115 protein-coding genes, 1 tRNA gene, 1 other RNA gene and 4 other annotated features (2 of these 121 cut by a window edge) are annotated in these 115,343 nt (G+C 27.3%); of the genes, 14 read left to right on the top strand and 103 right to left on the bottom strand.

The features are described from left to right. From D3Z33_RS01130 to infC, 4 genes are all read right to left on the bottom strand, one after another. A protein-coding gene (locus D3Z33_RS01130; protein WP_160195954.1) for a TrkH family potassium uptake protein crosses the window boundary here: on the bottom strand, positions 1-54 show its start. The gene continues 1,314 nt to the left of window position 1, outside the view; only the first 54 of its 1,368 coding nucleotides appear in the window; it begins with the start codon at positions 52-54; its stop codon lies beyond the left edge, outside the window. Positions 55-180: 126 nt separating this feature from the next. Next, positions 181-534: a 50S ribosomal protein L20 gene (gene rplT / locus D3Z33_RS01125; RefSeq protein WP_130807422.1), complete on the bottom strand. Its 354-nt coding sequence runs from the start codon at positions 532-534 to the stop codon at positions 181-183. Positions 535-563: 29 nt separating this feature from the next. Further along, positions 564-761, bottom strand: coding sequence for a 50S ribosomal protein L35 (gene rpmI, locus D3Z33_RS01120; RefSeq protein ID WP_160195953.1), 198 nt, complete (start codon positions 759-761; stop codon positions 564-566). Positions 762-779: 18 nt separating this feature from the next. After that, positions 780-1,319 carry a translation initiation factor IF-3 gene (gene infC, locus D3Z33_RS01115; protein ID WP_160195952.1) on the bottom strand — a complete coding sequence of 180 codons (540 nt, stop codon included), beginning with the start codon at positions 1,317-1,319 and terminating at the stop codon, positions 780-782. Then, positions 1,315-1,455, bottom strand: a sequence feature (ribosomal protein L20 leader region). Its footprint overlaps the gene before it by 5 nt. 296 nt (positions 1,456-1,751) lie before the next feature. Between infC and D3Z33_RS01110 the strand changes: the two genes are divergently transcribed. Beyond that, entirely contained in the window at positions 1,752-3,164 is a 1,413-nt protein-coding gene (locus tag D3Z33_RS01110; RefSeq protein WP_201750379.1) for an ATP-dependent metallopeptidase FtsH/Yme1/Tma family protein, read from the top strand. Between the two features lie 28 nt (positions 3,165-3,192). Here D3Z33_RS01110 and thrS read toward each other — a convergent pair whose 3' ends face one another. The 5 genes from thrS to D3Z33_RS01085 all read right to left on the bottom strand — a co-directional run bounded on the left by thrS (position 3,193) and on the right by D3Z33_RS01085 (position 7,802). Then, the gene (thrS, locus tag D3Z33_RS01105; protein WP_160195950.1) at positions 3,193-5,100 is read right to left on the bottom strand and encodes a threonine--tRNA ligase; all 1,908 of its coding nucleotides are present in this window, start codon (positions 5,098-5,100) and stop codon (positions 3,193-3,195) included. Between the two features lie 57 nt (positions 5,101-5,157). Beyond that, positions 5,158-5,356 (bottom strand) — a binding site (T-box leader). A gap of 54 nt (positions 5,357-5,410) precedes the next feature. After that, the gene (locus tag D3Z33_RS01100; RefSeq protein WP_160195949.1) at positions 5,411-6,016 is read right to left on the bottom strand and encodes a DUF445 domain-containing protein; all 606 of its coding nucleotides are present in this window, start codon (positions 6,014-6,016) and stop codon (positions 5,411-5,413) included. 89 nt (positions 6,017-6,105) lie between these two features. After that, the gene (gene ytxC / locus D3Z33_RS01095) at positions 6,106-7,002 is read right to left on the bottom strand and encodes a putative sporulation protein YtxC (RefSeq protein WP_160195948.1); all 897 of its coding nucleotides are present in this window, start codon (positions 7,000-7,002) and stop codon (positions 6,106-6,108) included. A gap of 176 nt (positions 7,003-7,178) precedes the next feature. Beyond that, positions 7,179-7,252 (bottom strand) — tRNA-Cys (locus D3Z33_RS01090). A gap of 67 nt (positions 7,253-7,319) precedes the next feature. Beyond that, the gene (locus D3Z33_RS01085; RefSeq protein ID WP_160195947.1) at positions 7,320-7,802 is read right to left on the bottom strand and encodes an LURP-one-related family protein; all 483 of its coding nucleotides are present in this window, start codon (positions 7,800-7,802) and stop codon (positions 7,320-7,322) included. A gap of 71 nt (positions 7,803-7,873) precedes the next feature. Between D3Z33_RS01085 and D3Z33_RS01080 the strand changes: the two genes are divergently transcribed. After that, positions 7,874-8,041: a CDIF630_02480 family spore surface protein gene (locus D3Z33_RS01080; RefSeq protein ID WP_160195946.1), complete on the top strand. Its 168-nt coding sequence runs from the start codon at positions 7,874-7,876 to the stop codon at positions 8,039-8,041. Between the two features lie 25 nt (positions 8,042-8,066). On the opposite strand, the gene D3Z33_RS01075 is transcribed toward D3Z33_RS01080, so the two are convergent. The 12 genes from D3Z33_RS01075 to D3Z33_RS01020 form a co-directional block, all read right to left on the bottom strand. Next, complete coding sequence (locus tag D3Z33_RS01075; RefSeq protein WP_160195945.1) at positions 8,067-8,585, bottom strand: ferritin family protein; 519 nt, start codon at positions 8,583-8,585, stop codon at positions 8,067-8,069. A gap of 74 nt (positions 8,586-8,659) precedes the next feature. Continuing rightward, the gene (gene hslO / locus D3Z33_RS01070) at positions 8,660-9,538 is read right to left on the bottom strand and encodes an Hsp33 family molecular chaperone HslO (RefSeq protein WP_160195944.1); all 879 of its coding nucleotides are present in this window, start codon (positions 9,536-9,538) and stop codon (positions 8,660-8,662) included. Between the two features lie 134 nt (positions 9,539-9,672). Further along, on the bottom strand, positions 9,673-9,873 hold the full coding sequence (locus D3Z33_RS01065; protein WP_130807433.1) for a cold-shock protein: 201 nt from the start codon (positions 9,871-9,873) through the stop codon (positions 9,673-9,675). 108 nt (positions 9,874-9,981) lie between these two features. Then, a complete protein-coding gene (locus D3Z33_RS01060) occupies positions 9,982-10,713 on the bottom strand; it encodes a class I SAM-dependent DNA methyltransferase (protein WP_160195943.1) in 732 nt (243 codons plus the stop codon). Positions 10,714-10,746: 33 nt separating this feature from the next. Next, a complete protein-coding gene (locus tag D3Z33_RS01055) occupies positions 10,747-10,968 on the bottom strand; it encodes a small, acid-soluble spore protein, alpha/beta type (protein WP_243153385.1) in 222 nt (73 codons plus the stop codon). A gap of 153 nt (positions 10,969-11,121) precedes the next feature. Continuing rightward, complete coding sequence (locus tag D3Z33_RS01050) at positions 11,122-12,042, bottom strand: type II CAAX endopeptidase family protein (protein ID WP_160195941.1); 921 nt, start codon at positions 12,040-12,042, stop codon at positions 11,122-11,124. 47 nt (positions 12,043-12,089) lie between these two features. Continuing rightward, positions 12,090-12,614: a hypoxanthine phosphoribosyltransferase gene (hpt, locus tag D3Z33_RS01045; protein ID WP_160195940.1), complete on the bottom strand. Its 525-nt coding sequence runs from the start codon at positions 12,612-12,614 to the stop codon at positions 12,090-12,092. Positions 12,615-12,706: 92 nt separating this feature from the next. After that, complete coding sequence (locus D3Z33_RS01040; RefSeq protein ID WP_160195939.1) at positions 12,707-12,847, bottom strand: hypothetical protein; 141 nt, start codon at positions 12,845-12,847, stop codon at positions 12,707-12,709. 55 nt (positions 12,848-12,902) lie between these two features. Next, a complete protein-coding gene (locus D3Z33_RS01035; RefSeq protein ID WP_160195938.1) occupies positions 12,903-13,607 on the bottom strand; it encodes a single-stranded DNA-binding protein in 705 nt (234 codons plus the stop codon). A gap of 195 nt (positions 13,608-13,802) precedes the next feature. Then, positions 13,803-15,236, bottom strand: coding sequence for a Mur ligase family protein (locus D3Z33_RS01030; RefSeq protein ID WP_160195937.1), 1,434 nt, complete (start codon positions 15,234-15,236; stop codon positions 13,803-13,805). 69 nt (positions 15,237-15,305) lie between these two features. Then, positions 15,306-16,067 (bottom strand): polysaccharide deacetylase family sporulation protein PdaB, encoded by a 762-nt coding sequence (pdaB, locus tag D3Z33_RS01025; RefSeq protein ID WP_160195936.1) that lies wholly within the window; start codon positions 16,065-16,067, stop codon positions 15,306-15,308. Positions 16,068-16,138: 71 nt separating this feature from the next. After that, positions 16,139-17,278: a YibE/F family protein gene (locus tag D3Z33_RS01020; protein WP_160195935.1), complete on the bottom strand. Its 1,140-nt coding sequence runs from the start codon at positions 17,276-17,278 to the stop codon at positions 16,139-16,141. 147 nt (positions 17,279-17,425) lie between these two features. Between D3Z33_RS01020 and D3Z33_RS01015 the strand changes: the two genes are divergently transcribed. Continuing rightward, positions 17,426-18,379, top strand: a complete 954-nt coding sequence (locus tag D3Z33_RS01015) for a Na/Pi symporter (protein ID WP_160195934.1) — start codon at positions 17,426-17,428, stop codon at positions 18,377-18,379. A 4-nt stretch (positions 18,380-18,383) separates the two neighbouring features. Here the strand turns inward: D3Z33_RS01015 and D3Z33_RS01010 are convergent, their stop codons facing one another. Then, positions 18,384-19,490, bottom strand: a complete 1,107-nt coding sequence (locus tag D3Z33_RS01010) for a polysaccharide deacetylase family protein (protein WP_160195933.1) — start codon at positions 19,488-19,490, stop codon at positions 18,384-18,386. Positions 19,491-19,707: 217 nt separating this feature from the next. Between D3Z33_RS01010 and D3Z33_RS01005 the strand changes: the two genes are divergently transcribed. After that, positions 19,708-19,914, top strand: a complete 207-nt coding sequence (locus D3Z33_RS01005) for an alpha/beta-type small acid-soluble spore protein (RefSeq protein ID WP_130807444.1) — start codon at positions 19,708-19,710, stop codon at positions 19,912-19,914. Positions 19,915-20,001: 87 nt separating this feature from the next. Further along, positions 20,002-20,538: a DUF4364 family protein gene (locus D3Z33_RS01000; RefSeq protein ID WP_160195932.1), complete on the top strand. Its 537-nt coding sequence runs from the start codon at positions 20,002-20,004 to the stop codon at positions 20,536-20,538. Positions 20,539-20,549: 11 nt separating this feature from the next. Here the strand turns inward: D3Z33_RS01000 and D3Z33_RS00995 are convergent, their stop codons facing one another. The 3 genes from D3Z33_RS00995 to D3Z33_RS00985 all read right to left on the bottom strand — a co-directional run bounded on the left by D3Z33_RS00995 (position 20,550) and on the right by D3Z33_RS00985 (position 25,540). Next, complete coding sequence (locus D3Z33_RS00995) at positions 20,550-21,485, bottom strand: YncE family protein (protein WP_160195931.1); 936 nt, start codon at positions 21,483-21,485, stop codon at positions 20,550-20,552. 92 nt (positions 21,486-21,577) lie between these two features. Beyond that, on the bottom strand, positions 21,578-22,873 hold the full coding sequence (locus tag D3Z33_RS00990; RefSeq protein ID WP_160195930.1) for a bifunctional folylpolyglutamate synthase/dihydrofolate synthase: 1,296 nt from the start codon (positions 22,871-22,873) through the stop codon (positions 21,578-21,580). Between the two features lie 15 nt (positions 22,874-22,888). Continuing rightward, the gene (locus D3Z33_RS00985) at positions 22,889-25,540 is read right to left on the bottom strand and encodes a valine--tRNA ligase (RefSeq protein WP_160195929.1); all 2,652 of its coding nucleotides are present in this window, start codon (positions 25,538-25,540) and stop codon (positions 22,889-22,891) included. Between the two features lie 226 nt (positions 25,541-25,766). Continuing rightward, positions 25,767-25,979 (bottom strand) — a binding site (T-box leader). A gap of 132 nt (positions 25,980-26,111) precedes the next feature. Here D3Z33_RS00985 and D3Z33_RS00980 point away from each other — a divergent pair. Continuing rightward, the gene (locus tag D3Z33_RS00980) at positions 26,112-27,110 is read left to right on the top strand and encodes an ABC transporter substrate-binding protein (RefSeq protein WP_160195928.1); all 999 of its coding nucleotides are present in this window, start codon (positions 26,112-26,114) and stop codon (positions 27,108-27,110) included. A 42-nt stretch (positions 27,111-27,152) separates the two neighbouring features. Here D3Z33_RS00980 and D3Z33_RS00975 read toward each other — a convergent pair whose 3' ends face one another. The 31 genes from D3Z33_RS00975 to D3Z33_RS00825 form a co-directional block, all read right to left on the bottom strand. Further along, positions 27,153-27,596: a GNAT family N-acetyltransferase gene (locus tag D3Z33_RS00975; protein ID WP_130807450.1), complete on the bottom strand. Its 444-nt coding sequence runs from the start codon at positions 27,594-27,596 to the stop codon at positions 27,153-27,155. A 105-nt stretch (positions 27,597-27,701) separates the two neighbouring features. Continuing rightward, a complete protein-coding gene (locus D3Z33_RS00970) occupies positions 27,702-28,142 on the bottom strand; it encodes an NUDIX domain-containing protein (RefSeq protein ID WP_160195927.1) in 441 nt (146 codons plus the stop codon). Between the two features lie 109 nt (positions 28,143-28,251). After that, positions 28,252-28,779 (bottom strand): 2'-5' RNA ligase family protein, encoded by a 528-nt coding sequence (locus D3Z33_RS00965; protein WP_160195926.1) that lies wholly within the window; start codon positions 28,777-28,779, stop codon positions 28,252-28,254. 199 nt (positions 28,780-28,978) lie between these two features. Further along, positions 28,979-29,227, bottom strand: a complete 249-nt coding sequence (locus D3Z33_RS00960; protein ID WP_160195925.1) for a hypothetical protein — start codon at positions 29,225-29,227, stop codon at positions 28,979-28,981. A 45-nt stretch (positions 29,228-29,272) separates the two neighbouring features. After that, positions 29,273-29,434 (bottom strand): hypothetical protein, encoded by a 162-nt coding sequence (locus D3Z33_RS00955; RefSeq protein ID WP_431768822.1) that lies wholly within the window; start codon positions 29,432-29,434, stop codon positions 29,273-29,275. Between the two features lie 171 nt (positions 29,435-29,605). Beyond that, positions 29,606-30,112 carry a GNAT family N-acetyltransferase gene (locus tag D3Z33_RS00950; protein ID WP_160195924.1) on the bottom strand — a complete coding sequence of 169 codons (507 nt, stop codon included), beginning with the start codon at positions 30,110-30,112 and terminating at the stop codon, positions 29,606-29,608. A 76-nt stretch (positions 30,113-30,188) separates the two neighbouring features. Beyond that, complete coding sequence (locus tag D3Z33_RS00945) at positions 30,189-30,836, bottom strand: class I SAM-dependent methyltransferase (protein ID WP_160195923.1); 648 nt, start codon at positions 30,834-30,836, stop codon at positions 30,189-30,191. A 119-nt stretch (positions 30,837-30,955) separates the two neighbouring features. Continuing rightward, a complete protein-coding gene (locus D3Z33_RS00940; RefSeq protein ID WP_160195922.1) occupies positions 30,956-31,696 on the bottom strand; it encodes a class I SAM-dependent methyltransferase in 741 nt (246 codons plus the stop codon). Then, complete coding sequence (locus D3Z33_RS00935; RefSeq protein ID WP_160195921.1) at positions 31,696-31,893, bottom strand: hypothetical protein; 198 nt, start codon at positions 31,891-31,893, stop codon at positions 31,696-31,698. The genes D3Z33_RS00940 and D3Z33_RS00935 overlap by 1 nt, the downstream gene beginning before the upstream one ends. Beyond that, complete coding sequence (locus D3Z33_RS00930) at positions 31,883-32,500, bottom strand: GNAT family N-acetyltransferase (protein WP_160195920.1); 618 nt, start codon at positions 32,498-32,500, stop codon at positions 31,883-31,885. Before D3Z33_RS00930 ends, D3Z33_RS00935 begins: the two co-directional genes overlap by 11 nt. 168 nt (positions 32,501-32,668) lie before the next feature. Further along, complete coding sequence (locus D3Z33_RS00925) at positions 32,669-33,580, bottom strand: TPR end-of-group domain-containing protein (RefSeq protein WP_160195919.1); 912 nt, start codon at positions 33,578-33,580, stop codon at positions 32,669-32,671. A 116-nt stretch (positions 33,581-33,696) separates the two neighbouring features. Further along, positions 33,697-34,203 (bottom strand): DNA topology modulation protein FlaR, encoded by a 507-nt coding sequence (locus D3Z33_RS00920; RefSeq protein WP_160195918.1) that lies wholly within the window; start codon positions 34,201-34,203, stop codon positions 33,697-33,699. 28 nt (positions 34,204-34,231) lie between these two features. Further along, on the bottom strand, positions 34,232-35,227 hold the full coding sequence (locus D3Z33_RS00915; protein WP_160195917.1) for a DUF5700 domain-containing putative Zn-dependent protease: 996 nt from the start codon (positions 35,225-35,227) through the stop codon (positions 34,232-34,234). A 221-nt stretch (positions 35,228-35,448) separates the two neighbouring features. Then, positions 35,449-35,622 carry a hypothetical protein gene (locus D3Z33_RS00910; protein ID WP_160195916.1) on the bottom strand — a complete coding sequence of 58 codons (174 nt, stop codon included), beginning with the start codon at positions 35,620-35,622 and terminating at the stop codon, positions 35,449-35,451. Between the two features lie 60 nt (positions 35,623-35,682). Beyond that, positions 35,683-36,675 carry a S66 family peptidase gene (locus tag D3Z33_RS00905; protein WP_160195915.1) on the bottom strand — a complete coding sequence of 331 codons (993 nt, stop codon included), beginning with the start codon at positions 36,673-36,675 and terminating at the stop codon, positions 35,683-35,685. A 208-nt stretch (positions 36,676-36,883) separates the two neighbouring features. Continuing rightward, the gene (locus D3Z33_RS00900) at positions 36,884-37,813 is read right to left on the bottom strand and encodes a DegV family protein (RefSeq protein WP_160195914.1); all 930 of its coding nucleotides are present in this window, start codon (positions 37,811-37,813) and stop codon (positions 36,884-36,886) included. 174 nt (positions 37,814-37,987) lie between these two features. Further along, positions 37,988-38,743 carry a class I SAM-dependent methyltransferase gene (locus D3Z33_RS00895; RefSeq protein ID WP_160195913.1) on the bottom strand — a complete coding sequence of 252 codons (756 nt, stop codon included), beginning with the start codon at positions 38,741-38,743 and terminating at the stop codon, positions 37,988-37,990. Between the two features lie 129 nt (positions 38,744-38,872). Continuing rightward, positions 38,873-39,640, bottom strand: a complete 768-nt coding sequence (locus D3Z33_RS00890) for an alpha/beta hydrolase (RefSeq protein ID WP_160195912.1) — start codon at positions 39,638-39,640, stop codon at positions 38,873-38,875. Continuing rightward, positions 39,603-40,073 carry an NUDIX hydrolase gene (locus tag D3Z33_RS00885; RefSeq protein WP_130807470.1) on the bottom strand — a complete coding sequence of 157 codons (471 nt, stop codon included), beginning with the start codon at positions 40,071-40,073 and terminating at the stop codon, positions 39,603-39,605. Before D3Z33_RS00885 ends, D3Z33_RS00890 begins: the two co-directional genes overlap by 38 nt. Before the next feature lie 188 nt (positions 40,074-40,261). Then, a complete protein-coding gene (locus tag D3Z33_RS00880; RefSeq protein ID WP_160195911.1) occupies positions 40,262-42,271 on the bottom strand; it encodes a methyl-accepting chemotaxis protein in 2,010 nt (669 codons plus the stop codon). 130 nt (positions 42,272-42,401) lie between these two features. Further along, a complete protein-coding gene (gene deoD, locus D3Z33_RS00875; RefSeq protein ID WP_201750377.1) occupies positions 42,402-43,115 on the bottom strand; it encodes a purine-nucleoside phosphorylase in 714 nt (237 codons plus the stop codon). Positions 43,116-43,386: 271 nt separating this feature from the next. Next, positions 43,387-44,460: a serine hydrolase domain-containing protein gene (locus D3Z33_RS00870; protein WP_160195910.1), complete on the bottom strand. Its 1,074-nt coding sequence runs from the start codon at positions 44,458-44,460 to the stop codon at positions 43,387-43,389. A gap of 265 nt (positions 44,461-44,725) precedes the next feature. Continuing rightward, complete coding sequence (locus D3Z33_RS00865; protein WP_160195909.1) at positions 44,726-45,784, bottom strand: DUF5700 domain-containing putative Zn-dependent protease; 1,059 nt, start codon at positions 45,782-45,784, stop codon at positions 44,726-44,728. 28 nt (positions 45,785-45,812) lie between these two features. Continuing rightward, positions 45,813-46,130: a hypothetical protein gene (locus D3Z33_RS00860; protein WP_160195908.1), complete on the bottom strand. Its 318-nt coding sequence runs from the start codon at positions 46,128-46,130 to the stop codon at positions 45,813-45,815. Positions 46,131-46,180: 50 nt separating this feature from the next. Continuing rightward, positions 46,181-47,056, bottom strand: coding sequence for a hypothetical protein (locus D3Z33_RS00855; protein ID WP_160195907.1), 876 nt, complete (start codon positions 47,054-47,056; stop codon positions 46,181-46,183). Between the two features lie 51 nt (positions 47,057-47,107). After that, positions 47,108-47,590, bottom strand: a complete 483-nt coding sequence (locus D3Z33_RS00850) for a hypothetical protein (protein WP_201750376.1) — start codon at positions 47,588-47,590, stop codon at positions 47,108-47,110. Positions 47,591-47,791: 201 nt separating this feature from the next. Beyond that, positions 47,792-48,298: a hypothetical protein gene (locus D3Z33_RS00845; protein ID WP_160195906.1), complete on the bottom strand. Its 507-nt coding sequence runs from the start codon at positions 48,296-48,298 to the stop codon at positions 47,792-47,794. 207 nt (positions 48,299-48,505) lie between these two features. Further along, positions 48,506-48,664, bottom strand: coding sequence for a hypothetical protein (locus D3Z33_RS00840; protein WP_160195905.1), 159 nt, complete (start codon positions 48,662-48,664; stop codon positions 48,506-48,508). A gap of 196 nt (positions 48,665-48,860) precedes the next feature. Next, entirely contained in the window at positions 48,861-49,667 is an 807-nt protein-coding gene (locus D3Z33_RS00835; RefSeq protein WP_160195904.1) for a DUF2785 domain-containing protein, read from the bottom strand. Between the two features lie 89 nt (positions 49,668-49,756). Beyond that, on the bottom strand, positions 49,757-50,485 hold the full coding sequence (locus D3Z33_RS00830) for a creatininase family protein (RefSeq protein WP_160195903.1): 729 nt from the start codon (positions 50,483-50,485) through the stop codon (positions 49,757-49,759). A gap of 111 nt (positions 50,486-50,596) precedes the next feature. Then, a complete protein-coding gene (locus tag D3Z33_RS00825) occupies positions 50,597-51,451 on the bottom strand; it encodes a VOC family protein (RefSeq protein ID WP_160195902.1) in 855 nt (284 codons plus the stop codon). Positions 51,452-51,842: 391 nt separating this feature from the next. Here D3Z33_RS00825 and D3Z33_RS00820 point away from each other — a divergent pair, with 391 nt between their 5' ends. From D3Z33_RS00820 to D3Z33_RS00810, 3 genes are read left to right on the top strand one after another with little or no spacing between them, the layout of a single operon-like run. Further along, on the top strand, positions 51,843-56,717 hold the full coding sequence (locus D3Z33_RS00820) for a cytidyltransferase (protein ID WP_160195901.1): 4,875 nt from the start codon (positions 51,843-51,845) through the stop codon (positions 56,715-56,717). Positions 56,718-56,727: 10 nt separating this feature from the next. Continuing rightward, positions 56,728-57,963, top strand: coding sequence for a lactate/malate family dehydrogenase (locus D3Z33_RS00815; protein ID WP_160195900.1), 1,236 nt, complete (start codon positions 56,728-56,730; stop codon positions 57,961-57,963). Continuing rightward, on the top strand, positions 57,960-59,012 hold the full coding sequence (locus D3Z33_RS00810) for a flavodoxin family protein (RefSeq protein WP_160195899.1): 1,053 nt from the start codon (positions 57,960-57,962) through the stop codon (positions 59,010-59,012). The genes D3Z33_RS00815 and D3Z33_RS00810 overlap by 4 nt, the downstream gene beginning before the upstream one ends. 103 nt (positions 59,013-59,115) lie before the next feature. Here the strand turns inward: D3Z33_RS00810 and D3Z33_RS00805 are convergent, their stop codons facing one another. From D3Z33_RS00805 to asnS, 4 genes are all read right to left on the bottom strand, one after another. Then, entirely contained in the window at positions 59,116-59,808 is a 693-nt protein-coding gene (locus D3Z33_RS00805) for an ABC transporter ATP-binding protein (RefSeq protein WP_160195898.1), read from the bottom strand. Positions 59,809-59,879: 71 nt separating this feature from the next. After that, entirely contained in the window at positions 59,880-62,342 is a 2,463-nt protein-coding gene (locus D3Z33_RS00800) for an ABC transporter permease (RefSeq protein WP_160195897.1), read from the bottom strand. A 232-nt stretch (positions 62,343-62,574) separates the two neighbouring features. Further along, positions 62,575-63,384 carry a GTP pyrophosphokinase gene (locus D3Z33_RS00795; protein WP_160195896.1) on the bottom strand — a complete coding sequence of 270 codons (810 nt, stop codon included), beginning with the start codon at positions 63,382-63,384 and terminating at the stop codon, positions 62,575-62,577. A gap of 76 nt (positions 63,385-63,460) precedes the next feature. Further along, a complete protein-coding gene (gene asnS / locus D3Z33_RS00790; RefSeq protein ID WP_160195895.1) occupies positions 63,461-64,852 on the bottom strand; it encodes an asparagine--tRNA ligase in 1,392 nt (463 codons plus the stop codon). Between the two features lie 48 nt (positions 64,853-64,900). Next, positions 64,901-65,112, bottom strand: a binding site (T-box leader). An 89-nt stretch (positions 65,113-65,201) separates the two neighbouring features. On the opposite strand from asnS, the gene D3Z33_RS00785 reads away from it, so the two are divergent. Then, positions 65,202-66,194, top strand: coding sequence for a lipoate--protein ligase (locus D3Z33_RS00785; RefSeq protein WP_160195894.1), 993 nt, complete (start codon positions 65,202-65,204; stop codon positions 66,192-66,194). 36 nt (positions 66,195-66,230) lie between these two features. Here the strand turns inward: D3Z33_RS00785 and lpdA are convergent, their stop codons facing one another. The 11 genes from lpdA to D3Z33_RS00735 all read right to left on the bottom strand — a co-directional run bounded on the left by lpdA (position 66,231) and on the right by D3Z33_RS00735 (position 77,954). Next, positions 66,231-67,613 (bottom strand): dihydrolipoyl dehydrogenase, encoded by a 1,383-nt coding sequence (lpdA, locus tag D3Z33_RS00780; protein WP_160195893.1) that lies wholly within the window; start codon positions 67,611-67,613, stop codon positions 66,231-66,233. 11 nt (positions 67,614-67,624) lie between these two features. After that, entirely contained in the window at positions 67,625-68,944 is a 1,320-nt protein-coding gene (locus D3Z33_RS00775; protein WP_160195892.1) for a dihydrolipoamide acetyltransferase family protein, read from the bottom strand. Positions 68,945-68,958: 14 nt separating this feature from the next. Next, entirely contained in the window at positions 68,959-69,939 is a 981-nt protein-coding gene (locus tag D3Z33_RS00770) for an alpha-ketoacid dehydrogenase subunit beta (RefSeq protein WP_160195891.1), read from the bottom strand. Next, positions 69,939-71,027, bottom strand: a complete 1,089-nt coding sequence (pdhA, locus tag D3Z33_RS00765) for a pyruvate dehydrogenase (acetyl-transferring) E1 component subunit alpha (RefSeq protein WP_160195890.1) — start codon at positions 71,025-71,027, stop codon at positions 69,939-69,941. Before pdhA ends, D3Z33_RS00770 begins: the two co-directional genes overlap by 1 nt. 133 nt (positions 71,028-71,160) lie before the next feature. Further along, complete coding sequence (locus D3Z33_RS00760; RefSeq protein ID WP_160195889.1) at positions 71,161-72,885, bottom strand: phospho-sugar mutase; 1,725 nt, start codon at positions 72,883-72,885, stop codon at positions 71,161-71,163. Positions 72,886-72,970: 85 nt separating this feature from the next. Continuing rightward, positions 72,971-73,483, bottom strand: coding sequence for a DUF5698 domain-containing protein (locus tag D3Z33_RS00755; RefSeq protein ID WP_160195985.1), 513 nt, complete (start codon positions 73,481-73,483; stop codon positions 72,971-72,973). 15 nt (positions 73,484-73,498) lie between these two features. Beyond that, entirely contained in the window at positions 73,499-73,627 is a 129-nt protein-coding gene (locus D3Z33_RS16850; protein WP_279279048.1) for a hypothetical protein, read from the bottom strand. A 133-nt stretch (positions 73,628-73,760) separates the two neighbouring features. Continuing rightward, a complete protein-coding gene (locus tag D3Z33_RS00750; protein WP_160195888.1) occupies positions 73,761-74,342 on the bottom strand; it encodes an ANTAR domain-containing response regulator in 582 nt (193 codons plus the stop codon). A gap of 64 nt (positions 74,343-74,406) precedes the next feature. Beyond that, positions 74,407-75,738: a type I glutamate--ammonia ligase gene (glnA, locus tag D3Z33_RS00745; RefSeq protein WP_160195887.1), complete on the bottom strand. Its 1,332-nt coding sequence runs from the start codon at positions 75,736-75,738 to the stop codon at positions 74,407-74,409. 165 nt (positions 75,739-75,903) lie between these two features. Continuing rightward, positions 75,904-76,662: a DUF975 family protein gene (locus D3Z33_RS00740; protein WP_160195886.1), complete on the bottom strand. Its 759-nt coding sequence runs from the start codon at positions 76,660-76,662 to the stop codon at positions 75,904-75,906. Between the two features lie 116 nt (positions 76,663-76,778). Then, the gene (locus tag D3Z33_RS00735; protein ID WP_160195885.1) at positions 76,779-77,954 is read right to left on the bottom strand and encodes a dicarboxylate/amino acid:cation symporter; all 1,176 of its coding nucleotides are present in this window, start codon (positions 77,952-77,954) and stop codon (positions 76,779-76,781) included. 195 nt (positions 77,955-78,149) lie between these two features. Here D3Z33_RS00735 and D3Z33_RS00730 point away from each other — a divergent pair, with 195 nt between their 5' ends. Continuing rightward, entirely contained in the window at positions 78,150-78,758 is a 609-nt protein-coding gene (locus tag D3Z33_RS00730) for a cell wall hydrolase (protein WP_207708345.1), read from the top strand. A gap of 37 nt (positions 78,759-78,795) precedes the next feature. Here the strand turns inward: D3Z33_RS00730 and D3Z33_RS00725 are convergent, their stop codons facing one another. From D3Z33_RS00725 to D3Z33_RS00680, 10 genes are all read right to left on the bottom strand, one after another. Further along, positions 78,796-80,259 (bottom strand): 4Fe-4S dicluster domain-containing protein, encoded by a 1,464-nt coding sequence (locus D3Z33_RS00725; RefSeq protein ID WP_160195883.1) that lies wholly within the window; start codon positions 80,257-80,259, stop codon positions 78,796-78,798. A gap of 16 nt (positions 80,260-80,275) precedes the next feature. Then, positions 80,276-81,448, bottom strand: coding sequence for a SpoIIE family protein phosphatase (locus tag D3Z33_RS00720; protein WP_160195882.1), 1,173 nt, complete (start codon positions 81,446-81,448; stop codon positions 80,276-80,278). Then, positions 81,448-83,184: a [Fe-Fe] hydrogenase large subunit C-terminal domain-containing protein gene (locus tag D3Z33_RS00715; RefSeq protein ID WP_160195881.1), complete on the bottom strand. Its 1,737-nt coding sequence runs from the start codon at positions 83,182-83,184 to the stop codon at positions 81,448-81,450. The genes D3Z33_RS00720 and D3Z33_RS00715 overlap by 1 nt, the downstream gene beginning before the upstream one ends. A 2-nt stretch (positions 83,185-83,186) precedes the next feature. Continuing rightward, positions 83,187-83,432, bottom strand: a complete 246-nt coding sequence (locus D3Z33_RS00710) for a (2Fe-2S) ferredoxin domain-containing protein (RefSeq protein WP_160195880.1) — start codon at positions 83,430-83,432, stop codon at positions 83,187-83,189. Between the two features lie 562 nt (positions 83,433-83,994). After that, complete coding sequence (locus D3Z33_RS00705; protein WP_160195879.1) at positions 83,995-84,387, bottom strand: hypothetical protein; 393 nt, start codon at positions 84,385-84,387, stop codon at positions 83,995-83,997. A gap of 371 nt (positions 84,388-84,758) precedes the next feature. Continuing rightward, positions 84,759-85,136, bottom strand: coding sequence for a hypothetical protein (locus D3Z33_RS00700; RefSeq protein WP_160195878.1), 378 nt, complete (start codon positions 85,134-85,136; stop codon positions 84,759-84,761). A gap of 155 nt (positions 85,137-85,291) precedes the next feature. Further along, positions 85,292-86,275, bottom strand: a complete 984-nt coding sequence (locus D3Z33_RS00695; protein WP_160195877.1) for an aromatic acid exporter family protein — start codon at positions 86,273-86,275, stop codon at positions 85,292-85,294. Positions 86,276-86,354: 79 nt separating this feature from the next. Next, positions 86,355-86,504: a hypothetical protein gene (locus D3Z33_RS00690; protein ID WP_160195876.1), complete on the bottom strand. Its 150-nt coding sequence runs from the start codon at positions 86,502-86,504 to the stop codon at positions 86,355-86,357. Between the two features lie 250 nt (positions 86,505-86,754). After that, the gene (locus tag D3Z33_RS00685; RefSeq protein ID WP_160195875.1) at positions 86,755-87,525 is read right to left on the bottom strand and encodes a membrane lipoprotein lipid attachment site-containing protein; all 771 of its coding nucleotides are present in this window, start codon (positions 87,523-87,525) and stop codon (positions 86,755-86,757) included. 235 nt (positions 87,526-87,760) lie between these two features. Beyond that, positions 87,761-87,901: a hypothetical protein gene (locus D3Z33_RS00680; protein ID WP_160195874.1), complete on the bottom strand. Its 141-nt coding sequence runs from the start codon at positions 87,899-87,901 to the stop codon at positions 87,761-87,763. Between the two features lie 427 nt (positions 87,902-88,328). Between D3Z33_RS00680 and D3Z33_RS00675 the strand changes: the two genes are divergently transcribed. The 3 genes from D3Z33_RS00675 to D3Z33_RS00665 are packed head-to-tail and all read left to right on the top strand — an operon-like array spanning position 88,329 to position 89,028. Then, positions 88,329-88,544, top strand: coding sequence for a hypothetical protein (locus D3Z33_RS00675; RefSeq protein ID WP_160195873.1), 216 nt, complete (start codon positions 88,329-88,331; stop codon positions 88,542-88,544). Then, positions 88,534-88,728: a helix-turn-helix transcriptional regulator gene (locus D3Z33_RS00670; protein ID WP_160195872.1), complete on the top strand. Its 195-nt coding sequence runs from the start codon at positions 88,534-88,536 to the stop codon at positions 88,726-88,728. The genes D3Z33_RS00675 and D3Z33_RS00670 overlap by 11 nt, the downstream gene beginning before the upstream one ends. Positions 88,729-88,731: 3 nt before the next feature. Further along, the gene (locus tag D3Z33_RS00665; protein ID WP_160195871.1) at positions 88,732-89,028 is read left to right on the top strand and encodes a hypothetical protein; all 297 of its coding nucleotides are present in this window, start codon (positions 88,732-88,734) and stop codon (positions 89,026-89,028) included. Between the two features lie 326 nt (positions 89,029-89,354). On the opposite strand, the gene ssrA is transcribed toward D3Z33_RS00665, so the two are convergent. From ssrA to D3Z33_RS00555, 22 genes are all read right to left on the bottom strand, one after another. Further along, positions 89,355-89,683: a transfer-messenger RNA gene (gene ssrA, locus D3Z33_RS00660) on the bottom strand. Positions 89,684-89,696: 13 nt separating this feature from the next. Next, positions 89,697-90,161 (bottom strand): SsrA-binding protein SmpB, encoded by a 465-nt coding sequence (gene smpB, locus D3Z33_RS00655; protein ID WP_160195870.1) that lies wholly within the window; start codon positions 90,159-90,161, stop codon positions 89,697-89,699. A gap of 65 nt (positions 90,162-90,226) precedes the next feature. Continuing rightward, a complete protein-coding gene (locus tag D3Z33_RS00650) occupies positions 90,227-91,294 on the bottom strand; it encodes a UvrB/UvrC motif-containing protein (protein ID WP_160195869.1) in 1,068 nt (355 codons plus the stop codon). Between the two features lie 72 nt (positions 91,295-91,366). After that, on the bottom strand, positions 91,367-93,493 hold the full coding sequence (gene rnr, locus D3Z33_RS00645) for a ribonuclease R (protein ID WP_160195868.1): 2,127 nt from the start codon (positions 93,491-93,493) through the stop codon (positions 91,367-91,369). 132 nt (positions 93,494-93,625) lie between these two features. Next, complete coding sequence (locus D3Z33_RS00640; protein ID WP_160195867.1) at positions 93,626-95,635, bottom strand: sodium-translocating pyrophosphatase; 2,010 nt, start codon at positions 95,633-95,635, stop codon at positions 93,626-93,628. Positions 95,636-95,674: 39 nt separating this feature from the next. Then, positions 95,675-95,914, bottom strand: a complete 240-nt coding sequence (gene secG / locus D3Z33_RS00635; RefSeq protein WP_130807515.1) for a preprotein translocase subunit SecG — start codon at positions 95,912-95,914, stop codon at positions 95,675-95,677. A 149-nt stretch (positions 95,915-96,063) separates the two neighbouring features. Next, the gene (eno, locus tag D3Z33_RS00630) at positions 96,064-97,353 is read right to left on the bottom strand and encodes a phosphopyruvate hydratase (RefSeq protein WP_160195866.1); all 1,290 of its coding nucleotides are present in this window, start codon (positions 97,351-97,353) and stop codon (positions 96,064-96,066) included. Positions 97,354-97,380: 27 nt separating this feature from the next. Continuing rightward, on the bottom strand, positions 97,381-98,916 hold the full coding sequence (gpmI, locus tag D3Z33_RS00625) for a 2,3-bisphosphoglycerate-independent phosphoglycerate mutase (RefSeq protein WP_160195865.1): 1,536 nt from the start codon (positions 98,914-98,916) through the stop codon (positions 97,381-97,383). Between the two features lie 12 nt (positions 98,917-98,928). Further along, positions 98,929-99,675 (bottom strand): triose-phosphate isomerase, encoded by a 747-nt coding sequence (gene tpiA, locus D3Z33_RS00620; protein WP_160195864.1) that lies wholly within the window; start codon positions 99,673-99,675, stop codon positions 98,929-98,931. Positions 99,676-99,688: 13 nt separating this feature from the next. Then, the gene (locus tag D3Z33_RS00615) at positions 99,689-100,885 is read right to left on the bottom strand and encodes a phosphoglycerate kinase (protein ID WP_347561141.1); all 1,197 of its coding nucleotides are present in this window, start codon (positions 100,883-100,885) and stop codon (positions 99,689-99,691) included. A gap of 78 nt (positions 100,886-100,963) precedes the next feature. Then, positions 100,964-101,977 carry a type I glyceraldehyde-3-phosphate dehydrogenase gene (gap, locus tag D3Z33_RS00610; protein ID WP_160195862.1) on the bottom strand — a complete coding sequence of 338 codons (1,014 nt, stop codon included), beginning with the start codon at positions 101,975-101,977 and terminating at the stop codon, positions 100,964-100,966. Between the two features lie 40 nt (positions 101,978-102,017). Beyond that, positions 102,018-103,043: a sugar-binding transcriptional regulator gene (locus tag D3Z33_RS00605; protein ID WP_160195861.1), complete on the bottom strand. Its 1,026-nt coding sequence runs from the start codon at positions 103,041-103,043 to the stop codon at positions 102,018-102,020. Between the two features lie 160 nt (positions 103,044-103,203). Next, positions 103,204-104,583 carry an RNA polymerase factor sigma-54 gene (gene rpoN / locus D3Z33_RS00600; protein WP_160195860.1) on the bottom strand — a complete coding sequence of 460 codons (1,380 nt, stop codon included), beginning with the start codon at positions 104,581-104,583 and terminating at the stop codon, positions 103,204-103,206. Positions 104,584-104,722: 139 nt separating this feature from the next. Next, positions 104,723-105,658: an ABC transporter permease gene (locus D3Z33_RS00595; protein ID WP_431768820.1), complete on the bottom strand. Its 936-nt coding sequence runs from the start codon at positions 105,656-105,658 to the stop codon at positions 104,723-104,725. Continuing rightward, positions 105,648-106,805, bottom strand: coding sequence for an ABC transporter permease (locus tag D3Z33_RS00590; RefSeq protein WP_243153383.1), 1,158 nt, complete (start codon positions 106,803-106,805; stop codon positions 105,648-105,650). The genes D3Z33_RS00595 and D3Z33_RS00590 overlap by 11 nt, the downstream gene beginning before the upstream one ends. Then, on the bottom strand, positions 106,795-108,294 hold the full coding sequence (locus D3Z33_RS00585; RefSeq protein WP_160195982.1) for an ABC transporter ATP-binding protein: 1,500 nt from the start codon (positions 108,292-108,294) through the stop codon (positions 106,795-106,797). Before D3Z33_RS00585 ends, D3Z33_RS00590 begins: the two co-directional genes overlap by 11 nt. Positions 108,295-108,413: 119 nt before the next feature. After that, the gene (locus D3Z33_RS00580; protein ID WP_160195859.1) at positions 108,414-109,475 is read right to left on the bottom strand and encodes a BMP family lipoprotein; all 1,062 of its coding nucleotides are present in this window, start codon (positions 109,473-109,475) and stop codon (positions 108,414-108,416) included. Positions 109,476-109,650: 175 nt separating this feature from the next. Beyond that, positions 109,651-110,829: a glycine/sarcosine/betaine reductase complex component C subunit alpha gene (gene grdD, locus D3Z33_RS00575; RefSeq protein ID WP_160195858.1), complete on the bottom strand. Its 1,179-nt coding sequence runs from the start codon at positions 110,827-110,829 to the stop codon at positions 109,651-109,653. A 14-nt stretch (positions 110,830-110,843) separates the two neighbouring features. Further along, positions 110,844-112,379, bottom strand: coding sequence for a glycine/sarcosine/betaine reductase complex component C subunit beta (gene grdC / locus D3Z33_RS00570; RefSeq protein ID WP_160195857.1), 1,536 nt, complete (start codon positions 112,377-112,379; stop codon positions 110,844-110,846). A gap of 65 nt (positions 112,380-112,444) precedes the next feature. Next, a complete protein-coding gene (gene grdB / locus D3Z33_RS00565; protein WP_160195856.1) occupies positions 112,445-113,752 on the bottom strand; it encodes a glycine reductase complex selenoprotein B in 1,308 nt (435 codons plus the stop codon). A gap of 35 nt (positions 113,753-113,787) precedes the next feature. Further along, positions 113,788-114,264: a glycine/sarcosine/betaine reductase complex selenoprotein A gene (gene grdA, locus D3Z33_RS00560; RefSeq protein WP_160195855.1), complete on the bottom strand. Its 477-nt coding sequence runs from the start codon at positions 114,262-114,264 to the stop codon at positions 113,788-113,790. Between the two features lie 38 nt (positions 114,265-114,302). Continuing rightward, on the bottom strand, positions 114,303-115,343 hold the 3' portion of the coding sequence (locus tag D3Z33_RS00555) for a glycine/sarcosine/betaine reductase component B subunit (protein WP_160195854.1). 246 nt of this gene lie beyond the right edge of the window; 1,041 of the gene's 1,287 nt are visible here — the last part of the coding sequence; its start codon lies off the right edge, out of view — the gene reads right to left on this strand; its stop codon occupies positions 114,303-114,305.

Raw genomic sequence — 115,343 nt, 5'->3', positions numbered from 1 at the left:
TGCAGGATTAGATTTTAATTCATTAACTCTATTTTTAAGTTCTATTTTAATCATCCCCTAAAATCATCTATTAACAATTAATTTCCATTATATCATTTTAAGTTTAAGAGTAAAAGTAACAAAATGTATTATAGCCTAAAAAAATCAAAAATAAAAGCTCCGGTAATCGGAACTTTTATCTTATATATTTTCTTTTGCTGTTTCTACTAATGATTTAAATCCTTCTGGATCATAAATTGCCATTTCAGAAAGCATTTTTCTATTTATATCTATATTAGACTTCTTTAATCCATTTATAAATTTACTATAAGATAAACCATTCATTCTTGCAGCAGCATTTATTCTTGTAATCCAAAGTTTTCTAAAATCTCTTTTTCTTAATTTACGTCCAATATATGCTGATCTAAGGGCTCTCATAACTGCTTGATTTGCAGGTTTGAACAATCTACTTTTTGCCCCATAATATCCTTTCGCAAGTTTTAATACTTTTTTATGTTTCTTTTTAGCATTCATTGCTTTTTTAACTCTTGCCATTCTAAAAACCTCCTTTTAACTATCCTCTTCTATTTGTATGGTAATAACTTTTCTATTCTCTTTTGATCACTATTGTCCATTATCTTTTCTTTTCTTAATTGTCTTTTTCTTTTTGAAGATTTTTTACCTAAGATATGACTTGTATAGTTACTCCATCTTTTTATCTTACCTTTACCTGTTTTCTTAAATCTTTTAGCTGCTCCTCTATGAGTTTTCATTTTTGGCATGCTATTTCCTCCTCTCGATTATAACTCTTTTGGAGATAAAAACATTACCATGTTTCTACCTTCCATTTTAGCTTTTTTATCTATAACTCCTACTTCAGAAGTCAATTCAGCAAATTGTCCAAGTACTTCTTTTCCAACTTCTGTATGTCCAAGCTCTCTTCCTCTAAACCTAACTGTAACTTTTACTTTATCTCCGTTTTCAAGAAATTTGATTGCTTTACTACTTTTAACATTAAGGTCATGTTCTTCTATTCTTGGTGTAAGTCTTATTTCTTTTATGTTAATAGTTTTTTGATTTTTCTTAGCTTCTTTTTCTTTTTTAGCTTGTTCATATTTGTACTTACCGTAGTCCATTACTCTGCAAACTGGTGGTTTAGCATTTGGAGCTACTTTTACAAGATCTAGCTTCCTGTCATAAGCAATAGCTTGAGCTTTTTTAACAGGAACAACTCCTACTTGATCACCATTGGAATCAATAAGTCTTACTTCTCTGTCTCTAATTTGCTCGTTAATTTGAAGTTCTTTAATATCAAGGCACCTCCTATTTAATTTAAACACATAAAAAAAGCGAGTTCTTTGAACTCCGCTTTCTCATAAATAGAAAAAAACATAAATATCCCTAAATGTTTTTTGTTCTATTAACCTAATAAGCTTAAAGCCATAAGGTGAGAAGCGGAAACTTCTACTTTGTTTTCTATTACATTATATGTGATTAATTTCGAAATGTCAAGAGATTTATAAAAATATACTTCTATATAATACCATTATCTATAGTTAATTATTTCTAATATTACAATACTAATTGGTTAAACTATTATTACAAAATTATATAAAGGCGGAGATAACTTGAAAAATAAATTATTTAAAATATGCTTAGTCTCTTTAACAATAATTTCTTTCATCTTATTATATGATACACTTTTTAGATCAATAAATATTTCAAACCTCAAAATAGGTGAAAGAATTTTCATATGGCTCGTAACTGGTTCTATGTTTTTCTATTACAAAAAATCAAATGGGGATAGACAATTAGTTATGGCTTCTATAAACTCTGATAAAAAATCAGATGATAATTTTTCTAAGAAAAATAGACCAAATGTTTCTTTTAAAGATGTTGCAGGTTTAGAAGAAGTAAAAGAAGAAATGCAAGAGATTATTGATTTTATAAATGATTCGGAAAAGTTTCATAAAATGGGAGCTAAAATCCCAAATGGAATCTTGTTCCACGGACCTCCAGGAACTGGAAAAACTCTTCTTGCTAAGGCAGTTGCCGGTGAAACAAATTCAACTTTTTTATACTCAAGTGGTTCAGAATTTGTTGAAAAGTACGTAGGGGTAGGAGCAAAAAGAATAAGGGGACTTTTTGAAAAAGCTAGAAAAGATTCTCCTACAATAATATTCATAGATGAAATTGATGCTATAGGGTGTAAAAGGAATATGGATAGTAATAATGAAAAAGACCAAACCCTAAACCAGTTGTTAGTGGAAATGGACGGATTTAGTGATAAATCTACAGTCATAATAATAGGAGCAACAAATAGATTAGATTTATTAGATGAAGCACTACTTAGACCTGGTAGATTTGATAGACATATATATATAGGAAATCCAAATTTGAAGGCAAGAGAAGATATTTTTAATGTTCATATTAAAAATAAACCAATTGATAAGTCTGTAAATATTGGTGATTTATCAAGAAAAACTCATGGATTTACAGGTGCTCAACTTGCGAGTATTGCTAATGAAGCCGCTATAATTGCAGTGAGAAACAAAAAGAAAAAAATAGATAATATCGATTTTAATGCAGCAATAGAAAGAGTAGTAGCTGGACTGGAAGTAAAACATCCTACTGTTTTAAAAAAGGAAAGAAATATAGTAGCACATCATGAAGCTGGCCATGCAATTGTAGGAAAACTATTAAATTCAGATATGATACAAAAAATTTCTATAGTTCCTCGAGGTGAAGCCCTAGGTTATGTTTTAAATTTCCCAGATGAAGAAAGATATTTACTTACTCAACAAGAGTTATATAATAAAATAATAGTATTATTAGCAGGAAGAGCCGCAGAAAAAATTTGTTTCGATGAAGTAACCACAGGTGCTCAAAATGACTTAAAAAAGGCTACTAAATTAGCTAATAATATGGTATGTAATTATGGAATGAGTTCCTTAGGTAATATATCAATTGATGAAACTCACATAAGATACTCTATTGATACGATTAATACTGAGGTTAAAACAATAATGGAAGATTGTTATTCTAAAGCACTAGATATAATAAGAAACAATGAACATATTTTAAAAGAAGTTGCAAATTATCTTTTAGAAAAAGAAACTATGGATAAAGAACAATTAGATATACTTTTAAATAAAAAAGATAATTTAAGTAAAACAGCTAACTAAAGACACCCCAAGGTGCCTTTAATTAGCTTTATTTTTCTTCTACTTCTTTTGTAATCATATCTATAAACTCTTCCACTTTTATAGCTCCAGTATCTCCTTTTTCTCTTGAACGAACTGAAACTTTACCTTCATTTTCTTCCTTTTCACCTATAACAAGCATATAAGGAATTTGTTGTAACTGTGATTCTCTTATCTTATATCCTATCTTTTCTGATCTATCATCTAATTCTACCTTTATACCTTTTCTTCTAAGTTCTTTCATTATCTTATTACCATAATCATTAAATTTATCAGATATAGGAAGTATAGTTGCTTGAACTGGAGCTAACCAAGTAGGGAATTTACCAGCAAAATGTTCTATTAGTATTCCGATAAATCTCTCAATGCTACCAAAAGCAGCAGTATGAATCACTATTGGTCTATGCTTATCTCCATCATCACCTATATATGTTAAATCAAATCTTTGAGGAAGTTGGAAATCTAATTGAATAGTACCACATTGCCATGTTCTTCCTATGGCATCTTCTAAATGAAAATCTATTTTAGGTCCATAAAAAGCTCCATCACCTTCATTTAAAATATAATCTACTTCAAGTTCTTCTAATGCATCTCTTAAAGCAGTCTCAGCCATATTCCAATCTTCTTCAGTTCCCATTGAATTTTCAGGTCTAGTAGATAATTCAATATTATATTTAAAATCAAAAGTAGTATATATTTCATCAATTTTTCTAACTACATTTTTTATTTCCTCTTTTATTTGTGATGGTAACATAAATATATGAGCATCATCTTGAGTAAAGGCACGAACTCTCATAAGTCCATGTAAAACACCTGATAGTTCATGTCTATGAACTCTACCAATTTCAGCTACTCTCATTGGAAAATCTCTATAAGAATGAAGATCATTTTTATAGACAAGCATTCCACCTGGACAGTTCATAGGCTTTATAGCATAGTCTTCCTCATCAATTTTAACTGTATACATATTTTCTCTATAATGATTCCAATGACCAGAAGTCTCCCATAGTTTCCTATTTAGAATAAGAGGAGTTTCTATTTCAACATAGTCTTTTCTCTTATGAAGATCTCTCCAATAATCTAAAAGGGTATTTTTAAGTTCTGTTCCTTTTGGTAAGAAGAATGGAAATCCAGGACCTTCTTCTAATATAGTAAATAGACCCAATTCTTTTCCTAATTTTCTATGGTCTCTTTTCTTAGCTTCTTCCATACGTTCAATATATGCATCTAAATCTTTTTTCTTTTCAAAAGAAGTCCCATATATTCTTTGAAGCATTTTATTCTTTTCATCGCCTCTCCAATATGCACCTGCTATATTTAGTAATTTAAAAGCTTTAACTTTTTTTGTGCTTGGTAAATGTGGACCTCTACATAAATCTACAAAGTCTCCTTGTTTATAAAAAGATATTTCTTCATCTTCTGGTAAATCTTCAACTAACTCTATCTTATAATCTTCACCTTGTTCTCTTAGAAATTCAATAGCTTCTTCTCTTGGTAAAACAAACTTTTCCATAGGTAAATCTTGTTTTACTATTTTTTTCATTTCTTTTTCTATTTTTTCTAAATCTTCTGGAGTGAATTTATGATCAGTATCAAAATCATAATAAAATCCATCTTTTATTGCAGGTCCAATTGCTAGCTTAGTGTCAGGGTATAATTTTTTAACTGCATTTGCTAATATATGAGCACTAGTATGTCTAAATACTTCATCTCCACCCTCATCATTAAATTTTAATAATACTAAATCAGCATCTCTAGTTATTTCTTCATTAAGACCAACTAATTTGTCATTAACCTTTGCACCAGTTACAACTCTTGCAAGTCCTTCACTAATACCTTTTGCAACTTGTAAAGGAGTTACTTTTTCTTCATATTCTTTTATAGAATTATCCGGTAAACTAATTTTTATATTTGCCATATCTATTCCTCCTTATAATTTTGTTTTAAAAAATAAAAAACCTCACTCCTAGAATACTCTAGGGGCGAGGTATATTCGCGGTTCCACCCTTGTTTTTACTTTAAAATCTTAACGTGATTAGCGGAAATCTTTAGCCTAATGGTTCAGATTCAACTCCAGGTTAGTTTTCAATTGAACATATTTAGAAACACTTACAGCTATTGTATTTCCTCTCTTTAAACTGTTTTCAATTTACTCGACCTTTCAAAGTTATTATAAATATATTTATAACATTATACAACATCCTATGTTAATTGTCAATGTTTTTTATTTAAAATACAAAAAATACTAATATTCCTTGTATAGCTCCTATCAATAATCCTAATATCCCTCCTAATATTTCTATATGCTTCAATTCTTTTTTTGCAATTGATATAATTATTTCTTCAACCTTTTGTATTTCATAATTATTTATTTTATCTTCTACAATTTCTGATATTTTTACTTTTTCAATTGTTTTATCAATCATTTCATCAATTAATTCCTTTATTGTTTTATCTCCTTCTTTTGCGATAAAATCATTTACATAACTTAATATCATCTTCTTTACCGTAGAAGGGATAATAGAAGGCATTTTTTTATCTACTATTTCATTCACTTTTTGCATAATTTTAATTTTTATTTTGTATATATCATCTTCTTCTATTACTCTATCAATTATTTCATGAATAGATAAAAGTTCCTCTTCAACTACTAAACCAATACTCTTAGCTACTTCATCTTTTCTTTTTGGTATTAGACCTTGTATTTTAAAGTTAATTATAGGAATATTTATAGGATACAAAGGTCTAAAAAGTAATTTAATTGCTACTATATTGGTAAGCCAACCTATAGTCCCTCCTATTATCATCATTGTTAATATCTCTAATATTGCCATTTAAATTCACCTCATCTTTATGTTAACCATGCTATTATATCATATTTATCTAATTAAAAAAACTTCTAAAGTATACTTTAGAAGTTTTTTTAATGTTGCTTATGAATATCAATTTTTTGATCTATTCTACATAAATTACAACCTTCACATATTAGTACATTATCATCAAATAAACTTTTTATTATTTGTATTACATCATCTTCTTTTCGATTCCCTAAATGTACAATCACCTTCTTAGGAGCAATTGTTATAAGTGAACTTATTAGAAGATCATCATATCCCATTTCATTATATTCCATCTCATCAGCAATTTGCTTAAGGTAATTATTATCAATGATTTTCATATTATTATCATATAATAAATATCCATTTTTCACAAAAAATATATTCACTATTTCAAATTTAGGAGTTTGAATTTCCATAAAATATTTTAACATATTTATAAAATCTTCAAATTCTTTTTCTAATATAAACTCTTGTATTATATCATCAACTGTATTTTTTATAAAACGTCTTAAAAATTTTAATCTAAAATTTATAAAACCTTCAATATTAATACAATTATTTTGACTTAAATAATCCAATAATAATTTATTAATTTTTGACCTTTTGCTTAATCTAGGTTTTATTAAATTATAATCTTTATATTCTTTTTCTATATAATATAAGCTTTTATTACATATATTATCTATATCAGCATCTTTAAAGTAAATATCTTTATTTGCTAATTCTTTTTTAATCATATGAAATTGATAATTTTTTAAAATTAAATCTGATAATTCACTAGCTATATTATCATTTATAATTTTTTTTATATATTCTTCATTTTCTTTTTCATCTATAAAATAACTGATTTTTGATAATTCACCTATTTTATTATATATTTTTTTAACATCAGTTATACTATCTATCATTTTAACTTTATTGTTTAAAATATTAAAAATATCACAAATTCCACTGTTATACTCAATAGTTAAACAGTACATCTTCTCACTCCTTTCTACTGTAATAGTAGTATATGTTTAATGATTACTGTTATTCAATTATTAATATACATTATATTCAATTACAAGGAATTATTACTGTAATAAATTTTCAAATAAAAATAACTCTTGATAGCATTATATGCAATAATGCTATCAAGAGTTTAAAATAGTTAAAATGGAGGCGGCACCCAGATTTGAACTGGGGATAAAGGATTTGCAGTCCTCTGCCTTACCACTTGGCCATGCCGCCATATATAATATTAATTGTCCAACAAGTTAAATTATATCATATTTAAAAACTAAAATCAATATTGATTTTAATTTCCTATATCAAATAAAATAAAATCAATAGTTACAATTACTGAAAAAATAAATAACAATTCATCATTTAATAAAATAGTATCAACTTCATATGCTTCAGATAAAAGTATAGCTCTTTTACTTATATTAGCTATTTTTTTATCATTATTCCAAATTTCAAATTCCATAGAAGAAGGGTCACCTTCTAATGTATATCTTTTATTATCTTTATTGATTATAAAATTATGACTAAATAACATTCTGTCATATAATATATTACCTATTAAATTTTCTTTTTTATAAATATTAAATTTTTGATTATTTACATTATCCTGAATATTAATAGTCAAAATTTCTTTTTCTTTTGGATCAAAAAAAGTGAAAATATTGTTATTAAAATAATTAGCTTTTACTATATCATATAATAGTTCTTGTTCTGAATTCTTAATAGTTATATGAGTAGATTTATTAGGAATATTTTTTTCTATTTTAAATTTCATACTATACCTCCATAATATATATAAAATATTATATCACATATAGGGAAATAATATAATTGAGGTGAAGTATTATGAAAAAACAAATTTCAAGTAAAAAAGAAAAATTTTGTTTTGAAAAACCTAGTTCAAAACAAGCAATTTCAGATATACATCACGAAGAAGGAGAAGCTAAAGTTCCTATTCCTAGTTTAGATCAAGTAATGAAAGCCAAAGAATGGGTAGATAATGTAGAAAAATAAAAGACAAATCATAATGATTTGTCTTTTAAAAATCTTCTAAATGATTAAATCTAGCATCTTCTAACCATCTTTCTGATTTTGTTACATGATCTATCATATTATCTATAGCTTGATAATGTTTCTTTTCTTCAATTATTAATCTTTCAAAAATTTTCTTATCACATTCATTTTTTGCATTATCTACTTGTTTTTGATAGAAATCTATTGTCTCTTTCTCTAACTCTAAAGCATGTTTATAAGCTTTTATTGTCTCAGAAATATTTATTTTAGCATAAAGAAAATCTTCATTAGTTTCATTTTCATAGGAAGTATTCCTGTCTAACCTTTTACTAAAAATTGTATCTACATCTTCCATATTAATCTCACTATTACAGTCAAAAAAATTTTCTTTTATATTTTTTATTATTTCATAATGCTTTTTTTCATCTTCCGCCATCATTTTAAAGATATTCTTTATACCTTTACTTTCAGTTTTCTTCATTTGTTCTTTATAATACTGTTCTCCTTCTTTTTCCATTTTCATAGCTATCTCATAAATATCCATTTAAAAACCTCCTTATATTCATTAATTTAAATATACCCTTAAATATTTAATATTAACAAATAGGACTTATGCTTTTAAATTCTGTCTATTAAATCTTGAAGTTCTTTTTTCTCAAAATTATATTTTTGATTACAAAAATGACAAACTAACTCCGCATTTTCATCTTCATTTATTATACTTTCAAGTTCATCTTTCCCTAAACTGATAAGTGCTCTCTCCATACGATCTTTATTACAATCACATATAAATTCAACTTCTTTTTTCTCTGTTACTTTCATTGAAAACTCACCAAAAACTTGTTCAAGAATATCTTCTGGTTTTGATCCTTCATCTATCAAAGATGAAATAAATGATAATATGGTTATGTTTTTTTCTAATTTAGATAAAACTTCTTCTTCTATATTTGGAAGAACTTGAACAATAACTCCACCTGCTGCTTTTACACTTCTATCTTTATCTATTAATACTCCTAATGCAACTGCAGAAGGTTGCTGTTCTGAAGCTGTGAAATAATTTGCTATATCTTCAGCAATTTCTCCACTAACAATATTAGATTGTCCTACATATGGTTTTTTAAGTCCTAAATCTTTAATTACTATTAATTTACCATTTTTTCCTACAGCTTTACCTACATTTAATTTACCATCTTTTCTATCTTCAACCTCTACTCGAGGATTAGAAATATAACCTTTTACTTGACCTTTACTATTTGATACTGCAAGAATATTATTAATAGGCCCATCTCCCCTAAATTGGAGAGTTAATTTATCTTTATCACCTTTTAACATAGAACCCATCATTGTTGCTCCTGTTAAAGTTCTTCCTAATGCAGCTGTTGCTACTGGAGATGTATGATGAATACTTCTAGCCTTTTCTACCATATTAGTAGAACTAATAATAAATACTCTAAAAGAAGCATTTTCATCACTAGCTCTTATTATATAATCTTTCATAATAAATCCTCCTAATTTTAATCATTTGATACTTATTATACCCACAAAATAATAGTTTTACATAAAAAAATTAAGACCCCTCATTGGAGTCTTAATTGCTACATTAACTATATATTAAATATTATTATATTTTCTTATAGTTTAGTGATATTAGTAGCTTGTGGGCCTTTTTCGCCTTCAACTATTTCGAATTCAACTTCTTGACCTTCTTCTAAAGTTTTGAATCCGTCACCTTGAATTGCTGAATAATGTGCAAATACATCTTCACCATTTTCTCTTGTTATAAATCCATAACCTTTAGTTGCATTGAACCATTTAACTGTTCCCTTTTCCATTAAAAACATTCCTCCTAAAATCTATTACCTGTAGATATGTACTATATACTATCTACTACTTCTATAGTCTATCATAGTATTTTTTTTATGTCAAACAAAATTTTAATTTTATTTAATTGCTACAAAATTAATTCTTGTACTATATTCTTTGGGTCTTTCAAATGATAAACCATCAAAAGTTGATATTTTTTCAAATCCAACTTTCTTTAATAATAACACAATTTCTTCTATATGAAAAGCCCTTTCTCTATGAAATTCATTAAATCTATGATAAACATCATTTTCTTTTATAAAAAATGTAAGATAGAAGTTACTTATATTATCTTTGAATTCATTCTCCCATGTATAAAAAACATCATCTTCATCATGTACAAATGTGTTGTCTCCTATTACTTCAGACAATTTATAATATGAATTAATATCAAATATAAATATTCCTTCATTGTCTAAATGATTATAAACATTTAAAAATGTTTTTTTTAAATCTTCTATATTTATTATATAATTTATACTATCACATATGCTTATTATTGAATCAAATTTTTTATTAAAATTAAAATTTAACATATTCATATTTCTTATTGATACGTTTTTATATTTTCTAAGCTTTTCATATGCTATTGATAACATTTCTTCAGATAGATCAAAGCATTCAATGTTATATCTTTCTTTTGCTAAAATCTCTGTTAAGTTTCCTGTACCGCAAGCCATTTCTAATATATTGTTTGGTTTTTTACCAAATTTATTAAATATATCTTTTATGTAATTATACCAATTCATATAATTAATATCTTTCATCATTAATTTGTCATAAATCAATGAAAACTCATTATATGCCATTAAATATCCCCCTTATTTAAAACTAGTCTTTAGTTATGCTTCTTTTTTATTTGATTCTTGTTTTTTATCTTTATTTTTCTTTTTTCTAACATTTATTAATCCGCCAATTTTGCCAGTTTCTTTTGCAGTTAATCCACCCCATCCAAATTTCTTAACTTTATCTGTCAACCCTAACTCCTCAGCAATTTCATACTTCATCTTATCTTCAAGAGTTTCCCTTTTCTTTTTCTTAGCCATTTTATACCTCCTCATCATTATTATGAGAAAATATAAATCAAAATATACTCTTGATTTTAGTTTAAATAAATGATAAACTATTACTTGTTGGAAAATTACTACTTTTCCCACTCCCCTTTAATAGCGTAAAGCTATTATATATTATGGCCAACTCCCCCAAGTTGGCCTTTTTTATTTATATGCTAATATATTTAATATTATAAATCCTACAAATGTTATTATAATCGGTATATACTGAAAAAATCCTTTTTTCTCTAAATTATTTTCTTCAAAATTTTCAATTTCAACTTTTTTATTTATGGATAATTTCTTATAAAGAAATAAAGCTATTGCACCTGTAAAAAATGAAATACCTAATAACAAAAATGATGATGCTAGAAGAGCTGTTGTTTCTGAAACATTAGGACTAACTCCACCAGCTGATTCAGTAACTGCATCTATATTACCTAAAAGATATGTTAGGCTCCATGCAACTGCATTATTAGTTGTATGAGCTATAATACCAGATACTAATGAATTTGTTCTATATACTATAAATCCAAATACTACTCCTAAAAACATAGGTCCCAATAAATTTTGAATATTAAAATGAAAAACTCCAAAAAGTAAAGCAGATATAAATATAGCTTTTTTATATCCTTTTCCTTCATAAGACTTCATTATGAATCCTCTAAACATAAACTCTTCACAAATTCCTGGAGTTACAGCTATTATAAATAATCCTAATAAATAAAAACTACTAGAAGTTGGTGTGGGTATAGGATTTGGTTTTAATTCACTAAATAAACTTATAATTATTAGCATTATAGAGTTCAAAAATGTTCCTAATGGATATATTAATATAGTTATTAATACTATTAACAATCCATCTTTTAATTTTATTTTGTTTAATCTTAAAACTTCTTTTATATTATACTTTTTAATTTTTAAATATATAATCACAGGTAATAATATCAATATATACTCTGTTATAATAAGTCCTGAAAATAATTCATAAGATTGTGCCATACCACCAATAGTAAGCAATAAAATAGCAATAATTAAATAAAAAATATTAGTTTCTAATATTTTAGGTCTATTTATTTTTTCCATATTATCTCCTTAAAATAAGTATTATAAATAAGCATTAATATTAATGCTTATTTATCTTCAAAAACAAATATATCTTCTACATTTCTATAATAATCTCCATAATTTAAACCATATCCAGCTATAAATAAATCAGGTATCCTAAAACCATAATAATCAGGTTCAATTTCTACTTCTCTTCTTTCAGGTTTATCTAAAAGAACACATGACTTTACAGATTTTGGATTTCTTTTTCTTAAATATTCCATAATAAATTTCATTGTATTACCAGAATCTACAATATCATCTACTATTAATATATCATAATCTTCTATATTTGCATGGAGATCATTGACTACTCTAACTTTTCCCGAAGAATACTCTTGGCTCCCATAGCTAGATGTTGTCATAAATTCCACTCTTACTCTTAAATTTATTTTTCTAACTAAATCTGCTGTAAAAATAAAACTACCTTTCAATAAAGAAACTACCAAGAGATTTTTGTCCTTATAATCATTTGTAATTATTTGTCCTAACTCTTTTACTTTATCAGCTATCTCTTCTTTAGAAATAACTACTTTACATTTTTCATCCATAAAATCAACTCCTAGTATTCTTCTATTAACCTAATCTTTAATCATTTAATGACTATTTTATTTCAATTCATTTATCATGTCAATACTGTTAATTAATCGTCATTGATTCCACTTAAATAATTTCTTATTCTTTTTAACTCAAATAATATTTTATTCAATGTATATTGAATGGAAGCTCCTATTATAAGAATTATCAGTCCAAATATTAATTTAAATTCTATGTTAAAATCCATTCTTACACCTCCTTATATATATTATAACAAAAACAGCCATTAATGGCTGTTTTATTTAATATGCTTCTGATTTTAAATTTGATTTATATGTTTCATCTTCATCTTCTTTGTTTTCTCTATTATTATCATCTTTTATGTATTCTAGTTTTGAAATAGATACTTCAAATGCCATTTTATTTACTACACTTCCGTCTGAAAGTCTTTTTTGATATTCACGACTTTGTATTCTCCCCCAGATTTTTATATGATCACCAATTTCTAAATTTTCACAAAATCTTGCATTTCTTCCCCATGCAATACAAGGAATATAATCTGATTTATTATAAGCTCTATTAACTGCGATTAAAATATCAGTTATCTCTCTTCCAAAAGGAGTTGTTCTGTAAATTGGTTTTTTACATATAAATCCATCCAAATAAATTTCATTTGGCCTTTTAATTTTTTCTTGATATTCTTCTTCACAAGGTATGTATAAATCTCTAGCAAAAATAGTTAATATTAATTTATTATGACCATTATTATACCTATTATAGGACCTTAATTGTCCTTCAACTATAATAGTTTTCCCTACCTCAATATCCAAGTCTATTAACAATCTTTCTGATACAGTTACAGGCAATATATCAGTATGTTCACTTAAACGAGGGATTTCAATATTATAAATATAAAAAGATTCCCCATACATTTCATGACTGAATACTTTGTCTTCAACCACCTTTCCTACAATAGTTACTGAGTTGCTATTTGCAACATTCTCCATAAATGCCCCACTTCCTTTCCTATTCTTATGTGATTTTGGATCCTAAAATAATATTATTCATTTAATGTTATAATTATGAATAATTATTTTAATTTTTATCCTTATCATTAGTAATGAATATTAATCCCCTAAATTTAATATTAGACATAAGTTGTGAAATTCCTTTTTTTATATAAATAAAAATAGTAGAAATTTCTAAGAAATTTCTACTATTTGTTTAAATATTTCTTTTCCTTTATTCATTCCTTGTGACCCTAATAAAAGAATTATATCATCTTCATCTGCATAATTTATTGCCTTTTTAATTGAGAAATAAAGACTATCATAGAGTTCATGTTCAACTTCATAATCCCTAAATATATATTTATATTGATTAATTTCATCCTCATTAACCTTATCATTAATATCCACTACATCATCACTTAAAGTAACAATTATTTTAGGATTATTAAATAATTCATACCAGGAAGCTAAAACATAAGCATTTTCTTTATTTATTTTTATTCCTCTACTACCTCTAATAGCATTTACTATTATTATTTTATTATATTTCAAACTTCTTACTCTATCTAAGACAGCTTGATAGCTTGCTGGATTATGGCAAAAGTCATCTATCACAATAAAGTTACTATCATGTATCTTCTCAAATCTTCTTGAAATATTTTTTATATTTGAAAGTGATTTTCTTATAATATTAATATCAATATCATAATATAAAGCACAAGATATTGCTGCTAAGCTATTATAAACATTATAAATCCCAGATATATTCATAAACACATTAAATTCTTGTGGCTCATATTCATTTCCTTTATCTGAAATTATACTTCGTTGAATACACACAGTAAAACTCAAATTTTCATCCATTTGTATGCTTGATGCGGTTATACTTGACTTTGAATTAAGTCCATAAGCTATGGTTAAAACATGATTGTTTCCTTCCAAAATTTTCTTTGAATTATTATCATCTATATTAATTATTGCTAATTTGTTTTTATCTAATGAATTAAATAATCTTTTTTTACTATTTAAATAATCTTGAAATGAATTATGAAAATCCATATGATCTATATCTATATTTGTTAGAATAGCAACATCAAAATTTATTCCGTGTGTTCTATAAAGCTTCAATGCATGTGATGAAACCTCCATTATAACAACTTCTATATTTTGCTTTCTTAGTCTAAATAATATCTCATATAAGTTTTCAGAATCAGGTGTAGTCATATTAATATCAGTATATTCATCATTTATTTTTAATCCTAATGAACCTATAAGTGCAGTTTTTTTGTTAGCTTTTTTAAAAATATCATCTATTAAATGAGTTGTTGTTGTTTTTCCATTTGTTCCAGTCACTCCTATAATAGTCATATCATCTGTAGGATAATCATAAAACTTATTTAAAAGTTCTGCCAATTTAATTCGTGAATTTTCAACTTTTATTACAGGGATTTCTTTATTTTTAATATCTTTTTCAGTATATATTATAACTGCACCATTGTTTATAGCTTCATCTATATAATCATTTCCATCAAATTTCTGACCACATATAGCTACAAATATAAAACCTTTTTTTACTTTTTTTGAGTTGCATGTTATTCCAAATATCTCCATATTCATTATATACATTTTAAATCTCCTCTATAAATTAAATTGCAATTATTATCTTTAGTTTTCACAATTATTATGCACCAAACATTACTTTTTATATTGTATTCCTCTATGGTCTATATAATAATCTTTTTTATATATAACTTCAGAAATAGGCACTATTTCATACCCTTTTTCTTTTAACTCTTTTAATATAATAGGTAAATATCCTGTTACATATTTTGCATTATTATGAAATAAAATAATTGATCCTGAGTTTATATCTTTTACAACTCTATCTACTACAGGTTGAACTCCCTTTTCCTTCCAATCCAAAGAATCTATGCTCCATTGTATTACATGATAATTATTTTTATTAGAGACTTCAATCAACCTATTATTATAATCTCCATAAGGTGGTCTAAATAATACAGTAGTTTTCCCTGTTAATTTGTGTATTTTTTTTTCTGTTTTTTTTAATTCTTCTACTATCTGTTTTTCACTTAGCTCAGACATATATGGATGACTTGAAGAATGATTCCCAATCTCATGCCCTCTTTTATCAATCTCTTTGACTAATTCAGGATATTTATCTACCCAAAACTCTACTAAAAAAAATGTAGTTTTAATTTTATTTTCATCTAAAATATCTAAAATGTCTTTAGTAAATTCATCACCCCAAGCTGCATCAAAACTTATGGCAACTTTTTTATCATCTCTATCTACTCCATATATTGGTAGCTTTTTATCAGGAGAAAATACTTCTGCTATATTTGGATCTGAACTTTTAATAAATATTATACTCAATACTAATAAAATTATTGAAAATAAAATTATAATATTAATCTTTTTAAATAAATATTTTTTCACATATATCACCCCATATATTATAATTACTATATTATATTAGGTGATATGCTAAATTAGTAATATAAAAAATTTTAATGCTTACTACTTGTCTTCTTATCAATTCTGTTATAAAGATTAGATGCTACTATGGCTGTTATAGGTACTGTAAATATAAGTCCTATACTTCCTGCTAGAGCTCTTAATATTTCAGATGCTATCATATCTCTATTTATAATATCAATTATATTAAAATCATGTGCCATAAACAAAAGCATCAAATGTATAGAACCGCCAGAATAAGCTAATATCAATGTATTAGACATAGTACCCATTATATCTTTACCTACATTCATTCCTGATTTTATTAATTGTTTTGTTGTCATTTCAGGATTAGCTGTTTTAATTTCATTTATTGATGAAGCTATCGACATACTAACATCCATTACAGCTCCCAAAGCTCCTAATATTATTCCAGCAAATAATATACCTTTAAAATTAAATGAATCTCCTTGTTCAACTAAACTTAACATTTGGGCTTCTTCTGTTCCAAGTCCAGTAAGACTTGCTAATTCACCAATAATAAGTGTAATAAGTCCTGCAACTAATACGCCACCAGTTGTTCCAATTATTGCAGCTAAAGCTTTTCTATTGAAGCCTGAAATTATTACAAGAGTAACAGCAATTATACAAATAGAAATTATTATAGATAAATAAATTGGATTATATCCTTTTAATATAAGAGGTAACATTATTTTAAGCACTGCAAAAGCAGTTATTAATAATGTTATTATAGCTTTTAGTCCTTTTAATCCTCCAATAATCAACAGTAATAGAAAGAATACAATTCCTAAATATAAAAGATATTTATCACGTGCAATTTCTGATATGTACCCTTCAATTATTTCTCCACTTTCATCTTTTTCTAAATATACTAATACATCATCATTTTGTTCTACAACTATATTATAAGCAAACATACTATCAACATGATTTTCAACTATTATTTTTTCACCTTTATTTTCACCGCTTGTAATCTCCAACTCAATGGTTTGTATTGTTGTTGTTTCACCTTCTGCATAAGATGTTTCTTGCTCATCTTCAGATAATATTTCAAGCACTTTTGCTCTTACGGGTTCTGGTTTTTCTTCTACATTTTGATCTGCAAATGTAGCATTAACATTGACAAATATTAGTGTAATTAAAATTATAAATACAAATATTTTTTTATCCATAGTATTCTTCTCTCCTTTTAAAAGAATAATAATATACTTAACCATTAAATCATTGATTCATTCATTAGTCAATAAATATCAAATTTAAATTACTAGAATAATTAGTATTAATACATGAATATATTTATTGTATAAGGGGTGAAATAAATGAATATATTACATGAAACAAATATGAAATCTATTATAGAATTCATATTTGGATTAACAATTTTCATATTATCTATAAGACTCTTATCTTCCTACATGGAAAATAATTTAAATAATAAAATCAAAAATATTTTAACTGATTTTACATATAAAAAATTTAATGGATTAATTATAGGTATTATAATAACAGTAATAGTACAAAGTAGTAGTTTAGTTATTGTACTTGTAATTATATTAGCTCATAGTAATGTATTAGATATAAAAAGAGCATTACCAATTGTATTAGGTTCAAATATTGGTACAACATTTACAGGACAAATTACAGCCTTTAATGTTAAAAATATTTTACCTATAATAATACTCTCAGGTTTAATATTATATCTATATAGCATGGATAATAAATATAGATTAGCAGGTAGTTTTATATTATGTATATCTTTGATTTTCATAGGAATAGAACTTATGGGTTCATCATTATATAAAGTTACAAGCTCTAATTATATCTTAAAAAATATAGGATATGTATATGATAGTAAAATTAACTCTATATTATTTGGCTCTTTTTTTAGTTCTTTGATTCATAGTAGCTCAACATCTATTGTACTTCTACAATTAATAAGTGAAAAAGAAATAATTCCACTATTATCTTCTATATATATATTATTTGGATTAAACATAGGTACATCTATTGATGCAATAATAGCAGGCATAAGTACTAATAATTATGGTAGAAGAATAGCTTTATTTCATCTCTTATTTAATATACTTGGTGTCATAATATTTTTTTATTTAGGTGATCTATTAAAAAGCTTAGTAATGATTTTATCCCCTTATAATATTTCAAGACAAATAGCAAATGCACATACTATTTTCAACATAACTATAGTTATGTTAATATTTCCATTTATTGATTATATTTCTGATATTCTTAATCCAAAAAAATTAGGTAGTTAACTACCTAATTTTTTTCATAAATATATAATTCTTTATCTTTTATCTTTGATTTATCAATGTTTTGTTCTTCATCTTTAGGAACAGTTACTATATTAGGAGAACCATCACTAATAAATTTTCTAGATGGATTATTTTCAAATCCTTTCATCCAATCATACATACCTACTCCATCTACTTGTGTTTCACTAGCTCGTACTCTTTGAATACTTAAAGGATCAAACTCTTTATTTATAGGAGACACACTTGGTTTCCATCCTACATTTAAAATAGCAATATTTTTATAACTAGTACTATCAAAGCTACCTTCTTCTAAATATTTTTCTAATGACCCCCTTGGTCTTCCACCATTAGCAAGTGCATAAGTATTAACTTCATAATCTGGTACTATAGAATTTATAAACTCTACTTGTTTTGCAATATATTCTTGTACCTTCTCTTCTGAACTTACATTTGTCATATCATTATGATCTATAGTATGGTTTCCTATATCCATTCCTTTATCTATTATATAATTCAACTTATATTCAATTAATTCTGGTTGTCTAAAAGGATTTGTTCCATTTATAAAAAATGTTGCTTCAAGTGGAAAATCTGGATGTTTTTCATGAAACTCTTCTAATATTCCTACAGCACTATTTGGATTTATTTGTTTTTCTCCATTCTTCTCTATTATATCAAAATTGTTTTGTCTTCCATCATCAAAAGTTAAAACTACCGGAGTATAGCCTGCTTCTGTTGTTATATTATTATTTACTAAATCTTTTAAACTAATAGGTCTGTATCCTTTATCATAAAGTGTCTGTAAATCTCTTCTAAAATTTTCATGTGTTCTATCCCATACATCTTCTTTATCAGTTATTCCATGATACATAAGTACCATTATTTCTCCATTTTCATTAGGCTTTAAAGATAAATCAATATCTTCTTTAGTTATTTTTTCTTCTTTTTCTTTATTATTCTCTTCTTCATCCACTTTTGTATTATCATTATTTTCTTGTTTATCTTGATTTATACCATCATTGTCTGGAGTAGTTTCTTTAGACTCTGATTTGCAACTGCTTAAAGTTAATAAAATAAGTAATATCAAAAAAACACTTAAAATTTTTTTCATATTTTCCCTCTTTTCTTATGTTTTTATTATATAATTTATTATATCAAATATCCATATACTATTAAAATATATATCTTTATTACAAATTTAATAATATGTAATATATCTATTTTTTATATTTTTAATCATTAACTTCCAGTATCTTTTTTTGAGATTCAGGTTATATTAATATTACAACAGAAAAAGTTGTATATAAAAATTTTAGGAGGTCTTTAAAGTGGCTAATAATACAAATAGAATAGTAGTTCCAGAAGCTAGAAAAGCTTTAAATCAAATGAAAACTGAAATAGCAAATGAATTAGGTCTTACAAATTATGATAATATAGATAAAGGAACTTTAACATCTAGACAAAATGGTTATGTTGGTGGATACATGACTAAAAAATTAGTTGAATCTGCACAAAGACAAATGTCAGGTAAATAAGTAATTTTTAAAAAGAGAAATAAGTTTAAACTTATTTCTCTTTTTTATGTTATAATTTATATGATTAATAGTATTAAGGGTGATATAATGTTTATTGAAAATAGTGATGAATTAGCACAAAATAAGTTAATATTATTGTACATTTTTAACAAAATAGATTATCCTACTACAAATTCTGAAATTACTCAATTTGTTTTAGAAAATAATCAAATGAATTATTTTTTAGTACAACAATATTTAAGCGAATTAGTAGCATCAAATTTTATAACCATAAAAACTAAAGATGGTAATGAATATTACAATATAACAGAAGAAGGAAAAAAAGTTCTAGAGTTATTTTACGAAAGAATAGCTACTGAAACAAAAGATTTAGTAGATAGAAAGTGTTCTATAAAAAATGAAGAAAAAGTTAAAGAAAAGCAAATTATAGGCAATTATTATAAAAAAAATGATACTGAATATATTGTTAATTTAAAAGTAGTTGAAAATGACAATACTTTATTTACACTTTCATTAAATGTAGTTTCTAATGAACAAGCAAAGATGATATGTAAAAATTGGAAACAAAATCCTCAAGTTATATATAAAAAATTTATAGATATTCTTGCAACAAAAATGGATTAATCTTTTTATCTTTATAAAAAGATTAATCCATTAGGTTCTTTACCTACATATATTTGATTAACTATAGAATTTTTATTTATATCAAAAACTAAAAGTGAATTTTTAACTAAATCAGTTATATATAATATATTGTCACCATCCCATAATATATCATTAGGCATTCCTCCAAGATATATCTTATCTATACTATCTGTAATATAATTTATCTTATATAAAAATCCATCACCACCATTAGTAGAAAAAATTATATTCTTATCTTTTAATATAACCATATCTAATAATGTTTCTTCTATAAATATCCTCTTTGATACTTTTTGATTTTTCAAATTTAAAAAAGAAATTGAACTCTTCATGTTTTCGCACTCACATGACAATATCAACATATTCTCATCCAATATATGAAAATGTAACGGTAATATATCTATATAGATCTTTTCATCTTTATCTTGATTTAAATCAATTACACTTATAGTATATTCATTACTGTTAGCTATATATAATTTATTATTCTGTTTATCAATTTTTATATCATGAGGTTTTTCACCAACAGATATATTTTTAATCAAATTAAACTCTTCTATATCTACTATAGATATAGAATTAGAATCACTGTTTGTAATATATATATATTCATCAGAAATTGCTATGTGGCTAGGACAACAACCAACATATACTAAATCAATAATTTCTCTTTTAGAAATATCAATTTTTAGTATATTGTTCCCATAATAATTTACTAAATAAATTATATTAGGTTTTGAATTTTTAAAGATAGAATGGGTTCTATAATTGAATACTTTATCATCTATCTTATATTTTATCTTATCAAAACACATATCAGTATAATTTATTTTAGAGATTTTAAAATCTTTATTTGGTTCTATTATATTTAGAGAGTTCTCCCCTGAACTAGAAACTATAATTTTTCTGTTCTCAAACCGATTCATCTTTTCACCTCTTTTATTCTATATAACACTTTATGCTAATAGATAAAATTAGGTGAATACCCCTTATTATTAAAATAATAAGAGGTATAAATTTATCTTTCTTTTATTAACTTTCTAACTTCACCAATTAAATATAAAGAACCTGACGCAACAATCAAATCGCCTTCATTATATTCCTCAAAGGATAAATTAATAGCTTGCTCAATATTTTCTTCTGAAACAACTTTTTGATTAATTTTATTAATTTTTTTTGCTAAGTCTTTAGAACTCATCGCCCTAGGAACTCTCGGTTTAGTAACTATTATATTGTCAGCATGTGGTATTATTATAGATAATATCTTATATACTTCTTTATCTTCTAACATACCTATAAGTAAAATCAACTTATTAAATTCAAATAAATTCTCTATGTTTTCTACTAAGGACTTTGCTCCAGCCTCATTATGAGCACCATCTATAATAACTTTAGGATTATTATTTATTATTTCTAACCTTCCCATCCATATAGTACTTTCAAGTCCTTTTCTAATATCTTCTTCACTAATATTTATTTCATTATTATCATTTAATATTAGTAACGTCTTAACTGCTAAACTTGCATTATATACTTGATATTTTCCTATTAAGTTTATTTTAAAATTTCTATATATTTTATCTTTATGTGAAATATTAAATACTGAACCTTTATCATTACATCTATCTATGCTAATATCATTAAAATCTAAAAACATAATTTCAGATCTTTTTTCTTTGCTAACATTTAAAAGAACATTACGAGCTTCATTTTGTTGAGGATAAGAGATTACTGTAGAGTTTTCTTTTATAATTCCAGCTTTTTCATATGCTATTTTTTCTATAGTATCACCTAATATATCCATATGATCTAAAGATATAGGAGTAATTACAGATATTAAAGGTTTCCCTATAATATTTGTAGAATCATATCTTCCTCCAAGTCCTACTTCTAATACTACAATATCAGTTTTTTCTTCAAGAAAATATACAAATGCTATTGCTGTAACTATTTCAAATTCAGTAGGATGATTGTATCCTTCTTTTAACATTTGTTCTACTTTTCCTTTTACCTTTAAAGTAACTTCACTTAATCTCTTATCACTTATATTTTGGTTATTTACTCTGATTCTTTCATTAAAAACCTCTAGATAGGGCGACGTAAATGACCCTACCTTGTATCCAGATTCAAACAATATACTAGAAATAAAAGAAGTGGTTGAACCTTTACCATTAGTACCTGCTATATGAATAAATTTTAATTTATCGTGTGGATTTCCTAATAACTCTAATAATTTTTTTATATTATCTAATCCCAATTTACTTCCAAATTTTCTAGTACCATGTATAAATTCTAAAGCTCCATTATAATTCATATTTCCACCTCTTTATTAATCTTTTTTATCTATAATGTTGTTTAATCGCTCTACAACTTTATCTAGCATCCCTTCGTATTTTTGTTTCTTCTCTCTCTCCTGATTTACTATAGACTCTGGAGCTTTTTCTACGAATCCTTTATTTGATAACTTTCCATTTACTCTTTTAATTTCATTTTCTAACCTTGATTTTTCTTTTTCTAATCTTTCTATCTCTTTATCAAAATCTACAAGCTCTTCAAGAGGTAAAAATATTTCAGCACCTTCTACAACAGCACTCATTGCATCATCTGATATTCCATCTTTATTTTCCTTTATTTCTACACTAGATGCTGAAGCAAGTGTAGTAAAGAATAATTCATTATTTTCTAATATTTTTCTTTTATTATAATTTTGTGTTACAAATATAGCCTTTGCTTTTTTAGAAGGAATAACATTCATTTCAGCTCTTATATTTCTTATGCTTTTTATTGCATCCATAATAAAATCAATTTGTTCTTCTGCTTCAACAAAATTATATTTATCATCATTTTCCGGCCAATTAGATACCATTATACTTTCATTACTCTCATTTATATAACTATATATTTCTTCTGTTACAAAAGGCATAAAAGGATGAAGTAATTTATTTATATCCCCTAATACATGTATAAGAACATTTTTAACTGTAATTTTATCAGCTTCGTCTTCTCCATATAATCTAGGTTTAACCATTTCTATATACCAATCACAATATTCATTCCATGTAAAATCATATATCTTTTGTGCTGCAAGTCCTAATTCAAACTTATTTAGATTATCATCAATTTCCTTTATAGCACTATTTAATCTAGAAATTATCCACTTATCTTCTACCTTTAGATTTTCATTATCTATCCCTGTAAAATGAAATTCTTCCCCTAAATTCATTATTACAAATCTAGAAGCATTCCATAATTTATTAGCAAAATTTCTGCTTGATTCTACTCTTTCAACATAGAATCTCATATCATTACCTGGAGTATTTCCCGTTATAAGAGAAAATCTTAAAGCATCTGCACCATATTCGTCTATTATTTCTAATGGATCAATTCCATTTCCTAGAGATTTACTCATTTTTCTACCTTCAGAGTCGCGAACAAGTCCTGTAATAAATACATTTTCAAAAGGAACTTCTCCCATTTGTTCAACACCTGAAAATACCATTCTTACAATCCAGAAGAATATAATGTCATATCCAGTTACAAGTACATCTGTAGGGTAAAAATATTCTAATTCTTTAGTGTTTTGTGGCCAACCTAATGTTGAAAAAGGCCAAAGTGCTGATGAAAACCAAGTATCAAGTGTATCTTCATCTTGAATTAAATTTTCTGAGTTGCATTTCGTACATTTTTCTGGTCTTTTTTTAGATACAATTACTTCACCACAATCTTTACAATAATATACTGGAAGTCTATGTCCCCACCATAACTGTCTTGATATGCACCAATCTCTAATATTTTCTAACCAATTTAAATAAATCTTTTCAAACCTTTCTGGTATAAATTTAAATTTACCATTTTTTAAAGCTTCTATTGCAGGTTCTGCTAGAGGCTTCATTTCTACAAACCATTGTTTTGATATAATAGGTTCAACTATAGTATCACATCTTTCACAATGACCTACATTATGATCATGATCTTTTATTTTTACTAAATAATCTTTATCTTCTAAATCAGATACAATTTGTTTTCTAGCTTCATATCTTTCAAGACCTTCGTACTTTCCACCATTACTATTTATTTTAGCATTATCATCTAATATTTTAAGATTTTCCAAGTTATGTCTTAGTCCTATTTCAAAATCATTAGGATCATGTGCTGGAGTTATTTTAACTGCACCAGTTCCAAACTCCATTTCAACGTATTCATCTTTAATTATTGGTATTTCTCTTCCTACTAGTGGTAAAATAAGAGTTTTACCTACTAAATCTTCATACCTTTCATCATTTGGATTTACTGCAACTGCTACATCACCTAGCATTGTTTCAGGTCTTGTAGTTGCTATTTCTATAAATTTATCTTCTCCTTTTACAGGATATTTTACATGCCACAATTTACCTTGTGATTCTTGATGTTCAACTTCTGCATCTGAAATAGCTGTAGCACAACTAGGGCACCAATTTATTATTCTATCTCCTCTATATATTAAACCTTTTTCATATAATCTAATAAAAACTTCTTCTACTGCATCACTTAAACCTTCATCCAGAGTAAATCTTTCTTTTGACCAATCACAAGAAACACCTAGTTTTCTTAATTGATTTTTTATATTTCCACCATATTCTTCTGTCCATTCCCAAGCCTTTTCTAAAAATCCTTCTCTTCCTAAGTCTTCTTTACTGTGACCTTGTTCTTTTATACGGGTAACTACTTTTGATTCAGTAGAAATACTAGCGTGATCAGTTCCAGGAAGCCATAATGCTTCATAACCGTCCATTCTCTTCCATCTTGTTAAAATATCTTGAATAGTACTATTTAATGCATGACCCATGTGAAGATTTCCTGTTACATTAGGAGGTGGCATCATAATAGTAAATGGTTCTTTATTTTCATTTACATCTGCTTTGAAATAACCTTTATTATTCCAATCATTATATAGCCTATCTTCAAACTCTTTAGGATTATACGTTTTTGCTAAATTCTCCATTTAATTCACTCCTCTTTATTTTCCATAAATCATTAATATAACTGAAATAATAGTAAGTAAAAGACCTGATACTTTTATTTTAAGTAAGGATTTCAAATCTTTTATCTTCCCTTTATTATACTGTCTATCAGCACCTAAAACTATTACACTACTAATTAAAAATATTACTATACCTAATTTAAAAATAAGACCACCCCTTATAAACTAAAAAATACCTCCATCCTTATATAAGGACGAAGGTAATCGCGGTACCACCTTAATTTCAATTCTGAAATTGACTCTCTTAGTTTTAACGAACATTGTCCGTTCAGATTTACTACTAGTTCAATCTGAAAGCTCAAAAGCTACCTTCAACAAAAGTTTACTTCTGAATCCTTTCAGCCAAGGGATTCATTCTCTAAAAGTTCTCTTGTCTACTCCTCTTTCTCATTGCCTCTAATTTTTATATTATATATAATTATATATTTATTATACTATTATTGTCAACATTAATGCATAATTAAACTAATAGTAACATATATATTCCTTCAAAATATAATAAAGTATAGTGAATAAATTTTGGAGGTGTATCATGAAATCTAAATTATTAGCAGTAATATTAGTAATTTCTTTATTTATCTTGCCAATTTTATCAGGTTGTAAAGATGAAGCAAAGTTAGAAAAAGTAAGACTTATAGAAGTTACCCACTCTGTTTTCTATGCTCCACAATATGTAGCATTAGAAAAAGGATTTTTTGAAGAAGAAGGCCTTGATATAGAGCTTACAAATGGTAAAGGTGCAGATAAATCAATGACAGCTTTACTATCAGGAGAAGCTGATATAGGATTTATGGGACCTGAGGCAAGTGTGTATGTATATAATAGTGATAAAGATAACTATGCTATTAACTTTGCACAACTAACTCAAAAAGATGGTTCTTTCTTAGTTGGAAGAGAAAAAGATGATAATTTTACATTTGATAAATTAAAAGGTAAAACAATTATAGGAGGAAGAAAAGGTGGTATGCCAGAAATGACTTTAGAATATGTATTAAAATCTAAAGATATCACACCTGGTAAAGATGTAGAAGTTAGAACTGATATACAATTTGCTGCAATGGCTGGAGCATTTTTAGGTAGAGAAGGAGATTATGTAACCCTATTTGAGCCTGTGGCTTCAGAATTAGAAAAAGGAGGTAAAGGACATATTGTAGCATCCATTGGGGAAGAAGCAGGATATGTTCCTTATACATGCTATAGTGCAACCAAAGAATATATAAAAGAAAATCCTGAAATAATTCAAAAATTTACAAATGCTGTTTATCGTGGTATGGTCTGGGTCAATGAAAATTCTTCTGAAGATATTGCTGAAGCTTTAAAAGGACAATTTCCTGATACAGATAAAGATATATTAATATCTCTTGTAGAAAGATATAAAAATCAAGATACTTGGAAACCTGATTTAGTTTTAACTGAAGAAGGTTTAGAGCATATGATGGACATAATGGAACTAGCTGGAGTACTCGATAATAGAGCTCCTTATGAGCAAATAGTAAATACTGAATTTGCTAAAAAAGCTATGGAAAAATAGAAGTAGGGTTAACCCTACTTCTATTTTGTAGATTAAATAATATTAAATTTCATATTTAAATAAAAGCTCGCCATTCTCATCTTTTTCGTTCATATATTTAAAGCCAATACTCTTATATAAATTATACGCTGCTTCATTTCCAGGAACAATACTTAAATATATAGTATTTACTTTGTATTTTTCTAAAACTATGTCTATAAGTTTATTCATTGCAATTCTTCCATAACCCTTACCTTGATACTTTTTATCTATTAATATTCTATCAATCCACGTATCTTTATTAGGACCAAAAGAACCATACATAGCAAATCCAATAATTATATCATTCTTATATATAGCTACTGGATTCCACTCACTATACATACTAGCTTCTTTTAAACATTCATCTACAGTTTCAATAAAATTTTCTTGTGTACCTTTTAATTCTATTTTTCTAACTGCTTCTTCATTGCTTTTATCAATATTTCTAAAGTTTATATTGCTCATTGTATTACCTCATTTTCATCCTAAGTTAATCTATATTTCTACACCATAGATAAAATACCCAAAATTAATAACAATATAGATATTTTTAATGATAGTATTTTTAGATTAGTAACCATAAAAAACCTCAGTTTTATATTTTGACTTTTCTTTCTTTTTAATTTCTTCTAATAAGGATTTAACAAATCCACCTAATTCATAATTATCAATTTCATTTAAATCTACCCATTCGTATTCTTCTGCTTCTTCATTTAAAACTACATTATATGAATCTGTTTTACATATATAATCAATAAATATAAAATGTTTATCTTCATGAAACACTTCATTATAAACACTTTCTTTTATGCTAATCAATTTAATGTCATATATTTCCAATCCAGTCTCTTCTAATATTTCTCTTTTCAATGCTTCCTCCATTTTTTCCCCTAACTCAATATGACCACCAGGAATTATATATTTATTATTCCATTTATGAGATTTGCAAAGAAGTATTTTATTATCAGGATTAAATATAACTGCACCTACTGTTATTTCTGGATATTTCATAATTATTAACTCCCTTCTTATTTTTTGAGTTTTAGTAAATTAAGAAAATACTATTCGATAAAAATACATTTTACTAATAAACTAAAGCTAAGTATACTAAGTACTTTCTCTAGAGTTTTATACATGCTATTTCTTTTGGTGGTTCTCCTTGTATAACACCTACATATTTAACTAAAGAACTGAATACTTTAAATTCTTCTTTAATAGTAGTTATTGAACTAATAACTTCATTTATATCTAACCTTGATGCTACTGTACAATGAGGAACCCACTTTTCTGGTAAATAATAATCTCCATATTTTAAATTATGATTTTTAAAGAAACTATAGAATCTATTATGAATGCCGTATAATTCCATATTCATAACAGGAGATAAATATACCACATTTTCTTTAAATGGAAAAATCCCTATACTATTAAACTCAACCTCAAATGCTTTTTCATATTTTAGAAAAATTTTCAGCTTTTCAATAAAATTAAATATATCTTTAGATTCAAATGATGCTAAAGTTATATGAGGTTTAATCCCTGAATCTATTGTATGTTTATTAACACCATTATTACATATTTTATATCTTAAATCATTTATATAATTATTACTTTTTGTATCAAGATATAAAATAACTCCATAATCCATTAAATCTACCCCTTTTAAAATTCTTATTTAACCTTTTGATTTCTTAGTTTCAAATGTCATCAGCTTTCCATTTTCCCATAAAAAGTTCAAAACGTTTCATTGAAATACTTCTACTTTGTTAATTCATTTTAACTAATTCTCTCTTCATAAAAAATATAATGTATCTTAACTGAATACACATAGGAATAATAGTGATTATCTAAATTTTTAATGTTGGTAGGTTTTTATCATAATCATAAGTCCACAGTTTAAGAATAATTATTTTTTCATCATTATCTATTAGAACAACATCATTTAAATAGCTTATAAATTCTTCCACTCCCCAACAGGCTGAATGCTCATACTTATCGAATTGTATCAAATACTCTTTAAGTTCTTTAATAACCTCTTCAGGACCATCAATTATAGAAGCTCCCTCTTCATATTCATCCATTATCATTGCCTTCATTATATTCCCCTCTTTTTAAAATTCATGGTACTTATTTAGTATATTCTAATTAAATTTTGCAAAAGCAACTAAATCATCTTTATCACATGCTATGAATTTATTTGCTATATAAAAACCTCTAGTTTCTTCACTATCATTTGTTAATAAAACTTTTTGTCGTACATGTTTATACTTATCTAATATTTGATTCAATAAATTCGTACCTATTCCATTCCTTTTGTATTCATCTAAAACTAAAATATCTTGTATGTATATTATTGTTTGACCATCCCTACTACCCTAATTAAAAAAACTAGATATCTCTAAGCTAATAACCAAAGATTTTAAAAAATGAAGACTAACTATTAAATAATGCATACTATATAAATATTTGCTTTCTCAATACTTCTTAAAATCATAACCTAATATTTCAACCTCTTCTTCTTTATTCAATCTTAAATCATAATTCTTTCTTAATTCAATCATATTCAAATGATCAAATCCCATTTCTCTATAAAACTCTATCCCATCAATATTCCGTGGAATTACATCCACAAACAGAGCAGTAATATTCTCCTTAATCATTATATCATCAAGAATATTCATAGCTTTTCTTCCTAACCCTTTTCTTCTATATTTCTCAAGAATAAATAAATCTTCAAGCCATGCAGCGTTATTTCCACCAAACTCTAAATAAAAGAATCCAATATAATCTCCATTATTAACTATTAAATAAATTCTACCTTCTTTTAACCATGAATCAAATGATTTCTCTCCCTCCTCAATTGTACACCAGTATTCCTGTGGTGATTTAGTTAATCTACGATGATAATTCATTAATTCTACAATCATAGGTGCTACAATATTTTTATCATTATCATCACAAACTCTTAATTTCATTTTCATTATCTTCAATCTCCTCTTTATATTTTGTCAGATTGTTCTTTATTAGATTTTTACGATTATTATATTCTCTCCTTAGTTATATAAATTTAGCTAATACGTAGTAATGCCAACTTCTCCAGTCATCCCCTATTTCTTCTACATGTCTTAAACTAATAATTTTAAAATCTTTCATTAATCTTCTAACCTCTTTTTCATCTACATAATAATGGGGAATTCCTTTTTCTTTTCCTTCAGTTTTGATTATTGTATTTTCTCCTATCTTTTCATTACTAGGATTATTAAATGAAGGATTATTTTTCGAATTAAAAGTAAGGTAAATTTCACCATTATCTTTTAAAGTTCTCTTTATTTCAGAAATAACCTTCTCTATACCAACTCTATCTGTATGGTATATAGCATTATAAGCTAATATGCAATTAAAAAAATTAGATTCATAAGGTAATGATACCATATCACCTAAATTAATTTTAATATTTAAGCCTTCTTTACTAGATACTTCATCTAGTTTCCTTAATCCACTTTCAGATAAGTCATGTGCATAAACATCAAAATCATTTTGAGATAAAAAAATAGAATGTCTACCAATACCACAGCCTAAATCTAAAACTTTCATATTATTTTCTTTCTTCCATCTATTACCTAAATAATAAACTTCTTCTGCTGGTTCTCCCCAAAATTTCTCCTTTACTTCATCCCAGTTCCATGATTTAGACTTTATATCCATAATTACCTCCTTGTTTTAAATATCATTATAATGAATTTAACTACTTTTTAAATAAATTTTTCAGTACCTCTAATTATAAATAATCTTAAATCCTAAGTTAAACCAACAAATTTAGAATATTAATCTATTCTTTTCATTATATAGAATACATAGCCATAATAATCTGAATATTTCTCATACATTTCAATTTCTCTTTGTGTATTATCTAATCTATTATTAGCTTCTTTGTTATTTATATATTTTTTTCTTAATTTATTTATCCTATCTATTAATGGATTATAATAATCTTTCCACCATCCACTTTCAGGGATGACAAAATGACCAACTGGTGAATAACCTGACGTTTCTATTATTTTTATATTATCTGCTATTCCTTTAATCTCAGGATAATCAGATTCCCAAAAACTCTTTGGTTCTTCAGGTATATCTTTCCGCAACCAAGAAATCTCTGAAACAACTAAATATCCACCTATTTTTATATAATTTCTCCATTCTTGTATACCTCTTTCAAAACCTATAATAAAAATAGCTCCTTCACACCAAATTACATCAAAGTTATCTTGTTTAAATTCTAATGAGAACATAGACATTTGTTTTGCTTCTATTTTGCGAGATAAGTTATTATTAAAAGAAGTCTCTACTAGTCTATCTAGAAATGTTTTATTTATATCAATTGCAAATACTTTACCATTGATATTTTTAGCTAATTCAATTGTTTGCATACCTGGACCACAACCTATATCAAGTATAGTAGAATTTTCAGGTATATCTTTTAGCATAGTTATTGCTTGTTTTGTTGAATCATTATCTCCTGGTCCTTCTCTCGGTATATCCTTATGTATTTCATAAAATATATCCATTAACAAAACCTCCATTCAATACATTGCTCTATACTACAATAAAGTTTTTTTAGGATTTCAAATTTAAAAGGATCTGTATTAGCAATTAAAAATAGTATTTCTGGTATGTTTTCTTTACCAAATATATAAAATGGGTTTAATTCATCAAATTGACCACAATCCCAAAAATAGAATAATTCTATTTTTCTAACCAACATTTTTACTTTCTTCGTATGATTCAATTTTTTCATTTATAATATTCCATGCAATATTAAAGTCACATTCAAAATCACTACAAACACCTTCTTGTTTCCCTCTTTTCATATCATTAAATGGTTTAAATCCAAATTTTTTATAGATATTAATAGCTTTATAACTCCACGTTTGTGTAGTCAAATATATATTTCTTTTTTCTCCTAACTCCTTATATATGTCTAGAATTTTTGTTATTAACGCTTTACTCAATCCTATACTTTGATAATCTTTTTTTACTCCTACCCAATGTACTCTTGGTAGTTCGAGACCTTGTAATTGTCCTTCCCAAGCCATAGCCGTTGCAACTTTTTGACCATGTTTATCTTTAATAAAAATACATCTTTCTTTTACCTTTTCATATTGATTACCAAACTCTTTTTTGAAATGCACTAAAGCCTTATCTATACCTGTAAATTCTTCAACTGATGTTTCTATCTTAGCCCACTCTAACTCATCACCTTCTTGAAATTTCACAAAATTAAATCCTTCAGGCAATTGATATTTAGGATATCCTAGGTTATTATTTCTAATCATTACTACCCCTAAATGCTTTACTGATTTATCTAACATATTTCCTCCATTCATTTTACATATAATTTAAAATGTGAATTTCATATAATGCTCTCTTAGTTGGAGATTGTACCATATTAACACACCCTTATTCCTTTTTTTACTGCAAATATTATGCTATGTTAAGTCCATCAGCCAATATTTGAAATAACAACTTTAATAATGACTTTAATTATCTTTATTAATAAAATCTAAAACTATTTCATTGAAGTTCTCTGGATAATCATGTCCAAGGCCTTCAATGTATAATGTATTAACATCTAACTCTTCTTCAATTAACTTTAATTCGAATATTTTACATTGTTTCAAACAGTCTTCATCGTCATTTCCACATATTATAAGTACTTCAATATCATTCTTTTTTAATGCTTGAATCAAACTATTTACGTTATTTTTAACAATAGGAATCCAAGGAGATTGCAGTATTATCTTATTACATCTAATATCTTTATCTCTAATTCCTCTTAAAATCACATTACACCCTGCTGAAAATCCACACAAAATCTTATGCTCATAACTATTCCATTCAATCGAATCAATAGTTTCTTTAAGTTGAATTGGTCCAGTTCCATCATCTTCCCATCTAAATAAATTATATGAATCTATTTCCTCTGATTGTAAATATTCAACTTGATATTTCTCACCATAAAGAAATTGCCAAGTCACCTTACTAATATCATTGTTCTGCTGATTACCATGTAAAACAAGTATCAATCCATTACTACTTTTATTTATCCAAGTACACTGAGTCTTTGATATTTTATGAGCTTTAAGGTATCTTTCTTCTGAAATTTTGGAACAAGTTTTAAATCTTATATCATCTTGTAGACTATTTAAATCTTCATCTTCAAAAACTTCTGGCCTATACCATAATTCCTTTAAAATAATTGCCTCTTCTAACCACCTTAGAGCTTCCTCTTTTTTGTCCGATGTAGCAGCTAAGCAGTATAAAAAATTATAAACTTGACTTGACATGGAATTCAATGTATATATATTTGTTACTAAGAAATTATATGCATCTAGTGTTCCAGCTTCATTTATTAATTCAAGTGTTCTATTAAGTAGTTGTGTTTCATTCATTTAAAATCTCCTTTCTCACTATGTTTATTCTACATATCTTTCCATAATCCTTTTTCATTATAAAAAAAGAAACAATTTCTATTTTGAAATGTCTCTGTTTTATATAATATTACTATTTATTTATCAATTTTCATAAAATATTTATACAATTCTTTTGTATTGTGAATAACTATAACTTTATCTCTATAGGGCTCTAAAACTTCAAGTATTTTAGGTATTTTAAACTTTTGATAGTTATTTGTCCATATAATTAAATCTTTTAATGATTTTATATTTTCTTTTTTGCCTTCTTCAAGTCCAAATTTTCTTTTAATAAACCTTTTGATAATTCTAAAATTAAATATCAATGGTGATATATTAAGAACAAATATTTTATCTGAAAGTTTAAAACTATCTAATAACCAACTATAATATACTCCTTCAATTATCCAATCTTCTTTTGATAATATATTACTTAGCTCTTCTGTTCTCTTTTCTACAGGCATTTTTATTCCATAAGTTTTTACTGTGTTATCCCAAAAAATATTGTCTAGATCAAAGTGTTGGATATTATACTTCTTTGATATTTGTTTCGCTATATAAGATTTTCCCGTTCCGCTACCACCTATAATATGTGTTTTCACAATATATCCCCTATACTATATAATAATTTTATATATTCTCATCATAAATTTCCTTTAACTTTTGTATGGTTTCTTGATCAAGTAATTCTTTATGTAGATTTTTCTTTACAGCATCATTGTATTTTAATAGAAAATTTAATGGTTTTCCTGCACAATTTCTAAGCTCATCTATTCCAAATGTGTTCTCAATATATTTTGCTATTGAATAACCTAAAGGATGAACAATTTGATTTGTCATAAGAAAATTATTTAATTTAATATCTTTATTTAAAATCAATTTATCTCGTAACAATTTGATAAATTCTCTCATATACCTATCTGGATTTTCCAAACAATCTTTAAGGATTCCTTTTTCCATAAATCCAAAATATTCATATATGAAGCATATATCTTTAAAGCTACACATATCAGCTATTCCTTCATTTTCTAGAGCAAATAGAGCTTTCCCTACTTCATTATATCCTTTCTTTGGTTTTTGACAATTTTCTTTTAAATAATGATGTAATTCATGTGATAATAGTGCATTTAGCTGATCTTCAGTCAATAAAGTTGCAAATGAAACATCCAATAATACTACACTTTTTTCTACACATGCATTGTACATAAAAACATATAATTCTATGTTTATTTCAATATCAGAATTAATATTAGGTAAATATTTTAATGTCTCTTTTATAAAAGCTTGTCTATTTATTATTTTTTCTATTCTATCTACATTTTTATTTAGATTTTCAATATTATTTAGAGTCCATAACACAGATTGAATAATGCTGCTTTTTACTGGGTTTTCCTCAACATTCTCCTTACTATTATTTAAATAAAGTATATATGCTTTATGAAATAAATTTATCCATTGATCTTTTTCTATAAGGTCAACATTTTTACCAAATAGTTCTAATAACTTTTCATATGAATACTTATCAAAGAGATTTACAATATCTTTCTTTTTTAAAATATTCTTTGTATTAAATATATTATAGAAATCAATAACACCATCCGTTTTAAAATTAATACTTACTTTCATTCCATCCCCCCAAAACTTAATTTAACTTATATACTATCTATCTCTAAAACTTATTTTATCTAAATATTATTAAATTAGTTTTCATGCTCATTACATCATACATATAATTAAAATTTTATTCATATATTTCATTAAGCAATATAAAATTTATAGTTTCATCAATAACTTTATAGTTATATATCAAGTGATTATTTTCAAATTTAGTAATTTTATTATTTTCATCATATTTTTCTTTTATTAGGAAGTTTATTTTCTATTTTCTTAAATAGATTTACAAAAAATTTTCCTATGCCTAATATCTCTCCAATATATCCTGAAATTTTTATAAATATCTTTGTAATTACTATCCATATAAATAATAAGGCTAATAAACGTCCAATTACTTGAAAATCCATAGTTTTCTCCTCTTTATTATTTTAAAAATTAATTAATCTCATATCTAAACTAAATTTATTCTACAAATATTCACTAATTAAATTAATTGACTTACCTGTAGCATCTAATTCAATTATTGATCCTATTGGCATTGTAAACATTGGATGTGTATGACTACAATCTACTTCAGCTAAAAAAGGAAAGTTATATCTGCCTATTACTTCTTCTAATATTTCATATGGCTTCCTTTTACTTCCTCTATCTTCAAAAAGTTCATGCTTTCCTAGTATCAATCCACCTATCTTATCAAATATATTATTGGCTTTTAGCATAGCAAATGAACGCTCTATAGTTTCAGCATCTTTTAAAGAATCTTCTATAAACAATATGTCTCCTTTTTTAATTTCAGGCATGTATTCACTTCCCCATATACCTGCCATTGTATTCAAGTTCCCTATTATTAATCTACCTTTAATCTTTCCTTTATTTATAGTTATCCACTCATTTTTATTTGATTTTTTGCTTCTATTTTGACTTTCCCAATCTATATATTCCTCAGTCCACATTTTTGGCACTTTATAATTATAAGGTATATTAATTTCTTTAACTAAAATATCTTCAAAATATTTAAAATTCAGTTCATTAAAAGGTTCTATTTCTCCAAATGAAGCTACTAATGCTGGCCCATAAAAAGTAGTTATTCCAGTTTTAGCATAAATAGCAAATAATATTGCTGTCATATCAGAATATCCTATAATTATTTTAGGATCTTTTTTTAAAGATTCATAGTCTATATATGGTACTATTGAATTTGAATTCATTCCACCTATTGTAGAAATAATGCATCTTACTTCTGGGTCTCTTATTAACTGATTTAATTCTTCTGCTCTATCTTTTATACTACCAGACCTATAAAAGTCTTTTTTATCTGTTAAATTTCCAGCTTTTAATTTAAATCCTTTATTTTCAAGAAATTTTTTACTTCTGTTAAATCTATTAGGGCACAATGCAGTAATAGGTGTTGATGGTGAGAAAAATCCAATTGTATCTCCTCTTTTTAGTTTTTTTATCATTTATTTTACCCCCGTTACTTAATATCTATTTGTATAAAAACTTTATTTTACTATTAAATATTCAATTAACCTTTATCATAATTTATTCTATATATCTTTACAAAATCCTTTTTTATTACAAAAGGACCAGAGATAGTTTATTATTTATAATATCTCTGGTCCTTTACACATATATCTTTACTAATCTATTTTCTATTTTTATATAAACTTATTTTTGCAATCTTTTTTCTTTTATAGTTCTTATTTTATTTTTTAGCAATCCATCTTTCATTTTTTCTTTTTCTACAAAAAACATAGATAATCCTCCAGATCCTACATGAGTTCCTACCGCTGCCCCCATTTGCATTATATAAATTTCTCCATCAAAATCTGTTTCCTTCTTAATTTTTTCTTGTAAATTACTAGCTATATTTATATCTGTAGTATAACCAATAATAATGAAATCTGTAATATCTTTATCTACTCTTCTTGTAAACTCATCTATATAATAATTTAATGCTTTATTTTTTCCTCTTACTTTAGATACTATTGCTCCTTTACCATTTTTCATGGACATTATAGGTTTAACTCTTAAGACTTTACCAATTAATGCACTGACATTAGTTAATCTACCACTTTTTATTAAATTATCTAAGTCATCTACACAAAGAAAGTGCTTAACTCGGGTTTTATGATTTTCATTGAACTCTATTATTTGGTCAAAACTATAACCTTCTTCAAGTAATTCATCAGATTTTACTATTAACCAACCACTTCCATGACTCATAGATAAAGAGTCTACTACGTGTATTTTAATATTAGAATCTTTATTATTTTCATAATAATAATCTTTTGCTATAACAGCAGACTGATATGAGCCACTTGTTCCACTAGACATACAAATACATAATATTTCAGTATATCCATCTTTAACTGCTCTATCTATAATTTTTAAATATTCTTCTGGGCTAGGCATTGATGTAGTTGGATTTTTATCTAGAGATCTTTGTACTTTATAAAATTCATCTGGCTGAATATCTATCTTATCTTTATAACTCTTTCCTTTAATAATAATATTAAGAGGCGCAACTCCTATATTATAATTATCAATTATCTCTTTAGATAGATCACATGTGGAATCTGCCATAATCTTAATCATATTTATCCCACCTTATATTTTAATATTTTATCATTCGTCAAATTTCTACAATATATTTGTTTTTACTAGTATAGCACATATTTAATCAATTAGGTATATACTATATATAAAAAATCTCTTAAATAATTATTTAAGAGATTTTATGTAACAATATAAGTTACTATTACTATATTTTTATTGTTTTTTTGCAACTATCATAAACCTATGTTCTGTTCCAACAATATAACCTTTTTCATCTAACTCTTTTTTTAGTTTACATAAGTTCTGAAAGCAAGAATCAACTGAAAAATTAGGAAACTCCCACTCAATAATCTTAGCAAAATAAACTAGTGCTCCTATATCATAGAACTTACTTTTTGGAAAATATTCATGAGAGAATAATATTTCAAAACCAGCATCTTTTAATATTTTAATATTATTTTCTAAGTCATGATTTAAGTATTGATGCTCTAAACCATCAATTAATTTATATGATAAATCATTATTATTTTTCCCTCCAACCTGCTGTGTTATAAAAAAACCATCTTTTTTTAATATTCTTTTTACTTCATTCATATCAAAAGCCTCATGTTTATTAATAACAATATCAAAATTATTATCCACATAAGGAATATTACTATCTTCTATTATCTGTTTTACTTCTATTCCTAATGAAGATAATTTCTTTTTACATAATTCTACATTTGGTGGATATGCTTCTGTAACACTTGTTAATTCATAAGGGTGATTTAAAGTTAATAAAAATTCTCCACCACCAGTACCCATATCTAATAATCTATGAGAAGGATTAACATACTTTAATATAATTTCTTTATAATTCCAAGGAAGTTTCTCTTCTTCATATCTTGCATCAATATGGGAAAAGTCCCAGCCCTTAAATGTATATTGTTCTTCTTTTTTCCATTCTTCTTTCAAATTGTTATAGTTCATTATAATCACTCCCTTGACCCTTTTGAAAAAATTACTAAGAATACTAAATCAAATTTCTAGTAAATTAACACTATGTACATATAAATCTTCCTCTAATTATTCCAACTTTACTCTTTAAATCAATAAATCTTAATATATATATTTACTATACCACTTACAAGTAATATCAATAACTTTATCCCAATCTTTTCTCATACCATGTTTTGATCCCTTAACAATTTCAAGTTTTGAGTTATCTATTATTGTATTTATTGCTTTTTGTGACCTTTCTAACAACTGTAACTCTTCTTGATCCTTGATATTGTCTCCATGAATAATTAATATAGGACAGTCAACATTTCTAAATAAATCCTTTTGATTGATTTGCTCAAAATCCATCAAAGTCTGATTAGTAATTTTATGTTTTCTATTTGTGCAAAAATAAAAGAAACCTTGTTTATGTAAATTATCTAACTGTTTTTTGGAAAAATAATCATTCCAATCATATTGCATACTATCTGTTAATGCTCCAACTAAAACCATTGTTATTACTTCTTTTCTATAGTTTTTTAAACATGCCAAAGTTCCAAAGCTATTTCCAAACAATCCTATTTTTTTATATCCTTTCCCTAAAGCAAATTGAATAGCAGAATTTAAGTCATCCACTTGATTTGTTAAAGTTATAGAATTGTCGTCACTTTCTCCACATCCACTAAAATCTATTGCTAAAACATCATACCCAACTTTGTTTAAAGCTTCTGCCAAATCATCAAATCTACCATTTGATGATTTATCATTAGTAAATCCATGAGCCATTATGATTATAATATTTGAATCAGCTCTATATAAATTTGCAACAATTTTCAATCCTCTAGAGTTTTTAAAATTTATCTTTTTGCCATCCATAGTTTGAGACATTATACTCCTCCCTTGATATAAAAAATTCATTAATTTTTTGATATAAATAAGGCTGAATTAATGGATAAGTTAATGTTTTGGGTATAGTATCAAAAGGTTTGACTTCTCCAATTTCAGAATTTGGTAATTTACCAAGAGATTCTACATTTGAGTAAAATAATTGCCCAAAAGATTCAACTTCCTTTCTAGATACTGAATATATACAAACTGGAATAAGATTAAAATCTTTTGCTCCTGTTTCTTCAATCAATTCTCTTGAAGCTGTGTAATTGATATTTTCATTTTCTTCTCTATGACCACCTGGAATTTCCCAACTTAATCTTTCCTTATGTCTTACAAATATCCATTTATCTTTATATCTTGACATAATAACTGCAAATTTAAGTTTGCTATCTTCAACTGTATTTAATTCATAAAAGTTTACCTTTAACACTTTAATTATTCCTTCTTCCTTTTAATTTTTATATAATATAATTTCAAAAAAATTTATTTTCTATATTTCATTATTTTCAGAAAAATACTCTATATTATATTTCTACAAATTTATCTAAATTCCTTCTTTTAGATATTTTAAAGAGGATACCCTAATACTAGGATATCCTCTTTAAAATTTTATTTATTCTATATTTTAAACTTTAAAATATTTTCTTGCATTTCTGTTGCTAATTTTGCTAAAGACTGACTAGCTGTTGCTATTTCCTCTATAGATGCTGTTTGCTCTTCTATTGATGCAGAAGCCTCTTCAGTACCTGCTGCATTTTCCTGTGATATAGCTGATAAATTCTCTATCATTCCTATAATCTCTACTTTCTTTTCTTCCATTTCTCTTCCTGAATAATTAATATTTTTTATTACATATTCCATTCTTTCAATTGCCTCATTAATTCCTTCAAATTTTAAATTAGTAATTTTTACACTTTCTGATTGAGCATTCATTATTTCTCCAGATTCCTTCATTTTACCGACTGCATCTGATGTTTTTCCAATTAATTCCTCAATGATACTAGTGATTTCTTCTGTAAATACAGTTGATTCCTCTGCTAACTTTCTTATTTCATCTGCTACCACTGCAAAGCCTCTCCCTGCTTCCCCTGCTCTAGCTGCTTCTATTGCTGCATTAAGGGCTAAAAGATTAGTCTGGTCAGCTATATTTTTAATCATTTGGCTAGCACTTTCTATTTTACCTGCACTTTCATTAGTTTTTACAATAACTTGATTTACTTCTTTAGATAATAAGTTACTTTGTTCTGTCCTCTTCGTAAGATCCTTTAGACTTTCAATTCCTTCATTTTTTAATGTATGTACTTCCTTAGTAGAATCATTTAAATCACTTATATATACCTGATTCTGTTCTATCAAGTGTCCTAATTTATTAATATTTCCTGCTCCATTATCTGTATTTTTTGCTTGTTCATTAGCTCCATTAGCTATTTCTTCTATAGTTTTCGCCACTTCTTCAGCTGCTACTGATGATTGCTGACTTGTTGCTGTTAATTCTTCAGATGATGATGCAACTTGCTGAGACATATCAGATATATTTCTAATTAAAGTAATAAAATTTCTCTGCATTGTTCCAAGAGCTTTAGATATTGTACCTATCTCATCTTTTCTATTTAAATATTTCTCAGTTTTGCTATCTTTAACAAATGTTAAATCATATTTAGATAATCTTTCAATCATTTCTGATAACTTTGTAATTGGATTTGCAATATTTTTTGCTACTAATAGTGCGATTAAAATAACAATACCAGTTACTATTGAAATTAATATAAGACTATTTAATAATAAACTATTCAGTTCAGAAAAAGCTTGTTGATGTGGTTGTTCTGTAACAACTCCCCATGAAGTTTTTTCTATAAAATTTGTTGAACTAAACATATCCACATTACTTTCATTAGTGTATACTTTTGTATCGTTAATGCCCTTTAATGCATCCTTAACTGCTGGATTTTCTGCTCCACTTTCCCCATTTAAAACTTTTTCTTCAAAATCAGGATGTGCAATATATGTTCCTGATGCATCCACTAGATATCCATATCCTTCATTTCCAATTTTAATACTTGATACAATTTCTTGTAATCCATTTAGATTGATATCTCCTCCAAGTACACCTATAGTTTCACCATTTCTTATAATAGGTACTGCAACCGTTATGCAAGGATTATTAGTTAAACTAGATATGTATGTAGATTCTGAAATATGATTTTCTCCATTTTTTGCATCTATGTACCATTCTCCATCGCTATAGTCATACTCACTATAATCTTCTACAGATACATCACTAGTACTTGCTTTTAACATACCATCTGCATCTGTTACATATATAAATTCATAAGATGGATAATTCTTCTGAAATTCGCCAAAAATTTTTTTAAGTTCTAAAGGATCCATTTCATGAACCCGTTCATCACTAGCTAAGTATTCTAAAAGTTTTGTATTTTCGTTTAAAAAATAATCTATTCTTTCTTTTAGATTTTCATTCACATTTTTACTGTTTTCTGTAATGTTTCCATTAATCATATTTCTTTGCTCATAGTAATTAATCCCCGTTAAAACTAAAGTAGGTATAAGAGCTACTAATACTAACATAATTACTAATCTGCTCTTTAGTTTTAAATTTAATTTCTTCATCTTTTGATACACTCCCCCATATACATATTAATTTATTTTATATAAGCATCTTATTACTTCTTCATCACCCCCTTAAATAAATTTAAAAGGAGAAGAAGTTAATTGATAAACTTCTTCTCCCATGTTTTTTCTATTCTGCCATTTCTAGAGCAATTTTCATCATATTAGTGAATGCATTTTGCCTTTCTTCAGAAGTTGTTTCTTCTTTAGTTTCTAAATTGTCAGATACAGTAAGTAAACATGCTGCTTTTTTTCCAAGTACTTTTGCATTATGGAAAAGAGAAAAAGCTTCCATCTCTACAGCTACACAGCCATACTTATTATAAATCTCTTTATATTCTTCAAAATTTTGTCTATAAAAAACATCAGAAGAATGAATTCTTTCTATATGCATTGGAATTCCTAATTCATTTGCATACTTTACAAGACGCTGGTTTAATTCTGGAGTACCTTCAATAGTGTCACTTTCATAACCACCTTGTACTTTAGCATAACTAGATTCACTCCAAGCATCCTTTGCTAATATTACATCATATAATTTTACATCTGGAGTATAACCTCCACAAGATCCAATTCGAATAATATTTTCTACATCATAAAATTTATAAAGCTCATAGGAGTAAATCCCTATACTAGGCATCCCCATGCCACTTGCCATAACGGAAATTCTTCTTCCTTTGTAAGTACCAGTATATCCCAAAACATTTCGTACTCCATTAAACTGCTTTACATCTTCTAAAAATGTATCTGCTATAAACTTTGCTCTCAAGGGATCCCCTGGCATCAAAACAGTTTTTGCAATTTCATTCTTATTTTTTGCTTCAATATGTGGTGTTGGTATCATAATATTTTCTCCTTTACAATTTAATATACAAACCCTACCATTAAAATTAGCTCTAGGGTTAGAAGATTTAGTAATAGTACTTAAATTCTTCTTATAACTAGAATTGTATCTAACTTTGTTTATATTTTCAAGATTTATCTATTTAATAATTGAAAGTTTACTATTTATGTAATAATTTCACTCATTTTCACAATGATTATTTAAATTTTAACATACAGCATGTATCTTTGCAATACAACGATAATGTTATTGACATGAAATGATAATTGATCTATAGTTTACTTTTTATAATCATGTCATGAATATCCCATCCAAGAGACCCTGCACACCACCCTTGATTTCCTAGTATGACAACATCAATATTAAAGAATGGATAATAATATAATCTACAACTAACTCCATACTCTTCTCCAGTATGTCCACCACGAATTACATTGTTGTCTTTATCCAAAATAAACCAATTTCCATATCCATATTTCCATACATAATCTCTAAATCCATTTGAACCTTCATCTAATACATGTGGCATAAGAATCTTATTAGTCATATCTTCTCCTAGTATTTTTGTAGTTCTTAGAGATTGTACAAAATTTATAAGGTCATATGCAGTTGATGTTGCACCACCATCAGAAGCTGGCACAGGAGTAGCTGTGTAAATATTTTTCTTCCAAAGAACCATGTTATCTTCTTCAATTTCTATAGGCTCATAACCTTCTGCCACATTATCATATACTTCATCTAAGCTTATAAAATCTGTATCATTCATATTTAATTTAGAAAATATATTCTTTCTTACATAATCAAAATATGATACTCCTGATGCTTTTTCTATAATAAGCCCTAACAAAATATATCCTGCTCCATTATATTGAAACTTTTCTCCAACGTTATATATAGGTTCATCATAAGCAAATAATTGAATATAATCAGATAACTTTTTAAAACTATAAATAGGTTTTTCAGACCAAAGTTTCTCCCATTCATAATCACTTCCATTTTCATCGAAGTAGTCAGCTATACCCGATGTATGTGTTAATAAATTATGTATAGTTACTCCTTCAGGTATTTTTGTATCATCTAATTCCAAATATTTAACAACACTTGTATCAAAATTAAGTTTTTCATTTTCTATTAGTTGTATAATTGCTACTGCTGTAAACATCTTTGATATAGAACCTACTCTAAACCTTGTTTCTATTGAATTTTTAATACCCCAGCTTCTATTTGCATATCCATATGATCCAGAAAATATTTCTTTATCTGATTTTTTTATTAAAACAACTCCACTAAATTCATTATTATTACTTTTTTCATTAAGTAATCTAACAAGTTCTTCTTTAAACATATTTGCTTTCTCCTTTTTATTCTTAAAATTTAGTATAACATCACTATAGTTTATTATATTCTACAAATTTTTCTTTCTTAATAAATTTGATGTCATTAATTTCTTCATCTTCAGGATTAAAATTATATCTACCTACTATATATTTAATTAAAAACTTAGTTGTTTATTATTCTTTGTAACTAATCTATTCTCTTATACTTTCAATAAAAGAAAAAGTAATTTATTATCAACTATTTTTAAAATCTTATACTTATAAAAATATAACCTATATAATTAAATCTGTTCTACCTATTTGGTTTAAAGCTTTATTAAACTCCTTTGGAAATTCTTTAGGTTTTTTAAGGACTTCAAATACTTTTTCTTTTCCATATATGTCATGTATTAAACCCCAAATTTCATTTCCAAAATAATAATTTTTAGAATGTTTTAATTTAGGGACCTCTTCTTTTTCTTGTAGTTTTGTACATGAATTTAACCAATATTCTGATATTATTTCTTTAATATCATCTAAATCTTTTATTTTACCTATTCGAATTAACTGTATCTGAGACTTAAATTCATTAAAAATATCATAAAACTCATCTCTCAGATAATTCCATGTAAAAGTGTCCATCCCAACATTTTGTTCTAGATCATTATATATCTTCTTTGTTAAAATTCCTTGTCCATTATTACAGTACTTAACAGCAAGTCCTTCAAATGCTAAAAAATAATAAAGATACTCTTCAGGATTGAATTTACTTATATTTACTTCTTGTGAAAATTTATTATAACCTATATGATGTACTTCATGTCCAATAAACGATTTAAATAGTTTTAAATCGTTTATATTGCATAATTTAAAAAACGATAAAACATCAAAATGAATACAGTTTTTATATGGCCAACCAAAGCTATTGCCTATACTTATCGTAAATATAACATCTAAGCTGTCAAAGTTTATATATGAAGGTAATCCATTGATAGTATATTTAAGTCCTTCCTTAACGATAGATTCATCAATTAATAATAATTTTTTTATTTCTTTTTCATAAAAATCTAAATTATTAAAAAAATATTTATACTGAATATGATGAATTCTAAGTCTTTCATTTTGAATATCTTTAGTGTCAAGTTGTTGTAAATTAATAAAATAATCGACAAACTCTTCTTTTGTAATATTTGTAATTGGAAGTCCTTTAGTATTGTACCTTTCAAATTCAACTTTATAATCATCGTGTTCTAATAAATCTTCCAATTCTTCTCTATATAATTTTCCTTTTTTATGTCTTTTACATAATTCAAGCATCTTAAATACAGTCTTATTTCTAATATTTATATTCAATAATATACTCCTTTCTGACTCTTAAAAATTAAATATTATTTTTAACCATTTTTATTTTTTCATGTATTTCACTAAATACAACATAGAGGAATATTATATTCAGTAAGTTTCCAATGCTTATCTTCCTTTCAACCATAGATGGATATTTTTTATCTGTTGAATAAGGATATTCGTTAAAACTTTCAAGGATCAGTTCATTATTAAAATTACCAATATAATTGAGATCAATTTCTTTAAGTGTAAAATTACCATTTATGAACCTGTCAACATTATAATGTTGTGACTTAACATGACTATCAACTCGTTCGTTCCACTTCTTTTTATTCGTTTCAAAATAATTTTGCATAATTTTCATACCATTCGTATAATAAAATTGAAAAATAAAATATACGTATTCTAATATTTTGTTATCTTTTTAAAAGTTTTTTCTAATTCTCCGTTAAAAACTGCCTTTAAAGATTCCTTAGCCCATTCAGGAAATTTAGATCTTTTATATGCAAGTATTAAAGTAATAAGAATTGAAAGACCATCATCCATTACTTTTTCAGTTTCATTAATATTACCATATTCTTTTATAAATACTTTTCCAGCTTCTTCCGATAATGATGAGCATACATTCCTAATGTCACTATATCTATAACCTATTCCTAATAAATTATAGTCAAACATTATTGCCTTTTTTCTATGATTACTCACCGCAAGATTAGTCCAATAAAAGTCATTATATGTTAGAGTTTTTTCAAGTTCTTCAATTTTATTAAAAATTAAATCATAGTTATCAAGTATTATGTTCCATACTTTGTAACCCCTAGTATTGGATCTGTCTTTTACAAGTTCAACATTTTCTTTTGTAATAATATCAATTTCTCTATAGAAATTATCACAATTCTCATCTATATATTTTTCGCCTTTATTATGTAAGTCTACATACCATTCTGCTAATAACTTTGCTACTTCAATATCTGATAAATCAGACCTTACTCCTAATCTATAATTTTCACTTCTTTCTAAGTCTTCTAGTAAAATACTTCTATCTGTATGGGTAAACACTTTAATCGTTGATATGTTTAGTTCTTTAAAAATAGAGTAATTTTTTATTTCTCTTTTATATTCTTCTTTGAAAAAATACTTGATTATAAAATATTTATTTTTATAATTAACTCTAAATAGATAAATTCCATCTTTATCTCGTATTTTTTGTAAATCAATATGATTGGTTTCAGATAAGCCAAGTTTAAATAGTTCTTTGTATATATCTTCAATAATATTCATATATTTTTCCTTTCTTTGACTTACATTTATGATGAATATATGCTGATTGTTTTAATCAGTAAAAGTCAATGTGACTGCTTGAACTAAGTCCATTTCTTTAAACCTTGAAGGTGAAAAGAAATTTTCTAGAGAATACGCTCTCATCATAGTACCACTGTCATAAATCATAATAGCAAGAGGTAGTTCTTTATTAATTTCAATCCTTTGAAAATCCCTCAAAAAACTTTTCGAAGATGCTGAAATTTCATTCTCCATTTTTAATGCATCAGTTTGATATGAAACTCTTCCTATTGTATTAATATTAAAATTTATTGCATGGTTATCTTTAAGCATCATTGCAAATGTCCCTTCTAATCTAGAATCTGGCTCAGCATATACCTGCCCCCCTCCTATAACATCCCAATTATTGTTACTATTTAAGACATAAACATTTAATTTAAGACTTTTTGCATTTTTAGGAGCTTTAAAAGATATTATATTTATATCATCTTGAATTTCTAATGTCTGAAGAAGATAAATATCACTTTCTGACAATTCATAAGGTTTAATACCTTCCTTCCTGAGTAATTTAGATATACCTGTGTTGTTTGAACAACCAGAAAAAAACACTATTGTAATAGCAATTACAAATATTGTAAAAAATTTTTTTCAACATGATCTCCCCCTCATAATATAAACTTTTCTTGTAACTGTCTAAAGATTCCCAACATCCTTAATGTATTAATTTTATATTTACTAGATAAAAATAACCCATTCTATAGCGACAAACACTATTCCTACTATAACTAAACTAAGTAAAATAGACCAAATTATATATTCTCTATTATATTTACTTTTTTTAAGAATATAATTATCTGTAAGATATACTATAATCCCAATAATTAACATGATTCCAGCTACAATGATAAAATCTCTTATTGTTAATAAATATTCGTTAGGTAAATTACTCTCTATTCCAATTATTCCATTTATAAACATTATAATCGATAAAATATAAAAACTTATGATACTTGTTAATCTATGTTTCTTTCTGAATCTTTCATGCTTTTCATAAATAATTTTATGTTGTTTAGGATTAATAAGCATGAAATACTTATCATAATATTGTTTATTATAAGAAAACAAAGTTGCCATAATAAAAAAAGTAGCTGCTAAAATAAACATTACCTTAGTTACCCCTAATAAATAACTTAATCCTAAGTATAGTATGGTAAGAAAAGACATAGATATAATAGTTCTCATACTAACCCTCCTTTAATTAATGTTTTATAAGATAAATCATCTTATATGATTATATAGTAATAAAGTCCAACCTCACTTCATTAAAATTAACTGATGGTATGCCTAATGTCCTGTTATTGAATTCCCCATGACAATCTGAGCCTGCTGAAACTAACATGTTATTATACTTACAAAAATCTAAATAATAACCTGAATCTTCTAAATTTCTTAAATATGGAGAAAAGCACTCAATTCCATCAATTCCGTAATCTCTCCATTTTCATATGCACTTGGATGAGCTAAAAATGAATATCCTCCTGCATTTTTAATTGTTTTTATTACTTCCTTAGGACTTTTAAAAAGTAATTTTTCTTTACTTAATTCCACCAATTTAAAATATTCATCTAAATTTTTTATTATTCTCTTATCAAGTAAATAATTTAAAGAATCCCATCCACCCCTTTTATTATCATATTCATATGAATAATAATCTTCAATATTTTCTATTTTATTTATGGTTTTTATATATTGAACTATTTTATAATTATGTTTTTTTCGCTGAAATTGATTAAATTCTAATAACTCATTTTAGTACTCGAATTATTACATCTATTAGCTTTTTGTTTTCACCTGTATTTAATAATCTAAAGTATAAACTACGCATAAAATTCTTTATATTTAAATTTTTAAGATAGTTCCTCATGGAATCATCAAGGTCTTCCAATTCTAAGAATGATTCTATCCATGTTATTAATTCATTTTCTATAATAACCTTTCTTGAAATAATACTTATTATAGCTGTTACTAACCTCTCATCTTCTTCATGAACATATACATAAGTTCCTGTGCTCACTTTATATTTAATATTTTCAAGCATATTCTTAAGTTCATCAATTCCAATTTCTTCACACATTGCTAATTCATCAAGTGCATCAGCTGTATGAGCTACGGAGTGTCCCCATCCATACTCTGCTACGTATCCACGCAAATCATTTTCATCTTTAAAGTACTGTGTAACTTTTCTATATATATCTCTAACTTCTTGTTTATTAAATAATTTTTCTTTACGATGAGAATAGATAATTAATGCTACTATCAATATGGAAAAAGACCTTGTAAATACTGCTGTCTCATCCTTTGAATCAATTTTATAAAACAAATGCTTGTCATCAAGAACTACATTTATAATTTTCTTCAACATTTCTTTTTCAATCTTTTGATTTCCTATCCATCTCGCTAATGTAGAATAAATTAGATTATCCCTTAGTTCAGAATCTAAACTTCCTATGTTCTCTAGCATTGATTCAATTAACTTTTCTAAATTTATTTCATCAGGTATAGCATATTCATTCTGTGCTATCATTTGTAATTTTTCTTTTAAATTCTCCATGTATTCTGTTTCTCCTTTCTCTTTTACACTTTCTAATTAAATCTAGTTAATCATAGTGATATTATATTACATTCTAAAATTCATCTATGTTAGACATCCTTTATATTACTTAATTTTGATTTAATTAAACTAATCAGTTGCTCTTTCTCTAACTTAAGACGCTTTTCTCCTAAGTTAACACTTACTTGTTCTTGTAGTGAATCAACTAACCCAAGTTTGATTTCGCAATTTGATTTTCCTAATTCATTAACATCTACAAGATCTGGTGAAATATATAACATTTCACTTGTTTCTTCAACTCCTGCATGCAAATAATCATCTGTTTGAATCTCTTTTGGAAATTTAGCTTTTTCTGAATGCCAAAGTATTATATTAAATTCACTACTTGATTCCTCATGTTCAATTTTTTCAAGGATAGAAAGTTGTTGAGGTGATAAATGACCAGTACATATAACTAATATTTTAAATCCATTTCTTTTTATGTTATTTACCAAGCAAATAACTTTTTGTAAGAAAAGTTGTTCTTCAACTAAAAAGTTTCCTTTTAATTTCTCACCTATTATAGTTTCTAAATACCAATATTTATCATCAACTTTTGTTTTATATCCATCAGTTCCACAATATTCTGTTGGAAACAATACACCACCTATAACTTTCCAAGCTGATTTTATCACCCACTCAGCCCTTATTGCATCAGTTCCAAATGGCAAATGGTTCCCATGCCACTCAATTGGGCTAATAGGAATATATGCAATAGGACATTCTTTTAAAATTTTTTCAAATTTATTTGGTGTTAATTCTATAATTTTTAGGTTCACTGTAATCTCCTTTCAAATGATTCTTCTTCTTTCTTTTATTCTACATATGTTACCAAACTCCTTTTTTCTTACAAAAAAATCAGAAATATTCCAAATGGAATATTTCTGATTTTATACTTCTAATTTTATTAAATTTCCTGAAGTATCTTTTGTATATACTTTTTTATCTTTTTCAATAACTTTATAATTAAGTTTTTTCAATCTATTAATAGTTTCTTTCATCATATCTTCATTAGGAAGTTTAATTGTATAATACTCCATACCAACTGAATTTTGTGGTAAAGGACCTACATCAATTCCATTCCAAATATTTAAACCTATATGATGATGGTAACCACCAGAAGATAAAAATAATGCTGATTTTCCCATCTCCATAACCACATCAAAACCTAAACCATTAACATAGAAATCCTTAGCTTTTTCTAAATTATCTACATGAAGATGAATATGACCTATTATAGCATCTTCAGGCATCCCATTCCATCTACTATTTTCTGATTGTGATAATAAATCTTCATAATCTAAAAGGCTATTAGACATCTGTACTTTTTTATCTTCCCATATCCATTTACTACTATCAATATCTGAATATATTTCAATTCCATTATCATCTGGATCTTGTAAATATATTGCCTCACTAACTTCATGATTTGCTCCTCCAAGAATAGGATATTTTTTTTCTTTGATATTTTTCAAAAATGATCCTAATTGTAATCTATTAGGTAATAATATGGCAAAATGATATAATCCTGTTCTCTTTGGTATCTTTTTTATAACATCTTTAGGTTGTTTTAAAGTTATTACAGGTGTTAAACCATCAATAGTTAATATTAGACTATTTTCTTTTTCTTCTAATACTTTAAATCCCATTATATTTTTATAGAAGTCTAAGGATCTCTTCAAATCCTCTACCTTTAATTCTATTTGAGTTACATATATATTTGATTTGTTATGAAATTTTTTCATTTACATCACCTTTCATTAAACTTAATATTTATATAATTTTATTATACCCTTATAATTCTCTTTAAAATAATTACATAAAACTCAGTAATAAAATTATTTAATTGGGAGAACTATAATTATGACATGAAATAAAAACGATTATCCTGAAGCAATGAAGGATTTAGATGAAAGTTACTCAGAAGATAAAGCAATTCCCATTGCAATATATAAATCAAAAGAATGGATTAAAATCATATTTCCAGTTCAAAAATTCATCATGTAGTCCCTAATGGTATTATAGAAGCTACTCTAACAAATTAGAAGTAGGTTTCATGCTACTTCTTTTTTTAATCTAATTATTATATAATAAATTTAAGTTATGCTATTGAATTGACTTTATAGGAGGTAAAAAATGGAGAGATACTATATGTCAAATATATACAAAAAAATATCTAATAAAATATTAAATAATGAAGATATAAAAAAAGATGATTATTATAAAGAAATAAGAGAATATTTTAAAAGTGATATATTCTTAAAAAAATTAGATAACATTATGAAAAATAAAGATTTTAGTGCTAATAATATTTTCGAATTATTGTCTGAAATATTTAAAAAATACGACAATAAAAATAAAAGTTTTTGGTTGAATTACTTATATAATTATATCTTATATAAATCTTTTCCTCATGCAATAACTATTGAATTAAAAAAAGAATATAATACTCCTGCTCTAATCTTTACAATTATCTTTAAAGTATTTACTGATTACGAAAGAAATAATGAAAATTTACCTGAAGGAAGATATCCTCTTAAGTTAATTTCTAATTCAAACATTAAAAAATTTAATATATTAAATGAATATAAACAGTTTAAAAAATCATTTGAAAATAATTATGTATATGAATTAATGAAATTACATCAAGAGGTAACTGGACACACTACTCTAAATCATGTTACAGGTGTTCATTATGTAGCTATGAATGTTTCTTATCAATTATATAATTTAAACTTACCAGTTGACTTAGGAATAATTTCAGGAGCTGCTGCAGGACATGATATAGGTAAATTTGGATGTAAAGGTAAAGAACTTAAACGTGTTCCATATTTACATTATTATTATACAGAATTATGGTTCAAAAATAATAATATTGATTATATAGGTCATATTGCTACTAACCATTCTACTTGGGATCTAGAGTTAGAAAATTTACCAATAGAATCTCTAATTCTTATATATTCTGACTTCAGGGTGAAAAATAAAAATATAAATGGAAAAAACAAAATGCATATATATTCCCTTAGAGACTCTTTCGATATTATTCTTCAAAAGTTAGATAATGTTGACGTACATAAAGAAAATAGGTATAAAAAAGTTTATGCAAAATTAAAAGATTTTGAAGATTATATGTTAAATTTAGGGGTTAATCTAGAACCTGAAGTTATTAACTCAGAATCTCCTTCTAGTAAACGTTTTTTACTGATGGAAAATGAAGAAATTGTAGATCATTTAAAATATAGAGCTATAGAACACAATATATTTCTTATGAATAGATTAGAAAGTGAATCTTCTTTAAGCTCAATATTAGAAATTGCTCGTAGTGAAAATGATTGGAAGAAATTAAGAGGATATTTAAATATATTTGAAGAATACTCAACATATTTTACTCAAAGACAAAAAGAAATTACTCTTGATTTTCTATATGACCTCTTAATGCATAAAGAAGAAGATATAAGAAAACAAAGTGCTGAATTAATTGGTATTTTAATTGCGCATTATGATGAAGAATATAGAAAAGAAGTTCCAGAAAATATTGAAGTAGAAAATGAAAAAAATACTAGTTATGATTTACTAGACAAATATATTAATCTAGTTATTTCTCCAGATCACAAGATACTGGATACACATAAAATATGGATGGGATTAAGTCTTAAATCAATAATGTCCTCAGTTTTATCTAATTGTAATAAGTATCAAAGAAAAGAATTTAGAAATGTAATATTAAGTTATTATTCTAAAGTTGGATTAAAAAATATAGATACAAAATTCTTCTTGTTACAAACAAGTAGTCATATTCCTTTTAATTCTGATGAAGAAAAAATTATTGGTGATATGCTATCTTTTATAATTGATACATTATCAAGTGAAAATGACATAATTAAGCTTACATCATTACAAAAAGTATATAATATAATTTTTAGAATTGATAAAGATAGTGTTTTTGTCAAAAATGTTAAGAATTATCTAACAAATAGTCTAGATTATTCAAATATACCTTCAGAAAATTATCTTAAGCTTAAAATTTCAAAAAGAATAAAAATGAATAAAAATATTATTGATATATTTTATTCATATTATAAAAAAGATTTTTCTAAAACACCTGATATATTCTTAATGAATTTAAAAACTGCTACCCACTGGGCTATTAAGAAGAATAATATTGAATTACTCTTAGATTATATTATCGATAATCATGATAAAAATATAATTCATACTGCTATGCATTTTACTAATCTAATAAAAGTAAGTGCAAATGAAAATGTAAGGAATCATGCCGGTGATGCATTACTTAAAATATTTCCATTTCTCTCATTAGATAAAAGAAATGATGTAACTGTTGAACTATTAAGAGCACTTGAAATTCAAGGGTATCATTTCACAAAATATATTCCTAATTATTTAGGACAATTAATATTATATCTTCAGCCAACAGAATTGGATGAATTAATTGATGACTTTATTGATAAAATCAAATCTAATAACAGACAAATTCAATTTTTAATACTAAAAACGGTTGGTGTAGCCATACAAAATTATTCAAATTATAATGATATTTTTTCAGAAAGTAAATCATTTTCTAATAAAAGATTTATAAAACTATTAGGTATATTACTAAATGGTCTAGTTAATTATGATATTCAAGTTAGCCAAGAAAGTTTTAGAATAATAGGTTCTGAAATTTTTGGAAGTAATATACTAGATTTAGAAGAAAAAAATATTATATTTAAAAATATAGCAAAAAAAATATTGAATTTGCTCCCTACTAAAGAAGAAAGTGAATTATGGTTTTTAAATAATTCTGCTTCTTTAAATAACATATATAGATTTATTTCTGATTATATATTTATAAATGGAAATATAGATATAAAATATACAAAAAAAGTAGCCTTTTTTCCAGGTACCTTTGACCCATTTTCATCGAGTCATAAAATGATTACCCAGGAAATACGAGATTTAGGCTTTGAAGTGTACTTACAAGTGGATGAATTTTCATGGTCTAAAAGAACACAACCCCATGAAATAAGAAGAGAAATAATTAATATGAGCATAGCTGATCAATTAGATATTTACTTATATCCAGAAGATTTACCCGTTAATATCGCAAATGACAGCGATTTAAAAAAACTTAAGGAAAATTTCAAAGATAAAGATATATATATTGTAGTTGGCAGCGATGTATTATTAAATGCTTCTTCTTATAAAAAAAATAAAACTGAAAATTCAATTCATAATTTCTCCCACATAATATTTGATAGAAAAGGTGGAGATTATAATGAAAATAACCTTAATGATATTGAAAAAGTGTTAAAAAATATAACAAGTGATATTATACAACTTAAATTACCTTCAAAGTACCAAAAAATCAGTTCAACAAGAATAAGAGACTATATAGATGCAAATAGAGATATATCTCAATTAATAGATCCATTAGCTCAAAATTTTATTTATAAAACAGGTGTATATAAAAGAGAGCCTCAATATAAAATTTTACTTCAAACTCAATCAATTAGTATAGAGATAATAGATGATATAACTGATGAATTAATACAAAACTTATCTTCTACCATACTTAAAAAATATGATAGATCTTATGATATGTTGAAATTAATACAAAATAAACTAAATCCTAGAATTATATTATTGAGAGACATCAAAAAAGATACTATTATAGGTTTTTCCATATTTCATTGGATTAGATCTAGTAATCTATTTGAACAGTTTAATAATAATCGCATATCTGAATATATTAGAGAAAATTCTGTAGGACGAATAATATCTATCGATGGAATATATATTAATAATAATTCCAGATTTAATAATTTAGAGCAAATTTTACTTACAGAAACATTATCATTTTGTTTATCTAAAGATTATACTTATGGAGTATTTAGAAATATTATAAAAGATTATCCTACAAAGACATTAAACGAAGTATTAATACTACAAGGATTTACTAAAATAAATTTTAGTAATGAAAGAGATCCAATATATGCTGTTAAAATGACAAATCCTTGTACTTTAAATTTAGACTTAGAATCAATCCTTAAACCTGAGTTTTCAAATAACAAGAATATCAGAAGAGCAATTGTAAGGACAAGAAAAAGAATCCAGAGAGTACTTACATCTCTATACCCTGGTCAACTTATTCTTTCATTTGATAGAAATATACTACATGAAAAAATGATTGAAAAAATTTGTGATTTGAATAATGTTTCTACACAACAAACTACGCCTAAAAAAGTTGGAGAAAAAATGTGTGTACCTTTTGGTAGTATTTTAAATGGCAATATTGTTCCAAATACTGTTACTAAGTCACTTCATACAGAAAAAATGTATTCTCCTGATATTAGTGATTTTGATATTGAACCATTCCCCTATTATATGAGTTTAGATAATCAAATAAAGATGATTAATTCATTTAATAGACCTGTAATTTTAGTAGATGATTTGCTTAATAAAGGGTATAGAGTAAAAGCAATTGATCCTTTACTTAAAAAAGAGGATATAAATGTAGAAAAAATAATAGTTGGTATTTTATCAGGAAGAGGAAAAGAGCTTATGGATATACAGAATAGAAAAGTTGATTCTGCATACTTTATACCAAATCTAAGAGTATGGTTTAATGAAAGTGCTTTCTATCCCTTTATTGGTGGAGATACAGTATGGAGAGGAAATAATCCATTAAGAAATATATTACCTTCTGTAAACTTTATACTTCCTTATACTTCTCCTATTTTTATAAAAGGAACAGAAAATAAAACTCTTTATGAATTATCAAAAGTATCACTATATAATGCTATAGATTTACTTTCTACATTAGAAAATGAATATCAAAAAAAACATGGAAGAAATTTAACTATAAAACAATTATCTGAAGTATTTCTATCATCAAGATATCCTGATAAAGGTAGCGATATTGAATATGATATAAATTTAAAAGCTTCTCATTATTTAAAAAATGATTTAGAACAACTTAAACGCTTAGAAGATATAATAAAAAGATAAGAGGTGTATTATGAACTTATACCAAATAGATAAAAATATTTATGGATTTTCATTTCAAAAATATAATTTTGAAAAAGCTAAAAAAGAAGATTTAATCAATTCTGATAAAATTTATTATTTATTTGAAAATGACCCATTAAAAAGCAGGAGAAGTTACATTGTCTCTTCTCCTTCCCTATTATCATTAAAAAAAGAAAATATAAATATTTTAAATAATAATAAAGATAATATAGTCGTAGATGAATGGCTTAAGGAAAAAATAGATTCCAAGAAAGTTATTGCTCTCAATATAAGTTATCCAAACTGGAAAGACGTTTTACATCAAAAATTAAGAGAAAGTTGGAATGTAAATATTCTGGCTCTAGGAGATGTAGGTACAACTTTACTTACTGGATTAAAACTTTTAGGTGGAAATAAAATCTCAAAAATAGGTATATACGATAGAACATTAGAAAAGCAACAAAGATGGGAAATGGAAATGAACCAAGTATATTCTGCATTTAATTATAATACTCCTGAAGTGAAAATAATAAATAAAGATGAAATATTTGATTGTGATATGTTTGTATTTTGTGCTTCTAAATCAGTTCCAAAAGTAGGTAGTGATATAAAAGATGTAAGAATGGCTCAATTTGAAAGTAATTCTAAGATTATAAAAGAATATGCTATCCAAGCTAGAAAAGAAAATTTTAAAGGAATATTTGCAGTAGTATCTGACCCAGTAGATTTACTTTCTAAAGTAGTTTTTTTAGAAAGTAATAAAGATGAAAATAATAATATGGATTTCTTAGGATTAGCTCCTGAACAAATTAGAGGATACGGACTAGGAGTAATGAATGCTCGTGCAGTATATTATTCAAAAAAAGATTCTAAATTAAATCATTTTCTAAAAGAAGGTAGAGCTTTTGGCCCTCACGGTAAAGGTCTAATAATAGCAGATAGTATAAAAAATTATAATGATAACTTATCCTTGTATTTAACTGATAAAGCTAAAAATGCGAACTTAGAAATGAGAGAGCTTGGTTTCAAACCTTTTATAGCACCAGCTTTATCATCAGGAGCACTTTCTATTATGGATACTATAAATGGAAATTGGCATTATAGTGCTACTTTTATTGGTGGAGTATTTATGGGATCAAAAAATAAACTTAAGTATAATACTATAGAATTAGAACAGTTAAATTTACATGACAATCTATTTAGTCGAATAAAAGAAACATATGAGACTTTAGGAGAAATTATATGAAGAAAATTTATTTAATAATGTCTAAAAATCCTTCAAAGTTTTTATTAAAAATGGTAAATCATATTTTAAATAATAAAGATTATATATTGATTCATGATTATAAAAATATACCTAATTTAAAGAACAAAAAAATACTGTTTGCAGTAGAATTAGATGATTTTGGTGGAAATATATTCATACAAAAGATTTTTAATCAATTATTCATTTTAGGAAAAGATTCTCTTAAAAACTCTATAGGATCAGTTTTAATATACAACAGTAAAAATGATTTATATACTAAAACAATGGCTCAAAATATTATATTTAATGCTAATATATTAGGTTGCACTTTTCCAGGCAGACCTTTGGTAGAAGCTACAGAAAGTCTGCTAAATATGAAAACACTAGCCAATGCTAAAAGTATGACTTTAAAAGAGGCACTTTTTTGTTCTTGTGATACTCTTTGTAATAATTTAGAAAATTTCAATCATAAAAAATTAGAAAAACCAAAGCTATTAGTACTCCATTCTAGCAATTATGAAACATCAAATACATTAAGACTTTGGTCTATGGTTAAAGAAAATTTAAATAATATGGATATAAAAGAAATTCATATTGCAAATGGTACAGTCAGAGATTGTATAGGTTGTCCATATACCACTTGTAAACATTATGGAAAGAATACAAGTTGTTTTTATGGAGGTATAATGGTAGAAGAAGTTTACCCTGCTATTTTAGAAGCTGATTCTATTGTTTGGATTTGTCCTAATTATAATGATTCTATAGCAGCTAATTTAAAAGCTGTTATAAATAGACTTACAGCACTCTTTAGAAAAACAAAATTCTATGATAAATCCATATTCTCTATTATAGTATCTGGTAACTCTGGAAGTGATGCTATAGCAAAGGAACTTATAAGTGCATTAAATATCAATAAAACATTTAAACTTCCTCCTAATTTTGCTATTATGGAAACTGCTAATGATAAGGATGCTATTTTAGAAGTTGAAGACATTGAAAAAAAAGCATCTGAATTTAGTGAAAATATAAATGATTTTTTACAAAAATAGGTACTCCTTTTGGAGTACCTATAAAATTAATTTTTCTTTAATAAACTTTAATACTTCTAATTTGTTCGACAATGAACTTGAATTACCATAATCCTCACATCATTTAATTAGCCACCACTTTATCTTCTACAATAATCCCATCATATAATTCTATTAATCTATTTCCATATAAACTTTTGCTTTTATCATGAGTGACTTGAATAATTGTAATACCATATTCATTATTAATATGTCTAAATAATTCCATAATTCTTTCACCAGATTTACTATCTAAATTACCTATTGGTTCATCGGCAAGTATAATACTAGGATTAGTAATAACTGCCCGTGCTATAGCAACACGCTGCTGTTGTCCCCCTGATAAATGACTTGGAATATATTTACGTTTATCCTTAAGACCTACTATCTCTAAAATCTCATCTAATTTTTTATGATATTTTTTTACACGTTGACCACTCATTGATATAGGTAAAAGTATATTTTCTTCCACGGACAAATTATGTACTAAGTTATAAAATTGAAAAACAAATCCAATATCAGATCTTTGTATTCTGCTGATTTCTCTATCCTTTAATTTTTGAATGTCTCTATCCTTTATTAAAATTTTACCTGATGTTGGAGCATCTAAACCTCCCATTAAATACAACAATGTACTTTTACCACACCCAGAAGGTCCCATAATAGATAGAAATTGGCCGTCCTCTACGTCAAAAGTTATATCATTTAAAACTTTTGTAATATTATTTCCAGACCCAAAATTTTTGCATATATTCTTTACTTCAATAACTTTTTTCATTTTTGCCCCCCAATATTTCTAATTGTTATTACTTTTAATTTTAAATTTAGATTAATAATTTAATATATAAACTATTCATATTTTATTTCTTCAATTACATTCATTTTTAAGATTTTAAATATTGGAATTATTGCTGTTAACATAAGAATTACAAAAATCGATGCTACAACTATAAAAATATCTCCCCATTGAAAATTAAATTCCAAATAAATACCTATAGAACTCAATAATACCCCTAATAATTTACTCATCCAAATACTTAATGCTAAACTAAATATACATCCAATTAAAAAAGAGGTTACTATTTCAAAAAATATCATTATATTTAACTGAGCTTTACTCATAGATACGGAATATAAAATAGCATATTCTCGCTTCCTCTGTATAAATCCTATAACTTGATTATTTACTAATCCAATGGCTGAGAGTAAAATAGAGAGTATTAAAAATACCCATACAGTTGATAATAAACCACTTACTTGTTGTTCTTGATTTTCAATAAATTCATTAAATGTTTCTGCAGTAATATTTTCTCCAGATAATTCTTTATATAAAGTTTTTTTCATTTGTTTTAGATTCTTATCAGTACCTACATATATATTGCTAGGTATATCTAATATTTCTTTTTTAAATTGATTCTCAGAAAATACTAGTGTATTCCTAGATATAGTAAATATAGATGAATCTATAGTTCCCGCTATATTTACTTTAATCTTTTTGCTTTTGAAATCATCTGATTTAATTTCTAATTTATCTCCTATTTCAAATCCATTCTTTATAGCATAAAACTCATCTATCATAACCTCACCATTTTTAAGATTTTCTATTTTTCCATCTTTGTTTTTAATTCCAAGTCTTTCACCTTCAAGCCCAGATAAAATAAGATTCATTTCCTTTCCATTGATCGTCGGATTATTCATATAAGTATAAAGAAACTGAAGGTCTTTTACTCCTTGGACTTTCTTTAATTTTAAATAATCATCTTCCTTTTTTTCCATTCCATATAACTGAATATCTAATTCAAAAACATCTCTTGCTTTTATAAATAGATTTTCAAGAGATAAAGATGTTATAAATATCATTAAAATCATTGAAAGTGAAATGACTACAAGCTTAATATTAGAATTAATAATTTTACTAGTTGAAATATTTTTTGCTCCTAAAGAAGCAGCTTCTCCAAATATCATTTTATTTATCTTAGTCATGAATAAAGATAAATGTTTAGTTATAAAAGGTAATATTAATATTCCTCCAACCATAGCTAATACTAAAGCTAATATGGTAAAAATAATATTGTATAAATTGTTCATCTTATACAATATATAAGAAAACCCTTGGAATACAAAACCTAATACAGTAAGAACAATAGAAACTTTTTGAATAGAACTTAATTCTTCAAATATTAAATTCTTTATAGAATAATTTCCAATCTGATAAATAACATGTATAACACTTATCAATTGAATTATTATAGCAAATATTAATGAAAATATTATGTATGCATAATTAATTGGTGCTGATGTTTCTCCTAATGGAACATTAGATACACTCTGAGCTATTGTCCCTAATATTGTTTCTCTAAAATAAAGTCCACAAACAACACCTAAAGTTCCTCCCAACATACCATATACTAAATTCTCCAAAACAAGTATTACATTAACTTTAATTTTACTTGCTCCTAAGCTTCTAAAAGTCCCTACTACAGGAATTCTTGATAATAAAATAACCTTAGCATTAGAAGAAATAACATAATAATTCATCAATAAAGCTAATATCAAAATTATTAACAATACTTGACTAATCATATCAATATTAGAGTCCATTGTCTCCTTATCAACTAAAGATTCTATTATAAAATCATCATTATTTTCTTGAAGTGCTTTAATACTATTTTTTATGTTAGATTTATCAGTAAGACTAATCATTAATACGTTACTTTTATTTTCTTGTTCTGTTATTTTTTCTACTTCAGAGTTGGTCATAACTACAAGATTTTCATTGTCCACACCAAAAAATAAACCTGTATCTTTAGCAATAGCTCCTATCTCATACTCCTTTACTCCTATTTGAGTTTGAATTGAAATTCTATCGCCTAATTCGTATCCATAATTTTTAACTAATTGAGGACTAATTAAAATCTGATCATCTTTACTAATACCAAAATTATCCTCTTCTGAAATCATAAATAAACTCTCATCTAAATAACTTTTTCTATTACAGCCATATAATTGAAGAGTCAATAAATCATTATTATCAACTACTCCAAACGTAGTTATAGCTGATAATTTATTACTAACATCAATATTATTAGTTTTAAATTCATTCTCATTAAAAAAAGGATCCTCCGTATTTTCATGATTAACGATCATATCGTAACCATGATATGATTCTTCATGTAACTTTTCATACTGATGAATAATATCATCACGAGCTACAAGGTTTAAAAATACAATAAATGTAGAAATCATAAGAGAAAATAAAATCAAGAAACCTCTTAATTTATTTTCCCAAATATTTTTTATAATGTACTTCATAAAAATACCCATATCTTTCCCCTTTATTATAATATTTTCAAAATATATTAACAATATAGCAAAATAAAAACAATTAGAAAAAAATTTTTATCCTATTAAACATTTTATATTTATTAAGTTAGATAATTATGTACTTACTATTTCTAGTATATATTATTTTTTTCAAAAAAATTGTCATTTATTGTTGAAATAAAATAAAATACTACAAAAATAGGTACTCCATTTGGAGTACCTATTTTTGTATTATTTGTATATTATATTTTTCTGCTAACTTATCTAATTTCTTTTTAAAATATCTTAACTCATAGAAGTTTCCTCGTTCTTGAATATCAAAGAATTCTTCTCTATAATCATCTATTTCTTTTACCTTTCCTGAGAAATAAAGGGTTTGTATTTTATTTAGTATCTCTGCTACTAAACTACTTTTCACTTGAAACATTTCTTGAGCTTCAACTATTTCTTCTCTAATTTCAGACATTTGTTCATCTAGATTAGATGCTGAATCTGCTGCATTTTTTAATTTAATTTTTATATGTTCTGGCATATTACCTTCAAATTTATAATTAAGAGAATGTTCAATAGTTGCCCAAAAATTCATAGCAAGTGTTCTTATTTGTATTTCTGCTAATATATCTCTTTGACCAAAGGCAGTATGAACAGGATATCTAATTATTATATGATACGATTTATATCCACTTTCTTTTTGATTTTTTATATAATCTTTTTCATATTCAATTTTTAAATCCTTTCCATCTCTTTCTTTTATCAAATTTACTACTTTGTCAATATCCTCAACCATTTGGCACATTATTCTTATACCAGCTATATCTTCCATTTTCTCAGTTATATCATCTAATGGAATATTAAGACGTTTAGATTTATCTAATATGCTTGATATTTTTTTGACTCTACCTGTAACAAATTCAATTGGAGAGTATTCATCCATTTTTCTATATTCATTTCTTATGCTTTTAAATTTTATTTTTAATTCTTCAACTGCTTGATCATAAGGTATAAGCACTTGATTCCAATTTTGTATCATAAAACCTTAACCTCCCCTGAATAGCATATGATACTAAATAATATTCTACATATAATAATTAAATTACTTTTCTCTTCTAAAACTCTGCAGATTTTGTAGTTCTAGGGAAAGATATTACATCTCTAATATTACTAATTCCTGTAAGATACATTATAATTCTTTCAAACCCAAGACCAAATCCTGCATGTTTTGTAGTACCATATTTTCTTAAATCTAAATACCACCAATAATCTTCTTTTTCAAGTCCAAATTCTTTTATTCTATCTTCTAATTTATCAAGTCGTTCTTCTCTTTGACTTCCTCCAATTATTTCTCCTACACCTGGAACTAATAGATCCATAGCTGCAACAGTTTTATCATCATCATTTAATCTCATATAAAATGCCTTTATATCTTTTGGATAATCTGTCACAAAAACTGGTTTATCAAATACTTTTTCTGTAAGATATCTTTCATGTTCTGTTTGAAGATCTATACCCCATTTAACTTCATATTCAAATTTTTCATTTGATTTTTCAAGTATATCTATTGCTTCTGTGTAAGTGATCCTTTCAAAATCAGAGTTTGCTACATTTGTAAGTCTTTCTAAAAGACCCTTATCTATAAATTTATTAAAGAAATCTAATTCTTCTTTTGCATGTTCCATGATGTATTTTATTATATACTTCATCATATCTTCAGCTAAATCCATATCATCATTTAAGTCTGCAAAAGATATTTCTGGTTCTACCATCCAGAATTCTGCAGCATGTCTTGCAGTATTAGACTTTTCTGCCCTAAAAGTTGGTCCAAAAGTATATACATTTCTAAAGGCTTGAGCATAAGTCTCAGCTGCTAATTGTCCACTTACTGTAAGTGATGTTTCTTTACCAAAAAAATCTAATGTAGAATCAATTTTTCCCTCTTCATTTTTTTCAATATTTTCAAGATCTAATGTTGTTACTCTAAACATTTCTCCTGCACCTTCTGCATCACTTGAAGTAATTATAGGTGTATGAGTATATACAAAATCTCTTTCTTGGAAAAATTTATGAATAGCATAACTTGCTAAAGATCTCACTCTAAATACTGCTGAAAAAGTATTACTACGAGGGCGAAGATGTGCTATTGTTCTTAAGTACTCAAAAGTATGTCTCTTTTTTTGAAGTGGATAGTCACTAGGTGACTCTCCTTCTATAGTTATTTCACTAGCTTGTATTTCAAAAGGTTGTTTTGCATCTGGTGTTAATACTAGTTTTCCTTTTACTATTATAGCACTACTTACTGAAAGTTTTGTAACTTCCTTAAAATTATCTAATTCATTACCTATTACTATTTGAATTCCCTTGAAGAAAGTTCCATCATTTAATTCTATAAACCCAAATTTTTTAGAACTTCTAGATGTTCTAATCCAACCTGAAACTTTTATTTCCTTGTCTTTAAATTCTTCTTTGTCTTTATAAATTTCTCTTACTAAAATATTTTTCATTTTTTTACCTCCTTATTTTTTTGCAAAATAAAAAATCTTCTCTCCCTAAAAAGGGACGAAAAGATTCCGCGGTACCACCCTAGTTGTCTTATGACCAACTCTAATCAAAATAACGGTTTGTATCCGTCTAATCCTACTCTCAAAAGATTTCAGTTAGAAACTCAAGGATGTTCTTCAATATAGTATACATGTTGAACTTTCACCATAATCAACTCGCTAAAATGTTTTTCTATATCTACTCTTCCTATCATAGTCTATTGAATATATTGTAACCTTATTGTATTATAGTTATTATAATATATAAAAAAAAATAAGTAAAGTATATATTAATTTAAAAGGAGTGTGAAATATGATTTATATAGAAAATAATAATTTTGACCCTCATTATAATCTAGCATTAGAGGAATATGCAGTAAAAGGATTAGACTTAGATGAAGATATACTTATATTATGGCAGAATGAACCTTCAGTAATAATTGGAAGAAACCAAAATACTATTGAAGAAATTAATAAAAATTATATTGAAAAAAAAGATATTAATATAGTTAGAAGACTATCTGGTGGTGGAGCTGTTTATCATGACTTTGGAAATTTAAACTTTACTTTTATAACTAAAAACTTTAAATCAAATGTAAACAATTTTGAAACATTTACACAACCTGTAATAGATGCATTACAAAAATTAGGTGTTAATGCTGTTTTTCATGGAAGAAATGATATTGTAGTAGATGGCAAGAAAGTTTCCGGTAATGCACAATATTTCTATAAAAATAAAATGCTTCATCATGGGACAATCCTTTTTGATTCTACATTAGAAGATATTGTAGAAGTTTTAAATGTAGGTGATGAAAAAATCAAATCTAAAGGTATAAAATCTATTAGAAGTAGAGTGACTAATATATTACCTCATTTAGAAAAAAAGGTGTCTATGGATGAATTTAAAGAGATTCTTTTAAAATTTATATTGGATACTGATGATATAGAAGAAAAAGAATATAAGTTAAGTGATAAACAGTTAAGGGAAATTGAGGAACTTAAAAACTCTAGATATGATAAATGGGAATGGAATTTTGGTGAAAGTCCTGAATTTGAAATTCAAAAACAAAAGCGCTTTGAAGGTGGCTCTTTAGATATAAGATTTACTGTTAAAGATGGTAAAATTAAAGACTTAAAAATCTATGGAGACTTCTTTGGGGATAAAGATGTTAGTTCTTTAGAAAATGAATTAATAGGTGAGAAATATAAAATAGAAGATATAAAAAATATACTTGATGATATAGACATTAAAAAATATTTTTATAATATAAATAAAGATGATATTTTAGAATGTCTCTTTAGTTAATTATTCAGATAAAAATAGCAGCCTTGGCTGCTATTTTTATCTGAATATGTGAATTGGTTTGTCTATTATTCCATGAGCTGCTTCCATTACTGTTTCTGATAATGTAGGATGTGGATGTATAGCCTTAGCAAGCTCATAGGCTGTTCCTTCAAGTTCCATAGTAGTTACAGCTTCTGCAATCATATCTGTAGCTGTTGGAGCTAAAATATGAACTCCTAATATCTCTTTATATTTATCATCTGAAACTATCTTTATAAATCCATCAGTTTCACCTTCTGCAAGTGCTTTTCCATTTGCAGCTAATGGGAATGTGCTAGTTATTACATCATATCCCTTTTCTTTGGCTTCTTTTTCAGTTAAACCTGATACTCCAATTTCAGGGAAACTATATATACAAGATGGAACTGTATTATAGTTTATAGTAGATTTCTCACCTAATATATTTTCAACTGCTGAAATTCCTTCAGCACTTGCTACATGAGCTAACATATATTTTCCATTTACATCACCTATAGCGTATATATTGTCAATATTTGTTCTCATATACTCATCTGTAATAATGCCTTTTTTATATTTTTTGATATCAATATTTTCAAGGCCTTTTAAATTTGGTACTCTACCTATACTAGTAAGTATTTTGTCACCTTCAAATACTTTTTCTTTTCCTTTAACTATAGTCATAATTTTGTTATCTTCTATTTTTTGTATATCACAATTATATACTATTTTTACACCATCTTTTTTCAATATTCTATTCATCTTTTTACTTATATCATCATCCAGACTTCTTAGAATCTTTTCAGAGCGATGTAAGATTGTAACTTCAGTTCCTAAGGCATTATATAGTGTAGCAAACTCTACTGATATTACTCCACCACCTAATATTAGTAACTTTTTAGGTAAATTATCTAAATCTATAACACCTTTACTTGTTACAATATATCCTTTTTCCATTGACTCTTTAAAACCAGGTATATCAGGTAATCTAGGAGAAGAACCTGTAGCTATGATTATATTTTTAGTATTAATTTTTTCATTATTTACTTCTATAGTGTTTTTATCAATTATATTAGCAAATCCATTATATATATCAACACTATTTTTCTTTAATAATGTCTCTACTCCTCCTGTTAATTGGCTAACTACTTTATTTTTTCTATCTTTCATATTTTCCCAATTTATTTTTACATTTGATTTATTTTCTAAATCTATACCATATTTTTCTGAGTTCATCATATATTTATATACTTTTGCACTTTTAAGCAATGTTTTAGTAGGTATACAGCCCCAGTTCAAGCACACACCACCAATATTCCCATCTTCTATAATAGCAGTTTTTGCACCCATTTGAGCTGCTTTTATAGCAGCTACATAACCACCAGGACCTCCACCTATAACTGAAATATCATAATTAGTCATTTGTATACCTCCTAACTTAATAACAATAACATAGGGTCTTGTAAATATTCTTTTACTTTATTTAAGAACCTACCTGCATCTGCACCATCTATTATTCTATGATCTATACTTAAAGAAATAGGAACAATATCTCTTATAACTATTTCTCCATCTTTTACTACAGGTTTTTTAGTTATTCTACCTATGCCTAATATTGCTGCTTCTGGATATTTTATAACTGGTACTCCATAAGTAGAACCTACTGCTCCATAATTAGTTATAGAGAATGTTCCACCACGAAGATTTTCTAACCCTATTGTTCTATTTTGTGATTTTTCTATTAAGTCATTCATTTCTTTTGATATTTCTAAAATACCTTTTCTATCGGCATTCTTAACAACTGGTACCATAAGCCCTTCTGGAGTATCTACTGCTATACCAATATTGTAATACTTCTTCAATATTATTTCTTCATTTTCCATATCATAACTTGAATTTAATATTGGATATTCTTTTAATGCAAGAGTTATTGCTTTAATTATAAATGGCATATACGTTAGTTTTATACCTTGTTTATCAGCAATTTCTTTTTGCTCTTTTCTAAACTCAACTAATTCTGATACATCAAAATCATCCATGGATGAAGCATGTGGTATTACTGATTTTGACAATACCATATTTTCTGCAATAGTTTTTCTCATTTTAGAAACTTTAACTCTTTCTACTTCTCCATCTATTTTAATTTTAGGAATATCTATATCTTTAATATAGGATTTTTTGTTATTACCTTTAGAATCATCTTTTTGGTCAGATTTTTCTTTCATTTCACTTGCTTTATATATATCCTCTTTCATTACTCTGCCGTTTGCACCACTGCCACTTATACTATTAATATCTATTCCTAAATCTTTTGCAAGTTTTCTAGCTACTGGTGTTGCTAGTGATTTCTTTTTAGAAGTAATTTCTTCTTTTCCTTCATTTTCGTCACTACTTTCTAATACATCTTCTCCCACTTCTAATTCTCCTACAACTCCAGCCATATCTTTTCCTTCATCTATTGTTTCTTTTCTTGTTTCTCCTTTTTTTTCGCTTTTCTCTTCTAAACTTTCACTTTCTTCACCATCATCTATTTCTACAACCACATCACCTACATGAATAGTATCTCCTTCTTCAGCAAGTAATTTTTTTATTACTCCATCAACTGGTGAAGGGATTTCTGCATTTACTTTATCAGTTTCTACTAAAAATAATGTATCTCCATCTTTTACTTCATCTCCTACATCAAACATCCACTTTAGAAGCTTTCCTTCATGTATTCCTTCTCCTATATCTGCAAATTTAAATTTATACATTTTTTATCACCTCTCTAATACTTTACTAATTCTTTTATTTTATCCATTATTCTTCTTTCATCTACCATAAAGAAATGTTCAGATTTAGGTAGAGGTACTGTAACATCAAGTCCTGTAACTCTAGATGGTGGTGCTTCTAAATAAAGAAACGCTCCTTCATTTACTATAGATATTAATTCTGCACCAGGACCAAATGATTTAACTGCTTCATGAACTACTAAAAATCTACCTGTCTTTTTAACTGATTCTATTATTGTTTCTTTATCTATAGGTGATATTGTACGTAAATCTATTAGTTCTACTGATATTCCTTCTTTTTCTTCTAATGTTTTAATAGCCTTACTTGCTTCTCTAACTAATGCTCCCCAAGCTACAACTGTAATATCTTCTCCTTTTTTTACTACCTTTGCTTTTCCAATAGGTATAGTATAATCTTCTTCAGGAACTTCTTGTTTAAATGCTCTATATATCCTCTTAGGTTCCATAAATATTACAGGATCTTCTTCTCTTATTGCTGAAAGTAATAATCCTTTTGTATCATATGGTGTGGAAGGTATAACTACTTTAAGCCCTGGGATATGTGCAAATAATGTCTCTGGACTTTCTGAATGGTGTTCAGGTGATCTTACTCCTCCACCATAAGGCATTCTAATAACCATAGGTAGTTTATATCTAGAGCGAGATCTATTTCTCATTCTTGCAACATGAGCTACTATTTGATTATATGCAGGTAACATAAATCCTGAGAATTGTATTTCTACTACAGGCTTAAGCCCATTTATTGCCATACCTACAGCTGAACCTACAATTCCAGCTTCAGCTAATGGTGTATCAAACACTCTTTTTTCACCGAATTTTTCTTGTAACCCTTTAGTGGCTCTAAAAACACCACCTTCAAGTCCTGCATCTTCTCCATATACTACTACTGATTTATCTTTTTCCATTTCTTGTTCAAGTGCATAAGTCAGTGCTCCTATATTATTTAATAATGGCATTATTTTTCGCCCCCTTCAAAATATTTCTTTTGACTTTCGTATTGCTCTTCTAAGTTTGGTGTCATTTTACTATAAGTGTGTTGGAATATATCCTTTAGTTCAGTATCTGTACCTATTTTTTCTACTTTTTTAAATGTTTTTGTTACCATATCAGAATATTCTTCTCTTAATTTTTCGTCTTTTTCTGTTGACCATAGTCCTTTGTCTATTAAATATTTTTGAAAACGAGTTAATGGATCTTTAAGTGCCCATTCTTCCACTTCCTCATCTTTTCTATATATAGTTGGGTCATCTGATGTAGTATGAGCACCAAGTCTATATGTCACAGCTTCAATAAGTGTCGGACCTTCACCATTTCTTGCTCTTTCCACAGCTTTTTTAGTTACTGCATACATTGCTAAAATATCATTTCCATCAACTTGAATACCAGGAATTCCATAACTAAGAGCTTTTTGTGCTAAAGTTTTAGAAGCTGTTTGCTTTTGTCTAGGTAATGATATAGCCCAACCATTATTTTGTATTACAAATACATTTGGTGTTTTAAATACGCCAGAGAAGTTTAATGCTTCATGAAATTCTCCTTCACTTGTTCCTCCATCTCCTACATAAGCAAGTGTTACATCTTTTTCACCTTTTATATTTGAAGCCATACCAATTCCTACAGCATGAGGTAATTGGGAAGCTATAGGTACAACCATCGGTAAAACCTTTTCATTTTCACTGAATTCACTTCCTCTTTCATTTCCATACCAATAAAGATAAAATTTTTCAAGTGAAATACCTTTATACAACCAAGCACCTAATTCTCTAAATGCTGGTACAAGCCAATCTTCTTTTTCTATAGCTGCAACTGAACCTATTTGAGCTGCTTCTTGACCTTTGTTTGGTGCATAGGTAAGCATTCTTCCTTGTCTTTGATATTGAAGTGCTTTTGAATCTGCAATTCTTGAAAGTAACATAGTTTTATACATTTCTATTAATTTATCATCTGATATTTCAGGTAAAATATCTTCTCTTACTATTTCACCCTCTTTATTTAATATACTAATCATTTCATCCTCTAAAGGATTAAATTTATCTATTATCATGGATTTTGAAACCTCCTTTATATATTCTATTTTTAAAATACCCCAATCCTTATAAATTTAACAGTATATTTCGTTACATTAATTTATTATATGTAATTATTTAGATAAAAAAACAGAGTAAACCTAAAAAGGTTTACTCTATACTATTTAATTTATTTAATACATTTTCTTTTATATTATTTACTTTTATTTCAGCATCTTTTTTATCTTTGCCTTTAGCATAAATATATATCTTTATTTTAGGTTCTGTTCCTGATGGTCTTATTGCATACCAAGACTCATTATCCAGTTCATATTTTAAAGCATTTGTTTTATTTATCTCTATTTTTTCTTCTCTATTGTTTAATAAATCTTTTCTTATAGAGTTTTCATAATCTGTAATATTAATTAATTTTGCCCCTTCTATATCTGTTAAATATTCATCTTCATAAGTCTTCATCATTCTTGCTATTCTTTCTTGTCCTTCAATTCCTTCTAAAACAAGTGAAAATAAATCTTCACTATAATATCCATATTCTCTATAAATACCCTCTAAAACTTCTAATAAATTTTTGCCATTTTGTTTGTAATATGCAGCTGCCTCGGCTATTAACATTGAAGCTATTACACCATCTTTATCTCTTACAAAAGTATCATATACATAACCTATACTTTCTTCATATCCAAATATAAAAGTTTTTTCTCCTGTTTTTTCAAATTCATTTGCTTTTGCACAAATATTTTTAAAACCTGTAAGTGTATTTATAGTTTCTATACCAAAAGCTTTAGCTATATTTTTACCTAAATCACCTGTAACTATAGATTTAACTATAACCCCATTCTCTGGCAATTCATTTTTATCTTTTAATCCTTCTAATATATATTTTATAAGAATTGCTCCTGTTTGATTTCCATTTATAGATACATATTCATTGTTATTATCTTTTACCATACAAGCCATACGATCACAGTCTGGGTCATTAGCTATAAGTATATCTGCATTCTTTTCTTTTCCTAAATTAATCGCATATTTAAAAGCTTTAGTATCTTCAGGATTTGGATAACCAACTGTAGCAAATGTAGGGTCTGGTTCAGCTTGTTCTTCCACTACATATACATTTTTGAATCCGCTTTCATCTAATACACGAGTCACAGGTATGTAACCTGTACCATTAAGTGGAGTATATACTATTTTTATATCTTTATTAATATTATTTCTTATAGATGACTCTTTAACTTTTGAAAGATACTCATCATCAATATCTGTTCCTATTATCTCCAATAATCCTTTTTCTTTTGCTTCTTTTTCATCCATAGCTTTAATCCCAGCAATATCATTAATTTCAGATATTTTTTCTGTAACTCTTTCAGCTATATCAGATAATATCTGACTACCCTCTTTCCAATATACTTTATACCCATTATATTCTTTAGGATTATGACTTGCTGTTACAACTATGCCAGCTTGTGTTTTAAATCTTCTTACTGCATAAGAAAGTTCAGGGGTAGGTCTTATATCCTCGAATAAATATACTTTAATCCCGTTATTTGCAAGAACAAGTGATGCTATTTTTGCAAATTCATCAGATTTATGTCTTACATCATATGCTATGGCTACTCCTTTATTACATGCTTCTTCTCCCTCTTCTTTTATTACTTCTGCAAGAGCTTGAGTTGTAAGTGATATCACATATTTATTCATTCTATTAGTTCCTGCACCCATTTTACCTCTTAATCCTGCTGTTCCAAAAGCTAGGTCTGTATAAAATCTCTCTTCTATTTCTTCTTTATTATTTTCTATACTTCTTAATTCTTTTTTAGTTTCTTCATCAATATTTTCATTTTCTAACCAATGATTATATTTTTCTAACCATTTCATCTTAGTCACCTTCCTATATGTAATATAGTTTAATTTTACCCTATTTTAAATAATTAATCAAAAAAATAACTACAATTTTTTGTAGTTATTTCCTTATTCCATATCCCCCATATATTACTTTAGTATCATTAACTGATATAACAGCAGGTATGTTTGTATCATCAATAAGTTTTAATATTTCACTTTTTCTTCTTCTCTTTGCATGAATTATAAGTAAATTTCTTGATTTTTCAATACCTTCTGCATCTACTACAGTAACCCCAATTTTTTTATTTCTTAAAATATTTGCAAGTTTTCTACCATTATCTTCTGTAGCAATTATATTTATAGTCATAAGACCTATAGCTAATTTCTCTTCTATAAATGAACCCACATAATTTCCACATGCAAATCCTAATGAGTAAGCTATCATTCTCAATGGATCATCTTGAATCCCATCAAGTACACTCCCAATGAGACCAAGCCAAATTACTACTTCGAAAAACCCTATAATTGAACCGTATACCTTTTCTCCTTTAGTTATAAAAACAACCCTTAAAGTCATAAATGATACTTCAATTATCTTTGCGAAAAAAATAAATAAATAAATCATTAATATCCCCTTATTTTTATATTATTTAAAAATCAAATCAATTAGAATGTCAACCTCATCTTCAGTCATATCTTTTAAATCAGCATCACAATATACTGCATATTCTTCTTTTAAAAGTACTAAGATATTTTCAACTTTTTCCTCTGTCAAATTTTTGTTAAAATTAAACGTTCACTTTTTCGTATCCTTTATTTACATAAATATTTAATAAAATGTATTATGAAATAAATTATAACTATTTAGTTTTAATAAATCAATATAAAAAATATATATTTATAAAAAATTATTTAGTTTTTTTATTAAAATTTGAAATTATTTCAGTAGATAATTTTTCCATACTAATACCTCTATCCATACTTTTTTTTCTGATTCTATTATAAGCTTCATTCTCAGAAATTTTATATTTTTCTATTAATATTATTTTAGCTTTATTAATAATTTTCCTTGATTCTAATTTTAAGTTTAAATCCTCAACTTTTTTTTCTAAATCTTTAATTCTGTTAGAATTAAAGATTGCAAATTCTACCATTTGGTATAAGTTTTCATTTATTATAGGTTTTTTAATATAACTATATACTTTCATAGTTTCTATTTGCTTTAAAAATGCAGAGCTTAAATTGTTAGTCATATAAAGTACAGTAGAGATATTATCTTCTTCTATTATTTTACCTACTTTAAAACTATTCATACCCCATAAATTCACATCTAAAATAACAATATCCGGATATATTGTTCTAGCAAGTCTTAAAGTTTCTAATCCATTTGTAGCTTGATAAACTTTATACCCTCTTTTATATAATAGATTTTTTATGTTTTTCCGAATATACTCACTACTATCACAGATTAAAATTTGTCCTTTAGACATATATAACCACTCCAGAATTTTAAATATATATATTTATTATATTTATATCTATTAAATTATACAACTAAAACTTCATTAAATATCTATCTATTTCCCATTCTGTTACAAATTTAGAGTATTTATTCCACTCATAAAGAGCAGCATCAATAGTTCTTTCATATAAATGATTTCCAAGTGCTTTTTTCATAAACTCATCTTTAGAGAATTCTATAAGTGCTTCTTTTAAATTTGTAGGCAATCTATCAATACCTTGATCTCTCAAATCTTGTTCTTCCATATCATATAAGTTGTTCTTTACACCATTTGTTGGTCTAATATTATTTTTTATCCCATCAATACCTGATTTTAATGTTACAGCAAGAGCCAAATATGGGTTAGCTGATGGATCTGGACTTCTAAGTTCTATTCTAGTTGAAGCTCCTTTTTTAGAAGGTATTCTTATAAGTGGACTTCTATTCCCTTCAGCCCATGCTATCATAACAGGTGCTTCATACCCAGCTACTAATCTTTTATATGAATTTATAGTAGGATTTGTTATGGCTGTAAAAGCTTTTGCATGTGTTAATAACCCACCTAAGAAACTATATGCTACATCTGTAAATTGCATTTTATCATTCTCATCATAAAAAGCATTCTTTCCATCTAAATGAGCAAGTGAAATATTTAAATGCATCCCCGATCCAGCCATGTTGTTTTTAGGCTTAGGCATGAATGTAGCATGTAGTCCATGTCTTTGGGCTACTATCCTTACTACCATTTTGAAAGTCATTATGTTATCAGCTGTAGTTACTGCATCTGCATACTCAAAGTCTATTTCATGTTGTCCAGGAGCATTTTCGTGATGGGAAGCCTCTATATTAAATCCCATTTTTTTAAGTGTTATAATCATATCTTTCCTTGCATTCCCACCTAAATCTGCAGGCGCTAAATCAAAATAGCCAGCATTATCATGTGTATTTAAAGAAGGTTCTCCTTTTTCGTCAGTATGGAATAAAAAGAATTCACATTCAGGTCCTACATTCATAGTGTATCCCATTTCTTTCGCCTCATTAACAGTTCTTTTTAAGGCATTTCTAGGACAACCTTTAAATGGAGTTCCATCTGAATTATATACATCACATATTAACCTTGCTTCTTTATATTCTCCTGACCATGGAAATATTCTAAAGGTATCTAAATCAGGTCTTAAATACATATCAGATTCATCGATTCTAACAAATCCATCTATTGATGAACCATCAAACATTATTTCATTATCAAGAGCTTTTTCAAGTTGTTCACATGTTATAGAAATGTTCTTCATAACCCCCATAATATCTGTAAATTGAAGATGTATAAACTCCACACTTTCTTTTTGCACTAATTCTATTAATTGTTCTTTAGTATATTTTTTCATATTCTCCTCCTATTATTGACAATAAAAAAGGTCCAAAACAAAAAGGTTTATATACCCCTTTATTTTGGACGCCATTGCCCTAAAATTATTTTTTTATAGTATATATTATAAAACTATATAATATATTTTGCAATAGTTTATATACTTTTTTTCATTTAATATATTTTACTGCTCTATTAGGTTATCTATATTTAATTCCATCTCTGTAGTATAATTTTTAGCTATTGCATATTCTCTTAATACTTTATATAGTTCTGCATAAGTAGCATTCACATAAGGAAATACAAAAAATATACCCACTATAAATAATAGTACTCCTAATAAATACCAACCTATAAATGAAAGATCTAAAATAAACATATCAAATTTATGTCCTCTAGTCATATCTTGACTAAGTTCTATTGCTCTTTTAGCTCCTATATTAGGATTGTCACTTAATATATATGGTACCATGCTATAAGAATATCCTTTGATTATTCCAGGTATTATTAATAACAAATACCACAAGAAATTATATACTCCTCTTAAAAGCATAGTTTTAATTGTATCTAAATATATTCCTTTTTCAAATATGTATCCTAAATAATTCATATTAAATTCGTATTCAGTAGAACTTACAAAGTATCTTTTACCTCCTACTTCAAGTGGATATCCAAGAAATATTCTAAAAATCATAACAACAGCAATAACTGATAAAGCTACAAATAATATAATAAATATTATTTCTGGAAAAATTTCACTAGGAATTGAATTTGTATTATTGCTAAATTCATTGCTACCACTAGTAGCTCCTCCAGATCCTCCTCCAGAAAACCAACCGTTTCCTCCAGCTAAAGCAATTACTATACTTACAATAAATGCTTTCCAATAAGATTTTTTAAGTACAGCTTTTGCATTTAACTTTAATTCACTTCTAGACCACATACTATCACCCCTTTTTTACTATTATATTAATATATATCCATAAATAACTATTATACTAAATATTTTATTAAATTAAAAAAGATTTGTCATATCAAGATATGACAAATCTTTTTATATCATACTTTTTCTTTTTTGGTCATTTTTGCAAATTTGTTTATGATTATTGCAATAGCACCATCACCTGTTACATTTGTTGCAGTACCAAAACTATCTTGTGCAAAATGAAGTGCTATCATAAGAGCTTGTTTTTGAGCACCAAACCCAAGCATTGTCTCTAATAATCCAAGTGCAGCCACTACTCCTCCTCCTGGTATTCCTGGAGCTGCAACCATGGTTATACCAAGCATAAGAATAAATGGAAACATTGTAGCAAAGGTAGGAGTATTTCCATTCATTAACATTACACCCATAGAAGCAAGCACTAGAGTAATAGTATCTCCTGCAAGATGAATTGTAGCACCAAGAGGAATTACAAAGTCAATTATATCTTCATCTAAATCATTCTTCTTTGCAGATTGTATAGTTACAGGTATAGTAGCCGCTGATGATTGAGTTCCTAAAGCTGTAAAATATGCTGGTAACATATTCTTTATACTCTTTACAGGACTTTTTCCAGTATAGAAAAAAGCTATAGAATATTGAACAATAATATATATAATTTGAAGTGTTATTAATAATATAAATACTGATGAAAAGGTTTTTATTGTATTAAATATTTCACCAGTAGCTGTTATTTTAGAAAATATACTTGCTATATATGGTGGAATAAGAGGAATTAATACATAGTTTATTACACCTTGAATAATAGATTGAAAATCTTGCATAACTTCTAATAATCTTTGTCTTTTAATATAAGCCATTCCAAGACCTAATACAAAAGCTGTTACAAGTGCAGTCATAACCCCCATCATCGGATCTATTGTTATTTCAAAATATGGAGATACATCTACTTCACTAGCTGATGCTAAATCACCACTTGTTATTACATTTGGAAGTATTGTAGAACCTATAAAAAATGCCATTACACCTGCTATAACTGCTGACACATATGCAAATAAAGCTGTTATACCAAGTAATTTCCCTGCTCCTCTACCAAGTTCAGCAATACCAGGAGCTACAAATCCAATTATTACTAAAGGAATAATAAAGTTTAAAAAATTACTAAATATGTTTCCAAATGTACTAAGAAATCTAACTACAATAAAGTTTCCTAATTGCTTTGAAATAAGACCAATAATAATACCTAAAATGATTCCTATGATTAGTTTAGGCAATAATCCAATTTTTTTCATCTTTTCACTTCCTTCTCTTATATTTTTTGAAAATTCTTATAAATATTATAAGTTATTTTGAAGTTGTATGCAAGAAAATTTTAAAATAATTTTGATTGGGTATACTTTATTGTAGTCAAAAATTAATATTTTTATCTAAAAGAGGTGAGAATAATCAAAAGAAAATTTATGTTAAATGTAGCATTAATTACCTTAATGCTAATATTTATTCTATCTACAAATTTTATATTTGCTGAAAAATTCACTTTATATCCAAATATTAAAAAGAATTTAATTACATTTCCTAAACATTTTCAAAATAAGTCAATACTTTATAAAAATAATAATTTTAATATGAAATATAGAATTATTAATGGAAAAATATATCCTGTAGAGGTTTTAGGAGTTAATACTGATAATTACAATGAAAATAATCTAAATGAATATAAAATTTATTCTTATGATGACTTTTATTGGCTATCTAGAATAATACATGCTGAATCTGAAGGCGAGTCTTATGATGGTAAATTAGCTGTAGGGAGTGTTGTTATAAATAGAGTAAATTCAAATAAATTTCCTGAAAATATTAAAGAAGTAATATTTCAAAAAAATAAAACCACATCACAATTCACTCCAGTTTCAACTGGTTCTATCATTAATAATCCATCAGAAGATAGTATTAAAGCAGCTATAGATGCTTTAGAAGGCAAAAAACCAGTGGGCAATTCATTGTTCTTTCTAAATCCAGATACTGCAAATTCAAATTGGATAATTAACAATAGAGAATTCATACTGGAAATTGATAATCATATGTTCTTTAAATAATTAAAATGCTGCACAAGTCCATGTGCAGCATTTTAATCTATATTTTTTTTCTGTGTAAATCTATATTTTCTTTATTAAAAATTCTAACTGAATCTTTAACTTTTGTTTCAAGTGCTAACTTAGCGTAGTTATCAACTTCTCTTCTATCTTTAGGACCATGTGTTATAGATGCTGCTCCTCCTATACAACCACCTTTACAAGCCATACCTTCAATAAATGTCTTATCCGTTTTTTTGAATTTTGCTAGCTTTAAAGCTTTATCACATTCTTCTATCCCATCACAGCTAATAGGATTGAATCTAACATCTAAATTTTCTTCTTGAATAATATGCTCTATAGATTCAGCTAAACCACCTGTACGAGCAAATATTCTTCCGTAGAAAGATGCATTATTAAGTAATCCCTTTTCACATTCTTCCAATTTAATATTTGCTGCATCAAGCATTGCAGTAAGTTCTTCAAAAGTTATTACATAATCTGTGCTTCCTGCTACATCTGCTCTTTTCATCTCCATCTTCTTAGCAGTACATGGACCAATAAATACTATTTTTGCTTTATCATCTATTTTTTTTATTAGTCTGGATACAGCTATCATTGGAGATACAGTACTAGATACTTTATCTTTTAATTCAGGATAATTCATATCTATATAAGATACAAAAGCTGGGCAACAAGAGCTTGTCATTAATCCATTATTATCTATGGTTTTTAAATATTCATCAGTTTCATGTAATGATACAATATCAGCACCTAAAGCTACTTCTACAACATCATGAAATCCAATTTTTTTGATTCCTGTAATAACTTGTGATATATCTACATAGGTAAATTGACTAGATATAGCAGGTGCTATTATTGCATATACATGTAAATTATCATCTGTTCTTGATTGTTTCAATAATTCTAATGTTTCTACAATATATGATTTATCCATTATAGCACCAAAAGGACATTGATATACACATGCTCCACATTGTATACATTTCTCATTATCTATAACTGCTTTTTTATTTTCATTTATAGACAATGCATTTGCATTGCAAGCTCTTCTACATGGCCTCATTACATCAGAAATAGCATTATATGGGCAAGCAGATTTACATTTCCCACATTCTATACATTTATTTTGGTCTATATATGCTCTATGATTAATGAAATGTATTGCACCTTTTGGACATACATCAGTACACCTATGTGCCAGACAACCTCTACATGCTTCAGTAACAACAAATCTATCTATTGGACATTCATCACAAGCTTCATCTAATACTTCTATTATATTATCATTTTTTTTGTTTCCCCCTAGTGCTAGCTTTACTCTCTCAACTGTTATTGCTCTTTCCTTGTGTATACAGCATCTTGTTCTCGGTTCAGGACCAGGATCAATAACATTAGGAATTTCATTTATTTTATCATTTAACTCTCCAGAAAGAGTAAGTTTTGATACCTCTCTTAATACTTCATATTTTATTTCTTGAACATAGTTTTCAAACTTTCGCATTTTTTTCACCCCTTATTTAAATATGATTTATACTAACTTTTTTGCCTAGTTTTCTCATTAACATTATTAATTCATCTACAACTTTTAATTTTATGCTTAGATCAATTGGTAAATTAGGATTTTGATGAGCAGGATTTATTGCTTTTCCTACCCATAAATTTAAATGCGTACAATTATTTATTAAATTATCTGCCAACATTGAAGCTCCATCTTTATTATTAAATAGTCTATTTTGATTTACATTATTGTTTGGATCTATAAAGCTTTTTATTTTCTCTACAGTTTTACTTAATGTAAGAACACCTTCAGTAGCTAAATCTATTCCTTTTATTTCTGCAATTGGAGGTACATCTATTGACATAGTATCAAGTTTTACATTTAAGTCAGACTTTATTTCTCTAGCAACAATCTTAGATGCAGTTCCTCCGCATATAATTTTTTTACCTTTCGATTGCATGAATTTTATAACAGTATTTGAATCATTATCTTTATTCTCAGGAGGCCCTGTAAATAAAGAAATATATTCTGGATCTTTAACCTTTATAGCAATAGCAGTAGTATCATCTCCTGGACGATTAGCATATAAATTATCACATACACATATAAGTTCTTTGCTTATGCTTTTAGCAGTTTTTTTAATTTTAGACATACTTTGAATATAATCAGCTACATTTTCCCATTGCCACCCTAAATTTAAAGTTTTACCTACACCAGCGTGTATCACTCCATCTGATACAATTGTAAGTAAATCATCTTTTTCTAATTTGAATTTACTCTCTTTAATTACTTTATTATCTATAATAATATCTCTTTTAGAATTATGGATAATTTTTTTATTTTTAACAAAAAAATATGGAGGATTATCATACTCTGCAATATATACAAACCCATCCTCTGTAATTTTAACTATAGTAAAAGTAGAATATGCAAGTTTTCTAACATTACATACTGGCAAAGTATTACTTATTGTTTTAATTGTTTCTATAAGACTTGATCCTTCTTTAAGCATAGTCACAGCTATTTTACTTGTTAATGTTGATAGTATATTTGCCTTTACTCCACTTCCTAAACCATCTGATAAAACTATTATTATATTTTTTTCACCTTTTACTATTTCTACTTTATCACCACATAATTCTTCATCTTTTTTATTTAAATTATCGTATGCTACATCAATGAAGTAACTCATCAAAGCTCCCCCATTTCTCCATTAGATATATTTTTTAATTTAGTGAGAATAACTTTAGTTTCAGCTGTAGTTTCTCCTAATAAACTTGCTATTTCTTGGGCTACTCTCATTTGTTTTTCTATTACAGATTGAGCTGCATCAATTGTTTGCTCTTTTACTCTATTTAATTCTTTTTTGTTTGATTCTTCCATTGTTGCATCTACCATTATAGATAAGACAACATTTTGTTTTTCTAAATAAAGTATATTTTGAAGCACAACTTTGTTATATTTATCATAATATACCTTTTGTCTATATATATTTTTTTTATCCATTTTCACTCTATAAAATATTTCATCATCTAATAATTTTGATATTGGCTTGAATTTTATTTTACTACTTTCAACACCAAAAAATTTTTCAGCAGATGGATTGAACTCAATAATATTTAATTCATTATCCATTAAAATTATTGCATTAGGGCTATTTTCAAATATAATATTTTTTAAACTCTCAGCTTTACTTCTCATATAAGGAAGACACATATTTTTTTCTGCCATACCTTCTATTATTGCAATAGCTTTTTTCCTACAACTGTCATATCCACAAGCACCACAATTTAACTCATCTATTTTTGCATATTTGCCCATTTCATTTAATACTTTTGTTATTTTCTCTTCTGATACTTCTTCTTTAAAGTATGATCTATCATACATTTTCTTAATAAAATCTTTTATTTCATAATCATTTTTTATATTTGTTTCTGCATTGTCTTCTATTGCTGAATTTTTATCTGAAATATATTTTGATACACGTAGTTTCTTCTTATAAAAGTCATTTTCTTCCTTTGGCATAGCAGCTCCACCTATGCAACTCCCTGTACAAACATGTGCTTCAACTACTACATTTTCCAAAGTATTATTTTGCAATGATTCAAACACTTGCATACATTCTTCAATTCCATCAACTGTTATAAGACTATATTTTTCTTTAAATTCACCTTGTAATAAATTACCTATTACTCCACCTTTTAATGGATATTTTAAACTATTAATATCTGAACTATTGTCAAATTCTTTTGGAGTTAAATTATTTAAATATATTTTTTCGTCTTCAAACCATTCTAATATTTCTTCAAAATTTAATACGGCATCTATAACACCTTTATGTTGAAAATTATCTGATTCTATTTTTTTTGCAGTACATGGACCAATAAAAACTACAAAAGAATCCATACCATATTTTTTCTTTATTAACTTCCCATGAGCAAGCATGGGAGATACTACAGGAATAGTATAATCAATAAGACTTGGAAAGTATTTTTCAATTAAATAACATGATGATGGGCAACTAGTTGTTATTATATTTTTAAGATTATTTTCTTTTATAAAATCTCTATATAATTCAGTTACAATTTGAGCTCCTATTGCTGTTTCTTCAATATTATTAAAACCTAATAATTCAAGTCCTCTTATAATTTTTAAAGGATTATCAACATCAAAAGCAGCACTAAAAGATGGGGCAATACTTACTACAACTTTTCTATTAGCATTTAATACTCTTTTAACATTTTTAATATCACTTTTTACCTTCCTTGCATCTTGAGGACATATTCTCATACATTGACCACAACCTATACATCTTTCTTCTATAATTGTAGCCTGTTCATTTTTTATTTGTATAGCTTTAACTGGACAATATCTCAAGCATTTATAACAATTTTTACAATTTGCTTTAGAGAAATTAAGAAAATTCATTTTTACTTCCTCCCTAAAACATTTCTCTCAAAATATTCTTCTATATTTTTATCATCAACTGAAATAACTGGACCATTATCTATCCTAGTAGAAACTGCTTTTGTACATTCTCCTAAACAAAAAGCTGCTTTTACAATAATTTCGTCTTTTAAATTTCTTTCGTCAACTAATTTTTGTAATCCATTAACTATATTGTAAGCTCCCTTTAAATGACATGCACTTCCAATACAAACCTCTATAGTTTTCATATAATCCACCCCTTAAAATATTTTAAAGCTATATAATGCTTCTTTATATTCTATGATTAAAGTATAGTTTATTGTGATTTTTTTGTCAATATGAATTATAAATGTTCTTGTTAAGGTTTTGTAATTTATTTAACAATCATTTGTGGTTTTAAAAATCAATACGATATAAAAATATAGCAAAGCATATCATTAAAAATATACTTTGCTATAACTGGAATAATAAATTCATATTTTATTTTAGAATCCATAATAATAATGCAATCAAATATCCTATAACTACACCTATATCCTTTGAAGTTCTTTTATCTTTCTTATTATTTTTAATTATAGTTACTATTTTTCCTGCTATAAGTAAAATAAATGCTGTGCAAATAATTACTTTTGTTAAAATTGAATTTAAATAAATATCTGTAACTAAAACTATAAAAACAGGTATAAAAGTTATTATTCCAGCAGTTATGTATAGTATAGGACTAACTCTATTAGTTTTTATTCCAAATCATCCTTTCTAATATCTATAATTTATTTATACATTGTAACTTATAAATAAATCAGAAGCTATTTAGCTTTTCTTATTTCTTAAAAAGGTTATATCAATAAATGATATACCAAAAGATAAACCTAGAGCAGTAAAAAATATATTATAAAAGTTAATGTCTGAAGATCTGAATAAATAAGAAAACCCATAATTAATAGTACCAAATAAAATAAAGAAAGAAATAAATCTAATTAACCGTTTTTTTATTTCAGTCCATTTAAATTTTCTTAAATTATAAAAAGTAATGAAAGGTACATATATAATCATAAAAAAGGCAAAAAAAGCATACCCTACTACAAATTTAAAAGTAAAACTACTATCTATATCTTTATAAACAATGAATAATACTATGGAAGTGTAAATTCCAAATAGTATATAAAGAATTCTCGTAAATACGAAACTTATATTCTTTTTCAATTTATGTACCTCCAAAGTTAATATCTTTATTTTAGTATATATTTTTTTAATTTCTAAAGCATGCTTCACATATAAAAATTATTCTGTTTGAAAAAATAAATGAAGCAATAAATATATGAAATAATCTGTAAAGTCACTATAATCATTTTATCATATTACTAAATAATTATCTTTTTTTATATAAATTTATCTCTTTTCATTCATTTTTTATTAAGATTAAGATAACATGACATTTATAAAAATCTATAATTCATTTCAAATCTAATTCTAAACAAAACCCAAAAGAAATACTATAGATTAATATAGTATTTCTTTTGGGTTTTTATTAATGTTTTATTTTTATATGATATCTGACTATATTATATAAAATATTATAACAAAAATTTTACTATAACAAACCCTATGCCATTAAATAAAATATATCCGTACCAAATATATTCCACAAAAGATGTGCTTTCATTTGCTCTGCTTTGATTATCTGCTTTCTTATCCTCTTTTTCAGCAACTGATTCTCCCATTTTCTTTCCATACATTCTATCTATGTAAGAATTAGAATTAACTGTTGTTCTACCTACTAATCCCCCATCTCCTAAACTTACTTTTTTTCCATCTTTTAGATAAGGCATAAGCATAAATATAGATAGAATAGCCCATAGAATAAATGTAAATTGTATATCATTCTTACCTATTATTATAAAGTATAATATTTCAGCAACCCCAAATATAATTACTTTTCTATATTTTTTCATAGTACTCCCTCGCCCTTATATTTTTAAAATCGTATCACATAATAATGGTGGAATATTTAGAATATTTTGTTGTGTTATATTATACCATATATTAGCAAATATAACTATAATAATATATTATACGGTTTTCTGCATCTATACTTATCATTAACCTATTATTCTCTTGAATTACAATACTTTATTTCCCCATACTTTCTCATGAAATTCAATTTAACTTCAGTAAAATATATTAAGTCATTGAAATATTGATATAAAATAGCTCTATTTTCAAATTCTTTTCTCGTTATAGGCAGTTGACTATTCTCATAATAATCCTTTAGTTTATCTGCTCGTTTTAAGAGATCCTCCCCTGTATTACATTCATCTAGCTCTTTAGATAGCCTTTCAGTAAAATCACTTAATGGTTTTGCCTTTTCAACAGTTATAAACTCTTCCTTAATATTTTTCTGCATATTTACCAGAATCTGATACTGTTGTCTTCTCATATTAAAGTATTTGATGAAATAACTATTATCTTTTAATAAGAAGTCATTATTAAAATTAATAGCATAGTCCATACCTTCTGCTAAAGTTTCATCTAGACTTTTCAAACTATCATCTTGTAATTCTATTGAACATTGATTTAATAATTCTAATTTCATATTATATAGCACAGTCCTTATTAGACTTTCTACTTCAAATTGTTTATTTCTTATTTCCTTTTCCCTATTAGGCATATGAATATTCATAGCCCATGCTACTAAAATTCCAATTAGTAATATTCCGATTTCATTGGTCATGATATCCCAACTCAATGTATTAATATCGTAAATATGAGTTACTAAAACTGTACTAACTGCCATTCCCTCTGTACTTTTTAAAATAGTTAGTATAGGTATAAATATCATTAAAAACACACCTAACACAAGTAGATTATGTCCACCTACTCTAAATAGAATAGTAGCTAAGACTATTGCTATTAATGATGTCATAAGTCTTTTAATCCCTACAATATAAGTCTGAGTTCTTGTATCCAAAATACTAAGCATACATATTACTCCTGCTGTTGCAGCATATTTTAAACCAATAATATTTGCTATAAAAATAGATAATATAACACCGATGGCTATCTTTGCTGCTTTATATAATAAGTTTTTCATATATATTCATCCTTTCTTTAACGTATATATATTATCCATTTATTTTTATTTAAATCAAAAGTTTCAAATGTTTATAAATTCATTCTGATACCATAATTCTATACCAATTTCCCATAGCAATTTTAAATTTTTCTTGTTCTTTTGTATTAGTTTCTATATTAAACTTAGCTTTTGATTTCACTATCCTTAATATGTCTTCAGATTTGGTATTTCTAGGAGCTATAACCATAATATTGTCTGGAGGCTCTATACCTATATTCTATTTCAAAGCCTTAACCTCCTTTTTACTCCTACTTATATTATACTTTATATTTATAATTAATTAACCCTCTGCTTTTTGCAGAGGGCAATTTTTAGGCTCATCTTCTATAAGATCGTCTATAGTATATTCATCCATACCGTAATTTTTGTATTCTTCTATTAATCTTTTTATTTCTAAATCAAATTAGTCTTTCATTCCTCCTAATAAACTTATATTATTAAAAATCTCCTGTCCATAAACCCCCATAATATTCTATACTATAGTTTTTATTTACTATATTTATATTTTCATCCTTTATTAAGTGTTCAGTATAGTTCTCCCAACTGGTTACAGGATATATCCATTTTTGTTCGTCTGTAAGTTCCGGATTTGACCTTATTTCATTTATAAATTCTTTCTCCATATTATTTATAGTAATTAGTTCAGATAATTTATCTAATCTACTTTTTTCATATTCATCATAAGACTCATATCCATAATCCTTTACTACTTCATCTTCATAGGCTGAAAATTCCTCTATAAGTTTATCATTATCTTCTCCAATAAACTTTTCACTGGTTTCGTTGGCTTTTCTTATCATTTTTAATGCTTCTTTTTCTGAGGTTTTTTTATATCCCTTTTTAATTGCTGTCTTATATAATATTTTGTCTCTTAATACTATATTGAAAGCTTCATTTTTTGTAATATCATAGTTAAATTGTCTTTCATGATATCTAATAAACTGTTCCTGATATTCTGTTAAATCTTTTCCTTCAACATTAAAAGAGTTTAAATAAAAGTCTCTAATATTTTTTTCTGGCATAGAATTTAAATCATTTAATTTTTTTGTCATCAAGTCTGTGATTTTTCTTGATATTATCTCTTTTTCAATATCTTTTTCTGTAATGGTGTATCCATCAAAAGTTGCTATTATGCCTTCTTGAGAGTTCTCTCTTGAACAGCCAGTTAATATTAAAACAGTTATAGCTATTAATAAAATTTTTTTCATTCTTAAAACATCCTTTTATATAATTCTTATTTTCTTGGAACTTTTACTTATGGTAGGGCTTTCAGTAACTAATACTAAAATCTACTATTATTAAAACTTTATGATTCATCATTATATTAAAAATAAAATTATGATATTAATAATAATTAAAATACTTTTTTAAAATTTAGCCTATAATAACTATATAATTGTCTAAATTTCTCTCTAGTTTAAAATTAATGGTAAATAATATATATTAAACAGTACAAAATTCCTCAAATTCTAACTCAATTAAGTTATCAGCGAGAGCTTCTTCTCTAACTATTACTCTTTTAGTAACATTATTCTGCATCTCTATACACTTAGAAATTTTATCAACAGCCTCATCAATTATCACAACATGATAAATGTTTATGATATCCACTTTTAGATTAGTATAAACATCGGTTGAATATTTAGAATATTTTGTTGAATTATATTATACCATATATTAAAAAATTTAACTATAATAATATTAGATTATTGCACTATGTGGATAAATAATTGATGGAGAATCTTCTATTACAACTATTTATATGTATTCCAGACATTAGTAAAAAGAATAGTAGTTTCTTCAATACAATCACTAATTAAATCAGTTAATTTGTTCTTAGATAACCTCTCCATACTTGCTACCTTAGACATAATATAACCATTCTTATCTTTAATTTCTATTATTATATTTTAATAATGTAAAACTTATTTGACATATACCTATAATAATGTTAAGATAAATATGTAAAAAACCTTTTACTTTTTAAAACTATTAAGGAGGTATTTTTATCATGAGAAAAATGGATGAAATGGAAATGCAGATTAGTCTAATATCTATAAAATGGGCGTGGTTGTATACAATTATATTTTTATTTATTTGGTCAATTGTTAACTTTATAAATACTAGAGAAATTAGTATCCCATTTATACTACTTATAAGCCAAAATCTTATTTTTTTAGGACTTCAAACTTATTTGAAATGGAAGCTTGGCAAAGATGAAGAATAATATAAAAAAACTAAGAAAAGAACTTAAATTTAGACAAGAAGATGTAGCAAAATCCGTAGGTGTAACAAGACAAACAATTAATGCTATTGAAAATAATAAATATGATCCATCATTAGAATTAGCAATAAAACTTGCTAGATTACTTAATACTACAGTAGAAGAATTATTTATATTTGAGGAATAATTGATGCAGAAGGAAGTATTATCCTTACTAGATTCCATAGTAACCAAAATGGGAAGAATAATATCAAAGAAAAATTATAATAAAGAAAAACATAAAGATTCATTTACTTACAGAGTAATTTACAACGATTCTTTAATTTTACTTAAAGAGATTGAACCTTATTTAGTTATAGATAGAAAAAAATCCAGAGCAAAATTAATATTACAAAAATACAAGAAGATTACTCCTAGAAATGGAAAATACAATGATGAATTGAGAAAAAGAAAAGAACAATTTTATAAAGAATTCATGGCATTATAAAAGCCTTGATTTCAATCGAAATCAAGGCTTTATGTTATGGTGGAGGCGGTGGGACGTTTTATCCTATAGTTTCCTAAAGGCACTGACTATATCTTGAAGTTTAATTTTATAAACCTCTCTGGCGTATTATAGAAGCTATTATTTGATTGTTTCTAATCACTACTTCTATCCTAGTGCTACATATCTAATTGACTTAGTAGCCTATAAGTCGATACAGGGCTGTTAGATTTCTCTACATACTCCTCGGTATTAGCTTAGATTTTCCTTAGCCTTCACCGATAAAGCCAGATTTTCACTGCTAAATCACTTTAGCAGGCGACTCTTTCTGAATCGAACCCACGTCCGAAGGTACTTCATATGGAGTTTCTCCCGAAACAGTTGCTTCTTTAATTTCATCCATCAAATCGCCAAGCAACAGGCTAAATGATGAACTATCTCTAATTATACTAACTTAAGGTCAAAGAATCCCTTAAGCAGGGCCCCGCTTATAATGACACTTAATCTCTAATAGGCGGGACTATTAGAGTAAGTGAGCTACCTTTATTAGGCAGCTAATGCGTAATTTTCGTCTGCGTTTAATTTAAGTTGCCACTTTTTAGGTTGTTTGGCGACAACCTCCGGCTACTCCATACTCCGTACCCCCGTCGAAGCCAGGTCGCCCCCATATATTAATAATTCTTTGGACTCATATATTTTTCCATTCTTCTCTTAGCATCTTTTTTAGCTATATCATGTCTTTTATCATATAACTTTTTACCTTTAGCTATTGCTATTTCAAGTTTCACTAAACCATTCTTAAAATAAATACTTAAAGGTATAAGTGAATAGCCTTGCTGAGAAGTATATCCAATAAGTTTGCGAATTTCTCCTTTATGCAAAAGAAGTTTTCTTTTTCTTAATGGATCTTTATTATAAATATTTCCTTGTTCATATGGGCTTATATGCATACCATTAATATAAGCTTCTCCATTATCAATAGAAGCATAGCTTTCTTTTATGTTTACTTTACCTTTACGTATTGATTTTACTTCTGTACCAGATAAAGCAATACCTGCTTCATACACTTCTTCAATAAAATATTCATGTCTTGCTTTTCTATTTTTTGATACAATTTTAATGCTTTCTTTTGCCATATAATCACCCACTGAACTTTATTGTCCATTTAATATAATACCATCAATACGCTATTTTGTCAAATCTACACAACATTCTTCTCTTTATCTAGAATGGAAAGTACAGTATAAATTTTATTTGTTAATGTATTTATATCCATACTTTCTTCAACATCTACATACTTTACATCATTATTATTTACCCAAGTTTCAATTATCTGTGCTTCATCTATTTGTTCTTGAAGTAATATTTCTTGATATGATTTTTGTTTATTGATTAAAGGATATAAAAACTTTCTTATATCTCCATAAACATTTTCATTTATACTTGATATACTAAATGTATGGAGTATTCTTCCACCTCTTATAAAATATATTTTCTTGTTAGTTTTTATATCTCTTTCTATTATAATTATTTCTCTTTGAGATAAAGCTTTTGAAATTATTTTTTGATTATATATTAAAGTTCTAAATTTAGATAGTTTGTCTCTATAATTAGCTGCTTTTTCAAAATTAAGATTCTTAGAATAATATTTCATTTTTTCTTCTAATTTTTTTAATAAATATTTTCCATCTCCATTTAAAATATTTATTATTTTATTTATCATATGTTCATACTCAGCTTTTACATCCCTTTGTTTACTGTAAGGACATAGACATTTGCCCAAATGATAATATAGGCAAGGCTTCTTTTTTTTATTGTTTCCACATTTCCTAATAGGAAACAATTCATTTATATATTCTACTACTCCATACACTAAATTTTTTCTATTATATGGTCCAAAATATAATGCATTATCATCTTTTATTTTATAGCATGTTTTAATAATTGGAAACTCTTCATTAGTTATTTTTATATAGGGATAAGATTTAAAATCTTTAAGTAAACTATTATATTTAGGCTTATGTTTTTTTATCATTTTACTTTCAAGTATCAATGCTTCAAGCTCTGTATCTGTTACAATATAATCTAAGTCATGTATATTGAATTTTAAATTCTCAATTTTCCTAGAATCATTTTTAGATTTATAAAAATACTGTTTTATTCTTTTTTTAAGACATTTTGATTTTCCTATATATATTATATTTTTATATTTATCTTTAAAAATATAGACTCCAGGTAGTTCTGGAAGCTTTTTTAAATTTATACTCATATCATACACCCTTTAAAATTTATAATACTATTATATCAGATACATGATATATTTCCCCCTTTATTTGTATGTTTATTCTTTGTCTTCAACTAATAAAAAATCTATTTCCCTCTTTGCAATATTAGTATTTACTACTCTTATTTTTACAATATCTCCTATTCTATAAGTTTTCTTTGTTCTTTCTTCAACTAAGGAATAATTCTTTTCATCATAATGATAGTATCCATCAGTAAGTGTGCTTACATGAACTAAACCTTCTATAGTATTATCTAATTCTACAAATAAACCAAATGAAGTAACACCTGATATAAGTCCTTCATATTCTTCACCAATTCTCTTGGACATGTACTCTACCATCTTAAGTTCATCTGTTTCTCTCTCTGCTTCATCAGCTATTCTTTCTGTAGAAGAACAATGTTCTGCTATCTTTGGTAATTTCTTTTCTAATTTTGTTTTTTTCTTTTCATCTATTTCATTATTTATAAACCATTTAATTATTCTATGAATAGTTAAGTCTGGATATCTTCTTATAGGTGAAGTAAAGTGGGTATAATACTTAGCAGCTAATCCAAAGTGAGTTTTTCTTTCATGAGAATACTCAGCTTTTTTTAGAGATCTAAGCATAATAGTATTAATAACTGTTTCTTCTTTTTTCCCTTCTATTTTTTCAAGTAAATCTTGTAATTGTTTTGGATGAATATCTTCATCATTACCTTTAAGTTTATAGCCAAAATTATATATAAACTTTTTAAAGTCTTCTATTCTATCTTCATCAGGATCCTCATGTATTCTATATAAGAAAGGAGTTTGAGTCCAATACATATATTCTGCTATAGTTTCATTTGCTGCTAGCATAAATTCTTCTATTATTCTATTAGAAATCCTTCTTTCATATTTCTTGATTTCTACTGGATCTCCTTCTGTATCTAGAATTATTTTAGCTTCATCAAAGTCAAAATCTATACTTCCTCTTTGTTCTCTTTTTCTCCTTAGAATCTTACTTAATTCTTCCATTAGTTTAAATTCATCTATAAATTCATTATACTTTTTCATTAATTCTTCGTCATTATTTTCTAATATATCAGATACATCTTTATAATTTAATCTTGCTTTACTATTTATAACTGTTTCTTTTATATTCTGGTCTTTTACTTTACCATTTTTATCTATGGTCATAAATACACTTAATGTTAAACGATCAACTTTTGGATTTAAACTACACATACCATTAGATAGTTTTCTAGGTAACATAGGTATGACTCTATCCACTAAATATACACTAGTACCTCTTTTATATGCTTCTTTATCTATTGTTGAACTTTCATGAACATAATGTGTTACATCAGCTATGTGAACCCCTAAAATATAATCTCCATTTTCTAATTTTTCAACAGATATTCCATCATCTAAGTCTTTTGCATCTATTCCATCTATTGTAAATATCTTTTTATCTCTTAAATCTAATCTTCTACTTATTTCTCTTTCTGGAATTGTTTCTGAAATACTTTCAGCATCTAACATAACTTCTTCAGGGAACGTTTCTGATAGATTATATTTTCTTTCAATAGATAATATGTCTGTACCTACATCATTAACATTTCCTAGAACTTCAATTACTTTTCCTTCTGGATTTCTTCTTTTCTCTGGCCATTTAGTTATTTCTACTACTACTTTATCATCATCTTTTGCACCTTGAAATTCTGATTTAGGTATAAATACATCAACACTTATTTTTTCATCATCTGGAACTACAAATCCAAAATTTTTGCTTTTTTGAAAGATACCTACTATATTTTTGTTTCCTCTTTCAACTATTCTTATTACTTCACCTTCTGGTCTTTTGTCTTCATCTCCCTTTTTATAAAGTCTTACTAAAACTCTATCATTATGTAATGCTCCATTTAAATTGTTAGGAGATAAAAATACATCTCTACTTTCAACATCATCTGGTATTAAAAAGCCAAACCCTCTAGAATTTCCTTGTATTTTTCCAAACCTAAGTCCTAATTTTTCAGGAACTCCATATGTTTCTTCTCGTGTTTTAACAATAGAACACTCTTTTTCCATTTCATCTAATATGCTATAAAATTCTTTTAGTTGATCCTTTTCAATATCAAATATATTTGCTAGTTCTTCCTTCTTTACAGGCTTATATGCTTGTTCTTTCATAAATCTCAATATTTTATTTTTTATGTTCATAATTTTACCTCCATTATACTCTGTTTACTTATATATTTACCCTTATCATTAATTTTTATTTATAATTATGTAAATTAAGCTATTAAATAAGAAAAGACAATCAATATTGATTGTCTTTTCTTATTTAAACTTTTATATGAATAATGGTGCGAATACTAATGCAACAATAGTCATTAACTTTATAAGGATATTGATTGAAGGTCCTGATGTATCTTTAAATGGATCTCCTACTGTATCTCCTACAACTGCTGCTTTATGAGCTTCACTACCTTTTCCACCATGATTTCCTTCTTCAATATATTTCTTAGCATTATCCCATGCTCCACCTGCATTAGCCATAAATATAGCCATAAGAACTCCTGTTGCTAATGCTCCTGCAAGTAAACCACCTAATGCTTCAACTCCTAATACAAGACCTGTTACTAAAGGTGCAAGTACTGCTAAAAGTCCTGGTATAATCATTTCTTTAAGTGCTGCTGTTGTACTTATATCAACACACTTTTTATACTCAGGTTTCGCTTTACCTTCCATAAGTCCAGGTATAGTTTTAAATTGTCTTCTAACTTCTTCTATCATACTAAATGCAGCTTTTCCTACTGCTTTCATAGTTATAGCTGAGAATAAGAAAGGAAGCATACCTCCTATTAAAAGCCCTACTATAACTGTTGGTTCAGTAAGATTAATTGAATCTAAGTTTACTGCTTTTGTATAAGATGCAAATAATGCAAGAGATGTAAGTGCTGCTGAACCTATTGCAAATCCTTTACCTATTGCAGCCGTAGTATTTCCTACAGAGTCTAACTTATCTGTAATATCACGAACACCACTTGGTAATTCACACATTTCAGCAATACCACCAGCATTATCTGCTATTGGACCATATGCATCTACTGCTACAGTCATTCCTGCAGTAGAAAGCATCCCAACTGCTGCAAGAGCAATTCCATATAATCCTGCTACATTATATGCAATTAAAATCCCACCAGATATAACAAGTATTGGTAATGCTGTAGATTGCATACCTACAGATAATCCACTTATAATATTTGTTGATGATCCAGTTTCTGACTCATCTGCAATTCTTTTAACTGGATTGTACTCTGTTGATGTATAATATTCAGTTATTTTAGCTACTATAATACCAACTAATAAACCTGTTACTATAGCAAAAAATGGATCTAATGTTTCTAATAATGATTTACTTAAGAAAAATGCAACAATTACTGTTAGAACTCCACTCACTAAAGTACCCATATTAAGTGATTTTTGTGGATCTGAATTTTCTCCTGCTCTTACAAAGAATGTTCCTATTATAGAAGCAATTATTCCTGTTGCAGCTAATAATAATGGGAACATAGCTGCATTCATTGCCATATCAAAATTATCAGCATATGCTACAAGTCCAAGTGTTATAGCTGATATAATTGAACCAACATATGATTCAAATAAGTCAGCACCCATACCAGCAACGTCACCTACATTATCCCCTACGTTGTCAGCTATAACTGCAGGGTTTCTAGGGTCATCTTCTGGTATTCCAGCTTCTACTTTACCAACAAGGTCAGCTCCAACATCTGCCGCTTTTGTATATATTCCTCCACCTACACGTCCAAATAAAGCTATAGATGAAGCTCCTAGACCAAAGCCAGTTATGTAACTAGCTGCTTTTTGTGCTTCTGCTAAACCTTCTGCATCTTTAGAAAAGACATAATATAATGAGCCAATACCAAGTAGACCTAAACCTACCACACTCATACCCATTACTGCCCCACCAGAAAATGCTACTGATAAAGCTTTATTCATCCCTTTTTCTTTTGCTGCATTTGCTGTTCTTACATTAGCTTTTGTAGCTACTTTCATACCAAAAAATCCTGCTAATGCTGAAAAAACCGCTCCAACTATGAAAGATATAGCTGTAGGCCAGTCGATACCAATTCCTAAAACAACAAAAAGAATTACAACAAAAATTACTAAATATTTATATTCACGAGATAAAAAAGCCATAGCTCCTTCATGAATATGTGAAGAAATTTCCTTCATTCTGTCATTGCCCACATCTACTTTGTTTATTATATTTGATTTATAAAAAGCAAATATAAGGGCTAGTACACCAACTATTGGTGCTAAAAAAATAAGATTCAATTTAATATCCTCCTTTGTCCTTTAACTTTTCCTTATTATTTATTGTACTGCTGTTAATGCAAGTGCTGCTAAAATAAATATTACAGCAGAAACTGTAGTTAATTTGCTAAGAATAGCTTCATAACTTCTTCCTTGTTTTTTTCCCCAGATACTTTCTGCGCCACCGGCAATACTTCCTGATAAGCCTGCACTCTTACCTGATTGCAGTAAAATACTCGCAATTAGTACTAAACTTGCTATGATTAATAATACAGTAAAAATAATTGCTGCTGTACTCATAAACCCACCTCCTATTATACGATTAACAAACCTATTTTAACATAGCTTTGCCATAAAAGCAATCAAATAATCATTATAAACACATAAATGATAAGGATAATTTTATCCTTATCATTTATGAAACTTTTTTATATTGTTTTTATCATTTTTTATTTTAAATTATAGAATGCATCTATTCCATCATACTTTGAAGTATCAGATAAATAATCTTCAAGTCTTAATAATTGATTATATTTTGAAACTCTATCTGATCTTGAAGGTGCACCTGTTTTAATTTGACCAGCATTAGTAGCAACTACTAAATCAGCTATTGTATTATCTGATGTTTCTCCTGATCTATGAGAAATAACAGCAGTATATCCTGCTCTTTTTGCCATTTCTATAGCATCTAAAGTCTCAGTTATAGTACCTATTTGATTTAATTTAATAAGAATAGAATTAGCTGCATTTTCTTTTATTCCTTTAGACAGTCTATTAGTATTAGTTACAAATAAGTCATCACCTACTATTTGTATTTTTCCACCTAATTTTTCTGTCATTAGCTTCCATCCATCCCAATCTTCTTCATATAATCCATCTTCAATTGAAATTATAGGATATTTTTCTATTAGATTATTGTAAAAATCTATCATTTCTTGAGAAGTCAATGTCTTTCCTTCTGCTGCTAAAGTGTATACTTTCTTTTCTTTATCATATATCTCAGTTGCAGCTACATCGAGAGCTAATCTCACTTCATCATAAGGTTTATACCCTGCTTTTTCTATAGCTTCTACTATAGTTGATAAAGCTTCTTCATTTGATGATAAGTTTGGAGCAAATCCACCTTCATCACCTACTGAAGTGTTAAGACCTTTTGATTTTAATACTGCTTTAAGACTATGGAATATTTCTGCTCCCATTCTAAGTCCTTCTTTGAATGATTTAGCACCTACTGGCATTACCATAAACTCTTGAATATCCACATTATTATCAGCATGTTCTCCGCCATTTAAAATATTCATCATAGGAACTGGTAATGTTTTTCCATTTACACCACCTAAGTATTGGAATAATTCAAGTCCTAATGAATCTGCTGCGGCTCTTGCTACTGCCATTGATACTCCTAGAATTGCATTAGCACCTAGTTTACCTTTATTATCTGTTCCATCTAAATCGATCATTGTCATGTCTACTCCAACTTGATCTGTTATATCAAATCCTATAAGTTCTGGAGCAATTAATTCATTTACATTTTCAACAGCTTTTATAACACCTTTTCCTAAGTATCTGTCTTTATCTCCATCTCTTAATTCTACTGCTTCAAATGCACCAGTAGATGCTCCAGATGGAACTGCCGCTCTTCCATATGCTCCACTTTCAGTTGCTACCTCAACTTCAACTGTTGGATTACCTCTTGAATCTAATATTTCTCTTGCATTAATATCTACTATCATATCCATATTGTATTTCCTCCTTAAATTTGTTATTTATTTTAAGATCAAAGATTTACCTGTCATTTCATTAGGCTTATCTACACTTAACATATCTAATATTGTAGGTGATATATCTGCTAATATTCCACCTTCTCTTAATTTTACATCACCTTCACCAAGTACTATACATGGTACTTTATTTGTAGTATGTGCTGTTAATACTGCTCCAGTCTCTTCATCTCTCATTTGCTCTGCATTCCCATGATCTGCAGTTATAAGAACACTTGCTCCTAACTTCTCTAATTCATCCACTACTTCTCCTAAATATTTATCAACAGTTTCAACTGCTTTTACCGCTGCATCAATATCACCAGTATGACCTACCATGTCAGGATTTGCAAAGTTTAATACCATAAGACTATAATTATTTTTATTTAAATTTTCAATAGCTTTATCTTTTACTTGTTCTGCACTCATTTCAGGTTGAAGGTCATATGTTGATACCTTTGGAGAAGGAATTAAAACTCTATCTTCATCAATATTCGGCTGCTCTACTCCTCCATTAAAGAAAAATGTAACATGTGCATATTTCTCAGTCTCTGTTATTCTAAGTTGTTTTTTTCCTAAACTACTTATATATTCACCTAATGTATTTTTATATTGTTGTGGTTTAAAAGCAACTTTTACATTTTCTATTGTTTTATCATATTGAGTCATTGTTATATATTCAGTATCTACTTTTTCTTCTCTATTGAAACCTTCAAATTCTTCATCAACAAATGCTCTAGTTAATTGTCTTGCTCTATCAGGTCTAAAGTTAAAGAAAATAATTGAATCTCCACTTTCTACTGTAACAACTGGCTTATCATTTTCTTTTATAACAGTAGGAACTACAAATTCATCAGTAACATCTTCATCATATGAATTTTGTATTGCAGATTCTGCACTATCCGCTTCTAATCCTTTACCTAAAACAATTGCATTATATGCTTTTTCTGTTCTATCCCATCTTTTATCTCTATCCATTGCATAATAACGTCCTGAAATTGTAGCAATTTTACCTACTCCAATTTCCTTAATCTTTTCTTCTAGTTCCTTTATATCTGACAATCCACTTTTAGGTGGTACATCTCTACCATCTAGAAATGCATGAATATAAACATCTTTAAAGTTTTTCTTTGCCGCTAACTCTAATAAAGCATATAAATGAGAACTATGACTATGAACTCCACCATGAGAAAATAAACCAAACAAATGAAGATTTCTATTATTTCCTTTAGCATGATCTATAGCTTCATTAAATTCTTCTTTATCAAAAAAATCTCCATCGTTAATGGATTTATTTATCCTTGTAAACTCTTGGTAAATAATTCTTCCTGCTCCTATATTCAAATGACCTACTTCTGAATTGCCCATTTGTCCTTCAGGTAGACCTACTGACTCACCACTAGCTATTAATTCAGTATATGGATTAGATTTTTTCAATCTATCAAAATTAGGGGTGTTTGCTAGAAAAGTTGCATTTCCTTCATATTTATTACCAAGTCCCCAACCATCTAATATAACTATTGCTGCTAATTTTTCTTTCATTGTTGTCCTCCTTTAAAACCTTACAAGTTCAGTGAAGTCATCTTTTTTAAGACTTGCTCCTCCTACTAATGCTCCATCAATATCAGGTTGATTCATAATTTCAGTAACATTTTGAGGTTTAACACTACCACCGTATTGAATCCTTACAGTTTCTGATATCTCTTCATCGTATTTCTCCTTAACTATATCTCTTATAAAAGCTATCATCTCATTTGCATCTTCACTAGAAGCAGTTTTTCCTGTACCTATTGCCCAAATAGGCTCATAAGCTAAAACTATATCTGACATTTCTTTTTCACTTATTCCCTCTAATGCTTTAGTTATTTGAACTTTTACTTTTTCTTTTGCAGTATTATTTTCTCTTTCTTCTAATGTTTCACCAACACATACAATAGGATTTATACCATGATCTAAACTTGTTTTTACTTTTTTATTTACTGTTTCATCTGTCTCTGCAAAGTATTGTCTTCTTTCTGAATGTCCTATGATAGCATAATCTATACCAATTTCTTTTAACATCAAAGGTGATATTTCACCTGTATAAGCACCATTTTCTTCCCAATGAATATTTTGAGAACCTAATTTTACATTACTACCTTTAAGCTCTTTTTTAATACTTTCAAGTGATACAAATGGTACACATACCACAACTTCTACATCAGTGTTATCTCCGAGATGTTTGATTTGTTTTACAAAATCAACACCTTCAGATATTGTTTTATTCATTTTCCAGTTTCCAGCAATTATTGGTTTTCTCACTTTATATTACCCCCTATTTATCTTCTAGAGCTTCAATTCCTGGTAATTTCTTTCCTTCAAAAAGTTCAAGTGATGCTCCACCACCAGTAGAGATATGAGTCATTTTATCATTTAATCCTGTTTTTTCTACAGCTGCTGCACTATCTCCACCACCTATTATAGTTGTAGCATCAGATTCAGCCATAGCTTCTGCTATTCTATTAGTTCCCTTCGCGAAATTTTCCATTTCAAATACGCCCATTGGACCATTCCAGATTACAGTTTTAGAATTTTTTATTTCTTCAGAAAATAAATCTCTAGTTTTTTCTCCTATATCAAGCCCCATCATATCTTTTGGTATACTATCAATATTTACAGTTTTATATTCTGAATCATTTTTAAATTCTTTTGTTATAACTATATCTACAGGCAATAAAAGTTTCACATTTTTTTGTTCTGCTTTTTCCATTAATTCTTTTGCTAAATTCACCTTATCTTTTTCTAACAAGGATGTACCTACTTCATGTCCTTTTGCATTTAAAAATGTATAAGACATGCCTCCACCTATTATTAAAGAATCTACTTTATCTAATAAATTTTCTATTACTCCTATTTTATCAGTTACTTTTGCTCCTCCAAGTATTGCAAGGAAAGGTCTTTCTGGATTTGAAATTGCACCAGCCATAATATCTAATTCACGTTTTACTAAGTATCCAATTGCAGAAGGTAAGTGATTTGAAACTCCTACATTTGATGCATGAGCTCTATGCGCTGTTCCAAAAGCATCATTTACAAAAATATCACCTAACGATGCTAAGCTTTTAGCAAATTCTTCTTCATTTTTCTTTTCTTCTTTTCTAAATCTAGTATTCTGAAGTAATACTACATCTCCAATTTCCATTTCACTTACTGCTTTTTTTGCACTTTCCCCTACAACTTCATCATCTTCTGCAAATATAACTTCTCTTCCTAATAAGTCTGCAAGTCTTTTTGCAACTGGTTCTAAACTAAATTCCTTCTTAGCTTCACCTTTTGGTCTACCTAAGTGAGACATAAGTACAACTTTTCCATCATTTTCTAATATATATTTAATCGTAGGAAGTGCACTTTTTATTCTTCTGTCATCTGTTATATTTCTATTTTCGTCCATTGGAACATTAAAGTCACATCTAACTAATACTCTTTTACCTCTTATATCTAAATCTTCTACAGTCTTCTTATTTTGCATCAAATTCACTCCTTTAATATTCATTAGTGCTTACTAGTGAAACCGGTTATATAGAATCTATATAACCGGTTGTTATTTTTATTAAAGTCCTTTTTCTGCTATAAGTTTAGCTAAGTCTACTACTCTTGAAGAATAACCCCACTCATTATCATACCAAGATACAACTTTAACTAAATTATCTCCTACTGTCATAGTAGATAATCCATCTATAATTGATGAGTTAGGATCTTTTCTATAATCCATAGATACTAATGGTTCATCAGAGTAAGCTAATATTCCTTTTAATTCTCCTTCTGCAGCTTCTTTTAATGCTTTGTTTACTTCTTCAGCTGTTGCACTATTTTCTAATTCGAATACTATATCAACTACTGAAACAGTTGGTGTTGGTACTCTCATTGCCATACCATTAACTATACCTTTAAGTTCAGGAATAACTAATCCTACAGCTTTTGCTGCTCCTGTTGTTGTTGGAATTATACTTTCTGCTGCTGCTCTTGCTCTTCTTAAGTCTTTATGCGTTCCATCTAATATTCTTTGGTCATTAGTATATGCATGAACTGTTGTCATAAGTCCACTTTTAATACCAAATTTATCTAATATAACTTTTGAGAAAGGTGCTAAACAGTTTGTAGTACAAGATGCATTTGAAATAATGTTATGATTATCTTTGTCATAATCTTTTTCATTTACACCCATTACTATAGTAATATCTTCGTCTTTTGCTGGAGCAGAAATTAATACTTTTTTAGCTCCTGCTTTAATATGCTTTTCTGCACCTTCTCTATCTCTGAATACTCCTGTTGATTCAATTACTAAATCTACTCCAAGTTCTTTCCATGGTAATTTTTCAGGATCTCTTTCATTTAATTTCTTTATTTTTTTACCATCAATTACTATATAGTCATCTTCTGCCTTCACTTCTCCTTCAAATTTTCCAAAAAGTGAATCATATTTAAATAAATGTGCTAGATCTTCAACCTTACCTGAGTTATTAACTGCAACAAATTCTAACTCCTCAACATTATCTTCTAATGCTGCTCTCAATACATTTCTTCCTATTCTACCAAAACCATTAATTGCTACTTTCATAGTCATTAATAATTCCTCCTCTTATTTTTTTATATTTTAAATTTAATTATTTAACTTTCTTAAGTATTGATCTTGCTGCACCTTCATCAACTATTAGAGTTAAATCATTTCTTAAGGCTGTAATTGCAAGTATTGCTTCTGACTTTTTTGCTCCTGCCGCAATTCCTATTACATTTTTGATTCTTTTAAAATCTTTTAAATTAAGCCCTACAGTGTTTGATTCTCTTACTATATTTCCAAAAGTATCAAAATAATATCCAAATGCTTCTGATACAGCTTTATTTGTTCTAAGTGAATCTATGATATCTTCAGATAGATTTCTTCTTTCAGCCATAGTATCTGCTCTACCAATTCCAAATACTAATACATCTATTTTTTTTATAGAATCTATCAAAGATTTTATTTCATCAAATTTCATAAGAGTATCCAATGCTTCTTTTCCAATATTGTCTGGTATATGTAACAATTTATAACTACCATTCAACTTTTCTGCTATTTTCGCCGCAATATTATTAGATTGAGTTTTTAAATCCTTACCAATTCCACCTCTTGCTGGCAAAACTAATATATCTTTTAGATTATGAACATTAGGCATATTATTTGCAACCTCAGCCATAGTAGTTCCACCAGTGATTCCTAGTATATTATTATCATTTATGGTATTTAATATGTGTTTTGAAGCCTCTTTTCCAATATCAGATAATATGTATTGATCATTATCAAAATCACCTGGTACTACATAAATATTTTTTAAATTCAATATTTTTTTTAATTTTTCTTCTAGAATTGATAAATCTCTCAATTCATAAATGAATTCTTTTAAATCATCTATTATATTTATGCCTACTTCTGTAACATTCATACCCATAGATTTAACTTCTAATAACCCTTGCTTTTTTAGAATGTCAACTTCTGTTCTAATTGCCCTTTCTCCTATTCCTAATGAATTTGCTAAGGTTCTTCTTCCAATAGGAGAGTTATAATAAACAGTTCTTAATATATTATACCTCTTATTGAGCAATTCTATCATTTCAGGCATAATTTTTTTTTGCAGATTAATTATATCTTTCATACTTTACACTCCTAAATTAATTAGATGGGACTTAAAATGCCCCGTATGTTATTATTAGTCCCACTTTGCTTAAAAAAATATTGCCTTCAAGTTTATTATAATTTAAAAGTCAAATAATTTCAAGCAAAAAAAGAAGAAGATACTAGAAAATTTAAATTTTCTAGTATCTTCTTCTTTTTGATGATGATGGAATATTTAGTTCATCTCTATATTTAGCTACAGTTCGTCTAGAAATATTTATTTCTTTTTGTTTAAGTGTATCAGCTATTTTTTGATCACTTAAAGGTTTTTTAGGATTTTCATTATCTACTAATTCTTTTATTATTGATTTAACACCTGTAGAAGCTACATTTCCATCACTTGCTTTTATACCACTAGAGAAAAAATACTTTAGTTCAAATAATCCTCTAGGGGTTTGAATATACTTCCCATTTGTTGCTCTACTTACTGTAGACTCATGCATTTCTATATCATCTGCTATTTCTCTCAAAGTTAAAGGCTTCAAAAATTTCTGTCCTTTTTTGAAAAAATCCTTTTGATATTTCACAATAGAAGTAACTACTTTAAATATCGTCATTCTTCTCTGTTCTATACTTTTAATAAGCCACATAGCAGAATTTAATTTATGATTAATAAATTTAGAAGCATCATTATTTTCTTTATTATTTAACATATTTTTATAAAAATCATTTATAACCAATCTTGGTGCCGTAGTATCATTTACTCTTATTATATATTCTCCATCAATTTCTTCTAATATTACATCAGGTTTAACATATTTTATATCATCATCGTCACTTGGAAATCCTCTACCAGGTTTAGGCTCAAGTGTTTTAATTATATCACAAAGATACTGAACTCTTTTTATACTTATACCAATTGTTTTTGATATTTTTCCTAATCTATTTGCTCCTACATCTTCCAAATGATTATTTATTATAGATATGATATCAGTACTATCTAAATTTTTATTTTTTAATTGAATTTTTAAACATTCTTTTAAATCTCTTGCTCCTACACCTATTGGTTCAAATGTTTGAATGAGATATAAAATATCTTCTATCTTTTTTGTACTTATATTTAGATATGATGAAATATCTTCTAAAGTAGTAGTAATATAACCATTACTATCTATATTTTCAATTAAAATTGATGCAATTAATTTATCTATACCTTCTGAAAGAGTTAAATCTAATTGCAAAGATAAATGTTCTTTTAAAGACTCCTCTTTCGTTATAAAATTTTCATAATTATATTCTTCTTTATTTCTATTGACTTTTTTATAACTAATATCATCATATTGATTTGAATATTCTTTCCAGTCAATCTCCTCTTTTTGATCTATAGAAACGTCTTCTTGAGCTTCTTTATTATCTTTTTTTAATTCTCTTTCTATTAAAGGATTAGATTCCATTTGAGTTTCTAAATATTCATTGAGTTCATAGCTGTTAAATTGTAATAGCTTAATAGCCTGTCTTAACTCTGGAGTCATAACTAGTTTTTGAGTCTGTTGTAATGATAAATCAAATCCCATCCTCATATATTTCACCCCAACCTTTTTTATCTATAGTATAAATATATGTTTATCTATTTACATTATACCAAAAATAAACGATTACTTAAAGCTAAACATACTAACCATAATAAAGATTAATAAAAAAGCGATCATATGATCGCTTTTATCTTTCACCTTTTTGATAAGGTTCACCATTTGCAGTTGGAGCTGTTGCCCTACCTACAAATCCTGTAAGAATTATTAATGTTAATAAATAAGGAAGCATTGCTAATAATTGTGATGAAATATTTATTATAGATGAACCTCCTAAATAAACAGTCAGTCCTTGAGCTGCTCCAAACAATAAGCATGCCCACATAGCACCTTGTGGCTTCCACTTACCAAATATTACTGCAGCAAGTGCTATAAATCCTTGACCAGATATTAATGTAGGTCTAAAGTTAGAAACAACTGCAATACTCATAGCAGCTCCTCCAAACCCTGCAAATACACCTGATAATATCACAGATAAGTATCTTATCTTAGTTACACTAACTCCCAATGTATCTGCTGCTGCTGGATGTTCTCCAACAGCTCTTATTCTTAATCCTAACTTTGTCTTATATAATGTAAACCAAACTATAAAAACTAATATAAAAGCCATATAAACAGTAGCATATTGATTAAACACTAAGTCTAAAAAAGAATTTGACTCAAACACTCCATTTAATGGTCTTGGCATTTTAGCAGAAAAATCTATTGATTTAGTCATTGTAGAGTTATTAAATAACAATCTACTCATAAATAATGCAATACCAGGACCTAAAAAGTTAATTGCAATACCTGATACTACCTGCTCTGCATGAAATGTAACAGAAGCTATAGCATGAAGTAAACCAAACACTCCAGCAGCAAGTCCTGCAAGAATAAAAGCAAGCCATGGATTTCCCGAGAAATATCCTACTGCTGCTCCCGTAAATGCACCTACTGACATCATTCCTTCAAGACCTATATTAACTACACCAGAGTTTTCTGACATAACTCCACCTAAAGCTGTAAATAAAAGTGGTGCTGCATACATAAGTGAAGTTCCTATTATAAATCCTAAATCACCTAGCACTTTTTTCACCTCGTTTCTTGTTCTTTATTTCTAGTACCATCTTAAATATTCTTGGTATAGCTATAAAGAACACTATAGTTCCTATCATTATGTCAATTACTTCAGATGGCGCCCCTAATGGTGGTTGTATTTTAGGTCCACCATATTTAAGTGCTCCAAATAATAACCCTGAAAAAATATTTCCTATTGCCATATTTCCTGCTATAAGAGACACAGCTATTCCATCAAATCCATAACCTTCCATAAGTGGTAACACTATTACATTTTTAGTTACACCCATTACTTGTATAGCTCCAGCTAGTCCTGCAATAGCTCCAGCAATTACCATTGATGTAATAATACTTTTTTTGACTTTAATTCCGCCATATTCTGCTGCAAATTTATTATATCCTACAGCACGAAGTTCATATCCTAATGTAGTCTTGTTTAAAATATACCATATCATTATTGCTAAAATTATAGCGAAAATAATTCCAGCATTTGCAGGAGCCGCTAAGAAATCTTTTAAATAAGGATGTCCACTTAACCATTCTCTTCCTGCATCACTATATTTCCATTTTTCAACAAATGTAATACTTGCACTATCTAATATATCTTTTGATGTCTCACTTTCTGGTCTTCTAAAGAAAGGTTTCATTATAATATAATTATTTAAATATAGTGCAGTCCAGTTAAGCATTATTGTTGCTATAACCTCATGTACTCCAAATTTCGCCTTTAAAAATCCTGCAATACCACCCCATAATCCAGCGGCTAATGCTGCTCCTATCAGAATCGCAATTACATGTAAAACTAAAGGTAATTCTAAAAAATGTCCTATTAATGCTGCTACAAGTGAACCTATTATAAATTGTCCTTCTGCTCCTATATTAAACAATCCTGTTCTAAATGCAAATGTTACAGAAAGCCCTGTAATTATTAGAGGTGTGGAATATATAATGGCATAAGAAATATATTTTGTTCTACTAAATATACCTTCTATTATTATTCTATAAGCATCTAATGGATTAAACCCAGCAATTAAAAGTACTACTGCTCCTATTAAAAATCCTACTAAAATAGATAAAAGCGTAAATGTTAATCCACTTGAAAATAATCTTTCTTTCACAGAATATTTATTATCTTTTTTCATGTTTTTATCTGCCATCTGTTCCACCTCCTGCCATCATAAGACCTAATTTATTTTCATCTGCATCTTTGGCATTAATTACTCCAACTATCTTACCTTCGTATATCACTGCTATTCTATCTGATACATTTAATACTTCATCTAACTCTAATGAAACCAATAATACTGCTTTTCCATTATCTCTTTGATTTACTAATGATTTATGAACATACTCTATAGCTCCTACATCCAGACCTCTTGTAGGTTGTGCTGCTATTAGTACATCAGGATTATTAGTAACTTCTCTTGCGATAATTACTTTTTGTTGATTTCCCCCTGATAAAGATTTTGCTTTTATTTTCTCATTTTCAGGTCTTACATCAAATTTCTTAATTAAATCTTTTGCAAATTTTTCTATATTTTCATAACTAAGAACTCCATTTTTTGAAAATGGTTTCTTGTTATAATTTTCTAAAACCATATTTTCTGCCATAGTAAAATCTAATACTAATCCTCTTTTTTGCCTATCTTCTGGTATTATTGCAATTTTATTATCAAATATCTCCTTAGGAGATTTGTTTGTTACATCTTTTCCATTTATAAATATCTTTCCTGACTCTACTTTTCTAAGACCATTTAAAGCTTCAATTAATTCAGATTGTCCATTTCCATCTATTCCTGCAAGTCCTAGAATTTCTCCTGTACGCAATTCAAGTGATAATCCATCTACAGCATTTATATCTCTATTATCTTTTACTACTAAGTCTTCTATTTTTAAAGTCACATCTCCCGGCTCTCTATCTTCTTTGTCCACATTAAAATTAACTTCTCTACCTACCATTTTAGATGCTAGATCATCTTGAGATGTTTTAGATACTTCTACAGTATCAATATGTTTTCCTCTTCTTATTATAGTACAATAATCTGCTATCATTTTTATTTCTTTTAATTTATGTGTAATTATGATTATAGTTTTTCCTTGTTCTGTTAATCCTCTCATTATTTCCATTAAATCAACAATTTCTTGAGGTGTTAATACTGCTGTTGGTTCATCTAATATAAGTATCTCTGCTCCTCTATATAAAGCCTTTAATATCTCAACTCTTTGTTGCATTCCTACAGATATATCTTCTATTTTAGCATCTGGATCTACATAAAGTCCATATTTATCTGATAATTCCTTTACATCTTTTCTAGCTTTTTCCATATCTAAGCTGATTCCTTTTACAGTCTCCATTCCTAAAATGATATTTTCAGTAACTGTAAATGGTTGAACAAGCATAAAATGTTGATGAACCATACCTATACCTTTTCCAATTGCAACATTAGGGTCGGATATATCTATTTTTTCTTCTCTTATATATATATCACCTGAAGTTTGCTTATAAAGCCCATATAATATATTCATAAGAGTAGTTTTTCCTGCACCATTTTCTCCAAGTAGAGCATGAACTTCGCCTTTATGAACAGTAAGATTTATATTATCATTCGCTGTGAAATTTCCAAACTTCTTAGTTATATTTTTCATCTCTACAACTTTATGATTAAAATCAATGTTGCTCAATATTTTTCCTCCTATTCTAAAATACCTAAAAGCTCAGGCGCTTGCCCGAGCTAATAGTATTTATTTGTTTAGAATTTATTTGTTTATTTATTTGATTCCCATTCTTCATATGTGTCATCATCATATGGTACTTCAATTTCTCCATCAATGATTTTTTGTTTAACATCTTCAACTTCATTTAATATATCTTCAGGAACATTCTTATCTGATGTAGGCGCAATTCCAACTCCACCATCTTCTAAGCTATATCTGATAGTTTCTCCGCTAGGGAAATTATCATTTTCAAGAGCTTCTGCTATATTAACCACAGCTTGATCTATACGCTTCATAGCTGAAGTAAGAACATTGTCTGGTGCTAAATCATTCTGGTCTCTATCTACACCTATCGCCCATTTATCTTGTTCTTTAGCTGCTTCTATAACTCCATCACCTACTCCACCTGATGCATGGAATACTATATCAGCATCATCTTGATACATTGAATTAGCTATGGCTTTTCCTTTAGCTGCATCAGTAAATGACTCCGCATATTGAACTAATACTTCTGCCTCTGGATTAGCATATTCTACACCAGCTTTGAACCCATTTTCAAATCTAGATATAACAGCACCTTCTATACCTCCAACAAAACCTACTTTGTTAGATTCAGTCATTTTCCCTGCTATATAACCAACTAAAAATGAACTTTGCTCATCTTGGAATAATACTCCAACAACATTTTCTGGGGTTTCTTCATATGCAAAGTCAACTATTGCATATTTTTGATCAGGATTTTTTCCAGCTGCTTCTGATATTGCATCTGCCATTTTATATCCTATACCCCAAATAAGGTCATTCCCTTCATCTAGAAGCGTTTCAAGGTTTGGACCATAATCAGAATCTTTACTTGATTCTTTATATGACACTTTGATACCCATGTCTTCTTCTACTTTTTGGTGACCTTCCCAAGCAGATTGGTTAAATGATGCATCACTAATACCTCCTACATCAGTTACCATTGCCATTTTAAGATCACTTTCTGCTCCTTCTGAACCACTATCAGTTCCTTCGTTATTGTCTTCATCAGTACCTGGTGTACTACAACCAACTACTACTGTAAAGACTAATGTAAATACTAGCATTAAAGATAAAATTTTCTTTAACATAAATACCCTCCTCATTTTGCTTGTTGTTTTTATATAGAACTTTAGTCTCAAATTTATAACTTCGACACAAGTTCTATATTCCCTCTTTTATTAAGAGAATTTAACAAATTTTTGAAATGCTTTTCCTATTTAATTATAGCATAATATAAAAAAAACCCCAAGAAAAATTTGGGGTTTAACAAGGATCTGACCCTTCTGTAGCATAACCTGCCTTTTTGAGAATCTCTATAGCTTTAGAAAGTTTAGATTCACTTACCATTACAATAGGTCCAGTACAACCCATTCCACTTTCTGCATAAATACTATTCTTCCATAACTCTTGTACAGCATCTTCAAGTTCCATAATATCTATACCTGAAATTGAGCCTGTAACTACTTCTTTTTCAGGTTGAATTATTTGTTCTGAATCATCACTTTTTTTCTTTTCTTTAGTTAAGCTCTTCAATACATCTTCAAATTTAGCTTTTTTTGCATTTTTATATTCTTTTTGAGATACATCTAATACATTTCCTTTTGCAAGTTGTGCTGCATATTTAATAGCATTGGATACAACTGGTACTCCTGAAGCTCTTGAAAGTATAAGAATATTTCTCTTATATCCTTCTCCTATTCCAGGTCCATATCCATAACCTAAAGCTTCATAACTTCCTCCTGTGTTAAAAGAAGAGAATATCTTCATAAGAAGATTACCAGTTAAGCTATCTGCTATCATAACATCTGGAGTACCAGTAAGTAAGTCATTTCCTCTCATTACTGCCCCACCATCTGATCTCATACTTTCTGCAAAATTAATATCGTATCCATTAGAATTTAATTCTTTTAATGCCCTTTCTACTTGTCTTGCTCCATCGACATTTAATATTCCAATAGTAGGGCTTTCTACTCCCATAGATTTGGCAGTTATAATACCATTTAGACCATTTTTAACCATAGCTTCTACTCTATGAGGTGAAGAAGTACCTGTTGTGGTAGCTATATACATTTCTTTACCCATACCTGGAGTTATTACTCTACCTACTGTAGACACTCCAATAGGGAAATTATAATGCATAGTTACAGCACCTTGTATAATTTCTTCATCCAATAATCTTTCCATTTCTTTATGTTGTTCTTCTTCAGTTTCAGCCTTTACTACTTTTAAGTTAGTATCTACTTCAGGTCCTATTAATATAACTTCAAAAGAAGAATTTTCAGATGCAAGTTCTGCACCTTTTAAGATATTTTCTATACCATGCTCACTTCCCATTAAAGTTATTCCTATACTAACTTTATCAGAAAAGTCACCTGTTTCAATTGCATTTGCAATATCACCAAATACTTTACCTATCATTTTCTTTACATTTTCTTCACTCATTTTTTCACCCCCTACTATTTTAATAGGTGTGCTGCAAAATCTTTCATAGCTTCTGCTACCATGCCTCTTATTTTTTCTTCAGATACTGAAGATTCTTCATCAACTGTACCACTATTTTTTTCAATTACAACAGATACACCATCAAAAAGATTTGTCATTCTACCTAAGAATAAACTTCCTTTTCCTACTATCATAGCTTTATTCATATTTCCATCTAGCATTTCATCTCTTGCAAATCCAACATAAGGTACTCCTGATGGAATATGCCCTTGAGTTGGAGCCCAACCTGGTATACCATGATCATTTACAAAATTCATTAGTTCTTTCTTTTCTAATTCTTTTCTCTTAACGCCTAATGCCGCTATCATTTTGTAATTTGAAGTTGGTACATCTCCTGCACCTGCTGGTTTTGTAATATCAGGATTTTGCATTTCTACAGAATATTTATCTATGTCTGTAATTTTTAAATCACCTTTGTCTAAAGGATTAGTAATTAATGAAGTTATAACTGCTTGTGGGGAAGAACCTGTTCCTACTGTATGTCTTCCTACTAGATCTGTTCTAATAATAGGGTTAACTCCATCATTTTTACTTATAAGTATTGCAAATCCACCTAATACATCTTCTAATATAGGCATATCCTTCTTAACATGATCTTTACCATTCATACCAAGCTTTGCAGTAGCTCCGCCTGCTACAATTACAACATTATCATATACACCCGATTGAACAAGTGCTGCAGCCTCTATTAAAGCATGTGTTGGTGCTGCACAGAATCCTCTTGTATCTGAACCCGTAGCATTTACACATCCTGCTACTTCTGCAATTGCTTTTGCAAAGTTTCCTCCACCTCTTTGATTCATGTCACCACATGCTTCTTCAGAACACTCTACAACATAATCTATATCTTCAGGATTGATTTCATTTTTATTTAATAAATTTAACATTGATAGTACACCTGATGCCTTTACTACCAAATTCTCAAGTATTACATGTGCATTTAAATTCGTATCTATATCATGAGCTCTTTTAACACAACCTATAATCTCACCATTGTTATATAAAGCTTCAGCATGATTTTCATTTATTTCTTTTTCTATTGTAGCTATTTCTTCACCAGCTTTTAATTTATTAATTAATTCATCTGTTATAAGAGGATGCTTAACTAACTTTTCCCTTACATCATCTGTAAAAGAGTTTTCGAGTAAAACAAGATCAAATACGTCAACTATTTTCATTAGACCTAAAAATTCATCTTGCGGCATTATTTCTCCAAATTTTCCATATCTATCTGCATTCTCAACTTTTTTGTCAAACCAAGGTAATTTATAACCTCTTAATTCTTCTGGAGTAATATTACCTATATAAGTCTGATTTGCTGGATAACTTACAACTTCATCATAACTTCTTAAGTGACCTGGAACCTTTTTTAAATAATCTGAATCTGGATTAACATGTCTTTCTGTAGTTTGAGTAGTACCATTATGCATTATCATGTCTGGTGTATGAACTAATACATATCCTGTACCTTTTATTACTGAAAATGACATATTATATTCACCTCCATAAATTTTATTGGTTTTTAAAAAGGGTGATATTTCTATCACCCTAAATTTTATTCAAATACTTTTTGTCCATCTACTTCAGTTTCTAAAGCTTTTAATGATCTTTCAACTAAATCTCTTCTAATTGCTTTCTCATCATTGCTTTCTAAACTTGGATTTCCAAGTGGATGAGGTATTGCAACTGCAGGAACAATTCTATTTGCTCCAACTGTTAATGAAATAGGAACTACTGTACATATATGAACCACTGGTAGTCCTGCTCTTTCAATTTCTTTTACCATTGTTGCACCGCAACGTGTACAGGTGCCTCAGGTAGAAGTTAATATAACAGCATCTACACCATCAGCTAAAAGTTCTTTTGAAAATTCTTCTGCAAAGGCTTTAGCGCTTGCAACCGCTGTACCGTTACCTGTAGTTGTATAGAAATATCTATGAAGTTCTCCGATTTTTCCTTCTTTTTCTAAATCTCTCAATACATCTACTGGAAGTACTCTATCTGAATCTTCGTTAGCATAAACAGGATCATACCCACCATGTGCAGTTTCATATGTTTCAGATGTTAAGTCTTGTACACCATCTATATCATATTTACCGTACTTTGATGCACTTGATGATTCTATATGATCAGGATTTCCTTTTGGTACTATACCTCCAGAAGTAACTAATGCTATTTTAGCCTTAGTTATATCCTTAACTGCTGGGTTTGGATCTACTCTATCAAAACTAGGCATAGGATATTCTGTTTCAAATTCTTTATTATTTAACTTCTTGATGAGCATATCTACAGCTCTCTTTGATCCTCTTTCATCAGCAAAATAATTTCTCCTAATACCTCTTGGCATATAGCCTTCTTCTTTTGGAGAACCTATTTCTTCTCCTTTAGCAAGTTTTAAAGCTAAAGGCACCATTGTCTTGATTGCTTTTCTCATACCTGCTGCACTATTTTTAGTTTTTACTATATATACATCCTTTTTAAACATATCTGCACCAGGGTTTTCTTCATACATTCCAGTTAATACAGGAATATTTAAGTTTTCTTTCACAGCAGCAGTTATAGTACCACATGCTACTCCATATCTACCTGCATTAAAAGCAGGGCCTGCAACGAATAAATCTGGATCATACTTCTTTACCATATCTAAAACTTCAGACTTTGCTTCCTCTAAATTTTCATTGAAATATGAGTCACCACATATTATAGTAGCTACTATTTCAGCTTCATCACCTAATCTTTTAGCAAGTTCCATACCAGGACCTACTACTTCTTCTCTTACTTCTGGTTTATAATCTGCTTTTTCTTCACCACCAATACCAGCAAAAAACTGGTTAATGTAATGAACTACTTTTAATTTACTCATTATTTCCCCCCTCTCGAATTTTTCGGGTGTATTTATTAGTCATCAAATTTACAAAATTCTTCTCTTATATCTTTCATTTCTTCAATTATTTCATCTACTTCAAGAACCATTTCCATCATACCAATTTGGTCTTCATATGCTTCTTCATCTACTTCATTTTTGAATTGTGGTTCTACAGCATGATATACTCTAAGTCCTAACTGGACTCCTGCTAATGGACCAGCAAATGTAGGGTCTCCAGCTGTTACAGTTTCTGCAGCTAATCCTGCAGCTTCTGCTTCAGCAGCACCTAAAACTACGATTACATTTTCTGCACCGTGTTTTTCAGTAATATCTTTAACCCTCTTTTGATTTTCTAAGTCCATTGCTCCTGCGGCAGTTCAGACAAAACACTCAGTTGATGAGAACACAACTTCCGCTTCTGTTGATTTTAGGCATTCTTCCATAGCAGGACCAGGAATTCCATCTCTGTCCCCTATAATAACAACTTTTTTGCCATCATATAAGCTCATCTTTAACATCCTTTCTATTGTGAATTATATTTTTTATATTAATATCCTTTACTAGTTAACTTGTTAAATCCTAATTCATTGGTAGCACCAGTTATTGCTTGTATTTCTACAAATATACTACCATCTTCTTTAAGACTTCCATCAAATCCACCAGCAATAGTATCTACTACATTAACATGACCTATAATTTTATCCATTGGTGGTAATTCAATAGTTTCATTAGCATTTCCACCTGTTACAACAGCATCAGCTTTAGGATCTGCATCAGCAAGAGATTGACTTGCTCCGTCACGACCCGCATACTCATCTGTTATTATTACAGTGTCAATATTTTTATCTTCAATCTTCTTACAGTTCATGATTAAATCAGTATCTGGATTACCAAAACCTTCTTGAGAAATGATTACTCCATCTAATCCTAGATATTCTGCTAATTTAGCTGACCAATCAGATGATCTTTCCTTATCTGCAAGATAAACATTCTCATTTGTTATGATCATACCAACAAAATTTATTTCTTTTCCATGTTTTTCAAATAAATCATGAATTACTGGATTATTTAAGTGGTGATAAGTTGTATTTTTGTCACAAGCAGAAACACAATTTCCACTAATTATTGCTCCATCCATTATTTCTGTTGGATAAATCATTGTAGAAAGAGTTTGCTTTGCATCTACACCATATACATATGTATCATGCATTAAACCTTGACTTTGAAGCATTTGTACATATGCAACTTTTGGAAGGTCAGGATACTTTTCTACACTTTTTAAAAGTGGTAAAGTTTCATACTCATTAACCTCATCTGGTTCAATATCTTTACCAGCTTCTCCTAAATATTTAGAAGCTTTAAGTCCTGCCATTCTAAGTGCTTTTTCATGCTCATGTTGTTTTAGATCTTCTTTAACATCAATAGAAATAACAACATTATTTAGCTTAGAAAAAGGTGTATAGTCAGCTCCAGGTCCTTTCATGTCTATAATTCCTTCTTGAAAAGCAACTATTTTACCAGTTGTTACGACTGCTGCTCCCTTTAAGACATGAGTTCTTCCTGAACCCACTGTACCTACCTTTGATAA

The organism is Senegalia massiliensis (assembly GCF_009911265.1).
In the GTDB taxonomy this organism is placed as follows: domain Bacteria; phylum Bacillota; class Clostridia; order Tissierellales; family SIT17; genus Anaeromonas; species Anaeromonas massiliensis_A.
This window is presented reverse-complemented; position numbering and strand designations above follow the sequence as displayed.

Excerpts from the sequence above, each read along its gene's own strand:
- secG (WP_130807515.1), bottom strand. The coding sequence starts at position 95,914 with ATGAGTACAGCAGCAATTATTTTTACTGTATTATTAATCATAGCAAGT.
- D3Z33_RS01055 (WP_243153385.1), bottom strand. The coding sequence starts at position 10,968 with ATGATGAGGAGGTATAAAATGGCTAAGAAAAAGAAAAGGGAAACTCTT.
- D3Z33_RS00870 (WP_160195910.1), bottom strand. The coding sequence starts at position 44,460 with ATGTTTAAAGAAGAACTTGTTAGATTACTTAATGAAAAAAGTAATAAT.
- D3Z33_RS00710 (WP_160195880.1), bottom strand. The coding sequence starts at position 83,432 with ATGAAAACTATAGAGGTTTGTATTGGAAGTGCATGTCATTTAAAGGGA.
- lpdA (WP_160195893.1), bottom strand. The coding sequence starts at position 67,613 with ATGACTAATTATGATATTTCAGTTATAGGTGGAGGTCCTGGTGGTTAT.
- D3Z33_RS00800 (WP_160195897.1), bottom strand. The coding sequence starts at position 62,342 with ATGAAGTACATTATAAAAAATATTTGGGAAAATAAATTAAGAGGTTTC.
- rnr (WP_160195868.1), bottom strand. The coding sequence starts at position 93,493 with ATGAACATAAAAAATAAAATATTGAGATTTATGAAAGAACAAGCATAT.
- grdD (WP_160195858.1), bottom strand. The coding sequence starts at position 110,829 with ATGAGTGAAGAAAATGTAAAGAAAATGATAGGTAAAGTATTTGGTGAT.
- D3Z33_RS01050 (WP_160195941.1), bottom strand. The coding sequence starts at position 12,042 with ATGGAAAAAATAAATAGACCTAAAATATTAGAAACTAATATTTTTTAT.
- D3Z33_RS00825 (WP_160195902.1), bottom strand. The coding sequence starts at position 51,451 with ATGAAAAAATTTCATAACAAATCAAATATATATGTAACTCAAATAGAA.
- D3Z33_RS00675 (WP_160195873.1), top strand. The coding sequence starts at position 88,329 with ATGAGAAAAATGGATGAAATGGAAATGCAGATTAGTCTAATATCTATA.
- D3Z33_RS00925 (WP_160195919.1), bottom strand. The coding sequence starts at position 33,580 with ATGAATGAAACACAACTACTTAATAGAACACTTGAATTAATAAATGAA.
- D3Z33_RS00990 (WP_160195930.1), bottom strand. The coding sequence starts at position 22,873 with ATGAATTATAATGGAGCTTTAGAATTTATACATGGTACTAGAAAATTT.
- D3Z33_RS00860 (WP_160195908.1), bottom strand. The coding sequence starts at position 46,130 with ATGCAAAATTATTTTGAAACGAATAAAAAGAAGTGGAACGAACGAGTT.
- D3Z33_RS01080 (WP_160195946.1), top strand. The coding sequence starts at position 7,874 with ATGAAAAAACAAATTTCAAGTAAAAAAGAAAAATTTTGTTTTGAAAAA.
- D3Z33_RS00775 (WP_160195892.1), bottom strand. The coding sequence starts at position 68,944 with ATGTATAAATTTAAATTTGCAGATATAGGAGAAGGAATACATGAAGGA.
- D3Z33_RS00855 (WP_160195907.1), bottom strand. The coding sequence starts at position 47,056 with ATGAATATTATTGAAGATATATACAAAGAACTATTTAAACTTGGCTTA.
- D3Z33_RS00905 (WP_160195915.1), bottom strand. The coding sequence starts at position 36,675 with ATGATAAAAAAACTAAAAAGAGGAGATACAATTGGATTTTTCTCACCA.
- D3Z33_RS00650 (WP_160195869.1), bottom strand. The coding sequence starts at position 91,294 with ATGAGTATAAATTTAAAAAAGCTTCCAGAACTACCTGGAGTCTATATT.
- D3Z33_RS01075 (WP_160195945.1), bottom strand. The coding sequence starts at position 8,585 with ATGGATATTTATGAGATAGCTATGAAAATGGAAAAAGAAGGAGAACAG.
- D3Z33_RS00740 (WP_160195886.1), bottom strand. The coding sequence starts at position 76,662 with ATGTGGTCTAGAAGTGAATTAAAGTTAAATGCAAAAGCTGTACTTAAA.
- D3Z33_RS00985 (WP_160195929.1), bottom strand. The coding sequence starts at position 25,540 with ATGGAGAATTTAGCAAAAACGTATAATCCTAAAGAGTTTGAAGATAGG.
- D3Z33_RS00720 (WP_160195882.1), bottom strand. The coding sequence starts at position 81,448 with ATGAGTTACTTCATTGATGTAGCATACGATAATTTAAATAAAAAAGAT.
- D3Z33_RS00815 (WP_160195900.1), top strand. The coding sequence starts at position 56,728 with ATGAACTTATACCAAATAGATAAAAATATTTATGGATTTTCATTTCAA.
- D3Z33_RS00890 (WP_160195912.1), bottom strand. The coding sequence starts at position 39,640 with ATGTCTCAAACTATGGATGGCAAAAAGATAAATTTTAAAAACTCTAGA.
- D3Z33_RS00730 (WP_207708345.1), top strand. The coding sequence starts at position 78,150 with ATGCTAATATTTATTCTATCTACAAATTTTATATTTGCTGAAAAATTC.
- D3Z33_RS00735 (WP_160195885.1), bottom strand. The coding sequence starts at position 77,954 with ATGAAAAAAATTGGATTATTGCCTAAACTAATCATAGGAATCATTTTA.
- D3Z33_RS01000 (WP_160195932.1), top strand. The coding sequence starts at position 20,002 with ATGTTTATTGAAAATAGTGATGAATTAGCACAAAATAAGTTAATATTA.
- hslO (WP_160195944.1), bottom strand. The coding sequence starts at position 9,538 with ATGAAAGATTATATAATAAGAGCTAGTGATGAAAATGCTTCTTTTAGA.
- D3Z33_RS00975 (WP_130807450.1), bottom strand. The coding sequence starts at position 27,596 with ATGAGCAATATAAACTTTAGAAATATTGATAAAAGCAATGAAGAAGCA.
- D3Z33_RS00770 (WP_160195891.1), bottom strand. The coding sequence starts at position 69,939 with ATGCCATTATTAAATAATATAGGAGCACTGACTTATGCACTTGAACAA.
- D3Z33_RS00605 (WP_160195861.1), bottom strand. The coding sequence starts at position 103,043 with ATGAAAGATATAATTAATCTGCAAAAAAAAATTATGCCTGAAATGATA.
- D3Z33_RS00670 (WP_160195872.1), top strand. The coding sequence starts at position 88,534 with ATGAAGAATAATATAAAAAAACTAAGAAAAGAACTTAAATTTAGACAA.
- gpmI (WP_160195865.1), bottom strand. The coding sequence starts at position 98,916 with ATGAAAGAAAAATTAGCAGCAATAGTTATATTAGATGGTTGGGGACTT.
- D3Z33_RS00785 (WP_160195894.1), top strand. The coding sequence starts at position 65,202 with ATGATTTATATAGAAAATAATAATTTTGACCCTCATTATAATCTAGCA.
- D3Z33_RS00980 (WP_160195928.1), top strand. The coding sequence starts at position 26,112 with ATGAAATCTAAATTATTAGCAGTAATATTAGTAATTTCTTTATTTATC.
- D3Z33_RS00845 (WP_160195906.1), bottom strand. The coding sequence starts at position 48,298 with ATGAGAACTATTATATCTATGTCTTTTCTTACCATACTATACTTAGGA.
- D3Z33_RS01100 (WP_160195949.1), bottom strand. The coding sequence starts at position 6,016 with ATGGCAATATTAGAGATATTAACAATGATGATAATAGGAGGGACTATA.
- D3Z33_RS01020 (WP_160195935.1), bottom strand. The coding sequence starts at position 17,278 with ATGGATAAAAAAATATTTGTATTTATAATTTTAATTACACTAATATTT.
- D3Z33_RS00880 (WP_160195911.1), bottom strand. The coding sequence starts at position 42,271 with ATGAAGAAATTAAATTTAAAACTAAAGAGCAGATTAGTAATTATGTTA.
- D3Z33_RS00970 (WP_160195927.1), bottom strand. The coding sequence starts at position 28,142 with ATGAAATATCCAGAAATAACAGTAGGTGCAGTTATATTTAATCCTGAT.
- D3Z33_RS00935 (WP_160195921.1), bottom strand. The coding sequence starts at position 31,893 with ATGTTGGTTAGAAAAATAGAATTATTCTATTTTTGGGATTGTGGTCAA.
- glnA (WP_160195887.1), bottom strand. The coding sequence starts at position 75,738 with ATGAAAAAATATACTAAAGAACAATTAATAGAATTAGTGCAAAAAGAA.
- D3Z33_RS00580 (WP_160195859.1), bottom strand. The coding sequence starts at position 109,475 with ATGTTAAAGAAAATTTTATCTTTAATGCTAGTATTTACATTAGTCTTT.
- rpoN (WP_160195860.1), bottom strand. The coding sequence starts at position 104,583 with ATGAGGATGGGATTTGATTTATCATTACAACAGACTCAAAAACTAGTT.
- D3Z33_RS00965 (WP_160195926.1), bottom strand. The coding sequence starts at position 28,779 with ATGGATTATGGAGTTATTTTATATCTTGATACAAAAAGTAATAATTAT.
- D3Z33_RS01010 (WP_160195933.1), bottom strand. The coding sequence starts at position 19,490 with ATGAAAAAAATTTTAAGTGTTTTTTTGATATTACTTATTTTATTAACT.
- hpt (WP_160195940.1), bottom strand. The coding sequence starts at position 12,614 with ATGGATGAAAAATGTAAAGTAGTTATTTCTAAAGAAGAGATAGCTGAT.
- pdhA (WP_160195890.1), bottom strand. The coding sequence starts at position 71,027 with ATGATAATAGATAAATTTAATCCTTTAGAGGATGAAATGATTAGTATA.
- rplT (WP_130807422.1), bottom strand. The coding sequence starts at position 534 with ATGGCAAGAGTTAAAAAAGCAATGAATGCTAAAAAGAAACATAAAAAA.
- smpB (WP_160195870.1), bottom strand. The coding sequence starts at position 90,161 with ATGGCAAAAGAAAGCATTAAAATTGTATCAAAAAATAGAAAAGCAAGA.
- D3Z33_RS00895 (WP_160195913.1), bottom strand. The coding sequence starts at position 38,743 with ATGAACTATAACAATTTGAAAGAAGAATGGAAAAAAGAAGAACAATAT.
- D3Z33_RS00915 (WP_160195917.1), bottom strand. The coding sequence starts at position 35,227 with ATGAAAGTAAGTATTAATTTTAAAACGGATGGTGTTATTGATTTCTAT.
- ytxC (WP_160195948.1), bottom strand. The coding sequence starts at position 7,002 with ATGTACTGTTTAACTATTGAGTATAACAGTGGAATTTGTGATATTTTT.
- asnS (WP_160195895.1), bottom strand. The coding sequence starts at position 64,852 with ATGAAAAATATTTTAGTAAGAGAAATTTATAAAGACAAAGAAGAATTT.
- thrS (WP_160195950.1), bottom strand. The coding sequence starts at position 5,100 with ATGGCAAATATAAAAATTAGTTTACCGGATAATTCTATAAAAGAATAT.
- D3Z33_RS00960 (WP_160195925.1), bottom strand. The coding sequence starts at position 29,227 with ATGAAGGCAATGATAATGGATGAATATGAAGAGGGAGCTTCTATAATT.
- D3Z33_RS00590 (WP_243153383.1), bottom strand. The coding sequence starts at position 106,805 with ATGGCAGATAAAAACATGAAAAAAGATAATAAATATTCTGTGAAAGAA.
- eno (WP_160195866.1), bottom strand. The coding sequence starts at position 97,353 with ATGGATATGATAGTAGATATTAATGCAAGAGAAATATTAGATTCAAGA.
- D3Z33_RS00725 (WP_160195883.1), bottom strand. The coding sequence starts at position 80,259 with ATGCGAAAGTTTGAAAACTATGTTCAAGAAATAAAATATGAAGTATTA.
- D3Z33_RS00750 (WP_160195888.1), bottom strand. The coding sequence starts at position 74,342 with ATGTCTAAAGGACAAATTTTAATCTGTGATAGTAGTGAGTATATTCGG.
- D3Z33_RS00950 (WP_160195924.1), bottom strand. The coding sequence starts at position 30,112 with ATGAAAATGAAATTAAGAGTTTGTGATGATAATGATAAAAATATTGTA.
- D3Z33_RS00940 (WP_160195922.1), bottom strand. The coding sequence starts at position 31,696 with ATGGATATATTTTATGAAATACATAAGGATATACCGAGAGAAGGACCA.
- D3Z33_RS00900 (WP_160195914.1), bottom strand. The coding sequence starts at position 37,813 with ATGATTAAGATTATGGCAGATTCCACATGTGATCTATCTAAAGAGATA.
- grdC (WP_160195857.1), bottom strand. The coding sequence starts at position 112,379 with ATGTCATTTTCAGTAATAAAAGGTACAGGATATGTATTAGTTCATACA.
- D3Z33_RS00795 (WP_160195896.1), bottom strand. The coding sequence starts at position 63,384 with ATGATACAAAATTGGAATCAAGTGCTTATACCTTATGATCAAGCAGTT.
- D3Z33_RS01085 (WP_160195947.1), bottom strand. The coding sequence starts at position 7,802 with ATGAAATTTAAAATAGAAAAAAATATTCCTAATAAATCTACTCATATA.
- D3Z33_RS00930 (WP_160195920.1), bottom strand. The coding sequence starts at position 32,500 with ATGTTAGATAAATCAGTAAAGCATTTAGGGGTAGTAATGATTAGAAAT.
- D3Z33_RS00665 (WP_160195871.1), top strand. The coding sequence starts at position 88,732 with ATGCAGAAGGAAGTATTATCCTTACTAGATTCCATAGTAACCAAAATG.
- D3Z33_RS00700 (WP_160195878.1), bottom strand. The coding sequence starts at position 85,136 with ATGAAAAAATATAGAAAAGTAATTATATTTGGGGTTGCTGAAATATTA.
- D3Z33_RS01030 (WP_160195937.1), bottom strand. The coding sequence starts at position 15,236 with ATGTATATAATGAATATGGAGATATTTGGAATAACATGCAACTCAAAA.
- D3Z33_RS01060 (WP_160195943.1), bottom strand. The coding sequence starts at position 10,713 with ATGGCATATAATGAGTTTTCATTGATTTATGACAAATTAATGATGAAA.
- D3Z33_RS00910 (WP_160195916.1), bottom strand. The coding sequence starts at position 35,622 with ATGGATTTTCAAGTAATTGGACGTTTATTAGCCTTATTATTTATATGG.
- D3Z33_RS01110 (WP_201750379.1), top strand. The coding sequence starts at position 1,752 with ATGTTTTTCTATTACAAAAAATCAAATGGGGATAGACAATTAGTTATG.
- D3Z33_RS00995 (WP_160195931.1), bottom strand. The coding sequence starts at position 21,485 with ATGAATCGGTTTGAGAACAGAAAAATTATAGTTTCTAGTTCAGGGGAG.
- D3Z33_RS00695 (WP_160195877.1), bottom strand. The coding sequence starts at position 86,275 with ATGAAAAACTTATTATATAAAGCAGCAAAGATAGCCATCGGTGTTATA.
- D3Z33_RS00760 (WP_160195889.1), bottom strand. The coding sequence starts at position 72,885 with ATGAAATGGTTAGAAAAATATAATCATTGGTTAGAAAATGAAAATATT.
- D3Z33_RS00835 (WP_160195904.1), bottom strand. The coding sequence starts at position 49,667 with ATGGAGAATTTAAAAGAAAAATTACAAATGATAGCACAGAATGAATAT.
- D3Z33_RS00690 (WP_160195876.1), bottom strand. The coding sequence starts at position 86,504 with ATGGTTATAGCTCCTAGAAATACCAAATCTGAAGACATATTAAGGATA.
- D3Z33_RS00715 (WP_160195881.1), bottom strand. The coding sequence starts at position 83,184 with ATGAATTTTCTTAATTTCTCTAAAGCAAATTGTAAAAATTGTTATAAA.
- D3Z33_RS01065 (WP_130807433.1), bottom strand. The coding sequence starts at position 9,873 with ATGGAAAAGGGAACAGTTAAATGGTTCAATGCAACTAAAGGTTATGGA.
- D3Z33_RS01035 (WP_160195938.1), bottom strand. The coding sequence starts at position 13,607 with ATGGAGAATGTTGCAAATAGCAACTCAGTAACTATTGTAGGAAAGGTG.
- D3Z33_RS01040 (WP_160195939.1), bottom strand. The coding sequence starts at position 12,847 with ATGGATTTTAACATAGAATTTAAATTAATATTTGGACTGATAATTCTT.
- D3Z33_RS00810 (WP_160195899.1), top strand. The coding sequence starts at position 57,960 with ATGAAGAAAATTTATTTAATAATGTCTAAAAATCCTTCAAAGTTTTTA.
- rpmI (WP_160195953.1), bottom strand. The coding sequence starts at position 761 with ATGCCAAAAATGAAAACTCATAGAGGAGCAGCTAAAAGATTTAAGAAA.
- D3Z33_RS00945 (WP_160195923.1), bottom strand. The coding sequence starts at position 30,836 with ATGGATATAAAGTCTAAATCATGGAACTGGGATGAAGTAAAGGAGAAA.
- D3Z33_RS00685 (WP_160195875.1), bottom strand. The coding sequence starts at position 87,525 with ATGAAAAAAATTTTATTAATAGCTATAACTGTTTTAATATTAACTGGC.
- D3Z33_RS00805 (WP_160195898.1), bottom strand. The coding sequence starts at position 59,808 with ATGAAAAAAGTTATTGAAGTAAAGAATATATGCAAAAATTTTGGGTCT.
- D3Z33_RS00820 (WP_160195901.1), top strand. The coding sequence starts at position 51,843 with ATGGAGAGATACTATATGTCAAATATATACAAAAAAATATCTAATAAA.
- D3Z33_RS01015 (WP_160195934.1), top strand. The coding sequence starts at position 17,426 with ATGAATATATTACATGAAACAAATATGAAATCTATTATAGAATTCATA.
- deoD (WP_201750377.1), bottom strand. The coding sequence starts at position 43,115 with ATGATACCAACACCACATATTGAAGCAAAAAATAAGAATGAAATTGCA.
- gap (WP_160195862.1), bottom strand. The coding sequence starts at position 101,977 with ATGACTATGAAAGTAGCAATTAATGGTTTTGGTAGAATAGGAAGAAAT.
- D3Z33_RS00585 (WP_160195982.1), bottom strand. The coding sequence starts at position 108,294 with ATGAAAAATATAACTAAGAAGTTTGGAAATTTCACAGCGAATGATAAT.